Below are 115,343 nucleotides of genomic sequence, written 5' to 3' on the forward strand. Positions count from 1 at the left end.
GCATCTCCTTGTATAGGGAATCGTGGAGGCAAAATTGGGCCTTGACAGCTCCCGACGCCCAGTCCAGCCGAGCGGTTCGGAACTGCCATGTCGACCACGCTATGACGGCTCGAACCCTTCGGCATCGTCAATACTTGCCCAAACAAAAACCGCCGTTGGTTATTTCGACTCCGAAATATACCGGTTGCGTGCCGACCCGTCGGCTCGCACTTACGATTCGACCATGGACACCATTGTTGTCGACCACCCGCTGGCGGCATCCCTACTCACGACCATGCGCGACTACCGCAGCGACAACGCAACATTCCGGTCGGCCCTGCGCAGACTGACGCACATGTTGGTCTACGAGGCCATGCGCGGCGAAGAAGTGGAACAGTTCGACATCACGACACCAGTTGCTCCGACGCTGGGAGCGCGACTGGTCAATCCACCTCTCCTGGTACCCGTCCTACGAGCCGGCCTCGGCATGGTCGAACAGGCAAGTGCTCTCGTCCCGCAGGCGGGCGTCGGTTTCGTGGGAATGGCGCGAGACGAGAAGACACACCAACCGGTTCCGTATCTGGAATCTCTGCCCGCCGACCTGCCGGGTACGCCCGTCTATGTACTCGATCCGATGTTGGCAACCGGTGGATCCATCATCCGCACAATCGATCTGCTGATCGCGCGGGGAGCCACTGATGTGACTGCAATATGTGTCGTCGTAGCTCCGGAAGGAATCGAGGCACTGAAGAATTCCGGGCACCCCGTCCGGCTCGTCACCGCAAGCATCGACGACGGCCTGAACGAAAATGCTTACCTGGTACCAGGACTCGGAGACGCCGGCGATCGCCAATTCGGATCCGGTTAATTCACACCCGCGGTTCGATCAGCATGGAACACCACCCATTTCGAGAGGAGATTTTCGTCAACTGTTGACAATGTTCGATGCGTGATCGAGCGTAGTCTCGCGATATGGGTAGATCTGCCAAATATTCGAGCGAAGAGCTTCAACATTTGCCAGAAGGTGGCGACTACAGACTGACGGTTCGGGATGTCCTCGAGCTGCCGAGCCTGCGCGGAGCCGAGGTAATCGCCGGACACGGCGGTTTACGGCACCTCGTCCAATCGGTGAACGTGATGGAAGTACCGGACATTCTGGCCTGGGTGAAGCCGAACGAACTGTTGGTGACCACCGGGTTCCCGCTGCGCTACGGACGAACCGGAGAACTCCTCGACGACATGGCACTCAGCGATCTCGTCGACGGCCTTGCCCGCCGAGGAGTCGCGGCTCTCGCCGTGAAAACGGGTCGCTATCTGGACGAACTGCCGGAAGCCATGCTGCACATGGCCGAGCAGCGAGGCCTGCCACTACTGGTCCTTCCGGTCACCGCGGGGTTCGACGAGGTGATCTCGGAGGTCTTCACCAAGTTGGTGGCAAAACAGTCTGCTGCACTCGACATTGCCGATCGACTTCACCGCTCGTTGACTTCGATCGTCTTGGAAGGTGGCGATCTGCCGCAGATTGCCGCAGAATTCGCTGCGCTTTTCGACGTCAGCGTTCTGATCTGCTCACCTGATGGGAGGGTATTGACGGAGGCCGGAGATTCCGCCGCATTACATGAGCTTCCGTTGTTCGAAAGCACCGGCCGGTTCCTGACCGAACGAGTCGCGGTCGGTTTACAGAACGCGCCCAGGGGGTTTTCCGGCCAGTTGGCGCTCACCAGAGTGGTGGCGGGAGGTACCGACCACGGCCGAATGGTGGCGTACGCCGGAACTCACGAACTCGGCGCGGTTGTCGTTCAGGCCCTGGAGCGAGCGGCCACCGTTGCGGCTCTGGCTGTCACCAAGCAGCTGGCGGTCGCCGCGGTGGAATCGAAGTTCCGCGGTGACTTTCTCCGTGACGCACTGATCGGCGAAGCCGGATCGCCGGCGGAAGTGAGCGCGCACTTCACCCAGTTGGGGTGGGACGTGACCCGCCCACTTGCCGTTGTGGTTGCAGAACTCGACGTCGACCGACCGGAATCTCAGCACACGAATTCCACTCGCACGGACCAAGATCGACTCAGTGATGGTTGGCAACAGGTGGTACGCACTCACGAGCGGACGGCACCGTCGGTCGGGTTTCGACACGAGGTGGTCACGCTTTTCCCGACCAGCGCCGACCGTGCAGCTCGCGAGATCGACATACTGGTTCGCAAGGTGGCGGGTGATCGCACCAGCGGCCGCCGATCCTTCAGCACGGGGGTGAGCCGGGTGATCAACTCCCTGGATGATCTCCCTGCCGCCTACGACCAAGCCTGCACAGCCGTTGTCGTCGGCCGACGCATCAACGGACCCGGACGGGTAGCGCACTTCGACGAGCTCGGCGTACACCGACTCCTCTCGCTCCAGACCGACAAGAGCGAACTGCGGTCGTTCACCGACGACGTTCTGAAGTCGCTGGCAGCCGACAATGCCGAAGCCGCCGACTTGCGTCTGACCCTCCAGACTCTGCTCGACTGCAATTGCAATGTCGCCGAGGCCTCGCGGGCACTGCACATGCATTACAACACTTTGCGATACAGAATCGGCAAGCTGGAAAGCGTCGTCGGATCGTTTACCGACGACCCCGTCCTTCGCTTGAACGTCTCACTCGCCCTTCAGGTCATGAAGATGCACGAAATGTCATGAAAATACACGCCACGAGCTGACCAAGCCCTCGATTACGGTTCGATCGCCATCGCGATCGAACCATGCGGCGAGCCCCGTAACGGTGTTCGTCACTTCTTACCCACTGCCGATACCCGTCATCGGCAAGGTTACCCATGTGCCGCACATCGGTGCCCGCTTACGGTTCGAAAGACGGGCCGCACACACCTCCTCCAGTGGCCCTGGCCGGTTTCTCGGTCCGGCGGACCGGAGTCGACCGAACTACGGAGACCTCAACCACCAACTGGCTCAGCCAATTACACCAGAATACGGCGGTGCGACATGATCTCGACTTCGAAGCCTCCCAACACAAGTGCCCGTAGTGGTCCATTGCACGACGTGATAGTCGTCGACCTCACCCGCGCACTCGCGGGCCCGCACGCGGCAATGATGCTCGGCGATCTGGGTGCCGACGTGATCAAGGTCGAGTCACCTCACGGCGGCGACGACACGCGTGGGTGGGGCCCACCTTTTATGGAGCCGCAGAACACCCAGCGGGAATCGACGTACTTCTTGTCCACGAACCGTAACAAGAAGTCGATCACGCTCGATCTCAAATCCGACAGTGGACGTGCGACCCTCGAAGATCTGGTCTGCCGAGCCGATGTGCTCATGGAGAACTTCCGTACCGGAGTTCTGGATCGACTCGGATTTTCCACCGAGCGACTGGCCGAACTGAACCCTCGACTGATCATCCTGTCCATCAGCGGATTCGGCCACGACGGACCGGAAGGCGGTCGCGCCGGCTACGACCAGATCGCCCAGGGGGAAGCCGGGCTCATGTCGCTGACCGGATCGAATCCGGACGACGTTCAAAGAGTCGGAGTGCCCATCGCCGATCTTCTGGCCGGCATGTACGGAGCCTTCGGTGTTGTCGCTGCCTTGAAGGAACGTGAACGGACGGGAAGAGGCCGCGTCGTCCGAACGTCGCTTTTGGCCGGCGTCGTCGGTGTGCACGCGTTTCAAGGAACGAAGTGGACCGTTGCCGGCGAGGTAGGCACAGCACAAGGAAACCACCATCCCTCCATCTCACCCTACGGGCTCTTTCGCACCGGCGATGGCGCAGTCCAGATCTCGGTCGGCAGCGAGAGCCTGTGGAGAAGATTCTGCGAAGGATTCGACCTCGACCCTGACACCCCGGGGATGGCAACGAATGCCGAGCGCGTCGAGAATCATCACCAGGTCGTCGAATTGATCGAACGTACGTTCAAGCCGTACTCGCGTGACGAGTTGCTTACCGAACTCGACCGCATCGGAGTACCGGCGGGGCGGGTCAGGACGATCTCCGAAGTGTACGAATGGGAGCAGACCCGCTCACAGGGCTTGCTCGTCGATGTCGCCCACAGCACCCTCGGGAACATCACGCTGCCGGGTCCGCCGCTGCGATTCTTCGATCCGGACGGAACCGAGGTGACCCAGACCTGCCACACCGCACCGCCGGTACTCGGTGAGGACACCGACGAAGTCATGTCCTGGCTAGAGGGATTCACCCGATGAACCGCCCAACCGCTCGCGACATGCTCGACCTGGTGATCGATGCCGGCACCTGGGAGTCGTGGGACACCCCTCCGATACCGGTGGTGACCGACTCCGACTACACCGAGACACTTCTGCGGGCGCAGGAGAAGACCGGGCTGGACGAGTCCGTTCAGACCGGATGCGCCTCTGTCCGAGGCCGACGGGTGGCAATCATCTTCTGCGAGTTCGGTTTTCTGGGCGGATCGATCGGAGTGGCAGCGGGTGAACGCCTCGTGGTCGCCATCCGACGAGCGACACAGGAGCGCTTGCCCCTCCTAGCGCTTCCCACGTCCGGCGGAACACGCATGCAGGAGGGGACGACGGCATTTCTGCAGATGGTCAAGATCACCGCGGCGCTCATCAAGCACAAAGAAGCGCATCTGCCCTACATCGTGTACCTCCGAAACCCCACCACGGGAGGTGTATTCGCGTCCTGGGGATCACTCGGTCACATGACGATAGCGGAGCCGGGAGCCCTCGTCGGATTCCTCGGCCCCCGGGTGTTCGAGGCCTTGTACAATTCGCCTTTCCCGGCCGGTGTCCAGACTGCCGAGAACCTTCACGCGCACGGAATCATCGACGCCGTTCGGCCGCCCGACCAGCTCGCCGAAACCGTCGACCGAGCGTTGCGCATCATCACCTGGATGCGTCGTGGGCACTCACCGCAGAGTGACCCGTGCCCGTACGACTGCCCATCCGATACGCCCGCGTGGGAATCCGTCGTCGCATCTCGACGCGAAGACCGACCGGGAATTCGGGAGGTACTGCTCAACTCCGCATCGGACATGTTCCCACTCAACGGAACCGGTCAAGGCGAGAACGATCCCGGCATCATGCTCGCACTCGTCCGCTTCGGTGACATGCCCTGTGTCCTTCTCGGACAGGACCGGCGCGGGCAGACTCCGCACTCCCCACTCGGCCCTGCAGCTTTGCGGGAAGCTCGCCGAGGAATGCGGCTTGCCGGCGAACTCGACCTGCCGTTGGTGACGGTGATCGACACGGCCGGCGCGGCACTGTCGAAGGACGCCGAAGAAGGTGGACTGGCCGGCGAGATCGCTCGATGCATCGCCGACATGATCTCTCTCGAAGTCCCCACCATCTCTCTTCTGCTCGGGCAGGGCACCGGCGGCGGTGCCCTTGCACTGATTCCGGCCGATCGAGTGCTGGCAGCCCGCCATGGTTGGCTCTCACCCTTACCTCCCGAAGGTGCCAGCGCAATCATGTTCCACGACATCACGCACGCCCCGGACATGGCAGCCAGTCAAGGGATACGGTCCTGCGACCTGCTCGCGGGCGGCATCGTCGATCGGATCATTCCCGAATTTCCTGATGCGGCAGACGAATCCGCCGCATTCTGCACTCGTGTCGGTGCGGTACTGCACTACGAGCTGAACCTGCTCACCGCTACCGATACGACCGAGCGGCTCATCACTCGCACCGAACGTATCGACCGTATCGGCCTCGTCGAAGCCGGCTCCCCCGCCTGATCGTTCGATACACCGGCGAGTCACGAAGTCCGCAAAGGCCGGACATCCTCGAGAGAGGATGTCCGGCCTTTGCAGGTGTACATTCAGACGTGGATCACGTCAGCTGAGGGGCGTGTTTCTCGCGATCGCCGCCGGGAGTCTTCGAATCCGGATCACCAGGTTCCGGTTTCTTCGCATTCAGTTCCGGGTTCTTCGAACCTATGTACTGGCAGAGGTGATACATCCCGATCACGACGATGGTGCCGAGCGCGATGCCGCTGAGTGAGAACGTGTCACTGAACTCCAGAGCCGTGTCACCGATGCCGATGATCAGGCCGGCGGCGATCGGCATCAGGTTGAGCGGATTCCCGAAGTCGACGCCGTTCTCTTTCCAGATCTTGGCACCGAGCAGACCGATCATGCCGTAGAGCACCACGGTGATTCCGCCGAGAACGCCGCCGGGGGTCGCCGAGATGACTGCCCCGAACTTGGGCGAGAAACCGAGCATCATGGCGATGATGCCTGCAACCGCGTAGGCGGCGGTGGAGTAGACGCGGGTCGCCGCCATGACACCGATGTTCTCGGCGTACGTCGTGGTGGGCGAACCGCCGACGCCACTGGAAATAGCGGTGGCGAGACCGTCACCGGCAAGCGCCCGTCCCATGTACGGGTCGAGATCGTCCCCGGTCATCTCGGCAACGGCCTTGACGTGTCCGGCATTTTCCGCGATCAGTGCGATGACACCGGGAAGAACGAGAACGATGAAGGTGAGGCTGAACGAGGGCGCGTGAATACCGACGATCCCGTTGGCCTCGTCCGAGAACGGCGGCAACCCGAACCACGACGCCGAATGCACCGAATCCCAGTTGACACGAAAGTGCTCGGTGATCTCGCCCGCTCCTGCGTCGTACGAGGTGATCGTGCCCGATACCTGGTCGAGGATCCAGGAGAGGGCGTAGCCGAAGATCAACGCCAGGAAGATCGCAATGCGAGCCATGAAGCCACGTAGCGCGATACTCATCACGATCAAGGCAACCATCACGATCAGTGCCACCCATTGATCCTGCGGCCAGTACAGCCCCGCGACTACGGGTGCCAGGTTGAACCCGATCAGCATCACCACTGCGCCGGTCACCACGGGGGGAAGAACCTTGAATACGACCCGGCCGCCCATGAAGTGGATCGCAACACCGATGGCTGCCAGGACGAGTCCGGACACCAGGATTGCGCCGGTCACTTCCGCCGTCGTTCCACCCTGGGCACGAATGGCGGCGATACCACCGACAAAAGCGGCCGACGTACCGAGGTAACTGGGAATGCGACCCTTGACCACCAACAGGAAGAAGAGGGTACAAAAGCCCGACATCATCACAGCAAGTTGGGGATTGAGACCCATGATGATCGGGAACACGAACGTCGCACCGAACATCGACACCACGTGCTGGCCGCCCAGCCCGATGGTTCTTCCCCAATTGAGCCGCTCGCTGGGAGCGACCACTTCACCCGGTCTGATGTTCTTTCCATCTCCGTGCAACGTCCAAATCGGCATGATGGGACCTTTCGTGCAAAGGAAGGTGTCCGAACGCTGATGTGCTCCAGCTCACAAACACCATGTCTGGAGTGAAACGCTAATGCAGTGCCGAGATGTGGACGTGATGACAATCTGCCAGAACCCACCGGCCCGGATTGGCAATATTAGTGATTGATGCCGCGCATCGCGGTTATCTTCAGCGCTAGAGACAGATCCAGCCGGAGTTCGGGTTGTGCCGTAAAAGGTCCCAACATCTTCTCGAGCTTAACGACCCTGTAACGCAGTGTGTTGTAATGGAAGTGGAGCTTGCGCGCCGTCTCGGCGATGTTGATGTTGGTCGCAAGCAAGACTTCCAAGGTTTTCCGCATGTCCTGCGCTTCGGCAGTTTCCTCCGTCAGTTCCCGCAATGTCTCCCGGGCGAACGTCTCGAGTTCGTTTTCGTCCTCGACCAGACTGAGCAGTCTGTACACGCCGAGATCGTCGAACTGAGTCACTGTCCACGGACCGGAAATGCGCCGGCCGACAGTCAGTGCGGTGCGGGCCTGGCCGTAAAGCGCCGGGACGGCGTCGATCGCAGCGGTCGGCCGGGACACCCCGACACTGAACGGCCTTCTCCCGCCGCCACCTTCACCACGAACGACCGTGACGAGGTCGCGCACCAACGCCATCGTGTCGGTGCCGACGCCCATCACGATTACCGTCTCCCCCGTCAGCGCGGTCACTGCCGCACCGGGATCACGGTGGGCGATCGCGCCGGAGAACGCCATAGCCTGGCGATCGACGACGGGCAACCGAGCAAGCGCCGCAGAGGGCGGTTCGTCGACCGGATCCGGCTCGATCGAGACGATCACCAGCGGGCGATCGAAGTCCCAACCGAACGTCTTGGCATGGGAGACAACATGATCATGGTCCCCGGCCCGGCCGAGAAGCAGATCGTGAACGAAGTTCGCACGATGGCGCTCTTCCACCGACGCCACGGCTTGTTCACGGGTGATGACCAACGCGCACACCGACGCTGCACGCTCGACCAGGTACTGGTCGTAACTCGTCATCACCCGCTCACCCGTGAACAACGCGAGTCGTCCGTGGTCGATGTGATTGGCGGAGATTGCCGACACCGCGATGAATCGACCGTCGAACTCGTGCAGACCCAACCCGCCTTCGACGGTGTCGGTCCGCAGCCGACCGGTGGAATCGACGGCCGGGCAGGCCGACAGATGCTTGCGCTCCGCGGCATCCCCGGCACGGCAGATCTCGCGGCCGTCCGAGGTGGTGATCAGAGCGGCACCCTTCATCTCCCGTGCGATGACTTCGGTCAGCTGCGGGAGGCCGCCGCCGCCCATCACGACGTCGACCAGTAGCCGCCGCAATCGCTCGGCCCCGAACATGGCGTCGATCTGGGCCGACTCCGTCTGCTCACGGCCCCTCGCCGCAGGGTGATCGCACACGCCGTGAAAAATCAGAACCGGGAAGTCGGCACTGTGGGCTGCATCGACCAGTTCCGGTGCGAGAGTGTCTTCGTCGGAACCGAATTGGACGGCGAGCGCTGCAACTCCTCGCGTCGACAACCGTCCGACAAACGCTGCGGGCGACTCGGTGACCCTGGCCAGGGTCTCCGGAGTGGTGATCAGCAACTGCCCGCGCCGTAGCCACGGCCCGATGTCAGGAACCGCCATGAATCCCACCCGGGTAATCGTCGGGTCCTCGGAGCCTCCGACAATCACTCGACCATCAGGAAGAAGCGGGGTTCGAAGAAGTTCGGAGAGAACACCGTACGCCTCGGATGCCGGAACAGCCGGGTTCGCCACTTGGCAGGCACCTCGATTCATTCGGATCACAGAAGATGGTTCACGAAAGAAACGATCATACCCCCACCAAACATGAGATGTCTGAATTCAACGCAGACGACTCAGGCCGTTCGATGCAGGGCGTTGGGACTCTCCTGCGGTGGCGGGTGGATCGGCCCCTGCATGTCCCGCAGTTCCAAACCGGAGGCATTGCGCAGCGTCTTGGTCATCTCGGCGAGAATAGACACGGCAGTTTCTTCCGGCGTCCTGGCACCGAGATCCAATCCGATCGGCGAGTGCAAACGCCCCAACTCGGCATCGGTGACGCCACGTTCCTTCAACAGCGTCACCCGACGCTCGTGCGTTGCACGACTTCCCATCGCGCCCACGTACGCCGCATCCGAACGCAACGCGATCTCGAGCAACGGGATGTCGAACTTCTCGTCGTGCGTGAGCACGGCCAGGACGGTTCGGTTGTCGATCGGGGCGGTTTCGAGAAACTTGTGTGGCCACATCACGACTAGATCGTGTGCGTCGGGAAAGCGTGCGCGTGTCGCGAAGACCGGCCGGGCATCCACAACGGTCACACGGTAACCAGCGAAGGCGCCCAACGTACACATCGAGGCCGCAAAATCGATGGCTCCGAACACGTACATCCGCGGTAGTGGCGCGAAGACCTCGACCAGAAGGTCGTGCCGCGAATCGATGAGGGTTCCTGCCGGCGCGACAAAAGCTACGGACTCACCCGTCGCCATCGTGCGTCGCAGGATCGAGATCTCCTCCTCGGTGGCATCCAGATCCCCGCTGCGGCGGCCGTGCTCGACGACGAGGTGCCGTGCCGGTGCGCCCGCACGCACCTCGGTGACGACGACGACGGGCTCATCCATCTCGATCCGTTCACAGACCTGACCGAACTCGACGAAACTCGCTCCGACGGCCTGGACAAACACTTCGATGGTTCCGCCGCACGTCAGACCCACTCCGATGGCGTCGTCGTCGGAGACACTGAAGACCTCGACACGGCTGGTGCCGTCGGCGAGAACCTCCTGGGCGATCTCGTACAGCGCACTCTCGATACACCCGCCCGAGACGCTGCCGACCACCTCACCGGCGCGCGAGACGGCCATCGACGCACCGGGCATACGCGGTGACGATCGCCAGGTGCGCACAACCGTCGCCAGTGCAAAGTCCTCGCCACGGGCATGCCACTGCGCTAGCTGAGTGGAAATGTCGCGCATCGCCTCGCCTCCCGCTTGCATCGTCGTCCGTAGTGGGTCCACGGTATCGGCCCACCACAATCCTGCCTGTCACACAATGCGCCTAAATCCGAGCCCCGCAGTTGTGCAATGTCGCCGTCGCTTCACCGTGCGCTCTCGACCAGTCTTGTCACCGAGCCCAGCCGAAAGCAGGCCTGACCTTCCTCCTCCTCTCCGCCGATCACGGCAGCCGAAACTCAACTGCTCGACGCCGGCGGATCGAGTGGGTGACGTTGCACATCACAGAACCGAGGTTTCTTCGATGGACCAATTACTCAGCGGTATCAAAGTTCTCGACCTCACTCGCGCTCTCGCGGGTCCTCTGTGCACGTCGCTACTCTCCGACTTCGGTGCCGACGTGGTCAAGGTCGAAACCCGTGGCTCCGGCGACAGTTCGCGGCAGTGGCCGCCGTTCGACGGCGATCGAAGCCTCTACTTCGCTTCCGTGAACCGCGGCAAGAGGTCGATCGCCATCGACATGCGCAGTGACCGCGGACGGAAACTGCTTCGCAGCCTGGCCCTCGACGCGGATGTCCTGGTCGAGAATTTCCGTCCGGGAGTGCTGGCCGACATGGGGCTCGATCCCGATTCGCTCGAGCAGGAGAATCCAGGGCTCGTCGTGATGAGTATCAGTGGTTTCGGCCCGGTAGGTCCGGATCAGTTCGCGCCCGGACTCGACCAGGTCGCCCAGGGTATGTCCGGGCTGATGTCGGTGACCGGTGCTGGAGAACAGACCCCGATGCGGGTCGGAATTCCCATCATAGACACCGTCTCGGGCATCTATGCGGCGCTGGGAATCACAGCGGCGCTGGCTTCGCGCGGGCGCGACGGTCGTGGGCACCGCGTTCAGACTTCACTGCTGGAATCCGCGATCTCGATCATGACCTTCCAGGCCCAGGACTATCTGAGCACCGGTCGGGTGTCGACGCCGAACGGCAATACGCACCCGACGATCACGCCGTACGGCGCTTTCGCCACTGCCGACTTCCCGATCAACATCGCCACCGGCTCGGACAAACATTGGATCGCGCTGTGCTCGGTGCTCGGCGATCCCGACCTCGCCTTCCGTGCCGAATATGCCACGGGTAAAGAACGTTTGGCGCACCGAGATCAACTGACCAAAGAACTCGAAGATCTACTGACCACGAAGGACGCGGCACAGTGGATCACCGAGATCCGCGGCGCCGGAATCCCTTGCGGCCCCATCCATTCGATCGATCAGGTGTTCTCCGACCCGCAGGTCGAGGCATTGCAGATGGTCGAGCAGACACACAGCGCCGACGGAACGTCGATTCCCGTTGTCCGCGGACCGTTCTGGGTTGACGGAAGGACCCTTCCCGTCAAAAATGCACCACCCATGACACTCGGCGGCGACGCCGACGGGGTACTCGCCGACTTCGGCCTACGCCCGGAGGAGATCGAAGACCTTCGCGCGAATTCGGTTATCTGATAGACGACTTGCCGTCGCCGAGCCGAGCGCAGCACGGCCACGGCGGTCTCCGGCGCACCGGACGGGCGATCGACCACGCACTCGCCTCTCGCGATCAGCTGTTCGATAGCATCCGAAACGCACGACGCGACGGGGCACCATCGGAAGGGTCGGCGATCTGACCGATGGTGCCCACTCCCCTTCCTGTACACGGCGCGTTTCACATACCGAACCCGACAAGTGGACGTCAGCCGGGAACGCGCGCGTTCGATGTGATTCGCGCCGCCACGGACAGCGCCAGATGCTCGTGGAACGGCCGGGCCACCACCTGCACTCCGATCGGTAAACCGTTGCGGGAGAGTCCTACCGGAACCACGACCGACGGAACCCCGAGCACGCTGATCGCCCGACAACTTGCGAGCGCATCCATCCACGTGAGTTCTCGACCGCCCGCCTCGAAGCTCTCCACCCCGATCGGCGGAGCAAGTACCGACGCGACCGGCAGAATCAGAACGTCCCCGATCTCGTCGAGGAAGTTCGCGATCAACACCGCGCGATCCCCCCACAACGCCTCCACCTCGGTGGAACTCCGATCATGCACTGCTGCCAGCATGGCAGTGATGTCCGGGTCATGCGAAAGCGCTGCACCCGCAGCGAGCGAATGAATGTCCGCGTGAGTCTCGACCGTTCGCAACGCACCGAAAAGCGCGTTTGCCCGTGGCAGAGCATCGCCGTCGTACTCGCTCGCACCCAGACCGATCGCCGCCGTGCGAACCGCCTTCAGGATTTCGTCGTCGACGGGCATGGTCCCTTCGCCGGGTGCCCAGCTGATGTCGAGGTGTTCGACGTGGACCGAGTCCGGCTCGGTCCACGCGAGATGCGGTGCCGACAGGACGCGCAGCGCAAGCGTCGCATCACCGAGGTTGCGGGCCAGTGGGCCGATGGTCTGAATCGTGCCGTGCATCGTCGCAGGATTGGCGAGTACTCGTCCATCCGAAAGCACGCCGGGGTATTGCCCTTCAGGGTCGATACGGCCGAGCGTCGGGCGAACCGAAGTGAGGCCGGTGCAGTGGGCGGGCCAACGCACCGAGCCACCGAAATCCGTACCGAGTCCGAGCACGCTCATTCCGGCAGCAACCGACGCGGACTCGCCGCCACTCGACCCGCCGGGCGACCGGACGACGCCGTCCGGTCGCACCGGACTGGCCGTGGTTCCGAACAGTTCGTTTCGAGTCAGGCCGCACGCGCCGAATTCCGGGGTGTTGGTCTTGCCGATCAGAATTGCGCCGGCAGCCTTGAACGCCGCAACGGCCGAGGCGTCGACTGCCGGGACGTTGTCCGCGAGAGCGCGAGAACCGGCGGTGGTACGCACGCCGGCAGTAGCGATCAGGTCCTTGACCGTGAACGGAACCCCGGCAAGGGGCCCGGGTGTCTCGCCGAGAAGGCGACGCTCGTCGACACTGTCCGCGGCCGCCAGCGCCTCCTCGGCGCACACGGTGACCAGCGCGTTGAGTGTGCCATTGCATTCGTCGACCCGTGCGAGATGGTCTTCGACGACGGTCCGCGCCGCTGCGCGACCCGACTGCACGGCCTCGGCGATGGTTCGAGCATCGCTACCTACCCAGCTCTCACGACTCATCGCACGCCTCTCGTCGACTGACCACTCTGCCGAGCGTAAAGACAGCGGGCGAGCCGAGAAACGACCACAATGCACATACCGACGACCCGGTCGATGTGAGGTTTTGCCACACCATCGACAGCACGGGAGAGTTCGGCCCGGTGCGGTACCTACACCGACCTTTGCCTCATGAACGACCCGAACTGTTCCGGTGACCTGAGGGACTCCGGTTCGATCGTCAGCCGGGAAGCGGGATGACGATTCCCGGGAGGATTTCGATCTGACGCGGCAGAGGCGGCGGTGGTGGTAGTTGAATCGGGGGCAGGCCGGGTACCTGGATAGTGTTCGGGGGTGCCGCCGGCGCCGTCGCACCGTTTCCGTTCCCGTCCCCAGGCGCAGTGACACCGGAGTTCGCAGGAACTCCGGCTTGACCCCCGATGGGATCCGGCCACGGGAAGCTTTCCCACTCGGAGCCCGCGAGGGCTCCGTCCATGGTGCCCTTCCAGATGTCTGCGGGCACACCCGATCCGTAGATCAGACCGCCGTACGAGTTGGTGATGGCCTGCGCGTCGGAAGTTCCGATCCACACCGCGGTGGACAGTGACGGTGTGTAACCCACCATCCAAGCGTCCTTGTTCTGTCCGGAGTCACCGAGTTGCGCGGTACCGGTCTTCGCCGCCGACGGGCGACCCCCGGCCAGGGCGTGACCGTTCGAGTATGCAGCGATGGGAAGCATCGCCTGGCTGACGTTGTCGGCGACCGCCGCCGGGATGCGACGTTCTCCGGGTGAAGCCGGACGGTCCAGCAACACCTGGCCGTCGGCCGTGACGACTTTCTGGATGAAATGGGGCTGCTGGTAGACCCCGGAGTTCGCGAGGGTCGCATATGCCGAAGCCATGTCGAAGACCCGCGACTGATACTGACCGAGCACGATTCCGTTTTCGGGCGGCCCACCTTCCTGGGTGAGGGTGGGGTAGTCCAGACCGGGAATGTGTTCGGCGATCCCAGCCAGATGGGCGGCGTCCGCGATCTTCTGTGGCCCGTTCTCCATGGACAGCATCAACCGGTAGAAGCTGGTGTTCAGGGAGCGCTTCAACGCCTCGGCGATGGTGCACCTGCCGCAGGAGTCACCGCCGACGTTGCTGATGGTGATCCCGTTGATGGTCAACGGTGAGCTGTCGAAACGGGCAGACAGTGGAATGTCTTCCATCAGTGCAGCGACGAGGCCGAACACCTTGAACGACGAACCGGTTTGCAGCGGTGCCTGAGCGTAGTCGAAGCCGGCCCCGTCGGTACCGCCGTAGTACGCGTCGACCCCTCCGGTCTTGGGATCGATCGACACGACGGCGGTGCGAAGGTCGTCCGGTTCACCGTCGAGGTTTCGGGTGACGGCGCTCAGTGCCGCTGCCTGCGCGACCGGATCGATGGTCGTCGTGATCTGCAATCCGGCGGTATTCAAGGTCTGGTCACTGATTCCGGCTTCGGACAGTTCCTTGAGCACTTGGGTTTTGATGAGCCCTTCAGGGCCGGGAGCCTGGTTCAAATCGGTGGGGCGGTTGGCCGGGGCGACGGCGGGGAACTCCATGGCATCGCGGTCGGCCTTGGCAAGGGTGCCCAGATCGACCATTCCGTTGAGTACGTAGTTCCAGCGCGCCTGCAAAGCATCGAGATTGGTCTCGGGATCGAGGTAGGACGGGCTCTGGATGACAGCGGCGAGAACCGCACCCTCTGCGACGTTCAGGTCTCCGACCGGCTTGTCGAAGTAGGCATTGGATGCGGCGGCGATGCCGTACGCCCCTCGCCCGAAGTAAATGGTGTTCAGATACGCGGCGAGGATGTCGTCCTTGGACCATTCGCGCGCCATTTTCGCGGAGATGACCAGCTCGCGCAGCTTGCGGGTGAGGCTCCGGGCGTCACCGACCAGGACGTTCTTGACGTACTGCTGGGTGATTGTCGATCCACCACCGGCGCTTTCCTTGCCCATGATGTTGTCGCGGGCGGCTCGCGCGAAACCGGAGACCGAGAACCCAGGATTGGTGTAGAAGTTGCGGTCCTCGGCGGAGAGCACCGAATCTCGAACGTGCAGCGGAATTGCCGACAGAGCGACCTCGGTCCGATTGCCTTCGGGAGGCACCACCTTGCCGAGGACGGTGGTGCCGTCGGCCATGTAGATGGTGGAAACCTGATTGGTCTCCATGTCGGAGGGGCGCGGAACATCGGTGCGGCTGTAAGCGACCGCGAAGATAGCAGCGGGCACGATCACCAGCAGGAAGACGAGTACGTAGATGGTCCGCCTGACGAACCGCCACCGGGACCGCTTCTTCTTGGCGGGTTTGGGAGACCGATGCGAAGACGGTCGACCGCCATCTCGCGCGCTCGGCGTCTTCGATGCACTCACTTACACACTCCCGATCGGGATCCGGACCTGTCGGGACCACTGTGCCCGGCGATCACTCGTTGAAACGTCCTCGACACGGTGTGTACCCGAATCGTCACATTACCGGGACATCTACCGGGGGCGCTCCGCTCGAACGGCGTTCCGATAGCCGCGGAACGCGAGTCCGAGAGCGACGACACACCCGAGCAGCACCAGCGACGGCATGATTCCGGGATCGCCTTTCACGATCGCGACCACGGCACCGATCAGGGCCATCAGAGCAAATACCGAGATGAAGCCGGCGATCAACTCCATCCGCTGGGCGCGCGAAGCCCGCCTCATCGGTACCTCGAGTGTGAAGCCCTGATCACGACTTCACGCCGCCTGCGGTCAGTCCGGCGATGATGCGGCGCTGGAAGATGAGAACCATGATCACCAGCGGGACCATCACGAGGGTGCCGCCGGCCATGATCGAGGTGTACGGCGTGACGTACGGGTCGGTTCCCGAGAATTTCGCCATCGCGACGGTGACCGGCGCGGTTTTGTCGTTCGAGAGTTGGAGCGAGAGCAGGTACTCGTTGACGGTCGCGATGAATGCGAGGATCGCCGTCGTGAAGAGCGCCGGCGCGGCGAGCGGCAGCATGATCAGGCGGAATGCCTGTCCGCGACTGGCACCGTCGATGCGGGCGGCTTCCTCGAGCTCCCACGGCAGCTCCGAGAAGAACGATGTCAGGGTGTAGACCGTCAGTGGCAGCACGAACGAGATGTTCGGGATGATCAGGGCCTTGTAGCTACCGATCCAACCGATGTCGGTGAAGAGCTGGAACAACGGCGTGACCAGTGCGACGACGGGGAACATCGACGCACCCAGAATGATGCCGGTGACGAAGTACTTGCCCCGGAAATCGAACCGGGAGAGCGCGTACGCCGTGAACACGCCGATGACCAATGCGATCAACGTGGTGGCGCCGGCGATGATCAGGCTGTTGAGCAGGGCTCGGGTGAAGTTGACCTTCGCATCCGGGTCCAGGGCGTCGGTGAAGTTGGACAAGGTGAAATTGTTCGGCCACAGTGACGTCGAGAACGTCTCGGACGGGTCGCGCAGAGCCGTCACGATCATCCAGTAGCACGGCGCCAGACCCCACACGATGATCAGGACGACGCCGATGTAGGTGCCGATCCTGCCGCGCGTCTTCTTGGTCATACCGACTCCCCCTTCCGCTGCTTTTCCTGGGTGCTGACAGCGTTGGCACCGAGGAATCGGACCAGGATGAACGCAACGGCGAAGATGATGAGGAAGGTGATGGTCGAGAGTGCCGACGCGGAATTGCCGCCGACGCGCATCTGATCGACCACCAGGACCGAGATGGTGGAGGTAGCGGGGTTCGAGCCCATCATGATCGCAGGCAGGTCGTACATGCGCAGCGCGTCCATGACGCGGAAGAGAACGGCAACCATGAGGGCGGGCTTGACCAGTGGCAAGGTGATCATCCGGAAGCGTTGCCACGCGGTGGCACCGTCGACCTTCGCGGCCTCGTAGACGTCGGCGGGAATCATCTGCAAGCCGGCGAGGATGAGCAATGCCATGAAGGGCGCCGTCTTCCAGACGTCGGCGACGACGATCGCGAATCGAGCGGGCCACGGATCAGCAGTCCACAGGATGTTGGTGCCGAGGATCTTGTTGGCGATTCCGTCGTTGGCGAAGATGAAGAACCACAGCTTCGCCGTGACCGCGGTGGGAATGGCCCACGGAATCAGGACCGACGCGCGCAGGAGGCCGCGACCGCGGAAGGTCTTGGCCATGATCAATGCCATGGACAGACCGATCACGGTTTCGATGAGAACTGTGACAACGGTGAAGCCGAACGTGTTGGCGATCGACTGCCAGAACTGCGAACCGAGAGTTCCGGGCGGGCACGGGATCGAACCGGCAGCGGTGTTGCAGGACTGCGTGATCCAGTTGGTGTAATTCTCGAACCAGGAGAACTGGCCGCTGACGAACATCCCCGTCTCGGGATCGAGCTTCTTCGCGTCGCCGTGCATCGACATCCAGATCGCGCGCCCGAGCGGGTACACGATGATGATCGTGAGCACGATCAATGACGGAGCAATGAAAGCCCATACCGGGATTCGCCGGCGTTTCGAACGGCCAGGCGCAGGTTCCTTCGATTCGAGTTTCACAACAGGTATGACCTCGGTCGCCTGTTCTCGAACGTCGAACGTCGGGGTCGCCTCGGCTGAGTCCGGTGCACGGTGTCTGCCGCCAACGCCCCCGCGGTCGGGGCCGGTTGGACCGGCCCCGACCGCGGGGTTGTCAGGCACACCCGCGGAAGGATCCTGCGGTTCTGCCATTTACCTAGTGCTCCTGGTAGATCAGTTACCGGCAGTCTGAATGCCGGCCTTGGTGTCCGCCAGCGCCTGCTCGACGGTCTTCTCACCACGAATTGCAGCGTAGGTGTTGTCGGAGATCGACTTGGACACCTGGGTGTAGTACGGCGTGACCGGTCGCGGCTGCGCGGAGGCGAGTGCTTCCTTCAGCGTCGCGAAGTACGGGAACTGGGCCAGGACTGCCGGATCGTCGTAGACAGCGGAAAGAACCGGTGCGCCACCGACCTCGGTGAAGTAGGTCTGCGACTTCTGGTTCTGCATGAAGGCGAGGAAGTCACGGGCCGTTGCCGGGGACTTCGAGTACGCGCTGATGCCGACGTTGTAACCACCGACGGTCGACGCGCCCGGGCCGTCGACACCCGGCAGGACCGCGAAACCGTACTTGCCGGCGACGGAGGTCTGCTCACCGTCGACGGAGAAACCGGACCAGCTGCGCAGGAACAGTGCCTTGCCGTCGCCGAACGCGCTCTGCGATTCGCCCTCGGAGTAGGTCAGTGCGGCCTGCGGGATGGTGTTGTCGGCGAAATTGTCGACGATCGACTGCACGCCGGCCTGCGTCTTGTCGTCGATGGCCGGCGTGGTTCCGTCGGGTCCGACGAACGGGCCACCGAAGGCGTTGGTGATCTCGGTGGTGTTCACGGTCAGGCCTTCGTAGTTCTTGAACTGGCCTACGTAGCAGTCGATGCCGGCTTCGACGGCCTTGGGGCAGTCGGCCTTGAGCTCGGCCCAGGTGGTGGGAGCCTTGTCCACCAGGTCGGTGCGGTAGTAGAGGAAGGCGGCGTTGGTGTTCTTGGGCGCTGCGTACAGCTTGCCGTTGTAGGTACCCGAGGCAACGGTGGACGGTAGCAGTCCCGACTCGTCGATCGCGAGATCACCCTCGAGCGGCTTGAGCCATCCGTTGGCGGCGAACTGGGCGGTGTTGACGACGTCGACGCCGATGAGGTCGTACTCGTCGCTCTTGGCCTGCATGCGCTGAGTGATGTCGTCGACCTGCGCGTTCGCTTCCTTCGCGAGCGGCTTGAACGTGACCTTCTCGTCCGGATGGTCGGCATTCCAGTCGGAGATGATGTTCTCGAGAGCCGTGTTGAGGGCGTCCTGGCCCTCGACGATCGTGATGGGACCGCGACCTTCGCTCGAGGTCGACCCTCCCGATGCGGCAGTCGTGCTCGTGTCGCTGCTTCCGTTGTCGGAATCGGATGAACAGCCCGCCAGTACCAACATCGACACTGCCGATGCTGCAATGGCAGCCCGGCGCATCGCCTTCGAGTTCAGACCCATGGATTTGCTCCCCATATGTTTCAGACAAATAGACCGTCACCAGGAGTCGGATCACGACATGTGCCGTATGTGCCGGCTCCCGGCATCGGTCCCTACTGTGGCACGAGACACCCTTACTTGTGGGTATTACGCCCAACCTGAATCGTTCCCGTGTCGTGCCTAACCGAGACGGCGGCCGTCGCTGGTCGCGAAAATATGTACCTTTTCCGGATCAACCCGCAGGTTGACGCGGTCGCCCTTCTCCGGCGGGTTACGCCAGTCGCCGCGCGAGACGATCTGCTGCAGCCTGCCGCCGATCGTGGTCCGGCCGTACACGTAGGCATCGGATCCGAGTTCTTCGACGACGTCGATCTCCATCGACAACCCCGTCGGGGCGACTTCGAGGTGTTCGGGTCGGATCCCGAGTACGACTTCGGGTTCACCGGTAGCGGCCAAAGTGTCACGCGGGACGGATACGACACTGTCGCCGAACGCGACGCCGCCGTCGACGACGGGGAGGGTGAACAGATTCATCGCAGGTGAGCCCATGAAGCCGGCCACGAAGACGTTCTTGGGCTTGTTGTAGAGCTCGCGCGGTGACGCGCACTGCTGCAGGATCCCCTTCTCGAGGACGGCAACGCGGTCACCCATCGTCATGGCTTCGACCTGGTCGTGGGTCACGTAGACCATGGTCGTGGCCAGGCGGCGCTGCAGCTGGGCGATCTGAGTGCGAGTTTGAACTCGCAATTTCGCGTCGAGGTTGGAGAGCGGCTCGTCCATGAGGAAGACCTGCGGCTGACGGACGATGGCTCGGCCCATGGCCACTCGCTGACGCTGGCCGCCGGAGAGCGCTTTCGGTTTACGGTCCAGGTACGGCTCGAGGTCGAGCATCGTCGCGACCTCTTCGACGCGCGCCCGGATTTCCGCTTTGCCGGTTCCGGCAAGTTTCAGCGCGAATCCCATGTTCTCGGCCACCGACATGTGCGGATACAGGGCATAGTTCTGGAACACCATCGCGATGTCGCGTTCTTTGGGTTCCTGCCCGGTCACGTCGCGGTCACCGATGAGGATGCGCCCGCTGTGGACGTCTTCGAGGCCGGCGAGCATCCGGAGAGTAGTGGACTTTCCACAGCCCGACGGGCCGACGAGGACGAGGAACTCGCCGTCCTCGATGTGCAGGTCCAGATTGTTCACGGCCGGGGTGTTCGATCCGGGGAACAGGCAGGTGGTGCTCTCGAAAGTCACTGAAGCCATGACAGGTTGATCCCTTCTACCGGCAGGAACGTGCCGGACGATCCAAGTTGAGGGCGAGCGGGTGCGCCTAGCAGCATAAACGCCGCTGTCGGCGGCTGAGCGTAGTCTCTCACGGTGAGTTCGGAGAAGATGCTGACCCGCATCGGTGCGCTGCTTCGTCAAGCGGAGTCCACCGACAATCCACACGAGGGCGAGGCCTTCATGGCGGCCGCGCAGCGATTGGCCACCGCCGCCGCCATCGACCTGGCGCTCGCGCGGGCCCACACGGCGTCGTCGGAGAAACGCGCGAGACCCACCCAACGTCTGATCGACATCGGCGAGCCGGGCAAGCGTGGGCTGCGCACGTACGCCCAGTTGTTCATCGCGATCGCCGCTGCCAACGACGTACAGTGCGACATCACACAGACATCGGCGGTGATCTACGCGTACGGCTTCGCCGGCGACATCGACGTGTGCGAGGCGCTGTACTCGAGTCTGCTGCTGCAAATGGTGCGTGATTCCGACGCCTACATCCGCTCGGGCGCCTACCGCAACGAGACGTCCGTGCGTACTGTCGTCGAAACGCGGGGCCGACGCCGGGTGACGTCACAGGTTCGCAAGCCGGTGGCCGGGGTGACGGCACGACTGAACTTCCAGATGGCGTACGCCTCTCGTATCGGCGCCCGATTGGCGGAGACGAAACAGGAAACGGTGCAGGCCGCACTTACCGAACCTGTTTCCTCGGCGTCAGAGACCGCACTGGTATTGCGCGACAAGGAAATCGAACTGAATGACTACTACTCGTCCAATTCCCGGGCTCGGGGGACCTGGCGCGGAGGCGGCCGGGCGAGCGCCGGACACTCGTCACATGCTCGCCGGGCCGGTGATCGGGCGGCGCGTTCGGCGCGGCTGGGAAATCTACCCGAGCTCGGTGGGGCGCGCGGGCAACTCGGACGGGGCGAGCGGAGCGACGGGGGTGGATGAACTGTGAGGGATACGCAGCGCAGCGCCGTCTACGAGGCGGAAACCCTGGTGCGCACCATGTTCGATCGGGCCGACGAGCGCGGATTACGGAGCCTCGAAATCTTGGGGTCCACCGTCACCTTGCCGGTCGAACGCAAATTCGGATCTGTGGAGTCGGTTCAGACATATTGCGATCGCGCCCTCACCTTGAACTGGATTCGTGAAACCTGGCCGCGTGCAAGCATTCCGGTATCCGTGCGGTCGCGAGCAGGCAATGCCGCCGCGCACTATTCGAACGACGTCATCGCCGTCCCGGACGATCGGAATGGCCGCTGGGCACTGCGCGAACTCGTCGTGCTTCACGAACTCGCGCATCACCTCGGCGATCCGGTCGCCGGTGACGAAGCCTCGCACGGGCCCGAGTTCGTCGATCGTTACCTGAGCCTGGTCGGAGAGATCATCGGGCCCGAAGCAGCGTTCGCCTTGCGGGCCGTGTTCCTCTCCGGTGGCGTTCGTACGGGCTGAGCGGTATCAGCTGTCCGTGAACTCGCCGGCGGCCGGGGTGTGACTCTGGAATACTAGGCGTATGGATGCGCGCCACGGATTGACACTGGCCGAGAACGGATCGGAACTCGCCGAGTCGGTCGCCCGCGCACGTAAACCCCCGCTGATCCGCGAAGCGTACGGGCGCGTCCTACGGGAGGTGCGCCGTGATCAGGACCGAACCCTCAGTGACGTCGCCGCCGCTGTCGGAATGTCGAAGCAGTACCTGTCCGAGATCGAACGAGGCAAGAAGGAACCGTCGTCGGAGATTTTGCAATCGATTTGCAGTGCACTCGCAATGCCGTTGGAACACTTACTCTTCCGCTCGGGTAACAAGATCATCGCGTTGGGTTCGGTGCGGTCGGTCCAGGGTTCGGCGAACATCTCCGGCCCGGTCTTGATGGCGGCGTGAGTCAGCTACCAGCGATCACCGTGTCGGCCAATCCGTAGGCAACGGCGTCCCGCGCGGTGAAGATGCGGTCCCGATCCGTGTCTTTCCGAAGGCGCTCCACGCTCTGACCGGTGTGCTTGCTCAGAATGTTCTCGGTCTGCTCGCGCACACGCAGAATCTCGGCCGCCTGCAAAGCCAGATCGGAGATGGTTCCCCTTCCCTCCGAGGACGGCTGATGCAACAGAACCCGCGAATGCGCCAGAACATGACGTCGTCCCGGTGTGCCCGCGGCCAGCAGCACTGCCGCCGCCGACGAGGCCTGACCCATGCAGAACGTTGCCATCGGGGGTTTCATGAACTGCATGGTGTCGTAGATCGCGAGCATCGCGGTGGTGGAACCGCCTGGCGAATTGATGTACAGAGCGATCTCACGTTCGGGGGTGTCGGCCTGCAGATGCAGCAGTTGCGCCATGACGACGTTCGCGACCCCGTCGTCGATCTCCGTACCGAGGAAGACGATCCGTTCGTTCAGCAGTCGGCTGAAGATGTCGAACGACCGCTTCCCCGGCCGGCGTCCGCTCGATGACGTTGGGAATCGTGTACTGGGCCATGAGTTCACAGTCCGATCTTGGGGAAGGTGGCCTGCGGGGCAATTTCGGCGAAACTCGTCACGACCCGGTCGATCATGCCGTAGTCGCGGGCCTGTTCGGCGGTGAACCAGCGGTCCCGGTCGCTGTCGGCTTCGATTTCCTCGACGGTACGGCCGGTTTCCGCGGCGAGGATCTCCTGCGACTGCCGTTTGAGGAGCTCGAGACTCTCGGCCTGGATGGCGATGTCCACGGCGGTGCCACCGATACCGGCGGAGGGCTGGTGCATCATGATGCGGCTGTGCGCCAAGCTGATCCGTTTGCCGTGGGTGCCGGGGCAGAGAAGTACCTGCCCCATACTGGCGGCGAACCCCATCGCCACGGTCACCACGTCGTTGGGAATCAGTTTCATGGTGTCGTAGATCGCCAAGCCCGCAGACACGGAACCGCCCGGTGAGTTGATGCAGACGACGATGTCGCGCTTGGGATCGGTGGTAGCCAAGAGCACCAGTTCGGAGCAGGCTCGCTCGGCCATGGCGTCGTCGACCTCACCGGTCAGGAAAATTGTTCGTTGGCGAAACAACCTGTCCGTCAACAGGTCGCGGTAGACGGTATCGGTGGGCATTGGAGTGGTCATGGCTCATTCCTACCGGTGCAACGGCCGGCTGCACTCGATTGTCTGCTGTGAGCAGACCGGACAACCGACCATTCGTCGGCATCCGGATTACCAGTACTGATACCGTTTCCCGTCGGTGTCGGAAATGAAGACAACGGCGTCGACATCGCTCAAGTCCGCTGGGGTCAGTGGGATGTGTCCCGGCACAATCGGTCTCCCGGCTTCGATGGACGGCGCAAGCACAGCCGATGCCGGAAACAGCGATCGCCTGGAGGTTGCAGCGGCAAGGGCGCCCTGGAAGGTGTTCGGATCGCTGTCCGGAGCGGCATCGGTTGCCACGAACAGGTAGCGCTCCCCGAGGGTAAGCGCTACCAGCGCACCCGCATTCGACCAACCGACTTCGTTGCCGACTTCGAGTTCGGGAGAGGATATTCTCCGGAGATGGGCGTTGTGCGCGAACACCACGCACGGGCCCCGCCGATTCTCCTGCGCGACGATCGCGAGCAGGTTCTCGGCCGTCATCGCCGAGCGAATGCTCAGCAGCACCGCGATGCGATCGGGTCCGGTACCGGCCATCGCCGAGTGATATCGCAGCAGTCCCTGTGCGGTACGGGCGTGTGCCAGAGCAGCGTCGTATCCTGCCGCTCCGGCACTGCGCAGGCGTGGTGCTGCGCGGTGCAGAACACCGGTGAGGTCGTCCGCGACGATCCGCAGAGCGCGCGCGTGATCGGAATTCCCGACCGACGCTACCGGGTCGAACATGGCGGCCGGATTCGACCAGTCTTCGTCGTCGCCGAGCAACTCGTTCAAGTTCGTCACATCGATGCGTGAAGCAGGCAGCGCGGACGCGATGAACCTCTTTCCCGATTCCTGGGAGAAGCGTCTGACGACTCGCAGCCGGCACCTGCTCGCTGGAGCGGCCCAACTTCACGCCTACCTCGAGCTACGCGATCAGGCATAGCCTCCCGGTTCTGTCTCGGTGGCGGCGGCGCGTTCACCCGGCCAGAATGGACGGGACAACATTGTCTTCTCTTCAGGAGTGTCGCATGACTCGTCCGGTACGCATCGGTGTTCAACTCCAGCCACAGCACGCCCCCGATTACGGGCTGATCCGCGACGCGGTGCTGCGGTCGGAGGACGCCGGTGTCGACATCGTCTTCAACTGGGATCACTTCTATCCACTGACCGGCGATCCGGACGGTGAACATTTCGAGTGCTGGACCATGCTGGGCGCGTGGGCCGAGCAGACCGAACGCGTCGAGATCGGCGCTTTGGTGTCCGGCGGTGGCTACCGCAACCCCGACCTGCTGGCCGATATGGCGCGCACTGTCGACCACATCAGCGGTGGCCGTCTGATCCTCGGGATCGGCGCGGGTTGGTTCGAGAAGGACTACGACAACTTCGGTTACGACTTCGGTACTGCCGGCTCACGGCTCAAGCTGCTCGGTGAGTATCTACCCCGCATCACCAACCGCCTCGAGAAGGGCAATCCCGCCCCGACGCGCCACATCCCGGTCCTCATCGGTGGTGGTGGCGAGAAGAAGACCCTGCGTCTGGTGGCCGAGCATGCCGATGTGTGGCACAGCTTCGGTGACCGCGAAACGCACCTGCGCAAGTCCGGCATCCTCGCCGACCACTGCGCCGACGTCAGCCGTGACCCGGCCGAGGTGGAACATTCCGTGTCGTGGCCGGGAGCCGAAGACGCCGCCGGCCTGGTCGCCGACGGCGTCACCCTGTTCACCGTCGGAGTCACCGGACCGGACTACGACCTGACGACGCTACTCGAAGCGATCAGCTGGCGCGACAAGCAGGAGGCATAGCCCCCGTGCGCCTTTTTGGTAGCTCCCCTACCGGAAAGGCGCACCGGCGTAGCCGTGCGCAATCCGACCCGCACCGAGGATCAGATCTTCCGGAGTCCGATTACTGAAACCCAGCCGGATACTGTTCGCGTAGAGACCGCTACGCGCCGGATCGAAATACCTACCCAGCGAGAACTCGACGCCAAGGGTGTTGGCGGCCGCCCGCACGCCCGCCAGATCGATATCCGGATCGGTGAAGGTGGCCCACGCGAAGATGCCGCCTTCCGCCTCCGGAATCGAGATCTTGTCGCCCAGCTCGGCGGTCAGCGCCGATGCCAAGGTGTCGGCGCGATGCCGATAGAGGGACTGGGCTCGTTCGACGATCCCGTCGAAGACGCCGGGTTCGCGCACCAGTTCCACGATTGCCGACTGCGTCACCAACGACGCATGCTGATCGACGTTCGATCGCAGACGCAATTGCGCGTCCCGAAGCCACGGTGCACTGACGGTCCAGCCGGATCGAAGGCCAGGGCCCAGCGTTTTCGAGAACGTGTTGACGTGCGCGACGCGGTCGCTGTCCAAACTCAGATCGTCGATCGGCTCGCCCCGGAACCGGAGCTCCCGGTACGGGTTGTCGGAGACGAGCACAAAACCGAAGTGCTCGGCCAGTTCCACCAGCCGTGTGCGATCGGCAGCAGGCAGCGTCGTCCCGGTCGGGTTCTGGAAGTCGGGGATGACATAGAAGATCTTGGGGACGTTGCCTGCTCGGAGTTCGAGTTCGAATCCGTCGAGGTCGAGCCCGGAGTCGGTGGTTCGCACCGGAAGGAGCCGAGCTCCGTAGTGGTCGAGTACGCGCAGCGCTACCGGAAAGGTGGGACTTTCCACTGCCACCAGATCGCCGGGATCGAGAAGGGCGGCAAAGATCAGGCTCAAGCCGTGCAGGGCGCCGTTGGTGACCACGACGTCCGAGGCGTCAGCGCCCTCTCGTTCGGCGATCCACGTGCGCAGCGGTGCGATCCCATGCGACGCCGAGTACTGCAAAGCCGCTGCTCCGGTGGCACGGTCGGCAAACACTGTCGCGAAAGCGCGGGCGAACTCTTCGATGGGCAGCGCCTCGTCGGCCGGTACCCCGCCGACCAGACGAATCGCGTCGGCCGGCAAATTCTGTGGTGGTGGGCCGAAACCGGACGAGGTGATCGGCCGTGCCAGCAGTTGTGACAGTTCGGCGGTGGGGTCGTGCACGGAAGTCATGTTCGAGAAGCCTTTCTGCGGCGTGGGTCAGGCTGAGCGCGAATGCGATTCGAGCGTGTCGAGCAACTCGGAAGCTCGAGTCGGCGGCAATCCGAGGTTACCGCGCAGGGTGTCCGACTCGTAGTCGGTGCGGAAGAGACCACGCTTCTGCAGAATCGGAACGACGTGTTCGGTGAACGCTTCGACACCTCCGGCCCCCTGTCCCGGCATGACGATGAATCCGTCCGCGCCGTAGCCGCGGAACCACTCGGTGAGGCGATCGGCGATCTGCTCTGGTGAGCCGACGGCGCGGCCGTGACCGGCGGAGCGCTGCTGCACTTTGACCAGTTCCCGGACGGTCAGTCCCTCGTCGACCGCAAGTTCACGGAACACCTCGTACCGACTCTGTCTGCCCTGCACAGAATTGGTCGGCGGCAGCAGAGTCGCCGGGATACGCTCGTCGAGGCCGAGTCCGGAGAGGTCCACTCCGGCCAGTTGGTTCTCGAGAGCCGTCAGTGATGCCGCGGTGTATCCGGCGTCGAAGAGTTCGTCGTCGATACGCAGTGCCTCGGCTTCGGTACCGCCGATAGTGGTGCTCACTCCCGGCAACACCAGAATGTTCCGCGGATCACGGCCGGCCGCAGCGGTCTTCGCCTTGAGTTCTCGATAGAAGCTCTGTGCTCCCGCCAAGGTTTGCTGGGCGGTGTACACGCCTTCGGCGAACTGGGCGGCAAAACTTGTTCCGTCCGATGATGATCCGGCTTGGAAGAGAACCGGGCGGCCTTGCCTGGACCTGGCCAACGGAAGCGGCCCCTGCACGGAATAGAACTCACCGCGATGATCGATGGGACTGGTAGTACCGTCCTCCGCCCACGAATCCCACAGCGCCGTCACCACCGAAACATGTTCGAGGCCTTGACGGTACCGGGCCTCGTGGGCGGGTAGCGGTGCGTCCGAGAAATTCTGCTCACCGGCAGCCGAGGTCACTGCGTTCCACCCGACCCGTCCACCCGAGAGGTGATCGAGGGACTGTAGCTGCCTGGCCAGATTGAAAGGTGCGGTGAACGTGGTCGAGACGGTGGGAACCAATCCGATGTTCTCCGTCACGGTTGCGAGCGCAGAGAACAGGGTGATCGGTTCCGGTTTGGCTCCCAGCTCGGTATCGGAGGTCACACCGTCGGCAGCGAACAGTACGTCGAAGCGGGCCTTCTCGACAGTTCGAGCCAACTGTATGTAATGGTCCAGCACTCGACCCGGATGTCGGACGTCACCGGGGCGAAGTTCTCCGGGCAGCGAATTTCCGGGCGCGTTGGTCAACAGGCCCAGTCGAATGCGGCGATCGTTTCCAGTGGACACGTCAATATCTCCAGGTTTGGGTTCTACTCGATGAAATGTCAGGCGGCAGCGAAAGCCGGAGTGGCGTCGCTGACGTAGACGTCGGGTTCGTCGCGAGGAATGACCTGCACCGATCCGTTGGCTTCGATGACACTGACCTCGATACCGTAGATCTCCTCGATCCGCTCTGCCGTGATCACCTCGGCGGGGACACCACTTGCCACCACGTGTCCACCCTGCAGGAAGGCGATCCGATCGCAATAACGTGCCGCCTGACTGAGATCGTGAATGGCGATGACGGCGGCAACGCCGGAGGTTCGAGTGATCTTCCGCGCCAGCCTCAGTGTTTGTAGTTGATATTTGATGTCGAGCGCACTCGTAGGTTCGTCGAGCAGGAGAATGCTGGGTTCCTGCGCCAGAGAGCGGGCAATGAGCACACGCTGCGCCTGACCACCGGACAACTCGGTCACCGATCGTTCCTGCAGTTCGGCGAGGCCGAGGAGCTCGATCGCGCGGTCCACGTGCTCCCAGTCCTGCGCGGACGGGCGTCCACCGAAATGCGGTGTGCGGCCCAGCACCACGGCCTCACGTACCGACAGCTCGAAGGAGACGTCGATGGTTTGCGGCACGTAGGCGACCAGTCGAGCCAGATCGCGGCGGCTCAGATCTTCGAGGGACGTCGTTCCGTCCCACAGGAACGAGCCACTGGTCGGTTTGTGAATGCGCGCAATGTTCTTGAGGACTGTCGACTTACCCGAGCCGTTGGGGCCGAGTAAACCGAGTAGTTCGCCGCGGTGCGCACTGACATTGACTCCGTGCAGGATCTTTCGGCGTCCGTATCCGAAGTGCAGGTTCTCGATGGTCAGTGTCATGAGTGTGCTCTTTTCTTCGCGAGGATGAGGTAGAGGAAGACCGGTGCACCGATCAGTGCGTCGACGATGCCGACGGGAACCACTGCGGGATTGAGGACGGTGCGCCCCACGGAATCTGCTACAACCAGCAGAAGTCCGCCGACGATGGCCGAGAACGGAAGCAGGAAACGGTGATTGGAACCGATGAGAAGACGTGCGATGTGCGGCGCCACCAAGCCGACGAAACCGATGATGCCGGTGAAACTGATCGTCACCGCCGTGAGGACGACCGCAACGGCGATCAATGACAGCCTCGTCTGCGCGACCGGCACACCGAGACTCTTGGCTGCGTCGTCGCCTGCGAAGGCAATCGCATTGACCGAACCGGCTTTTCGTTGCACAAACGGGTATGCAACGAAGAAGAGGACCGCGACGATGAGTACCTGACTCCAGATCGCGCCGTTGACAGAACCCCACATCCACTGCGTGATGAGTGCGAGTGTCTCCTGGTCGGCGGTGAACTGCAGCGCCGACGTGGCCGCGGTGAAGAACTGCGTGACCGCGATACCCAACAGAATCAGTGTCGACGGGTCGCCTCGCTTGGTTGCGCCGAGAGCCAACACGAAGATGGAACTGATGATCGCCACCGTCAGGGCACCGATGACCACCCACACGGAGCTGGACAGCCCGGCTGCACCCGACCCGATGAACACGATGGCGTACGACGCGCCGAATGCCGCGGCAGGAGCAATGCCCAGAGTGTACGGGCTGACCAACGGATTACGGAGCAGGCCCTGGAAGAGAACACCGGCCACCGCCAGCGCCGCGCCGGCTACCAGGCTGAGAAGCACACGCGGTACCCGTAGTTCCCACACTTGCAGGTACAGGCGGGCCGTTCCGGTATCGGGCGCCGATGCGAAGGTGAGTTTCGCCCACAGCGCACTCACCGCGTCGCCGATGCCCACCGCATTGCCACCGAAAGTCAGAGCCCATAGCGAGACCAGCAGTGTCACAGCAGTTCCCGAGAAGATGATCACCCGACGTCCGCGGTCCGATCTGCTGAAGATCCGGAAAGCGGCGAGGCCCGACGGAGTGGTCGAGTTTCCCGGTTCGGTCTGTTGCGCCAGATCTGTCATCGAGAGCCCCTACGCCGTCTCGTGGTGGTAGAAGTACTGGTTGTCCGGGATATAGGTGGAATGCTGATAGTCCTGCACCCACGCGCGGAAGTATTCCTCCTTGTCCACACCTTCGAATCGGTCAGGGTACAACCAGCTCGCAAGATACAGTGCGCCAATCCATTTCGATGCGGAGCTGAGCAGGTAGTTGTTGGTGACCCACAGATTGCCATCTCGGATCGCATCGAGGCCGGCGAATCCGGGGCGGTCGACTATCGACTTGGCAGTGCTGACGAACTTGTCCTTCGGCCACGGCTGGTAGAAACCCTGCGGCAAGCCCTGGACGCCGTTCTTGATGATGAATGCCGGATTTCGGGACACGATGTCAGCGGGTTCCACCGTGTACTCGTTCCAGCCGAGGCCACCGTTGATCTGAATGTCCGAGTAGATATTCGACCCGCCCGCGTAGCGGATCACCCAATCCCACCCACCGGGCACACCGGCCACGTAATCTGTTGCCGCCTCGAAATAGACGCGCTTCTTGTCTTTGTCGTCAAGGCCGGCGAGTCGCTGCGAGAGCAGCGTCTCGATAGCGCCGGGTATCGCCTCCTCGTATTTGCGTGCCTGATCCTCGGTACCGAGGAGTTTGCCCAACAGTTCGACGTTGACATCGGAGAATCTCGGCTCCCAGGCGGACAAGACGATCACCTTGATTCCGAAGGGCGACAGCTTCGATTCCGCTTCCTGCCACGGACTGTTGCTTCCCGTGATCAACACGTCAGGGTTCAATTCAAGAACTTTGTCGTAATTGAACCCCCCGGTTTGACCAGCAACCAGGGTGTTGTCGTTGATGCCCTTGAAGCTGTCCCAGTAACCCGACCAGCCATCTGTCGTGATCTGGCTCGCAGTTGCCCCCACCACCCGATCTTCACCGCCGACCGCACGAATGAGCTCGAGGATGTACTGGTTGCCACCGAGTCCTGAGATTACGCTCTTCGCAGGTAGATCCAGTTCGATCGTCCGACCGGTCTCGTCGACGATCGCGCCGGTAGCGGCCACGGCGTTGCTCACCGGCGAGGTGCCGGACGAGGTGGAGCAGGCCGCCAGGCTCAGGCCGCCGAGCGCCGTGGCCGACAACGCGGCCCAACGGCCGAGTTCTCGACGACTCACTGTCGCGGATCTGAGGGCGAAACGGTTCGGAACGGGCACGGGTACTCCTGATCGAAGGCAAGTAACCTGTCTGGTCGTGACAGCGCAGGTGAATACGGGGATCGCTGACACGACGGCCCGGCATGGCCCGGCGTGGTGTCAGAGCGAGGTGAGGTTCGTTCTCACGGAAAGCGAACAGTGAGCCGGTGCGAACGGCAAGGACAGCAACACACAGTGCGGCTCCTTTCGTTCGGCCGTGCTCTCATGAGCAGACGTGCTCGGCGGTGACGTAGACTCGCCACTCGCTGGAAGTGAGTATGTCCGGTTCTGCATCGGACTTCCAGAATTATCCTCCGGCTGATCGAAACACCTCGAGAATGCAACTGGGGCAACACTTTACAGATCAAGCTCAGCTTCACCTATCGTTAAGTTCGAGCGGTGGTGCACCAGCCGGCAGAAAGCGAACGACGCCGCCGGCTCGATAGCCGACGGCGTCGTGGCAGGGGCTGCGCCCTGTGGGCCTTCTTAGGAGTGCCCGCTAGTGGAGAGGCGCTCGGGCGGGGACCGCCTGCGCGATCAAACTCGCACCGAGCACCAGCTGCTCAGGCGTCCGGTTACTGAAACCTATCCGAATATTGTTCGCATACAATCCACTTCGCGCCGGATCGAAGTACTGTCCGAGCGAGAACTCGACTCCGAGCTTGTTCGCGGTCGCCCTGAGCTGCGTCAGATCAAGTGCCGAATCGGTGAAGGTGATCCACGAGAAGATCCCGCCCTCGATCGCCGGAACCACCACCTGGTCTCCCAACTCTTCGGTCAGTGCCGCTCCCAGGGCGTCGGCGCGTAGCCGATAGATGCCCTGCGCACGTTCGACGATGCCGGCGAAGACGCCTGGACTGTCGAGCAACTCCACCAACGCGGACTGGGTCACCAGCGAAGAATGCTGGTCGGAATTGCTTCGCAACCGCAGCAGCGCCGTGGTCAGCCACGGCGCTGCGACGATCCAGCCCGTTCGCAGACCCGGCCCCAGCGTCTTGGCGAAGGTGTTGACGCGGACTACCCGATCGCTTTCCAGAGTCAGGTCGGCAACAGCCTCACCGCGGAACCGAAGTTCGCGATAGGGATTGTCCGAGAGCACGACGAAGCCGTACTTCTCGGCCAGTTCCACCAGCCTTGCCCGATCCGAGACCGGGAGTGTGGTTCCGGTCGGATTCTGAAAATCCGGAATGACGTAGAAAATCTTGGGGATGTTGCCGGCCCGAAGTTCTTGCTCGAAGGCATCGAGATCCAATCCGGTCGCGGTGGACCGTACCGGTTGCACGCGCGCTCCGTAGTGATCGAGCACGTGCAGTGCCATCGGAAAGGTGGGACTCTCCACGGCGACGACGTCGCCCGGGTCGAGCAGGGCCGCGAAGACCAGGCTCAACCCGTGCAGGGCCCCGTTGGTCACCGTCACGTTCGAGGCGTCGGCGCCCTCATGGGCCGCGATCCACCCACGCAAGGGCTCGATCCCCTGAGCAGATGAATATTGCAACGCTGCAATACTTCTGGCCCCATCCGAGAGGACGTGAGCATAGGCTCGGGCCAGTTCCGCGCCGGGAAGTGCTTCATCGGCAGGCACTCCACCGAGCAGGCGTATCGCGGACGGTGGTAGATCCACTGCCGCGGGGCCGAATCCGGGTGAGGTGATCTTCCGGGTGATGAGTTGAGACAGTGCGGTGGTGGGATCGTCCACGGAAGTCATGTCCGGGTGACCTTTCTTCGATGTAAATTCAGGCAGGAGCTTCTCGAAACAGTTCGAGAACGGCATCTGTTCGTATGGCGGGAAAATCGGTATTCGGGTGTATCCGCTCTTCTCGTACAGTCGGACGGCGTCCGGCTGACGGTCTCCGGTCTGCAGAATCAGACGTGGACGGCCCGCCTGTGCAGCGGCGTCTTCGACCACGCGAAGCAGAAGGCTCGACACCCCGGATCCGCGATGGTCGGGGCGGACGAACATTCGTTTGAGTTCCAGGTCTTCGCCGTTCCACCGAAGCGCCGCATGCCCCACCGCATCCGAGCCGTTGTATACGACGACAGTCAGATGGATCGACTCGGGATCCACGGCGTTCGCACCGTTACGAACGGCGTCGGAGACACGGTCCGCATAGCGGGGTCCGACCTCGGCGGCCATTGCCGCCCGGAGAGCCTCGGCATCTCGATCGAACCAGGACACCTCACGTACGTGCAGAGTCTTCTCCGATCTCGTCATGCGCGGAGGGCGGCCAGAAACGCGTCGACGTCGTCGAGATGAACCGTATGGCCGGTTCCGGCGACCGTGACCACGTCGAATCCATCGGCACGCAACTGCTCCGCGCGTTCAGCCGGGATCAGTGAGCTGGGATCGGCCAGGAGCACGAGGGACGGCACGATCGCCTTGTCCGGGTCAGGTACGACGAAGTTCGGGAGATCCTCGAGAATTCGCGTATCCCAGTCGGCGAGTGCCGCCAACTTGCGATTCCGACTTTCCGGATTCCAGTGTGGGTATGCCTGTTCCAGGTCGGCGAGCGCCCACTCCTTCTGCGCCGCGAACTGGGGTACCGGGGCCGAGTCGATTCGCCATGCCGGATCGACGTACACCGCTCGGCCGGGAAGCAACGTATCAACGGCGGCGGCAAGAACGAGGCCACCCAACGAGTGCCCGACGACAAGATCCGGGCGCTCGGGGACGCTGTCGATCACAGCCTGAGCCAGTGCATCGACGGTGTACCGCTGGAGTGGTGCGCTCTTTCCGTGGCCGGGCAGATCGACCGCGAGTACCCGGTAGCCCTCGTCGGCCAGCGCCGGCCCGACCTGCCACCAGGAGTCTCGCGAATTGCCGAGGCCATGGATCAGCACGGCGACTCGGTCTCCCGAACCCCACTCCTGGACGTGCACGGAACTCATCACTGCCTCTTCCTGATCAAACGCACCTCAATGGCGACCTGGGTCGGAATCGAGCTTAGAAAGCGGTAGTCGAGTGGAGAAGATTTTCGGTCAACCGGACCCGAACCCCGGCGAGTCGCCGACGGGTGTCCGCACTCCCGATCCGCGCACCGGCGCGGGGGTTCGTGTGATCTCACAGCAAGTCAGTGGGTATCGTCACAGCCATCTGGTACAGATTCGTCTAACTCGACAGAGGACGAGTTCACCTGGACGCATACCCCTGGTATTCCGATACTTGCGAGACCGGGGCCAGATACCTACTATCAAGTAACTTGAATCACAGGGGGTTCCATGTACTCGTCGACAGTGCGCAAATTATTGGCTATCGGCACGACCATGACGTTGACCGCCGCAGCGTTGACGTTGTGGTCGGGCGGCGCGATAGCAGCGCCGACGCCCGCGGATCCCGGGCTGAACCCCCCTGAATGGACGGCAACACAAGACGGGCCGCCGAAGTATCCGGGGGTCAGCGTGGAGAACAGTGTCCCCATCACGATGCCCGACGGCGTCGTACTCCGTGGGGACGTCTACCGCCCGGCAGACGCAGCCGGAGTACCGACCGCCGATCAGAATCCGGTCATCGTCAACATCACGCCCTACAACAAGCTGGTCACGACCCTCGTCGATGCGGCGATAAGCACACCGACGTTGTCGCCCCTGCTGCTCGATTTCATCAACTCGCTCAACCTCACGGGCACACCGCTGTCCGGCCTGGAGCCACTCCAGAACATGATCGGCGGCGGACTCCCGTACCTGTTCGGCGTCGATCGCACGCTGATCCAAAGTGGATACACACAAGTGGTCGTGGACGCCCGCGGCACCGGCACCTCGCAGGGCACGTGGGGTGTGTTCGACGACCTGGAGCAGAGCGACACGCCACACGTCCTCGATTGGGCACGGAGCCAACCGTGGTCCGACGGGAAGCTCGGAATGAGCGGCGTCTCGTATTCCGCAGTCAACCAACTCCAGGTGGCGGCGAAGCAACCCCAGGGTCTCGACGCCCTCTTCGCCGTCGAACCGATGACCGATCTGGCCCGGGACGTCATCGCTCCTGGTGGCGGCTTCGGTGTCGGCTTCCTCTCGCTGTGGTTGGCATTGGTGAACTCGACCAAATTCATTCCCGACGTGCAATCGATGTTACGAGGCGAGTTCGACGCCAAGTGGCTTCAAGACCGGCTCGCCGAGCCGCTGACGTACTTTCCCGAATTGGCCGAAGCTCTCTTCGCCCCGTCCGAATCCGCACTGTCTGCGGGCACCCGCGAACTGACCGATCCCGAATCCGCCCGTCGGAACGCCTATCTCACGGACGCTTCCGCCATCACCACGCCCACCTTCGTGGTCGGCGGCTGGCACGACCTCTTCACCAACGCCGAATGGCGTTCACTCGATCAATTGAGCTCGCTCGGTGCCGACAAGAAGAAACTGATCATGGGCAGCGGTTTCCACATCACGCCGGGTGCGGACATGGGCGGCGAAAATCAGCCGCCACGCCTCGACGTTCTGCAGCGTGCATGGTTCGACAAGTGGCTCAAGGGAATCGACAACGGCATCGACCGATACTCACCCGCCACGGTTCATCAACTCGGCGGCGGCTGGGTTCAATCGGGAACCTTCCCGCGCGAAGGACAGGAATACCGTCGTCTGTACCTCGACGCCACCAGCAGCGGAACCGCGGGACATGCCGTGGCCGACGGGTCTTTGTCGAGCACTCCCCCGTCCTCGTTCGCTCGCTGGACCATTGCTCCCGGGCTGAGCACGCTGTGTTCGAACGACGCGACCCAGGCCAGCACCGGCATGCTCGTGATACTTCCGATGTGCACCGACGACACCCGGCTCGCCGAAAGCAATGCGCTCACCTTCACCTCTGCACCGGTGGCCGTGGCGACCGACATCAGCGGACCGATCAACGTGCACCTCAACACACAGGTCGACGCCACCGACGGATTCTTCGCGGTGATGGTGACCGATGTCGCCCCGGACGGCCGTTCGCAGGTGATCAGCTCGGGTTCACTGACCACGTCGCTGCGTAACACCCTCGACACCGCGCAGTCCGGGTACTCGGCGAACGGTGACCTGACCGATCCGGTCTACACCCTCGACCTCGCCAACCGGGCGTTGGTCACCCCGGGTGAGGTCACCGCTCTCGACATCGGCACTCACGCCACCGACGCCGTGCTGCAACCCGGGCATCGACTGCGAGTGGATGTGTACGCCTTCAATTTCCCGAAGGCGATCTCGTTGGGACCGGTTTCTGCCGATACCGGGCTGCGGCCGGAACACGTGGTGATCGATCCGAACAGCCCCAGCTGGATCAACCTTCCCAGCAACGTCGCCATCGGCTAGCGCATCCCGATCTCCTGCAGCCCAACTCGTTCGATGCAGGCGCCCACCACGTCCTCGAGCGTGTCGTCGTCCCCGACGGCGACGCGCTCGAAGGACATGTCGGGGAACGCGCCGGGCAGCGTCGTCGACACCCGACTGTACAAGCCCCGAAGTTTCCTCAGATTTGCTTCGCTCTCATGGGTTTCGAGACCACCCCGTTCGGCGCAGCGACCGGCCGCGACTGTCGGTGCGGTGTCCAGCCAGAGCACTTGATCCGGTAAGGCTGTGCGGTAGGCCGCGGCAAAGGTGTCCAGTGCCGCCGCAGGCCCCCGGTCGAGTGCGGCGACGATCTCGTCGATCACCGTCCATACATCCGAACCTGTACCTACCCGACGACCGTGACGGTGCCGCCACCTCTCGACGGCGACGGTGGCACCGGGCTCCAGTTCCTCCGCCAGCGCGAACATCTCCGTCAGCGCGGACCGGTCACGCCGTACGCCTTGCGACAGCTGCGCGTAGAGCGGTGCGTACACGAACGTCTCGACGAGAGGATGCCGCTCGCACACGAGCACGTCCGGCTCGTACGTGTCGAGGAAGAACCTTTCGACCGGCCCGTAGAGCGTCATACGCAGATACAGCATCGCAACCTTGAGTACCGGATTGCCGACTCGATCGGCCGCGTCGCTCGCCGCCTTGAGCGCCCTGGACAACTCGTGTAGCGGACCGTTGACGGTGTGGTGGAAATCCGGGCAACTGATAGTCGTCACTTGCCCACCGAAGATCGACCTTTCACGTAATCGCGCTGTGACCGACGACTTTCCGCACCCGTCGATCCCCACCACTGCGACCCGGCGGACCGGCCGAGACGTCGTCACAGCACGCCTGCCCGTATCCCGGCGAGGATCGAACGGCCGAGCTCTTCCGGGGCGCGAGTACCGTCGAGTACCACCCAATCCAGCTCGTCGGCGAGTGACCCGAGAATCGCGTGACTGGTTCTCTGGAACGTGAGAAACGCGCTCTCGTCGCCGTAGCCGCTCTCGTAATCACTACGGGACACTTTGCGCGAGAGCGCGGTTTCGGCCGAGATGTCGAGGAAGAACGTCAGTTGGGGCAGTGGGAATCCTGCCGCCAGTAAACGCATCGACTGCATGTCCCCGCCGTGAGCGACTTCGGTGGCGAAATACTTGTACCAGTACGCGTTGAGCACGATCACCTCCGGTGACGTGGCCCGGGCCAGGTCTAGGGCGAGATGCAGTGCGTGAAAAAGGAAATGGACTCGTGACCGGGGGCTCAAGACCCGCAGATAGGCATACACGTCGGACCGGCTCCCGAACGGTAGTGCCGCAACCACGTCGGTGTCGTCGAGTGCGTCCCAGATACCCACTGCCCGTGCGCGCACACCTTCGCCGCTCAACCTACGAACCACGGCGTCGACCTGCGTACTCTTTCCGGAGGCGTCGGCGCCGCTGACGCAGACGAGTCGGGGTTCAGTCTTCGGGTTCATCGAGTCGCTCCACAATTCCGGAACCACCGTCCAGGCGGACCCTCTCGCCGTCACGAATGATCGACATCAATCCCGGGATACCCACGACAGCCGGGATGCCCAACTCGCGGGAGAGAACCGCCGAGTGCGACAGCGTGCTGCCGCGTTCGATCAACAGACCCTTCACACTCGGGAACAGGGGGCCCCAGCCCGGATCGGTACGCACGGTAGTCAGGATCTTTCCCCGCACGTCGAGGTTGTCGGCGGGATCGAGGACAACCTGCACAGCGCCTTCGACCGTCTGCGGCCAGCAACCTGTCCCCCGCAGAATCCGGCCGTCGTTGCCTGCAGGCGCAGCCGCGCGTTCGGTCGACATGGTCGGTGGGCCGAGCGTCTCGAACTGATTGGGCGGATCCGCCTCTTCGTACCGCGCGAACTCCTCGATCCGAGCACGCGCCACTGCCGCAAGATCCGACGTCGTCGATCGCCCCTCCGCGAACGCTTTGATCTCGTCCATCGTCAAGTGGAAGACCTGACGCGGATCGTCCAACTGCCCGGCAGCGAACAGCAACTCACCGACCCGCAGATAGATGGACCGACCTACTCCCACGATTCGAGTTCGGTTCAGCCGCATCCGCTCTCGGTCACGCATGGCGAGGCGTGCCTTACGAACCGCTTTCTCGAGCTTCCGGCGACGCGAACCGGTGAATCCGTCGAGTACGGTGCGCTCGACGCGCGCCTGGCGTTCTCGTTGCGAGCGCTCGAAAGCCTCAGGGTCGAGAGTGTCGTCGTCGACGTAGTTTCGCAAAATCGACACGATGAAGGACGGGTCCTGTCGGAACGAGATCGTCTCGAGTTTCTGCTCGCCGATACACCTGTCGCCGTACAACTCGACGAAACGGCGCAATGCCACCGTCGCCCGGGGCGATACCGCGCACAGGGCTTCGTACGCCGAACGCGGATCGGATCCGAAAAGTGCGTCGCGGCAGATCTTGTCGCCCCGGATGCTCGCGGCCAGACGCATCAGAATCAGTGTCGGCTGCAAGGATTCGACGGCTTCTTCCGACGCCAACAGCCCGGCGATCATCTCTTCCGCCGCCGGTACCCCACTTTCTTCGAGGATTCTCCTGGCCCGCCCGGTCTGGTTACTCAGGTACAAATCGTTGAGGATCTGCACCGCCCACCGTTCGAACAGGGCAAGTCCGTCGTCGGCAAGAGCGACCAACTCCACCAGATCTTCGGCCGAGCTCTGACGCCGCCTGATGTCGGCGATCGCCGCACCGACCTCACTCTGAAAATTCTCGACCATACTGGTACGGTTGAGCATTCGCCAGCCCAAGCCCACTGCTACCGGCGCCAATCGAGGGATCTGCGCCAGCCGGTCACGAACGCTCGGGTGGATCCCTTCGATGAAGTCGACGGGATTTTCCACCCCGATCATCTTCTCGACGTCCTCTTTGTTTCGATCGAAAAACGGCACCAGCCGTAGTACGCGATACCAGTTGTCGATGTTGTAATACACCCGGCCCGAGACCAGTCCGACCATGTTTCGGAGCACTTTGTCGTTACGTTGCACCGAACGTTCGGGAACTCCGATCATGCGTAACGTCCTCCCGAAAGATGACCTCGTAGACTTTCGCGGCCCACGAGAACGTCAACGCCGTGGTCACTCCGTTGAAACTCTCCTGAACGTTGCTGTTGTCCCAGACCGTTCGCCAACTACCCAGCGGCGCGTGGTCGGGAGCCGTCGGCCGCGCAGTGATCGGACGGGTTTGCAGCATGACGATCTCGCCTCCGCGCAGGGTCCACTCGATGTCCTGCGGCGCACCGAGTTCGGCGGCGATTCGCACACCCTCCCGAACCAGCGCGGTGGCCTGCGCCGGTTCCAGGCAGCGCTGCAATCTGCGGCCGAGTTCTACCGGGCGTTCGACTACTCCGCCGCTCTCGGCACGGACGAACTCGATGTCCTTGTCCGCGATGGTGGACGAAACCTCCACTCCCCCATGCGTCAGAACGAACTCGTCGACTGCACAGGCTCCGCTGACCACCCCCTCGCCCAACCCCCAGCAGGCACTGAGAATCGCCTCGTCTGGTACCCCGGTGACAGGATTGGAGGTGAAGAGCACTCCGGAGACGTCACCGGCCACCATTTCCTGGATGATCACGGCGACGTCGGTTACGAGCGCGCCGTCATCGAGGTCGCGACGATAGTGCAGTGCACGCATACCGAAAGCCGAAGCCCAACAGCGCCGAATCGACTCGAGTACCTGATCGGCACCGGAGCGGAAGAGGTAGGTCTCGTAGATTCCGGCGTACGAGCGCTTCGCCCCGTCTTCTCCGAGCGCCGAACTACGGACGGCGACGTGATCGAGATGTGCGACCACCTCGGCCACCTCCTCGGCCAGAACCGGGTCGACGGCGGTATCGACAATGGCCTGGCGTAACCGCTCGGCCGGACCGACACAGTCGGCAAGATCGGCCGTCGCCTCCAAGACACGGCGCAACTCGGGGATGTCACCGCGCGTCAAGTGTGCGGCGAAAGCGTCGGCACCGATCACCGTCCACCGCGGCACGGTGGCACCGGCTTCGCGCAAACGCGCCAACCCCATTGCCTTTCCCCCGATGTTCCGCGCATCTTTCGCGGCCACTTGATCGTTGGTGAGCAGAAACATGATCAACTCGTCTCGTGTGTGATGAGCCCGGAAGTGAGCGACACTCCGGGATGAACGGCCCGGATCGTCAGCGGGCGCCGATCGCTTCGATGATGTTCATCCTGGCGGCCCGAAAGGCCGGCGGTAGGGCTCCGAGCAGGCAGAGCGCGAGAGCACCTGCAGCAAAGACGAACGCCAGCGGGACCGGTACGAAACGTACGTCCACATTCCAGGCCTGCGACGACGCGTAGTCGGACACCCGCTGCTGCACGGTACCGAATATCAGTCCGAGCGCCCCGCCGACTATCGCGATCCCCGCGGCCTCGGCAAGGATCATCGCCGTGGAGAACCGGCCACTGGCACCCACCGCACGCAGAACCCCGAGTTCGCGTCGCCTCTCGATGACGGAGAGCAGCAACGTGTTGAGCAGCGCGACACCGGCTATGACGATCACGATGATCGAGAGCATGTTGTTGAGAACAGTGGCTTGATCGAGGGATTCACCGAAACCCGCGACGGCAGCAGCCCCGGTGTACGCCGACACGCCCGCCGGTAGTTGCGCACGAACCGATGCCAGGGACCTCTCTACATCGCTACCGGGGTCCAGGTGCACCTCGAGTTCCGACGCCCCGGCCCGCCCGAACCAGTCCTGCATCTGCGGCAGGGACATGGACACCGCCCCGTTGAGGGCGGAGAAGAACGGCACTGTCGCCAGAATCGGTGCAGCTCGGGTGCCGGCCGGCGTCTGCATGAGCAACTGGTCGCCGACACCGAGTTCGAGCGACGCGGCCAGATCACGCGAGACGATCACGCCGTCGCCGGCGTCCACCGTCTCGCGCACCGCGGTGTCCACGACCGCTGTCATGGGGCTGGCCGCGCCGGGCGCCAACCCGAACACCATCGCCCGCTGGTCACCGAGCGCCACGTAGCCTGCCTGTTCCTCGACCACTTTCGACACCCCGGGGAGAGCGCCGATCCGCGCGGGTAGATCCGCGGGCAACATCGGACCCGTGGGGAATTCACCGGCAGCAGATGTGGATATCCAGATATCGACGTCTTCCAACGCGGCAAAGGAATCCTTCGTCGAATCGACCGCATTGGCGTTCCCGGCGGTGACCGTGAAGGTCACTGCTACGGCTACGGCCACGGTCATCAGTGTGGCCCAGACGCGAGTGGGGGATCGCCGAATCGACTCGGCTGCCAAGGTTCCCACACTGCCGAACAGCCCGGTCAACAAGGCAGCAGCACGCACGATCGGAACGGCGAGCGCGAATCCCAAGAGAATTTCTGCACCGAACATGGTGGATATGCCCAGGTTCGCTGCGATCCCGGACTGCTGGGTGGCGATGTAGAACGCCATCGCCCCCAACACCACACCGACGATGCCTGCCCCGATTCGGGTCCGTGGGCGCACGGCGTCGACGGTGGAGACCCCCACGGGAACGAGCGCTTCGACCGGCGACACCCGATATATCGCACGAGCTGCAAGTGCCGCCGCGATCAGGCAGATCACCACGGCAACGGCGACGGCTACCGGGATCACCCAGATCGCCGGCGAGAACTCGATCTCGGCAGTGACCGCCTGCACGAACAGATCCGGCAGCCTGCCGATCGTGATGCGGCCCAGAAACACCCCCAGTGCCGAGCCGAGCGCACCGCCGACAATCGCCAGTACCACCGATTCCAACAGCAGATCACCGACGATTCCCGATCGTTTCCCGCCGACGGCGCGCATCATCGAGATGATCGGGCGGCGCTGGGACAGTGCCATTCCCATGGCGGTGTAGATCAGAAAACCGGACACCAGGAAGGCCATCGACGCGGCCGAGATCGCGACGAAGCGGATGAGCGTCACACCGTTGCTCGATTTTGTCTGTTCGGCCGAGGACGCGGAGACCACGGCGCGACCGTCGACGGCGGCGCTGACACCGGGCGTCAACGATTCTGCGGACACACCGGGTTCACCGACGATCAGAACCGAATCCAGGTATCCGGCCTTCGAGGCCACCTGCTGCGCCAACGCCAGCGGGGCGAGAACATAACGACCACCGTTGAAGCGAGAAGAAGATTCCGAATCGAGCACTGCGGCCACCGTCACGGTCGTGTTCTGCAACGCAAACGTGTCCCCCACCGAGAACCCGGTACCGGATCCGACCAGAACTCCGTCCTGCACGCCGGCCAGAGCGCTTCCTGCACCTGATAATTCGGATTGAAGACTGCTGTTCAATTCCGTGGCGCTGATATCGGTGCCGAGTAGGAGCACCGGACCGGCGGGAGAGGTGACCGACGTCTGGATCAGCGGGACCGCTGTGGCAACACCCGGTACCGCTGCGACGGAGTCGCGCACCGACGCCGGGAAGCCGCCGTCCGACGCACCGGAAACCTCCAGGATCGAATCGCCGCCGATGCCTGCGGCAAGGCGGTCGATCGAGTGGTCGATCGAGGAGATCACGGACAGCACCGCAACGAGTAACGCAGTCGAGACGACGACCACGGCAACGGACGCCGTCGTTCGTCCGCGGTGAACCAGAAGATCACGAACCGTGAACACCCAGAGACGATTCAGAGCCGAGCGCATCAGCTCACCCTGGCCGTGTCACTGCGGATTCCACCGTCTTGCAGGGTGACTACCCGGTCGGTGGCCGCGGCGGCAGCCACGTTGTGGGTGACGGTGACGACCGCCCGCCCGCCGCTGTCCTCGTGCGCGATCCGCGCCAGCAGACTCATCAACTGCGCACCGGCCTTGGAGTCGAGGTTACCGCTCGGCTCGTCGGCGAGGATCAACGGCGCATCCATCATCAAAGCCCGCGCGACGGCGACACGCTGCATCTGGCCGCCCGACATCTGCGACGGACGGTGATCGGCCCGGTTCTGCAAATCCACCAGTTCGAGAAGTTCGAGGGCACGAGGCTTGGCAGCGCGGAAGGTACCCCCGTCCAGGAGCATCGGCAGTGCCACGTTCTCCCAGGCGCTCATCGTCGGGAGAAGATTGAAGAACTGGAACACGAAACCGACTTTGTGCCTGCGAAATTCCGAGAGTTGGTTGTCGCCGAAGCTTTGAATGTCCTGCCCTTGAAAAGTGACCGAGCCTGAGTCGGGAGTGTCGAGTGCTCCGAGAATGTGGAGCAGCGTGCTCTTCCCGGCTCCGGACGGCCCCACGATCGCCGAGAACGTACCTGCCTCGAAAGTGAGATCCACCGAGTCGAGGGCCTGCACGGTCTGCCCTCCTATCGAGTACGCCTTCGATATGCCTCTCAGTTCGAGCATCGGAGCACCTCGTCCACGTCGACCAAAGGAGCTCCGAGGAAGCCGGATTCGAGGCAGAAGTCGAGGAGCGTGCGCAGATACTCCTGGCCCGATTCCGGCGACGGGGTACCGACCAGTTCGTCGGCAGCAGTCGAGTCGAACGTACGTCGACTCGAGAAATAGCCGGTGTACTGCCGGCCGATTCTGCGGTAGTACTCGCGCTCACGGTCCGGCAGGTCGTCCTCGGAGAACGACGAACTCGGGACGAAGCGTGCCACCTCGAACGACGGGTACTCCGACAGCACTTCGGAGATCTCGCGCAACGAGATCGACCGGTCACCGACCGCATGGAACGTCTTGCCTCGAGATCGATCGAATTGCGTTGCAGCAGCAATCGTCACATCGGCAACGCGATCGATCGGCGACAACGAGAGATCGGCGTCGTACCGACCGGGGAGTGTCCGCAATTTGCCTTCCACGATCAATTTGAGCACGGTGTAGAGGTTCTTGAAGTCTCGAATGGCACCGGTGGAGCTCGTACCGGTCACGATCCCGGGCCGAACCACCGACCAGCGCACGCCGGCGGAGTTCTTCACGTACGTCTCGGCGCGGTATTTGCTGCGCTCGTATCCGTTCGAGAACTGGTCGGCGTCACTGAGGTCGTCTTCACCGATGAGTCCGGTTCGACGACCACACACGTAGGCACTACTGACGTAGACGAACGTCGCGTCCCAATCAGCGGCAAGTTCGGTCGTGTGCACAGCGCCGCCGACGTTGAGTTCGTCGTAGTCACGCTCGGGGGCGTCGAAAGCCGTCGTCGCGGCCGAATGGATGATCGTGGACACCGATTCCGACAGAGCTTTCGTCGTCGACGCATCGAATCCCAATCCGCGCTCACGGACGTTTCCACGAACGAAGCTCACCGCCCCGCAGTTCTCGGAGAACTCGTCGGCCTCGATCACACCGCCGGCACTGTCGACGATGTGCGGCTGCCGGTGGGTCACGGCGATCACCGGCCGGTCGAGCTCCCGCAGTCTACGCACGAGCTCGGCGCCGACGAGCCCGCTCGCACCCGTCACCAGAATTGCTTTTCCACTGTTCATTCTCGACCTCCTGCTTCGGTGACGTGGCCGGCGATCAGGTCGATCACGTCGTTCACTCGGAGTACCTCGACCAACTGCTCCTGATTCAGTGGGGTCAGTGCGAACGAGGTCTCGAGTGCCATCACCAACTCCATGAGCCTGATCGAGTCGAAGCCCAGATCTTCGACCAAACGTTGATCGTCGGCGACCGACGAGGGTGTTTCCGGGGCCATTCGCGCAATCAACACGCGGGTCCGGTCGGCTACGGCGCTCGCGGCCGTCCGCTGGTACTCGGTCATCGAACATCCTCCTCCACTGCTTCACGTGATCTCTGATGTGGTTGTGTCCCACCGGAGGCCAGCAGGTCCTGCACCTCGTCGATCGGCAGTTCGGTGTCCAGATAAGCTGCCAGCCGCAGCCAGTCGTACGCGATCACCAACGTGCGACGCCACTGTTCGTACGAATCGAAAGATGCGGGAAAGGCCACATCGCCGGTTCCCCTGGCCAACTCGACGAATTCATCGAGGCAAGCCAATGCCTCGCCGTGGTCGGCGGTCGACCACGATCGACCGGAACCGACGTCCACTGCCGCTCGCGCCGACGCGATGACGTCTTCTCGGCGCGGAACAGTGTCGGGCACCAACCGAATCAAGGTCGACACGGCGCCGGCGTCGGGCGGTAGCGGGCTGCAGCCCAGTGCTGAAAGTTGCATGCGCACAGCGCCGGCGATCATACGGTTCGCCGACGCCTCGGCAACTTGCCATTGCTGCTGGGCCAGTGCACCGACCAGATCCTCCCTGGCGTTCTCGACAACGATGTTGGACCACACCAGCGTGGAGGCGGATTCGACGAAGCGGCGGGCAGGTAGCGGTGAAAGTGTCGCGACTTGCGCAGCCGACCGCACGCCACCGCCGATACCCAGAGTCGGCATGATTCCCGTCGGCGGGATCGTGCACGGGCCGCTCACCTTGCACATCGCCATGGCCGCCCGGATGGGTCGCTCGCGACGCCATCGAAGTCCGACCAGCCCGAGCCGAACGAACTCCGCAAGTTCCGGGCCGATACTGCCCGGCGCGCTCTGCCTCGTCTGTGCGATCGACCGACCGAAGACCACCGACCGCCACGCCTGGGCGCCGCGGTCCGAGAGGACGAAGACGTCGTGATCGTCACGCAGCACGTGTATCCGCCCGTCGATCGGCCACGAGGTGACGTTCCGAACCCGGGTGAACACCACGTTCGCCGGGTCGTTGACCACCGGTTCGAGGCCCAACTCCGCAGCGAAGTCCACCGAGCGGCTCAACATCCCGGATTCGTCCGTACCGGCGCGCCCACCTGCCCGCAGGTCGCGCTCGAGCGCACGGTAGCGATCGGTGACCGATCCATCCGCGATCCGGTCCAGCTGTGGTCCCATCCATTTGGACTCCAGATACGTCTCACCACGCTCTGCTGCCCAACCTTTGGCCGCCTGCAACACACCGTCCCTGGCCCAGTCGAGTGACTCGGGAATGCAATCCATCGCCGCGAATGCGACCGCGCGGCGAAGGCATTCCTCGGCTCGCGCGCGCCACCAATTGGCCATGACGGCACCGAAATCGTCGTACGGAAGATCGAGTCTCAGAGCATCGACGTCGACCGATCCTTGGCGAACGAGTCGAGAACGAAGAAAACGCTGGCACCGATTCAGCACGTCCTGGTCGAGCTCGAGCAGCGACGCGGGCTCCGACCCTTTCCCACTCCGGGCCTGGCGCACGTGCTCGAACTGTTCGAGCACCTGCGCCGTCGAACGTGTGCGAATCTCGACGCGTCGGCCACCGACGAACAAGACGCTGGGCATGTCGGGCGCGTGCTCCGAACCGGGTACCAGGGCCAGGAAGTCGATGTCCGAACCGTCGTTCCCGAAGCCTTCCGCTATCGATCCCTCGAGGACGAACGTAGATTCCGCAGGCACGTCCACCGACTCGAGTGCGCGGTCGAGAAGATCGAGGATCTCGGAATTCGTGACGGGCGCGCTGGTTCCGGGGCGCAGCGTCTCCTCGACCGCAGCCCTCGGGGCCTCGGTAGCGGTGTCGATCTGATCGTGAACGGTGAAGTCGCCACCGAGCGTGGAATCCTCGAACAGGTCCCACATCAGCCGGCGCCGAGGCTTTCCACTCGATGTCCGGCGGATGAGCCCGCGATCGCCGGTGACGATCCGGATCTGCGGTACCGGCCCGAGAACACCCCGCAGCACCCTTGTGGCCTCGTCGACCCACGTCCCGACCGGATTCTCGACGAAGACGATGATTCCGGCAGGCATCCCGGCCGCCTGTGACGCGACAGCTGCGAACTTCTGCTTCGATATCCCGGTCGCCCTGGACAGTGCCGCGTCGACATCTTCCATGAATACCGATTTGCCACGAACCTTGATGCTCGATCCCATCCGGCCGACCACGTAGAGAACCCCATTGCGCATGAAACCGGCGTCACCACTGTGTAATTCACCGTCGACGAAGCGAGATCCGGTAGTCGCCGTGGAACCGTCGGCGCTCTCACCGTGATAGCCGTCGGCCACCGAATCCCCCGAGACGACGATTTCGCCGAGGACGGTGTCGGCTACGGTCGTGCCCACTTCGTCGACAACCCGCACTCGCGAAGCGTCGGTGGACACGCCGAGGCCCAGCATCCATCCTCCGCCGCGCAACGGCGAGCCGTCGTATCGAACTTCTGTCTCGATTCCGACGGGCCTACCGAACCGTAGCGTCGAGCTGTCCACGCGCAATGCGGCAAGCGATTTCCCGAACTCCGACATCGAGACGAGAACGGTGGATTCGGCGAGACCGTACGCCGGACGCAGGCTCTCCGGCCGATAACCGGTCGGACGCAGAAGCTCGGTGAATGCATGGACGTGGTTCATGTCGATCGGTTCCGCACCACTGATCAAGGACCGCAATCCCGACAGATCGATTCCCTCGATTTCTGCCGGATCGACCCGAGCAGCGGTGTATCCCATCCCGAACGACGGCGATATCCCGTACTGAGCACCTTCGAGTGCTTTGATCCAGCGCAGAGGTTGGCGGACAAACTGATCAGGGCGCATCAGCTTCAGATTCCCCTGTTCGGCAACCGTACTGAGCAACCCGCCCACCAGGCCCATGTCGTGATAGAGCGGGAGCCAGGACACCGTCGTGTCCCCGCGACGCCAGTCGACAGCGGCGAGAATCATCGCGATGTTCGCGGCGAGGTTCTTCCAACTGATCCGCACCCCCTTGGGCACTCCCGACGAGCCGGACGTGAACTGGATCAGAGCGGTGTCGGACCCTCGCAGCGGAGACCGGGCCGCAAGTGTGAGCGCCGCACCGGACGAGCGCGGCGGGCAGGACACCCCCTGATCTGCCACGATCGGATCTCCGGACGTTCCCGACGACCTCATCACCCGAGTGACGAGTGCCAAAAGATGCGCGGACGTCACGACCAACCGCGGCTGGGCCTGGACGAGGATCGCGGACAGATGCCGCTCGTATTCCTCACCACCTCCGAATACCGGTGGGGGCACCAATGTCACACCGGCTCCGGCCGCCCACGCCGCGTAGATCGCCGACACGCAGAGGTAGTCCGTGGGCAACACTATGCAGATCCCCGCATTGGACTCCCCCGAGCCCGTCGGCGCCGCGTGCGACAACTCCGAGGCCATTCGCAAAGCCTGGTCGGCAATCTCCCGATAGGACCTGTGCGACCAGCCGTCGGCCTCGTCGGCCAACAGGATGCCGCTGTGCGGCGATGCCGATTCGAGCCAACCGCAGACCGCGCGGTACTCGTCGCAATCGCTGGTCGCGAGTACCGCCGCTTTTCCAACCATCGTGATTCCTCCCCTTTCGATCGGACCTGATTCCGCTGCACTACAACGTTTTCTAACGACTGACACTGTCAGCAGGCACTCGGTTGGACAGGTACGACGTCAACAGGTCGGGCGTACAGTGCTCGAACAGATCCACCATCTCCAGATCGATATCTGCGATTCTGGCGTGTAGCCGCTCGCGAACCTGCAGAAGAGAGGCCGAATTTCCGCCGGCGTCGAAGAACCTGGTGGACCCGTCGAAATCGTCACTGCCGAGCACCTCTACCCAGACCTCCCGCACCACCGTACCGACATGCAATCCCACTTCGGTGTCGATGATCTCCGATTCGATTACTGCAGAACCCATCTCGACATCACGTAGTTGACCGAGCGCCTTGGCGTCCACCTTTCCGCTCGTATTGACGGGAAGATCCTCGACCAGTACGAAGCGGTCGGGTTCGAAATAGCGCGGCAACAGCGCCCGCACGTCGCCGCGTAGTTCCGCTGCGGAGGTCGAACGGTCCAGCAGCACTACGAAACACGTCAATTCGGCTGTCAATCCCGAGCCGAACACCATGGCGTGCGCACTGGCGACCTTACCGGTTCGGTACACCGCGTACTCGATCTCACCCAACTCGAGCCGGTGACCGCGGATCTTCACCTGGCGATCCATTCGACCCAGTATCACCAGAGCGCCGCGATCATCGCGGTAGCCGTGATCGCCGGTCAGGTACCAACGACGGTCACCGACCACCACCACCCGGCTCCGCGTGGCCTCGTCGTCGCCGAGATAGCCTTGCATCACGCCCCATCCGCCGACCACCAACTGCCCCGGTACACCCTGAGGGAGTACTCGAAGGTGCTCGTCGACGACAGCCATTGCGACACCGCGAAACGGCACACCGATCACCGATCGCGCCGGGAAGTCCGCCGGATCCGGTGGAAGAACGAAGGCGGTGTGGTAGATCGTGGTTTCGGTGATCCCGTAGCAGTTGATCATGCGGACGTCGGGACGCGATCGCACGAATGCCGCGACCGTCTCGAACTCGAGTCTCTCGCCACAGAAGAGAACGTGGGTCAACGCCGGTGCGCGGTGCAGTCGAGCCGAGATCGTCGTGAACGCCGACGGCGTCTGTGACAGGATCTCGATCTCGTTCGACACGACGAACTCGGCGAGCGCTACGGCATCACGCTTGACTTCCGGCGCCGGAATGTACAACGTTCCGCCGCCGAGGAGCGACCCGAACAATTCCGCGAACGAGATGTCGAACGAGATCGAATGAAACAGCAGCCATCGTTTCCCGGCACCGATCCCGAGCGCACCACGGGCGGCCTCCGCGAACTCCCCAACCGATCGATGGGAGATCTGGACTCCCTTGGGTATTCCGGTCGTACCCGAAGTGAAGAGGAGATACGCCGTACCGTCCGGGTCGGGAAACTCGATCGATGGTCGAGGATCATCGAATCTACTCGGCGGAACCAGAACTCGCGCTCCTACCACCTTCTCGAGCGACGTATCGGTCGAGATCACGGCCAGACCGCCACATCGCTCGACAATCTGGCAGACGCGGGTCCGCGCCATCGCCGTGTCGATCGGCACGGCGATTCGGCGCGCCTTCCATACCCCGAGGAGGAAGACCACGTAACGGACCGACGGGTCGAGGCCGAGGCCGACGAACTCGTCTGCGGTGCGCGACGCGATCCACGCCGCAGCACGATCGGACATCTCGTCCAACCTGCGGTAGCTGACCTTGGCGTCCGGAGCGACGACAGCCCATGTATCCGGTTGCCGTCGAACACATTGAGCGAATTGTTCGAGCACCGTCGATGACCGGTCCGGCTCTATGTCGTCTGCGATGGCGTCGAGGTCGGTGTCGGTCCACACGATGTCCGGCAGCGGTATCGCTCCACCGCTCTCCAAAACCTGACCGACGATCCCGGTGTAGAGCGCCGCCACGTCACAACGGGGCAGATGTCCGGACTTCTCCACGATCAACGTGACCTCGTCCCCGTCGATCTCGACGTTCATCGTGAGCGGGTACTGCACGTAGCGTCGGTCCACAGGCATCGAACGTCCCCGAACCCCGTCCACCGTCACGGCCAACGGCTGCGGATATACCGTGAACGCGGCAGAAGGCTGCGTCGAGTCCATCGACTCGGCGGGAAACAACGTTCGAGAGAATTCCGAGAAGGCCCACTGCTCGTATTCCGTCAGGGCAGCGACCTGATCGTCCGTGGCACGCGCCAGGTCCGCGAAACTCCGTTCGGTGGTGACGTCGAATCGGACCGGCAGCGCATTCACCCGGACACCGCGGGTCGACGCCGCATCCGGTCCGGATCGGCGATTCGACATCGGAGTGGACACCACGACGGTCCGCTCCCCGGTGAGCGCGTGAACGGTCAGAGCGAAGGCGCTCAGCAGAACCGAGTAGCGACGTATGCCCAGCGCACGCGATACCTCGCCCGCCGCCGAGTACAGCGTCGAGTCGAACGAATGACGCGTGATCGATCCGGGTATCCGGGCCTTTCCGTCGCGTCTGTCCCACTCCTGTACGTGCAGATGGTCCAGACCCTCGAATACCGAACCGTAGTGCCTCACGGCGCTTTCGAGCGGATGGGCGTAGTCGTCGACGATGTCGGCCGCCGATGCGGTGGCCGCACTGACGTAGTCGCTCGAACCGTAGCTACCGTCGAAGTCGCGAATCAGATTGTAGAAACCGAAGCCGTCCGATATCACGTGCGCACCGATCAACATGACATATACCTGCTCGTCGACCACGGCGACTTCCGTGTAGTACAACGGCGCTCTGGACAGATCGAACGCGACGTCGGCAAGCCGTTGCACCTTCGCCTGCACCGACACCACGTTGGCATACCGCACCACCGGGCAAGGTACTCTGATCGGTGTTGACTCGACCACCACATCGCCGGCGGGCGTCAGGTCGAACACTTCGTTCCAACTACGCTGTGCATGCAGTACCGACTCGATGGACAGGGCGAGTCGATTCGGGTCCGTACCGGCGGGTGCCCGCGAGAGAAGCGACCAGTTGGACGACGGATCATGCGGGCGCAATTTCGAGGCGAGTACGAATTGACGTTGGACCGGGCTGGCGGATCTCATCGGTTACCAACACTTTCCACTTGTCGCGCCCGCACATCGACGTCGATCTCGTCGAGAAATCGGGAGAACTCGGCGGCGACGACATCGAGGCTCTTCGGATCCGTGAACAACGAGTAGTGGTCGCCAGGGGCTTCGACCACCTCCACCGTGGAATCGGTGTAGTCCTGCCACTGCGCAGCCTTGACCATGTCCATCCCCAACGCGTCGGCCCATGATTCGTCGAACGGACGTTGCGCCCGAATCAATTTGATGGGAGCGCGGATACGACCGGACGGCGAATAACCGGCAAGTGCCTCGGTATTGGACATCCACAACGACCTGAACGAGCGCAGGACACCGCTACCGGCGGCCTCGACGCCGTCGAGCCCACCGACACCGCCGACACCGTCGCCGCCGGCGGTTGCCGTGGTCCACAGCTTCTCCACACCGTCGGCCATCCGGTCCACATCCTCCCGCTCTCCGACAAATGAATGCGGCGCGAAGGAATCGATCATGATCACGGCGCGTGGTGCGGCTCCGGCGGACTCCTCGAGCTGTCTGGCGATCTCGAACGCCACGGTCCCGCCGAAGGAGTAGCCACCCAGTACCGGCCGGCCGTCGAGCTCGCCGCTCGCGCGCATGGTCTCGATGCATTCGGCAGCGATCTCCTCCACCGTCGCGCTCTTCGACGCACGGAAAGCCGACATCGGCATGCGCGGTAGTACGCGAGAGAGTGCGGCATAACAGAAATTGGTCCCGCCCGCCGGAGGACAAAGGTGAATCCGGGGTCTGCCACTACCGAAAGTGATCGCCGGGCTCGGCGTCGAGTCGCCCGTACCGAACTGGCCGGACAGCGCAGCGGCCATCTCTCCCACGGTACTTGCTCCGTCGAGTCGGTCGAAGTCGACGGCCGATCCCGTCATGTCCGTCAGCTTTCCGACCAGCGACACGAGAGTGATGGATTCACCGCCCGCATCGAAGAAGTCGGTACTCCCCTCGATGTCCGGACCCAATTCGTCCCTCACCAATTGCAGGAAGACGTCACCGACGGAGTGTGCGACTCCAGGTCGGGACGGCTCGGTTGCCGGCGGACGAGGTGCGGCGACGGGGGAGCTGCACGGCACACGATCGAGCGGCACCGGCGGCAGCCAGATCCGCGAACCTTCGATCTCTGATTCCGCCGTGTACAAGTTGGATTCGTCGTTGCCGAGGCTCGCGACCAACTCCTCGACCGACGAGACACGGGTATTCCACACGTGTGCGTGCCGAGTCCGAGTCCGCAGTGTCGTCACGACGTCGTGCAGACCCAGATCGCCGTGATCACCGAGATACGACGCCAGCCGGTGACGATAGCGAGCCAACGTCTGCGTCGAACGTGCCGTCAGGGTCACCGTCACCGGTTCCTCCACATGGACCGGAGTATCTCGATCGCGCCGCGCCGGGCGTCGTAGAATAACGTGAGAATTGGTGCCCCCCATACCGAACGAACTCACCGCAGCGTATTCGAGACCGGGTGGGGTGACGAGCGACTCGGTGATCTGAAAACTCGAGGAATCGAGCTCGAGACTCGGGTTCGGTTCGATGTAGCCCGGCTGCGGAAACACCTCACCCGAGTCGAGGACGAGCATCGCCTTCACCAGACCCACCATGCCTGCGGCGACGTCGAGATGACCGTAGTTGGCCTTGGCAGATCCGAGATAACAACGGCTACTGCGCGAACCACGATCTGCGTACGCCGTCGACAGGGCTCTGAACTCGATGGGATCACCGAGCGCCGTTCCGGTTCCGTGGGCCTCGACGTACCCCACCACGTCGGGAGAGATCCCGGCCCGCGACAATGCCTGCCCGAGAACGTCCACCTGGCCCTGAACCGACGGCGCGCTGTACCCCATCCGATTCGGGCCGTCGTTGTTGATCGCAGAGGCCACCACCACCCCGAGCACATTGTCTCCGTCGGCAACCGCGTCGGCCAGTTTCCGGACCAGTACGACACACCCGCCGCTGCCACGTACCGTCCCGTTCGACCGCGAGTCGAACGGGCGTGATTCGCCGGTCGGCGAGAACACCCCGCCGTCGGTGTACAGGTAGCCCTGAACTTGCGGAAAGGCAAGGGAAGCCGCTCCGACCACCGCCACGTCGACGTCTCCGTACATCAGGCCCGCACAGGCCTGGTGCAGGCTTACCAGCGAACTCGAGCACGCACTCTGAATCGTCAATGCCGGTCCGGTGAACCCGAACTTGTAGGCGACCGTCGAACTGAGGAAGTCCCGATCCTGACCGAAGAGCGCCTGGTAGTCGAGGCGAGCGGCATCGGCACGAGGTAACTGCGATCCGGACGGGTACGTCGACACCGACGAACTCAGGTACGACCCGAAACGCTTGGTGGTCACGTCGATACCTGACGACTCGATCGCGTCGTGGGTCAGCGAGATCAGGAGCCTTTGCTGCGGGTCCGCCGTTCGCGCCTGCGCCGGGGTCATTCGGAAGAACTCTCGATCGAAGTACTCGGCGTCCGGGAGCGGCGATGCGACGGGAACGTAGTCGCTGCGGCCGATCTCCGCGGCGCTCAGGCCGGATCTCGCCGACTGTTCCGGCGTGAGAGTCTCGAAATGGATAGCGCCGGAACGTAAGTCCGCACGAAATTGATCGAGATCGCCGACGCCGGGTAACGCCAGTGCCACACCCACTATCGCGAATTCGTCGTCGAATCCGGTCATCAGATCACCACCAATGCGACGGCGGTGACGATCTGCCCTATCACCCAGATCCCGGCCGACGTCTCGGCTACGTCTTTGGCCCGGACCCGAGACGGTGCCAGAGCGAATCTGGCAGCGGCACCGGCAGGCAGTAACAGGGTGATACCGATCCCGAGGTATGCCCACCAGACTCCGTGGCCGCTCGAGGACAGCAACGCACATTCCAACACCGTGACCAGTGCCGCCAATGCGAGTAGCGTGACGACGGTGCCGACCAGCCCGAGCGAGCGTGTCCACGAGGACGTCGGCTTGGTGTAGTCCACCACGGTCGCTCGGGTGTCTTCCGGGGTGCGGGACTTACGGGCGATCTCGAGCAACAACGCGGCCGCACACCAGACGGCGACGAGCCACCACACCTGTACCGACAGCCCCCTCTCGCCTGCTCCCATCTGCGCGACCCAGACCGATCCCAGTCCCCAGAAAGGAATGACGGTCAGTGCCAGGATCACTCGACGCGATTCCAGCCATTCGCCGATGGCCGGAATCTTGACCTGGACGAGTTGCATCAGATTGTTGGTGACGAAGATGAAGACCCACCACATTGTCACCAGCCCGATGCCCCGGTCGGCAACCAGCGAAACGACAATCGACGCGACGATGCAGATCACACCGATGATCTTCAAGTGTGTGTACGTGACGAGTCCGCGCTGAAGTACCCGCTCGGGATAGTGCTCGTTGTCGTGGGCCTGGTCCTTGTGGTCGTCGATCACCCGCACCAGCAAGGTGTAGGCGACGAACGCCACGAAACCCGCGAAGAGCAATGGTGTGAATTCCGTGTTCTTGCCGGCGATGGCCTGACCGAACAGGAACGCCGACAAGAACATCGGGAATTCGCCGATGACTTGCCATACGGGGAAACGTTCGTTCGAATACGCAGTCAGTCGAACGACGAACGGTGATGTGAGAGTTGCGGACGTTGTGGTCACAATAAGATTCCTATCGACAGGAGAGTTTCTCGGCGATGGTGTGCGGTCCCGATTCCCGAGCGGGGAGACCGGTACCGATCGGGCCGGCTCACGGCACCTGCTGTTCGAGTTCGTCCAGATGTTTCGCCGTCGCCAGTACCCGCTCGACGAACGTGAGACGGTGCTCCGAATGCACCAGCAGGTACAGCGACAGTCGACGAATGACGAAGTCGATCAATGCCAGTCGGTAGCCGCGTCGCCACACGACCGGGTCGACGTCGACGCCGGCGGCGTCCTGAACCGCGAGCCGATGACATTCGACGTGCCGGTCGACGGTCGCACGGGAGACGTCCGGAGTCAGTACGTAGGAGAGCAGCTCTGCCAAGTCACGTTGCGGGAGGTGAACTGTGGCAAGTTCCCAGTCGTAGGCGACCAATTCGTGCGTTTCACTTCGGTGATCAGGCTTGCGTAACGCGATGTTGCGGGAGTTGAAATCGTTGTGGACGAGAGTCCTCGGCATGGATTCGATTTCGGACCACCAGTCACCGATCGAGTCTATCCGCTCCTGGATGGATTGCAGCCACGACGCGGTGATCACGCCGGGGTGCTCCCGCCGGTGATGTTCGAACAACCCACGCCACAGCTCGCGCATCGCCACCAGCCGCGGTGCGGCGGTACTGGGCCCCAGGCACGGCTCGGCGAACAGCTCGTCGGCTTTCCCGTACCAGTGCCCGTGCACCGTCGCGATACCGCGCAGAGCAGTGTCGACGTATTCTGCGCTCCAGTCCTGCGGCCGGTCTGCCGAGTCCTTGAGTATGACGTCGTCCCCGAGCCGCTCGAGGACCAGCAGATACGCCTCGCGTTCGGCGACCTGGTGAATGCCGTAACAAACAGGCATGATTCGCCGCAGCGGTCCCGGATTCCGGTACAGCTCCAGCTCGCGCAGATGGGTTCCGAGGAATCCACCGGCGTCGGTTCCGCCGGCCCACTCCTGCGCCAGTGATCCGCCCGCAATCGAGACCAACCGCTGTGCGGCCAAGATGATTTCGTCGTCGAGCGGCTTCGATTTCACCATAACTTCCAGCGGGTCCGGATCGTCGACCAGGTGAATGTCCACCGCAATGACACCGACCAGTTTCTGCGTGCTGACCCGGTGGGTCAGCTCGCTGATCACACTGGCTTCGGTCGCGCTACCGACTATCTTGACGGCCTCTATCGCCGCCTCGGGGGATCGCCCTGTACCCGAGGCGGCGATCATCGGGGCGAAGAAGTCCGCGGTCAAGTCCATCTCGGTGAACCATCGGACCGGACGATTGCGACCGAGTCTTTCGTGAGCGGTGGCGAATTGGCCACCACTGACTGCCGCCAGCGTCGAGAGATCCAGGGCGAGGGAGAAACCGGCGATCACCTCGGCGAGTCGACCCGCCGTTCCGGTTCCGCCGCACCCGATCATTTCGAGATAGTTCGCCTGCTGCGGAAGATGTGTGCCACCACCGACAGTGCCGACCGCCAGGCACGGAAGCAACATCGAGGCGTAGATTCCGTCACCGTCCGCCTCGATCGCCAGTATCCCGACTCCGGACTCGTGAACGCATGCGATGTCCTGGCCGGTGGCCGCGAACAACGCCGCAACGGCATTGGCGACGTTGATGTTCGAGCTGACCGAACCGCTGAGAGCAGAACCCACTACACCCATGTCGAACGCCCGGATGATGTCGGCCTGGCTCACCTTCAAGACCCGTTCCAGCGTCGCACCGTCGACGAAACACTCAGCGGTAACTCGTGTTCCGCGCCCATTGACCAGAGAGCGCTGGCTGAGCTTCTTGTCGCCGGCGGCATTGCCCTCGACGAAGTACGAACGAAGACCGATCCGAGGATCACCTCGAAGCTGGTCGTCGATCCACTGACAGGCCCGCCAGGTACATGCCGTGGTCATGTTCTGTCCCGACGCGTCTCCGGTCTCGTACACGAACAACAAGTCGACACTCCGGCCGATCTGTACGGGCTCGAGATCGATCAACTTCGCGTGCGAGGACACGTCGGTGATCAGAGCCGCGATGGTGTCCTGGTGAGCAACAGCCCACCGCCCGAATCGTTGTGCAGCCACCACGTCATCGAGATCGAAGCGGGGCGCCCGGACCATTCTCTGACCCAACACTCGTGTCGCGGTTCCGCCGCAGCGCGAAACTGCATGTGCCCCACGGGTTGCGGATGCCACCAGAGCGCCCTCAGTGGTTGCGAACGGTGCCGTGATCCATCCGACCGCGTGCTCACCCTGAAATAGCAGTGGGCCCGCCAGGCCTACCGGAATCTCGACGCTCCCCACCAGGTTCTCGATATTGCCGACCAGCCGTGCCGGATTCAGGTCGAAGCGGCCCAACGACTGCAACGGTTTTCCGGTCTCTTCACGAATCCATTCCATTCGACGCTGCCGCGCCACTTCGTTTTCGTGCCCTCGATCGGGCACCCGGGGTATCCGATCCACTGCATCTCTCATGCGTACCCTTCCGGTCGATGTCCACCTGTTCCGGCGGTTCCGAAGGCCACTTCACGGCCGTCCGGTCGCGACGGGGCGGAGCATTGCTGCACACTGTCATCGGTGGTAGTTCGGCCTCGATGCCGGATTCGCGATCGCCCCGAGCCGCCGACTGGGCGTCGAGGCGACTGGACTGGCGGGGCGAGATTCATATTCTCCGACGATGAACATAACCCGATCACTTTTTTGTGGCAATCGATATATCCCGGCCTTCCACCGGCCGATAACAATCGATCGAACACAGCTACACGGCTTTTACGTAAGTAATAGCGCGACTATCTGGAGTTCTTCGGCCACTCGACTTGTCTGTCAATTCTCAGCTAATATCGAGTTATAGCACACACCGCGCACGACTATAGACAGCGTCATATCGAAATGTCGGCAGCATATAAAGAACTCCCCCTCGAATTGAAGTAACGATCAATCGCTCTACAATCACGAACCTGCGCACGACACGATAAAGTATCGATCCCGCCGACCATCGGGCATTCTCCGAAGTCCGACCGGTTCGACCATTACGGTCGATCGAACGAATACTCGACATTCGATGGACCGATCATGCCGAATTGAACGGAGGCACCGGAGATCCGACGACACTGAGTGTATCGTCCGAGGTCCGATCGCCGCCTGTCACCGACAACCAGATCGGCACCGATCTCGACCATCCATGGCTGCCGTCAGCAGCCTCCCCTGTAGGCACGTTCGGAAAGAACCAGTTTTACCAGGCCCGTCGAACTTCGATCTCACTAGTCGGTCTGAATTTCCGCTCCCAATGTCATCGACTCCCCCGGATCTTCCCTTGGATGGAATTACGAAACCATAACAGATGCAATTCACCCCATCAACGCTTTCTGGTACGAATATTCAAATCCAAGCGAATTGCGAAGTACGTCCCAAAGTTCCGTTTTTTCGACGAGGGAATTCGTTGAGGAAAACAAAAGCGGTGTTTGTCATCCGCCACATTTGCGACCGACGACAAACACCGCTTCAAAACCAACCAGTCCGAATACCGACGACAGGTCGGAATGGACGTCCTTTACCTATTTCTTTACACACGCTCCAGAATGGCGGCGAAATCCGTTCCCGAGGACAGCGTTCCGTACTCGTGGCCTCTGTCTTCGCCCAGTCGCGCCGCCACGAAGGCATCCGCAGACGAATCCGGGCTGTACCGCACCAGCAACGACGCCTGCAGCGCCAGCGCCATCGCTTCCACGACGCTACGGGCGCGGAACTGAGCATCTACAGCACTCATCCCGGCGAGCTCGCCGAGCCGGGATCGCAGACGGTCGAGGTGCGCGTCCAACGTCGCGTTGGCGCCACGAGCGAGATTCACCTCCGCATCGAACGCGGCCACCGAGTCCGGTTCACGGGTCATGGCCCGCAGAACATCGAGCGCGATCACATTGCCCGAACCCTCCCAGACCGCCATCACCGGCTGCTCACGGTACCGACGTGCCAGCGGGAAATCTTCCGTATAGCCGTTTCCACCAAGACATTCGAGGGCCTCGTAGGCGTGGTGCGGACCACGCTTGCAGATCCAGTACTTCGCCACCGCCGTGGCCAAGCGCCGGAAACTCTTCTCCTGCTCGTCGGCATCGTCGTCCTGCGCTCGTGCGAGCCGCAGTGCGGTGATCGTGGCGGCCTCGGATTCGAGAGCCAGATCCGCCAACACAGACGTCATCGCCGGTTGATCGGCCAGGACCGCACCGAATGCGCTGCGGTGCCGGGCATGCCACACCGCCTCGGCCACCGACTGCCGCATCCCGGCAGTGCTACCGAGGATGCAGTCGAGCCTGGTCTGGGACACCATCTCGATGATGGTCCGCACACCACGCCCGGGCTCACCGATCATGGTCCCGACCGTGCCGTCGAGTTCGATCTCGGACGATGCGTTGGATTTGTTGCCCAGCTTGTTCTTCAAGCGCTGAATCCGGAAGACGTTGCGAGTGCCGTCCGGCAGGATGCGGGGGAGTAGGAAGCAGGAAAGACCTTCGCCTGCAGCACCTTCCGCCTGTGCGAGGACCAGGAAGGCATCGGACATCGGTGCCGAGCAGAACCACTTGTGGCCGGTGAGCAAGTAGTCAGCGCCGGGCCCGCCGCGGCCGGCCGGCTTGGCGATCGTGGTGTTGGCTCGCACGTCGGAGCCGCCCTGCTTTTCCGTCATGGACATGCCGAAGATCGCGGATGCCTTGCCGGGCGCATCCAGTTCAGGGGTATAGCTGCGAGAGAGTGCGCGCGGAGTCCACAGCGCCGCAACGTCGGGCTGCAACTCCAAGGAGGGAATGACCGCGTGCGTCATCGAGATCGGGCAGGCGTGTCCGGGCTCCACCTGGCCGAAGAGCATGAACGTGGCGGCACGAGCCACATTGGCTCCGGGCTTCGGATCTGCCCATGCCGAAGTGTGCGCGCCGTGCGCAACCGCCGCGGAGATGATGCGGTGGTACGACGGGTGGTATTCGACCTCGTCGATCCGGTTACCCCAGCGGTCGAACGTCTTCAGTTCGGGGACGACGGTATTGGCGAGCTCGGCGTCGTGCTGGAAGCTCGCACTTCCCACCAACTCACCGACGGCAGTGAGTTCTCCGGTGGCCCAACCGGCATCGTGGCGGGTGACACCCTCGACGAGCACCGGGTCCAGGAGGAATTCGTTGACGTCGGTACGGGGGACCGACTGATTGAGCACCGCATGCGTGCGATGGGGCGCCGGATGGGTGACGGTGACGTCGGAAACTTCGGTCATGACAGGCCTTTCAGCTCGCTGCTCGGATGAGATGCTTCTGGATCTTGCCGGTGGGAGTACGGGGAAGAATGCTCGTGAACACGATCTCGCGGGGAATCTTGTACCGCGCCAACTTGTCCGCGAGGTAGTCCTTGACGTCCTGCGCACTGATCACGTCGGGTTCTCGCCACACGACATGGGCGACGACGGTCTCACCCCACTCCTCGTTGGGCTTTCCGACCACCGCGACGTCGATCACGTCCGGATGCCCGGAAATGACGTCCTCGACTTCCTTGGAGTAGACGTTCTCGCCGCCGGTGATGATCATGTCCTTTGCACGATCGACGACGAACAGATATCCGTCCGTGTCCTTACGGGCGAGATCGCCGGTGCGATACCAGTCACCGTCCACGAAAACCGCTGCGGTGGAATCTGGATCGTCGAGATAGCCCTGCATGACAGTGTCGGCACGCAACCAGATCTCGCCGATCTGCTCAGGCTCGACGTCACGCCCGTCCTCACCGACCAGACGTAGATCGACGCCGGCCAACGCGACTCGGCCGATGGAGCCGGCCTTGGTCAGCTGCTCGTCCGGGTACAGCACGGTACCCACCGGTCCGGTTTCGGTCATGCCGTAGACCTGACGAAATTCTGTGGTGCCGTACGACTGTACGAGCTTGCGGGCGACGTCCGCGCCGATAGGTCCGCCGCCGTACAACCACGCTCGGACGCTACTCAAGTCGTAGTCCGCGAAGTTCGGCACCAGGTTCAGTGCGGTGGTGTAGATGACGGGCGGGCCGAAGCACAGAGTAATGCGTTGCTGCTGAACGGCTTCGAGGAATCTCACCGGATGATACTCACGAAGGAGCACAACGGTTCCGCCCATGTACAGGGTGGACATGAACCAGTTGTTCAGCGGGGACGCATGCCAGATCGGTACAGCCATCAGCAGTCGCTCGTCGCGCGTCGTGGACACGGCGAGACCGGCGGTGACAGCAACTCCGACCACGTTGCGATGGCTGTGTACGCAACCCTTGGGCGCTCCGGTAGTTCCCGACGTGTACAGGATTTCGGCCGGATCGTTCTCGTCGATCGCGATACCGTCGGATCCGTCCACACCGGCAATCGCGTCGTCGAAGAAGTCGAAGCCCTCGACTGCGGTATCCGTGCTGACCAGGGTGGCCGTCGTCTCCAGGCGTCCGACCACCGGCGCAAGTTCACCGTCGAAGACGCATACCGAGACCTTCGCGTGCTCGAGAACATACGCGACCTCCGGCGTCTGCATCTTGTGGTTGACGGGGACCACCACCGCACCCACCCGCCAGGCGCCGAGCATTGCATAGACGAATCCTGGTGTGTTGTAACACATCAGAGCCACTCGGTCGCCACGTCCCACGCCCAGCTCCTGCAGGTACGTAGCAGCCCGGCGGCTACCGCTCTGCACGGCGGCATACGTGTGCTCGTGGCCGTCGAAGATCAGGAACGGCTTGTCCGGCGACTTGCTGACATTACTGTCGAAGATACGAACGATGTCCATCGAAATCCTTTACACGATCATCTTGGGGGAGTAACTCAGTCCAACTGCCGGCTCAGCACGGAGGCCGGAATCTGGAGAGTGGCGAACATGACGGCCACCGCTTCCTCGAGCGAGTAGCCGAAACTTTCTCCGGTGGCGCTCTTCTGGATTACCAGTCCGAAGATCGCAGACCAGAAGGCCTTGGACTCGACGTCGATACCGGCACGCAGAGTCCAGCCGGTGCGCATCAAGGTACGAAGAAGTGCGTCCTCGCCGGAGGAGTGCAGTGTGCGCAGCGTCTCGGAGATCAGATCACGAAGTTCACCGCGGCGGCCCGTCATCATCATCGCCTCGACGAACAGTTCGACGCTGGGAGCTCCGACACCGAGCAGCGAACCGACCAATTTCGCCGTGTAGTCGCCCACCGTGTCGGATTCGGCCGCGTCGATCTCCGCCCGCTTGCCTGCCCGCAGCACCGCCGCACATGCCACCTCGACGAAAAGTTTCTCCTTGGTGCCGTAGTAGTAGGTCACCTGGTTCGGGTGAGCGCCCGCAGCCGCACAGATCTGCGCGATGGAAACGCTCTCCCCCCGCTCGAGAAAGAGCGTGGTAGCGGCGTCGAACAACGCCTGTCGAGTTTGCCTGCCTGATTCCCGGCTCGCACGTGCCGCCGGAACTGCGTCGGTCACCATCAAGAAACTCCTACTTGTTTGTATGACAAACAATAACTGGTGTAAGTTTGTATGGCAAACAATTTCTGATGTTTGCCAGCTTTAAAATCACGCTGATTTGAATGCCTGGGCCCAGAACATCGCCCTCATGGCGGAAGACAGACATCCGACTTACGCCGAGAAATCACCGGCAATGGGCTTACGCTGCTCGCATGTTTTCTTCCGTAGCAGCGAAGATCCGCCTGATTGTGGCACTGTTCCTCACTGCCCTGCTGGCGCTGACCCTGTCATCGTGCTCGAGCGGTTCGGACAACTCGGCCGCTCCCACCGATCTGTGCGCACCACCAGGAGTAGGAGCAGCCACGGCGGCGCCCACCAACCTGGACGCTGCCGCCGGTGCCGCCGCGGAGGACAAATACACCACCGCCACGGTCACTCCGATCGACAAGATCGACGTCTCCAAACTCAATCTCGTCAAACCGGGTGTCATCACCGTCGGCACGCTCGGAGACGCCCCACCGAGCATCTGCGTCAACTCCGACAACCAGTACACGGGATACGACAACGAACTCCTCGAGGCCGTCGCCGCCAAGCTCGGATTGAAGGTCGAGTTCGTCGGCACCGAGTTCGCGAGCCTGCTCGCCCAGGTGGCCGGTCGCCGCTTCGACGTCGGATCGTCGTCCATCACCACCACCGATGATCGGCGAAACACGGTCGGCTTCACCAACGGCTACGACTTCGGTTACTTCTCCCTCGTCGTTCCCAACGGCAGCGCCATCAAGGGCTTCGAGAACCTGAACGCCTCCCAACGCATCGGCGTCGTCCAGGGCACCGTCCAGGACGACTACGTCGTCAACACCCTCGGCCTCGACCCGGTGAAATACCCCGACTACGCCACCGCCTACGCCAACCTCAAGAGCGGCCAGATCGACGCCTGGGTGGCACCGGCGCAGCAGGCCGAGGGTGCCATCGCTCCGGGCGACCCCACCTCGATCGTGCAGAACACGTTCTCCGCGAACAACTTCGTCGGTTGGGCCGTCACGAAAGACAATCAGCCGCTGATCGACGCTCTCAACTCCGGCCTCGATGCCGTGATCGACGACGGCACCTGGGCAAAGCTGTACTCCGACTGGGTGCCCCGGCAGCTGCCCGAAGGGTGGAAGCCCGGCTCCAAAGCGTCCATCGCGCCGACTCTGCCGGACTTCGCGGCCATCGCGGCGGGAAATGCGGCCGGAGCAGCTGACACCGCGTCGTTCCAACCGAAGTCGACACTCGGACAGCTGAAAGACACGTTCTTCGACTGGGAGCTGTACAAGAAAGCGTTCCCCGATCTCCTCAAGACCGGACTACCGAACACCCTGATCCTCGCCCTCGCGTCGGGCATCATCGGCACCCTGCTCGGCATGCTGCTCGCCGTCGCCGGAATCTCGCGGACCCGCTGGCTACGCTGGCCTGCCCGCATCTACACCGATATCTTCCGCGGGCTTCCTGCCGTCGTCATCATCCTCATCATCGGCCTCGGCGTCGGACCCATCGTCAAGGGCATCACCGGCAGCAATCCGTACTGGCTCGGTGTCGTCGCCCTCTCCCTGCTGGCGTCGGCGTACATCGGCGAGATCTTCCGATCCGGCATCCAGAGCGTCGAATCCGGCCAACTCGAAGCCTCACGCGCTCTCGGATTCAGCTACCGAAAGTCCATGTCGCTCGTCGTCATCCCGCAGGGTGTGCGGCGCGTCCTCCCGGCGCTGATGAACCAGTTCATCTCGCTCATCAAGGACTCGTCGCTGATCTACTTCCTCGGCCTGCTCGTCACACAACGCGAACTCTTCGCCGTCGGACGCGATCTCAACGCCCAGACCGGCAGCCTCTCACCGCTGGTGGCGGCGGGCTTGTTCTACCTCGCACTCACCATCCCGCTGACCCACCTCGTCAACTACATCGACAACCGACTTCGCACCGGACGCGCCGACACCTCGGGCACCATCGATCCGGTCGAGCAGTCCATCGTCGTGGAAAGGGGCTAGGACAGTGACCAGCACTGAACTGAAGTCCGTATCACTGACCGGCACCGACCTGCACCTCTCGTTCGGCGCCAACAAGGTCCTTCGCGGCGTCGACCTGCACGTCGACGCCGGTAACACCGTCACCGTCATCGGTCCGTCCGGATCGGGCAAGTCCACGCTGCTGCGGGTACTCAATCGCCTCCACGAACCCGAGCAGGGAGACGTTCTGCTCGACGGGCGTTCTGTCCTTCATGACAACCCCGACGTACTGCGCCAACGCATCGGGATGGTCTTCCAGCATTTCAACCTGTTCCCGCACAAAACCGTCGCGGAGAACATTGCCCTGGGTCCGCACAAGCTCAAAGGCCTGTCCAAGGAGCAGGCTCGGGCGCTCGCGCTCGAACAATTGGATCTGGTGGGACTGAAGGAGAAGGCGGATTCGAGGCCTGGCAACCTGTCCGGCGGTCAGCAGCAGCGGGTGGCGATCGCCCGCGCACTCGCCATGAAACCCGAGGTCATGTTCTTCGACGAGGCCACCTCGGCCCTCGACCCCGAACTCGTCAAAGGGGTACTCGCCCTGATGACGGACCTCGCGAAGTCCGGCATGACGATGGTCGTCGTCACCCACGAGATGGGGTTCGCTCGATCGGTCTCCGACAAGGTGTTGTTCATGGACCGCGGTGCAGTCGTCGAAACCGGCACTCCCGAACAACTTTTCGACGATCCCGAAACCGAACGGCTGCAGGCGTTCCTGTCGCAGGTGTTGTAGGGGCTCCCGGTGCGCCTTTTCGGTTGAACTCGCCCTACCCAAAAGGCGCACGAGGGCCGAAGGCCCCCTAGATCCACCCCTGACGGCGGGCGGTCGCCGCAGCTTCGTGGCGGTTGACCGCACCGAGTTTGGTGACGGCCGAGGACAGATAGTTCCTGGTGGTGCCCGCGGACAGGTGGGCCCGCGCAGCGATCTGATCGATGGACGCACCGTCCGCGGCGTACTCGAGCACGTCCGCCTCCCGCGGAGTGAGCGGCGAATCACCCGCACCGATGGCTTCCGCAGCCAGGGACGGATCGACGTACCGCCCGCCCGCGTGGACGCTGCGCACCACCTCGGCGAGCGTCGTGGCCGAAGTCGTCTTGGGCAGGAATCCGCGAACCCCGGCGGTGAGAGCCTTCTTCAGATATCCGGGGCGGCCGTGGCTGGTGACGATGATGCAGGCACACCCCGGTACCGATTCGACGATCCGGTGCGCCGCCTCGATACCGTCGATGCCGGCCATCTGCAGATCGAGAACGGCGACATCCGGAACGAGTTCTGCGGCAACGCGTACCGCTTCCTCACCGGATTCCGTCTCCGCGACCACGACCATGTCGTCCTCGAGCGAGAGCATCATCGCCAGCGCCGTACGGATCAGGTTCTCGTCGTCGGCCAGCAGGACTTTGATGGGCTCGGTCACCGAGACTCCCTCGTTCGTGACGAAAAGCGGGCAGAGAGTGTGAATGTACCGTCGTCCAGTTCAGCAGAGAGTGTGCCGCCGACAGCTACGACCCGTTCTCCCAGCCCTTCTAGACCGGTTCCCCCCGGCGATCGGGAGCGTCCACCGCCGTCGTTGACGACGGTGATCGCACGGTCCTCGACGGTGATGGTGCAGGTGCGCGCCGACGAGTGCCGCAGAATGTTGGTGACGCCTTCACGGACCACCCACGCCGCTGCCTCCGCCAGTTCGACGGGCAGTCGATCGGCCGCCCCGACTATTTCCGTGGAGATACCGGCGGCCTCGAGCAGGGAACGGGCACCGGCCAGTTCCGACGCCAGAGCGATCGACCGGTATCCGCGTACCAGTTCGCGGGCTTCGGCCAGAGATTCCTGAGCGAGCGCCCGCACCTCGTCCATCTGCTCCGCTGCGCGCTCGTCGCCGCGACGCGACAGGGTGGCGGCGAGATCGCTTTTCACGGCGATGGCCGAGAGTGCACGGCCGACCACGTCGTGCAGATCGCGGGAGAACCGCAGGCGTTCCTCGGCTACCGACAGCGCGGCCGCTGCGCCGCGCGCCTCGTCGAGTTCGGTGACCATCCGCAGAAGCCACGCGGACAGGTAGACCGTCCCACACATGAAGAGGAAGGCAGTGCACAGATAGATCCCGACGGCGGGCCGGCCGACAGCCACGAACAGTGCACTGACGACCAGGGTTGCAACGAGCATCCGGCGCATCGGAACCAAGGCCGCAACCGGAACAGCGACGACGACTGCCAGCCAGAAGATCGAACTGTCCTCACCACCGCCGGCCAGAACGATCGCGACAGCACTACTGGCCGACACCGTCGTCACTGCGAGCGGGACGACCACGGGCTTGTCGACGTTGCCGCCGAGTTCCGGTGTGCGTGCCACGGTGAGCACTGCCGCTACGGCGGCGATCGCGAGAAAGACCGCCACCAGGTAGTTGCGCGATGCCACCTCGGTGAACACACCGAACGCTCCGAAGAGCAGACCGAGCACGAAGAACGACTGACGGGTGTACTGGCGAACCTTGTCGAGATTCGACGCGGCTCGCCACGACCGGGTAGGTGCCAGGCGACCGAAACTGTGCGCGATCATGTCCACTACCTTCTCAAAAAACTACGAGCGCGGTTCCCAGCGAAAGTGAACGTTGGCGATCAACACGCACCCGACGATCCAGGCGAGAATCACCAGCAGGGGCTGCCCGGCGGCGGTGAAGGTGTCCACGAAGCCTGCCGGTGCATCGGTCGCACCCGCAACCACCTCGCTCGTGGTGCGCCCCAACCAGCCGAGGTTCACCAGATCGATCACCGCTGCGAGCGGGGTGAACTCCACGACGCGGGCGATCGCGTCCGGCAGGATGTCTCGAATGTTCGACATCCCGACGATCGCCAGGCCGAGAACCGGCATGCAGGTGATCTGCGCGGCCTCGGCGTTGCGGGTGATCGCGGAGGTGATCAGGGCGAGCAGCGTGAACATCGCGGCGCCACCGATCAGGGCGATCAGAACAAGAATCGCATTGACCGGCGCCGTGCCACCGAAAACCATCACCGCGATGCCGACGACCACAGTCAGCAGTCCGGTCAGAATCCACGACGGTACGGCCGGTCCGGCCAGGATTTCGGCGTCGGAGCATTCGCCGGTCCGCAGACGCTTGAGTACCAGTTCGTCACGGCGTGTCGAATACACGGACAGCAGGTTGTAGAAGACGACGAAGACGAGCAGGAACATCGCGAACACTTCCAGGGCCGTGCCGACGGCCTTGTCGGAGAGTTCGCCGCCGCCTCGCGAGATGGCCAGCATCCCGATGGGAAAGAGCAGCGGGAAGACGACGGCGTTGAAGAGCAGGAGGCGATTTCGGCCCAGCAGGGTGAACTCTGACCGCGCGAGGGTGGCTACGTGATTCATGCCGGAACTCCTCGACGGGTGGCGTGGGAATCGAATTGATCTGCGATGGAGAGGAATACGGTTTCCAACGACGCAGCACGCGCATCCAGCCCGGTCAGGGTGACTTGGGCGTGCTGAGCCCACACGAGCAGTTCGGTGAGGGTTTCCTGGACGGTCCGGGTGGAGATCACCACCGAATCACCCGCCACCCGTACATGCGCTCCGGGTAGTTGCGGCAGCGCCGCCGCCGGGCGGTGCAGTTTGATCTCGGCGGGATGATCGGAGACCACTTCCTCGACGGTTCCGCCCCGGACCACCGCGCCGCGGTGCATGATCGCCAGCCGGTCACAGAGCGATTCGGCTTCGTCGAGGTAGTGCGTCGTCAACATGATGGTGACGCCCGACGCCTTGAGGTCTGCAATCAACTTCCAGGTGTTGCGGCGACTTTCGGGATCGAGTCCGGTAGTGGGTTCGTCGAGGAACAGCACGAGCGGCCGGCCGATGATCGCACATGCCAGGTCGAGTCGGCGCGCTTCACCGCCGGAGAGGAACTTGACGCGGGTGTCGGCGCGCTCACGCATGTCGACACGCTCGAGCACGTCGTCGACGGGCAGTGGACGCGTGCAGGTTCCGGCCCACATGGTCAGGGATTCGCGAGCGGTCAGATCCTGTGGCAGACCGCCCTTCTGGAGCATGATTCCCAGCGAGGGTCGGAGCTTCCTACGATCACGCACCGGATCGAGATCCAGGACGCGGACGGTACCGGCGGTCGGACGCGACAGTCCCTGAATGATTTCGAGGGTGGACGTCTTTCCGGCGCCATTCGTTCCGAGGAGACCGAACAGTTCGCCCTCCGCGACGTCGAGGTGCAGATCACGGACCGCGTCGAAAGCGTTCTTGCCGGCGCCGTATCGACGGGTCATCGACTCGACGGTGATGACCGTATCGCCCTTCATCGCGGCGCCTCCGGCCGGTTCCAGCGGCGCAGCCCGATCACGAAGCGAACGACGCACAGCAGCGTCAGTGCGCCCGCCAGGATCCAGCTCACCAGGGTGGAACCGATTATCGCGAACACCACCAGCAGCACGGCGACGTTGACGACGATCACGACCAGCTCGCGGCCCATCGTCGGTGCGGGCCCGATCTCCATCAGGTCCGTCATGAAGCTTCCCTCGTGTGGCTCTCTCATGCTTTCGAGTTTTGCCGCTACGAGGCTCCGGTAATAGTGCGCGGTGTCATCGGGTGCGATGACAGTGTCACGGGTGGTCGCTGACAAATGTCATGCCGGTCGAGCAGGTGGTCAGCTGCCGCCGAATCCGACACTGTTGGCGTAGACGTCGAAGTTGCCCTGCGCGCCGCTGTAGACGTTGATGTCGGTGTTTGCGCTGATGCCCGGAATCCGGCCGGAATCCGTGGTCTGCCAGAACGTCCAATTCGCCCATCCACCGGGTAGCGGACCTGGCGCGCTCTGGCCGTTGTAGTCGGCAATCCACAGGGGGTAGTGGTTGAACTCGGTGGTGTTCGCCATGGCAGAGCGCCAGAAGTTCGGGTAGGTGTAGATGATCGGTTGCCGTCCGGTGAGCGCCTGGACGGTATCGAGATAGCGGTGAGCCCAGTCGATGACCTGGGCAGGAGGCAGCCCCTTGGCATCCTCGAGGTCGAGGACGGGCGGCAGATCACCCGGCCCGTTGATGCCGAGGACGACCAGCGAGTACAGCGCTGCCTGAGCTTCGGGAGACTGCCGGACGTCGGCGTAGTGATACGCCCCGCGCGACACCCCGGCCGCTCTCATGAGCAGGCAGTCCTGCACGAAGTACGGATTGACGTACCCCAGACCTTCCGTGGCCTTGACCATCGCGAATTGGTGCCCGGACGCCCGTACCTGCGCCCAGTCGATTCCGGTGCCGTCGACATGCTGCCACGACGAGACGTCCGGACCACTCGGTGGCGCAGCCGTGGCGATGCTCGGCGCGGCTACCGCGAAGGCGGCTGCGAAAACGAGCGGGGTGAGCCTTCTGACAATCCGTCGGTCGACCATGCAGAGAGGGTACGGCCCGAAGCCGAATTATGCACGCATACAACAGAAAACCCAGACATCTCGGTCAACCCAACCAGTCGAGAACCGCGGCTGCCGTCCACGACTGCTGCATACTTCCCAGCGGCTCACCGGTGAACGGCTCGTAGTATTCTGCGAAACTGCCGTCACTCGCCTGGCGAAGTCCCTCCGATCGCAACAGATGTGATCGCTCCGCCCAGCCCCGCCTGGCAAACGCCCACGAGAACAACCAGGTGATCACCGGCCAGACCGGGCCACGCCAGTACTCGCGCGACCGAAAATCCCCCGATACCGGCGAAGTAGACGGTGGCACAGCAAATTTCATGTCCGGGTGGGTACAGAATTTCGGGCCTTCGAACGTCCGGAGCAACGCTCGCTCGGCATCACGTTCGAGACCGCCACACAACAGGGGCGCAAACATCGCGATGGTCTCCGTCTGCACCCAACGCCCACTGCGAAGATCGAAATCCTTTGCTGCACCGGAACGCTCATCCGTGGTTGCGATGACGCCCTGCCGGAAGCGATCTGCCCAGCCCCGAAGTTCCCGAACATCGGATCGGGGCCTGGAGTGTTCCTCTCCGATGGTCGCCAACACATCACAAGCCAGAGCGAACACGGCGCTGACGAACACGTCCTCCACTGCGAAGCTCATCGCTGTGGCCAGTCGCGCATCGTCGTACTGCACCGCTTTCATCTCTTCGAGCAACCACAGGTAACGGTCGTACTCGTGATCGGTGGGCCGCTGCGAGGTATCCGTCACGATCGCCACGTCCGCGCGCTGATAATCCGGTACAGCGCCCGCGACGACATTCGAGTACGCCCGATCCCACCGCGGTGAATTGTCCATTCCCGACTCCCAGCCGTGGTACAGCGCGATGCGCCCGTGACCGCTCAGATCCCTGGCTTCGGCAAGCCAACGATGCCAGCGGACGAGATCACCCCACCGACGGTTCAGGAATTCCTCGGCGACCGCTCGGGTGGTACGCCCGTGCCGCCGGGAATGATCGAGGATCCGCTGAACCGCGATGGCATGAACGGGCGGTTGGGTGATGCCGGACGTGGCGGTACCGGCCGGGGCGTGCGCCGCCAGAGCATTGACGTCCCAGCGTTTCGGACCGGGGAAGTAGCCGTCCACGCCACTGGCGAACACGATGTGGGGGATCATGCCGTTCTTCCACTGGGCGGAAAGCAGAGTATCCAGTTCGACCACCGCGCGTTCGACGCTGAGCGGAGCGAGACCGACCGCCACGAACGCCGCGTCCCAGCTCCACATGTGGGGGTACAACTTGGGGGCAGCGCTGGTCATGGTCCCCAGATCGTTGCCCCGCAGCAAGTAGGCAGCTCGGGCGGCGAGCTGTGTCGAGGTGAATCCGCGGTCGGCCATAGTCAACTATTCTGCGGCGCGCCCGCCTCCCGCGCTCGCCCAGGGAGAGATCGGACAAAATTCTCAACCAAGTCTTGTGCCGATTCCTTCACGCTATGGTGGCAGGGACCGTCAGCTGATCTCGGGGTGGAGGCCGTGTGCGCGAGAAGATCAAGGCGCTCCTGTTCGACGTCCAAGGCACCGCGACCGATTTCCACAGCACGCTCTGCCGCGAGGCCCGTCGCATCAGCGATGCCGACGTCGACTGGTCCAGGTTCGTGAACCGGTGGCGCACGGAGTACTTTGCCAAAACATCTGAAGCACAATCGCATACCGGAAAATGGGTGACTGTACATTCGATCTACCGCACAGCGCTCATCAACCTCCTGGAACGAGAGGCGATCGCCCTCTCCGATGCCGAACAGGAAGAGCTCACCACTGCGTGGAAGTTCCTCGACCCCTGGCCAGACACCGTGGCCGGGTTGATCGCTCTTCGGCAGCAGTACACCATTGCCGCACTGTCGAATGCCGACGTCGACGCGGCTGTCAGCATCGCTCGGCACGGAAATCTGCCCTGGCACGCGGTGTTCACCGCCGAAATGGCCGGAGTCTTCAAACCTGATCCCACGATCTACGCGATGGCGGCCCGATATCTCGGCTACGAGCCCGGTGAGATCATGATGGTCGCGAGCCACAAATACGACATTCGGGCAGCGAAAGCTCTCGGGTTCCGAACCGCTTTCGTCGCTCGCCCCCTCGAATTCGGAACCCACGGCAACCCGGACGTCGCCTTCTCCGACGAGTTCGATCTCAATGCCCACGATTTCCTGGACCTGGCCGCACAGTTGGCGCACTGAGCACGCCCACCCGGCCTACACCGCGTTCTTCAGCAGCGGGGTGGTGTCATGATAGAACACCCGCATGTGGACAGCCTTGCCCTCGCGCATCGTCCAGTGTTCGGAGATCCACAATTCTTCCCCCTCAATGGATTTCGCTGTGAGCAGGGCCGCCACATGCTCGCCGTCGGCAGCGAGGCTGATCAGCTTCATACTGGTGAAGTCCACGGCTCCGGCCAGCAGCGGAAGCACGTTGTTCATGAATGCATCGGCACCACGATGGGTGCCGCCCCAGGGAAGAACAGGCGGTACGTCCTCTTCGAAATCCTCGGCCATCACGGCCGCGAACGCAGTCGCGTCCCCGGCGAAGGCGGCTTCGTATACTCGACGGACGATCGCGGCGTTGTCGTGCTGCACTTCGGTGGAACTCATTTTCGGCGTCTTTCGCTCGGTTCGGTGCCCTGAGAATTCAGGTGATTCGTGGCGTCTTCGCCGACGAACATTTCCCATCGTATGACCGAGAAAAAGTACGGACAATGTCTCAAAGCGTCCGATTGATGTCCGATCGTCCCGCATCCGGGCTGTATGTTCGACAGGTGGACGTAATCGGAGACATTGTCACATCGATGAGAACCGGTACCCCGATCGCCAGGAGAACCGAACTGTCCGGGCAGTGGGGCCTGCGATTCACCGGCGACCCCGGCGCCGGATTTCTCGTAGTACTCGAAGGCTCCCCCTGGTTGTTACCACCACTGAGCCCCAGTCCGGTCCAACTTCACGCCGGAGACGTCGTCTTCACCCCGAACGGAGTCGGCTGCGTCCTGGCCGACCGACCGGACACCCCGCTCGTGGACGTGAGCGTGAGCGCCACGAAAGATCAGTGGCCGACCTTCGCATCGACTGGCGAGGGCCGGCGGACGGTCTTCCTCTGTGGCGTCTACGCCCTCGATCGCACCCGGCCGCACCCCGTCATCGCCCAATTACCCGACGTCGTGCACTTCCCGGCTGATTCGGTACCGATCGAGGATCCTTTACCGGCCGTGGTGAACCTTCTGCACATCGAAGTAGCCCAGGGCGAGCCGGGATCCAGCGCCGCCGTACCTGCACTACTCGACCTGTTGATCCTGTACGTGCTGCGCACCTGGTATCGACAGCAGGCGCAGCGCGGGGTACCCGGGTGGCCACAAGCATTGCAGGACCCCGCAATCCGAGCTGCTCTCGAGAGCATTCAGCGTTCTCCGGCTGAGCCGTGGACGGTGCAGACCTTGGCGGACAAGGCCGGAATGTCCCGGACCGCCTTCGCTCGCCGATTCACCGATTCGGTCGGCGAACCGCCCATGACCTACCTGACCCGCCGGCGGATGACACTCGCCGGGAAACTGCTTCGGGAGACCGACATGCCGTTGTCCTCGGTGGCATCGCGGGTCGGATACAGCTCGCCGTTCGCCTTCGGCAAGGCCTTCAGTCGGACCTTTCACAGCTCGCCCGGAAGCTACCGTCGACGATCAGGCAAGCAACCCGATGCACTGTCGAAAGATGTTGTCGATCAGCGGGACATAGTCTCGATCGCCCAGTCGGGCGTGGACAGGTAACCATTGAGAAGCGCACGCCGACAGCCGTCGAGTTCGACGAAAACGTCGGTACCTCCCGAGCCGTCGGCACGAAGAAGAGTCGTCTGCGCGATCGCCGTCGCCGCCAGATCACACGGCGGAGCGTACGACGCCTGCGATATCGCGACCATCAGCTCTCGACTGTCCTTCTGCGTCAATCGAATACCACTGACCGAACCCGATTCGGATGATCGGCATATCACCAACCCGCCGACGTCGGTGATCGGTGTCGCCAGTTCGTTGTCGAGCGGATTGTACATCTCACCCCGTTCGAGTCTGCCCCGGACATCGTCGACCTGCGCGGCGTCGGTCCGCTCGAACTGATCGAAGAACTGCCGATCACAGGCCGTATTCGCGTCGGCGACAACGGTGGACTCCGATGTCCGATCGACTTCGCGTAAATTCCGTAGCGGCTGCACCGGGCCGTCCTGATACCCGCACGGGCGGGCGGGCCACGCCAGTTCGACGGCCCGCCCGGTGGTATCGACGAGCCAGAGTGCAGCCGGCACGATCTCGTGAATCGCACACGAAGCAAACACTCCGTCCCGAAAGCGTCTCGACTGGACCCTGAACGCATCCCGGACAGCGCCGACGTCTCCGTCGAGGGTGACGGTGTCGATGGTCGGCTTCTGTGCCGCGTCGCGGCCGAGCTCGCATCGAACCACTGTCACCGGATCGAAAGAGTCAGGCGGATAACCGGACTGATCGTCCTCGACAACTCGGACGTCGGCATTCCTACCGATCTCGACAAGCTGAGATCGTGTGTTCGGTCCGAAACAGTCGGCGTGATCGACAACGGTGGCATCGGGGGGCCGAAACGACTCCGTGTCACCACGGAACCAATCGTCGGAACAGGCTCCGAGGCCGACCACCAGACCGAGTGGTACCAACGCGAGAAGCAGCCGCGTCGGCCCCCTCAATTTTCCGCCCAGTCCAGCAACGTCTCGACGTCCCAGGTGTTGACCACCCGGTCGGCAGGCACCCCGCACTTCTCCGCCCGCTCACAACCGTATCCCTGCCATGCCAACTGGCCCGGCGCGTGAGCGTCGGTGTCGATCGAGAACACACAACCCGACGCCAGAGCCAGCTCGATCAGGCGAGACGGCGGATCACGTCGTTCGGGCCTCGAGTTGATCTCGACGGCGGTACCGGCCTCGCGGCAGGCGTCGAACACCTGCTGCGCGTCGAACGTCGATTCCGGACGAGTACCCCGTGCCCCTTCGACGAGACGCCCGGTGCAGTGTCCGAGGACATCGACGCGTGGATTACGGACGGCAGCAAGCATTCTGCGCGTCATGGCTCCGGATTCGGCGCGCAGTTTGGAGTGCACACTCGCAACGACGACGTCGAGTTCGTCGAGCAGATCCGGGTCCTGATCGAGTGAGCCGTCATCGAGGATGTCCACTTCGATGCCGGTGAGAATCCGAAACGGCGCCAACTCCGCGTTGAGTCCGGCGATCACGTCGAGCTGAGCCCGCAGACGATCGGCGGACAGACCGTTGGCGACGCTCAGGCGGGGGGAGTGGTCGGTCAAAGCGCAATAGTCGTGGCCGAGCGCGACGGCTCGGCGCATCATCTCCTCGATGGGACTGCCGCCGTCCGACCAGTCGGAGTGCGTGTGCAGATCACCGCGCAACGCCTGCCGTAGCGGACCCTCGGCGATAGGCTCCGCGGCGTCGCGAAGCCCGGTCAGATACTCGGGCACACCGTCGTACGCCTGGGCGATCACCGTGGCCGTCTTGGGTCCGATACCGGTGAGCGCTGTCCACGTTCCGGCGCTGCGGCGATGTTGCCGCTCGTCGTCGGAGAGCCCGGCGAACACGTCGGCCGCTCGGCGATACGCCTTCACCCGATGGGTTTCGGCGCGCGAACGCTCGAGCCAGTACGCGATCTCGCGGAGTGCCTCTGTGGGATCCATGCGTCCACTGTCCCGTTCCGAACTGCCCGCGACAACCCTCGAGGCTCATACCCTGGTGGGTATGGATGACGCACGTACCCGATTTGCCGCCGCCCGAGTGGCCCGATTGGCCACCGTCGGTGCCGACGGGATGCCCCACCTGGTACCGCTGGTATTCGCCGTCAGTGGCGCTGTCCTGTATTCGTGTGTCGATCACAAACCCAAAACCACCACCGCGCTGCGACGACTGCGCAACATCGAGGAGACCGGCCGCGTGAGCCTGCTGGTCGATCACTACGACGACGACTGGTCGCAGTTGTGGTGGGTGCGTGTCGACGGCGACGCCGAGGTGCTGGCCCCGGGCACCCCGGAAGCCGAGCTCGCGGTGGACGCCTTGGCGACGAAGTATCACCAGTACGTCGACGTTCGACCGAGCGGACCGGTGACAGTGGTACGCGATCTCAGGTGGTCGGCGTGGTCCTCTGTCGCCTAAGGTTCGACGAAACGAGTTCGAAGAGGCGAGATTTTCAGTCGACATGGTGGGGGATCGATGCGACGACGTGAACTACTTCAGCAGGCAGCTACCGGAATCACCTTGGTGGCGGGCACTCGGATGATCGGCACCGGTTCCGTATCCGGCTCGTCGGACGAGGACGCCGTACCGTTGGATCAACTGGTACAGATCGTCTCGCTCTCCCATGTCAACGATCCGGCCACCACACCGGTGTTCCCGGGTGACCCCGCCTTCACCCTCGAGACGGCCGCGACGATCGCCGCCGACGGGTACTACCTGCAGTACGTGAAGGAAGGCGAACACACGGGGACGCATTGGGGCGCGCCGGCACATTTCCAGGAAGGTGGGCTCACTGCCGACCAGCTCGAGCCTGCCGATCTGTTTCTTCCGGCCGTCAAGATCGACATTCGCGCCGAGGCGGCTGCCGATGCCGACTACGCCGTCACCGTCGCCGACCTCGAAGAATGGGAGTCGAAGAATCGAAGGATTCCCGATGGAGCAGCAGTGATCGCGTGGACGGGATGGGAGTCACGCTGGGGTAGCGACAGTTACGCCAATGTCGACTCCGACGGCGTCACGCACCAACCGGGATTCTCGGTGGAGGCGGTCAACTGGTTGATCGAGACCGGTCGCCTGGGCACCAGAGGCGCGCTGGGCACCGATACCTTCGGGCCGGATCTCGGAAACGACGAGACCTATCCCGCTTCCACCGCCCTGTACGACAAGCATCGAATCAGCCTCGAAAATCTGAACAACCTGGCGGCCTTGCCCACCACCGGTGCTCACGTCCTGGTCGGCGGCGTGATCAACAAAGCCGGATCGGGCTCACCAGCGACTGTGTATGCGCTCGTGCGGCGCTGAGCACGCTTACCACCCCGAAGCTCTGATCGTCACCGACGACTTTCGTCGTACACGACCACAGAGCCCTTTCCACTTCTCTTCGCCTGGTACATCGCCGCGTCCGCGTGCCGGAGTAGGGCGTGCGCACTGATCGGTTCGTCCACCATCGCGAAATGCGCGACTCCGACGCTGGCCCCCACCTTGACCAGGTTGTCCTGGACCGTGTGCTCACGACCGAGCTCCTCGACCACCGATTCCGCGACCTCGACGGCGTCGGCGAGTCTCGCCTGCACGAGCACCGTGAATTCGTCGCCACCGAATCGGGCGACGACAGCCCAGCGAGGAACCACAGCACGAAGGCGGCCCGCGAGAACGACGAGGAGACCGTCACCGACCATGTGGCCGAACTGGTCGTTGACCTGTTTGAAGTTGTCCAGGTCCACGAGCAGGAGCGCCCAGTCGGACCGCGAGCGTCGGTGATCGTCGATGGCGTCGGCCACGTGCTCGTCGAATGCCGCCCGATTTGCCAACGCCGTCAGCGGATCATGACGAGCCTGATAACGAAGCTCGTCCTGCGCGGCGGAAATCCGTTCGAGGAGGGCCTCGTTCTCCAGCAACGTGAGAATCTGGCGGACGACCGCCAGCACCAACACCATGATGCCGAGAAGAAACACGACCGGGTCCAGACCGCTTCCGATCAACACCTGCACGGTGACGATCGCTGCGGTCACGGCGATCAGGACGTAGGGCAACAGCAGTTGGGTTCGGCTACTCGGCCACAGCATCTTCGTGGGTCCGACCGTCCGCTCCCCGGACGACGCCAACGCCGCCAGGGCGATCAACGGTGGGCCCGCGATGAATCCGGCGTCCGCTACCGTCGGCATGGTCTCGGCACCGACCGCGACCAGATAGGTGTAGATACTGTCGGAGAGCGCGAGCATCACGAGACCACCGCCGAGGAACATCAGCGGTTGCCGAGCCTGCGTCAGCGTCCTCGGCCCGATGATCATCAACAGAACCATGGCGATGAGGACGAAGTCCGTGACCGGGTACATGAGTGCGACGAGGAATCCCACCGTGTCACTGTCCCCGGTGTGCGCGACCGCACCGAGTGCCGTCGACCAGGTCAGGATGAACAGGGCCCCGACGGCCACCAGTCCGTCGAGGGTGAGCACGATGGAGAGGTGAACCCGGCCGATCGCTTCGCGGCGTGGGAGCTCACGGACCAACGACAGAAGCGCCGGGACGGCGAACACCGGAAACATGAAGAATCCGATATCGGCGATCGACGGCGACGGAAGCGGCTCGTCGAGGACCGACCGGTTGAGCGCCCAGAAGATCATGCCGATACTCCAGCCGGCCATCCCGGCGGCCATGAGGAACCGCCACCGCCGTTCGACCCCCACCCGTTGTCGCCCCGTCCACCAGCACACTGCGGTAGCGGTGAATCCGCCGACGAGTTGCGCGATATCGTCGACCAGCACGGACAGCCTCGGATTGAGCAGACCGGATCCTGCAATGACAATTACCGCGACGACACCTACCAGAGCTAACCACGATCGGTGCGCCCGGAATTGCGTCATCGATGGATACCTGTCGGCGTACGTATGCCACTACGGTAGGGGACAACCGCGGCAGACGTGGCTCAGCAAACCTGCCGCTCCACGAATCTACCCGAACCGGATTGCCGACAGTTAGCCCAATGGCAGAAGGCTCACTCTCAGGTGAAGGCTTCTCCCACGTTGGTGGCCTGGTGCACCAGGCTCTGCCACCCGGCCGGGAACTTCTGCCAGACGGAGGTGAATCGGCTGTCCTGCGCATTGACCTTGCCGTTGGCCAGGGTGCCGTTGGAACGATAGTGCCCGGTACAGATCACGATGTCGGCGGTGATCGGGTGGGCGTCGAAGGAGACGAGTTCCGTCTCGTGTTTCGCACCGACGAGATTGGCGATGATCTCGAGGTACTCGGCGCGGTCGTGCACGTGGCCGGTGTAGTCGGTGTACACCCAGTTCTCGTTGATCGTGCTCCGGAGGAACTCCACATTCTGCGCCGGAATGGCGGCCAGCCACTCGGTGAACAGTTCTCGCAGTTCGGCTTCCACCTGCGGTTGATCGACCATGGTCACTCCTTCTTCGGTGGTGGGCGAGTTCGATCCGGCATCACTCGACGCGGTACTGCTGCACGCGGCAGCGGTTACAGCGGCGAGGGCGGTCAGGCTCAGCGAGAGCATGGCGCGGCGGCTGACGGTAGGGTTCACCGGTACTCCGTCTTCGTGAGTTGTCAATGAATTCTCGTGCGCTGCAGCGTGAATTGACACTAACGATCGAACGGGGCGCGAGCTATGGGCAAAGTGCCTAGACGAGTGCCTTCGATGCACGCTTCTTCCACCGACTGCGCACCTGCTTACCGATGACACCGTGCTGCGGCGCGAACAGGTACACCAACGCGAACACCATGCCCAACGTCAACACCACCATCGGCCCGGACGCGGTGTCGTAGTAATAGCTCACGTAGATCCCGACCACGGCGCCGGCCGACGAGACGGCGGGCGCGATGACCAGCATTCGCGAGAACTTGTCGGTGAGAAGGTAGGCCGTGGCACCGGGGATGATCAACATCGCGACCACCAGCACGACGCCCACCGCCTGCAACGCCACCACCGACGTGAGCGCGAGCACACCCAACAACAAAGCGCTCAGCCGCTTGGGGGAGAGCCCTATCGCATTGGCGTGAATCGGATCGAAGGCGAACAGTGTCAGATCACGACGGCGCACCAACAGAACGGCGAGCGCCACCGCGGCCAACAACGCCACCTGGACCAGATCGGACGAACTGACCCCGAGGAGATTGCCGAAGATGATGTGATTGAGGTCGGTCTGACTGGGAGTCACCGAGATCAGCACGAGCCCGAACGCGAACAACGTCGTGAACACGATGCCGATAGCTGCGTCCTCCTTGACTCGACTCGTGCTGCGTACCAGCCCGATCAGTGCGACAGCGATCAAACCGAAGATCAAGGCACCCACCGCGAACGGTGCTCCGACGACGTACGCCAGCACCACCCCGGGCAGCACCGCGTGCGAGACGGCATCACCCATCAGCGACCAGCCGATGAGTACCAACCAACAACTCAGCACGGCGCAGACGACTGCCGACACGACCGCGACGACCAACGCCCGCACCATGAACGCGTAGTCGAGCGGATCGAGCAGAACATCGAGAAGGTTCATCACGTCAGGTCCTGTCGAGTACGTCGAGCCCGAAGGCCAACGCCAGATTTTCGGGGCGCAACACGGTCAGCGGATCGGAATGCAACAGCACCCTCCGCATCAACAAGATCGCCTCGTCGCAGAGTTTCGGAACGGCATGCAGATCGTGAGTAGAGACCAGTACCGACCGACCGTCGTCGGCCAGTTCACGAAGCAGCTGCGAAATCGTTGCCTCCGAACGCTTGTCGACGCCCGCGAACGGCTCGTCCAGGAGCAGGACGGACGCATCCTGCGCAATACCGCGCGCGACGAAGGCCCGCTTCTTCTGTCCACCCGAAAGCTGCCCGATCTGTCGATCCGCGAACTCCGTCAACTCCACCCGCTCGAGGGCCGCGTCGACCGCTGCCCGATCCTGCGCCCGCGCCCGACGAGTGAATCCCATGTGGCCGTAGCGGCCTGTCATGACCACGTCGCGCACACTGATCGGGAAGCTCCAGTCGACGTCCTCACTCTGGGGCACGTAGCCCACAGTGCCGCTCTTGCGCGCCGAAGCCGAGTCGGTTCCGGCGATGCGCACCGAACCCCGATCCGGTTTGACCATCCCCATCACCACCTTGAACAGCGTCGACTTGCCAGAGCCGTTCATCCCGATCAGCCCGCACACGCTCCCCGAGCGCAGCACCAGATCAACACCGTCGAGGGCTTGGACATCGCCGTAGCTGACACTGACACCGTCGACCCGAATCGCCTCGATCACGACCGAGCACCGAGAAGTCCACCGAGGACGACATCGGTATCGTGGCGAATCATGTCCAGGTACGTCGGGACCGGGCCGTCCGCTTCGGAGAGTGAATCGACGTAGAGGACGCCGCCGAACTTCGTGCCGGTCGCATCGACCACCTGCTGCATCGGCGCATCGGAGACCGTGGACTCGCAGAAGACCGCCGGAACGGAATTGGTGCGCACGAAGTCGATCGTGGCGATGATCTGCTGCGGTGTCGCCTGCTGCTCGGCGTTGACCGGCCAGATGTAGGCTTCCGCGAGTCCGGCGTCGCGGGCAAGGTAGGAGAAGGCTCCTTCACAGGTGACCAGCGCTCGCTGACCGACCGGCAGAACGGACAGGCCGGCAACCAACTCGTCCTGAACCGTCTGCAACTTCGCCTTGTACTGCGAACCGTTCTGCTCGTAGGCAGCCGCATTGTCCGGATCCAGGTCGGTGAAGGCGGCCACCATGTTGTCCACGTACTTCTGGGTGTTGAGCGGCGACATCCACGCGTGCGGATTCGGCGTCCCGGCGTAGGCGTCGCCGGCAATCGAGATCTCCTCGACACCCTCACTGACCACGACGTGCGGGACGTCGAGTCCGTCGACGAACTTGGCGAACCACGCTTCGAGATTCATACCGTTGTCCAGGACGAGGTCGGCCTGCGCGGCACGGCGGATGTCGCCGGGAGTGGGCTCGTAGCCGTGAATCTCGGCACCCACCTTGGTGATCGACTCCACCCGCAGGTGGTCTCCGGCGACGTTCCGGGCGATGTCCGCCAGCACCGTGAAGGTGGTAAGCACCACCGGTCGTTCGTCTTCGGCGCCGGCGGTGACCGGAGAACAACTCGACAGCAGTGTGGCGGCGAGAATGGCGATCCCCAGTCGACCGGTGATGTTCGCGGCGCGTTTCGTCATGATCGAACCCTAATATCAGGGTAAACAAATACACAAGTTCGGCCTAGCTAACTTTCCGACTCGATAGAATCGGCACATGCGCCCCTCCGCCCTGATCACCGGCTCCAGCCGCGGCCTCGGCGCCGCCATCGCCCGCACCCTCGCTCCCAGCCACAACCTGCTTCTGGGTGGGCGCTCCGCGGAGTCTCTCGAGCCGATTGGTACCGAGCTCGCCGGATCGACACCCTGGCCGGTGGAACTGACCGACTACGACGCGGTCGCAGCCGCTGCCTCCACCGTGACAAGCCTGGACGTCCTGGTCCACAACGCCGGCGTCGCGGACCTCGGGACCGTCGAGGAATCCGACGTCGAACAGTGGCGACGCACCCTCGAGGTGAACGTGATCGCAGTAGCGGAACTGACACGACTGCTGCTGCCCGCACTCCGCACCGCCCACGGTCACGTCATCCTGATCAATTCCGGCGCCGGACTGCGCGCCAACGCAGGATGGGGCTCGTATGCGGCCAGCAAGTTCGCACTCCGTGCCTTTGCCGACGCCCTCCGTCTCGAGGAGCCCTCCCTGAGGGTGACATCCATCCATCCGGGCCGCATCGACACCGATATGCAACGCGCCATCGTCGCTCAGGAGGGCGCAACATACGATTCATCCCGATATCTCACGGCCACCAGCGTTGCCCGGGCAGTACTGACTGCAGTGCAAACCCCTCCCGACGCACATCCCACCGAGGTCGTTCTACGCCCCAGCGGCAGGTAAACCCCCAGTTCATCGGTCACAGAACGGTGACGATCACACTCTCGACAGAGCTTTCGCGCAGCCGGCCCCGATACTGACATCAGTTGCCGGACAAGGATGTTGAGAGATGGTGCGTGATGAATATTCATACCGATACCTGGGGAATACCCAGCCGTACCTTCTTACAGTGGTATCTACTGGCAGCACTTCTCGCGGTGGCGCTTTCGCTGTACAGCCGCGCTGCCGCACGGCGGTCGTGCCAGAAGGCCGGCACCGACCGTCGGGCACTGACACCACCCGAAGTCGGCGCACTCACCAGTGATTACCAAGCCGTTCTCGCCTCGCTGGCCATTCTGCGTAGCGGCGGGCTGATCGACACCAATGGCGCAGCCAATCGCGCAATGCACCGAAAAGACCGTGAGCGACTCGACTGGTTCACCCGCACGGTGTTCGAGCGCCTCGGCAACCGGAAAGTGCCGCTGCGCCGGGTGCGGCTCCTCGGCCGGTTGAACATCGCACTGGCGCAACTGCGGACCACGCTGATCGGCGAGGGGTACCTCCAACGATCACAACGCGGCATTCACGCCTCGTTGCGGACCTTGCCGATCCTTGCCGTCATCGCACTCGGAATCGTGCGAATCATCGCCGGCACCACGGGCGGGAAGCCCGTCGGCTACCTGGTCGTCACCGTACTCGTATTGGCACTCGCCCTTCCGTTCCTACGCCGGAACGGTCGCCGAACCTCGCTCGGCGACTCCGAACTGCGCCGGCTCATGCACGAGAACTCCTACCTCTCCCCGAAACTACGTCCGTCGTACACCAGCTACGGGCCGGCGTTCGCGGGCCTGTCCGCAGCACTCTTCGGTGTGGGCACCCTCGCCCTCATCGACCCGGCACTGGCAGGCGCCGTGTCGGCCGGCGCCGCGTACAGTCCCGGAGCCGGATCGTCGAGTCACTACAGCTGCGGAGGCGGCAGCAGCTCAGGCGGCGACAGCGGTGGCGGCGGGAGTAGTTGCGGAGGCGGCGGGGGATGCGGCGGATGACGCTGCACGGATTGGGAATCGGCTGGCGCCCCGAAATTTCCGGAATCATCGCCCAATTGAACAAACCGACCTTCTGCGAGGTGATCGCGGAATCCATCGGAGACAGCGTTCCACCCCAGTTGGCGGCACTCGGAGTTCCGGTGATCACGCACGGGATCTCACTCTCCCTCGGCGGGGCTGAGCCGGTGCAGCAGTCGCGGATCGACCACATGGCGCGCACTGCAACACTACTCGGCTCACCGCTGGCCAGTGAACACATCGCATTCGTTCGGGCAGGGGGACTCGAAGCCGGACATCTGTTGCCCGTTCCCCGAACGTACGAGTCGATAGATGCGCTGGTACGCAACATCACCCGAACTCGGGACGGGCTACCGGTGCCGTTCGCGGTGGAGAACATCGCGGCCCTGTTCGACTGGCCCGACGACGAGTTGACCGAAGGAGAGTTCCTCGCCGAGATCATCGAACGCACCGGGGTTCTGCTGGTGCTCGACATCGCCAACGTCTACGCCAATGCCCTGAACCGCCGTCTCGATCCCTGGACCGAGCTGAACCGGCTACCACTCGACCGTATCGCCTACTGCCACATAGCCGGTGGCAGTATCCACGACGGCATGTACCACGACACCCACACCGATCCGATACCGGAACCCGTCCTCGAACTACTCACACGGTTCACCGCCGGCGGACGCCGTCCGGCCATCATGCTCGAGCGGGACGGCAACTATCCACCTGCACTGGAACTGCTCGACGAACTCGACGCCATCGCCGACGCCGCCGGACTCGATCGCATCACCGCAGACACGGTGTGGTCACGTCCGTGAGCACACTCGGAGAACGTCAGGAGGCATTGGTGCGGGCACTGGTAGCCGGGTCGGAGATTCCGGAAGGTTTCGACACCGACGCTGTTTCGGCGGCGGCGGCAGCTCTGTTGCGTAAGCGGGCCGCAGAAGTGGCGCACCACCTTCCGGGAGTGCGCCACCATCTGGGGGATCGTTATCTGCAGTTGTTCACCGAATGGGCTCACGGACGTCCCAAGACGTCCTCTCGTACCGACGCAACGGCGTTCACCGCTCACCTCGAGTCGATCGGCGAACTCGTACGTCCTCCACGGTGGCACCAGCGCCGGCTACGACGCCAATGACACGACCGCTTCACTGGTGTACATGAGGAAGGTCAGCGATTCCTGGAAGTACAGCTCGACCGAATTCGCGTCGTGCGAGAGATATCCGATGGACAGATCCTGGCCGAGATGCAATTCGTAGTCGCCGCCGCGCGTCGAGAGCAGCAGCGCACCGTCGATAGCGGGCGCCCAGATGATGTCGCCGTCCAGAACACGCCGTAGGTGCTCGCGGATCGGGTAGCCGTGATCGGAGGTCTCGTTGATCGCGGTGAACGCGTCGGCACTGAGCAACAGGGAGTACGGCCCGTTGACGCCTGCCAGGCGCAGCGACGTGATGGCCTGGCTGATCGCCTCCGGGTAGTCCTTGGCATCGGTGGGCAGCTTCAACTCCGGGTTCGATCCACTGGCACGCACCCCGGTGATACTTCCCGCCGGATAACCCTCGAAGACGGCGCGGTCCTCTGCGAACGCGATCTTCTTGGCCGCGTCCTTGACGGGCTGCCAGTCCGAATCCTTCGCACCACGCTCGACGTCGTCGATGGCCTGGCGGCTCACCGTGAACGGCACTCGCAATTCGATGATCGGCTGCGACTGCCGTGCATGCGCGATCACACCGTCCGCCAACGGCGCGATCGGAACCTGATGCCCCAGAGTGACTGCCGAAAGATCTACGCCCGAAGGACCTTCGACGTCCACGACGCGACGCGCAGCCACATGGCGTTTGAAGGTACGGCTCGCTTCTTCTTCGATCTCGGCCCAAGCTGACGCCGAGATGGGAGCAAGGTCGCGATGCAGGTTCGTCATTACTGAGCACTCCTTGTGAGGCTGCCGATTCCGAGGGAACCGTCAGAGATGGGCGCGATGAAGCTCGCTTCGGGTACCAGCCGATCCGGAAGGTCCGGTGGACTGTCGAGAAAATCCGCAGTGGGAACGAAGAAGTTGATTCCCGTTACCGCAGTGGAGAAATCGAGAATCCGATCGTGATTGCCGACCGGATTTCCGATGAACATGTTGGTGAGCATCTGCTCCGTCACCGCCGGTGACGCCGAATAACCGATGAAGTACGTTCCCATCTCCCCGGAAGCAACGTGCCCGAACGGCATGTTGTCGCGCAGGATCTGCACCTGCTCGCCGGATTCGTCCTCGATGACTGTCAACGCGGTGTGAGCATTGACCGGTTTGGTCTCGTCGTCCATCTCGAGGTCTTCGAGCTTGGACCGGCCGATGGCCTTCTCCTGCTCTTCCACGGGCAGCGAGTTCCACCCCGACATGTCGTGCAGGTACTTCTGGACGATGACGTAGCTGCTGCCTGCGAACTCCGGGTCCTCGTCACCAACGGTGACCGCCATGTACGCCGCGCGCCCGGACGGGTTTTCGGTACCGTCGACAAAGCCCAACAAATCGCGCTGCTCGAAGTACTTGAACCCGTGCACCTCGTCGATCACCGTTGCCGCCCCCGCCAACCGCGTCGTCACGACGGACGCGAACTCGAAGCACAGGTCCATCTGCCGGGCCCGGATGTGGAACAGCAGGTCACCGGGGGTGCGCGGAGCGTGGTGTTTCTCGCCTGTCAGCTCCACGAAAGGATGCAGCTCGGCCGGCCTCGGCCCGGCGAACAGGCGGTCCCAGGCATCGGAGCCGATTCCGACCACCGTGGCGAGCCCACCTGCGGGAACCCGGAATCCGATCGATCGCTCCAACCCCGAGACATCTGCGAGAACATCGTGAACTGCCTGCTCACCACCCTCGTCGATGGTCAACACCAGAAATATCGCCGCCTCCGTCAACGGAGTCAGCAACGGCTGCGGTGTCGCGGGCGAACCCGCGTCGGCCTCGTCGATCCCACTCGTTTCCGCCATACAGACCAGTATGGCGGATTGGGACAACGTCGGCACGAGGTAGTCCGCAAGTCGCTCCGGTGAGTGCTCTCGGATGTACGTGGATCGGGACCGATCGGAAGACTCGCGGATCTGTCCGGTCACGTCGCGCCCGGACAGGGTACCTGCTGTGAACGCACCGGCAGCCGACCCGCCTTGCGCACGCGGTCGACGCCGGTCAGTACGCGGACGCACGTTCGCGAGCTCGGCGACAAACACGTTGGTGCCGAACATGTTTCGGAATCACATGCCATGCGGCACAACGTCGGGCCGTAGCCGGAGCGCCCGGCAGAATCGACACCCGTCCGTTCGGTGCACTCAACCGGTGATCATGTCCTCCTGATTCCAGAAAGCACGCATCGCGGTGATCGTTCCGTCGTCGAACGTCACCACCTCGACGGGAGCGATCGCCAGAGTCAGTTCACCCGGATTGGCAATCGGCGAGAAATGAAACGCGGCTTCGTTTCCGGCGATCCCGAGCGTGTGAAGAAACAACCGTCTGGTCGAAGTTCTCGATCACAGCGTAGAACTCACCGATCGCTTCCCACGTGGTGCGCACCTCCGTACCCGCCGGGTCCTCGACACTCACTGCCTCCGCATAGAGCTCGACGACCTGTGCAGCCGACCCTGTTTTCACGTACGCCTCGCCGGCGCAGCGGATGACCCCTGCAGACGGTGCCATGAGTGAGCCCTCGTACTTTCAGACGAGTTCCAACAAGGAGGTCGACCCGAGTACGTAGCGGCGATGTCCGTCTTCAGCAATTCGATTGACGAACCAGAGGGAACCGGGTAACAATCTGACTACACATGTTGTCATTTCTGGTCGGGGGGACGGCGAAGCCGTGCATCTTTCGGCTGAACCAGGGGGTACCACCGGTGATCCAACACGTTTTTTCACTGCGGTCGAGGCGATTACAGCTCATCTTGTGTCTCCTGGCTGCAACGCTGCTTGCTGCCACCACCGTCGCCGAGGTTCGCGCAGCACCGAGCTACCTCGCGTACCTGGATCTGGCTGACACCAATCCGGACGGCGCCGACGGCGGTGGTCTCAACCCCGCGCTTCCGCTCGATCGGAACCAACTGCACAGCGCACTGGAATCCGCTCGCACCGCGGGCATCGAGCCACGCCGCTATGCGACCCTGCTGCGGCAGTACTGGCTGGCGGTAGGGGCGGACAACGCCCACATCGATCTGGCGGGCTGGGATCCGCAGCTCGGACTAGCGGCAAACAGAGCCACTGTCGACAAGGTCTACGTCAACTATCTGCGGATGACCAACGCTCGCCCCGAGCTGTACTGGTCCGGTATGGCGGGCCTCGCAGGAGTGTCCTTCGCGGCCGGTTTCTACGATCTCGGATCGCTGTCCGACACCCTCGGTGTGGATGCGGTTCGCCAGACAGCTGCGGCCGCCGCCCGAGGGACTGCAGGGATATCGGCCACCGATCTACCCGACGATCTCGGCCGCCTGATCCGGGACACACCACAGCTGTCGAAGAGCGACGCCGACTGGTATCTGCAAAATCTGCTCACCATGCAGAAACACATTTTCATCGACCTCGTCCCGATGCACGAGGCGTACATGGCATCGGGACCAACCGGGACAGCGGAATTCGAGCGAGCCGGACTTTTCGACGAAAATCTCACTGCAGCATGGAAATCCATTGCCGATGGGACACCCGAAGGCCTCGTCGACGGTCTGGTGCGTCTCGCCTCGCGCGAACAGAACCAGATCATCGCAGACCAGTGGGACCAGGTCGCTCGCGGACGCGACGGCATGGGCCGCGTCCTGACCTACTTCACCACCCTCGCCGGTAAGCCGGCCGTGCCGGGAACTCCGGCACCGGGAAACTACGCACCGATCACCGTCACCACTGACATCCTCGGCACGAAGACAACTCTGACCGGTCCGCTACCGGACTTCAACTGGGCGGACCGGGAACCCCGGTGGAAGTTCATCACGGACGAGCTGGCACCCAAATACGCAGCCGCCGTGCAGCAACACCCGCAAGATACCGCCGTACTGCTGGCCACCCCGTTCACCGACATGTCGGCGCGTGGTCGACTCACCGCGCGGCTCCCCGATCTGCTGACCGATCTGAGTACCGGCTGGAAGGTGGGGACCTGACCCCGATCCGTCGATTCATGTCACTCGATCAACGGACTGTGCCCCTGATTTCTTCGACTTAGATGTCAACAACGTTCATGCGCACTCGCCGGGTAGTCGGCTTTCTCGCTGTCACAGCCGGCGTCACGGTAGCCGCGTGTTCATCCCCGGTAACGGCGAACATTCGAATCCGCTCAGAAGGCAGGCACCCTGCGTCTGTGGGACAGATGACGTCCACCAGAGCGCACGGCACCATCGCGCCACGACAGTTGCCTCACCGTCGGATCTGCCGACGACATACCGCGTGATGTGATCGTTCGAGGAAGCTCTGTCAGTTGCGCGGACGCGACGGCGATAACGAACGAAACGCACCCGGTGCTCTACAGCAGACCCCGTGACACAGGTGGCTCCGGGAATTGGTATTGCACGATCTCGCCGGCGGGCGAATTTCTGGTCGTCTGCAGCGCCGACGCAACAGAAGGATCCGAGGCCCTCTACCGCCCAGCGGGCGATCCGTACGGCTGAAACCCCCTGTGCGCCTTTCCGGTAGCGCGAGCTACCACAAAGGCGCACAGGAGCCGAAGGTCGCTACAGGACGACGTTGACCATCTTGCCCGGAACGACGATCACCTTGCGCGGAGCGTTACCGCCGAGCAGGTCGACGATCTTCTCGTCTGCCAGCGCGATCTCCTCGATCACCTTGCGGTCCGCGTCGGCGGCGACGGTGATGCGGCTACGCACCTTGCCGTTGACCTGGATCGGGTACTCGACGGTGTCCTCGACGAGCCACTTCTCTTCGGCTGTCGGGAACGGCCCGTGCGCAAGGGATTGCGGGTAGCCCAGACGTGACCACAGCTCCTCGGCGAGGTGCGGGGCCAGGGGAGCGAGCATCAGCACCAACGGCTCGACTGCAGCACGCGGCGCGCCGTTCGGGAAGGCCTTGGTGAGGTGGTTGTTGTACTCGATCAGCTTGGCGGCAGCCGTGTTGTCACGCAGCGCCGCATAGTCTTCCGACACTCCGGCGATGGCCTTGTTGAGAGCCCGCAAGGTCTCTTCACCCGGCTGCTCGTCGGTGACGCGGACGTTGCCGGTCTCCTCGTCGACGACGACGCGCCACACGCGCTGCAGGAAGCGGGCCGCACCGACGACGTCCTTGGTCGCCCACGGGCGTGAGGTGTCCAGCGGACCCATCGACATCTCGTAGACCCGCAGGGTATCGGCGCCGTACGCGGAGCAGATCTCGTCCGGCGAGACGGAGTTCTTCAGACTCTTACCCATCTTGCCGTACTCGCGGTTGACCTCGGCGCCCTGGTAGAAGTACTTGCCGTCTTCTTCGGTCACCTCCTCGGCGGGCACGTAGACCCCGCGGGCGTCGGTGTACGCGTACGCCTGGATGTAGCCCTGGTTGTACAGGCGGCGGTACGGCTCGCTGGAGCTGACGTAGCCCAGATCGAAGAGCACCTTGTGCCAGAAACGCGAGTACAGCAGGTGCAGCACCGCGTGCTCGACGCCACCGACGTACAGGTCGACGCCGCCGGGATCGTTGGGGCCGTGCAGTTCCGGGCGCGGGCCCGTCCAGTACGCCTCGTTCTGCGGATCGCAGAAGGTGTCCTCGTTGGTGGGGTCGATGTAGCGCAGCTGGTACCACGAACTGCCCGCCCACTGCGGCATGACATTGGTGTCGCGGTGGTAGGTCTGCAGTCCGTCACCGAGATCGAGTTCGACGTCGACCCAGTCGGTCGCCTTGTTCAGCGGGGGAGAGGGCTCCGAGTTGGCGTCGTCTGGATCGAACGACACCGGTGCGTAGTCCTCGACTTCCGGAAGCACAACCGGCAGAACCGAATCGGGCAGCGCATGCGCATTGCCGTCGGCGTCGTAGACGATCGGGAACGGCTCGCCCCAGTACCGCTGACGCGCGAAGAGCCAGTCGCGCAGCTTGTACTGGATGGTGCCCTTACCGTGGCCGCCCTCCTCGAGTTTGCTGATGATGGTGGCCTTCGCCTCCGCGACGTCCAAGCCGTCGAGATAGTCGGAGTTCACCAGGGCGCCGCCACCGGTGTGCGCCGCCTCACTCACGTCGCCGCCGGAGATGACCTCGAGGATCTCGAGCCCGAACGCGGTCGCGAACTCCCAGTCACGGGCGTCGTGGCCGGGAACAGCCATGATGGCGCCGGTTCCGTAGCCGGTGAGCACGTAGTCGGCGACGAAGATCGGCACCTGCTTGCCGTTGACCGGATTGGTCGCGTACGAACCGAGGAAGACGCCGGTCTTCTCCTTGTTCTCCTGACGCTCCAAATCGGTCTTGGCGGCAATCGACTTACGGTATGCGGCAACAGCTTCCGCCGGGGTGGCCGCGCCACCGGTCCAGCGGACGTCGACGCCCGCCGGCCACTGTGGCGCCACCAGCTGATCCACCAGTTCGTGCTCGGGGGCCAACGTCACGTACGTGGCACCGAACAGGGTGTCCGGGCGTGTGGTGAACACGTCGATACCCAGAGCGCCGGCCGCGAACGTGACCTCGGCACCGTACGAGCGCCCGATCCAGTTGCGCTGCATGGCCTTGACCTTGTCCGGCCAGTCCAGGTACTCGAGATCATCGACCAGACGATCGGAGTACGCGGTGATCCGCATCATCCACTGCTTCAGATGCTTACGGAAGACCGGGAAGTTACCGCGATCACTGCGACCGTCGGCCGTCACCTCTTCGTTGGCCAGCACCGTACCCAGACCGGGGCACCAGTTGACCATCGAATCCGACTGGTAGACCAAGCGATACGAATCGAGAACCTTCGCCTTCTGCACTGCGGTCAGCGACGCCCACTCGCGTCCGTCTTCCAGAACCCGTTCACCGGAATCGAACTCGGCTTCCAGCTCGGTGATGCGACGAGCCTTGCCTGCCGCCTTGTCGTACCAGGCGCCGTGGATCTGCAGAAAGATCCACTGCGTCCAGTGATAGAAATCGACGTCTGTCGTCGCGAGGCTGCGGCGCTCGTCGTGCCCCAGGCCCAGACGGCGCAGCTGACGCTGCATGTTGGCGATGTTCGACTCGGTGGTGCTGCGCGGATGGGTGCCCGTCTGCACGGCGTACTGCTCGGCAGGCAACCCGAACGCGTCGTAGCCGAGAGTGTGCAGGACGTTTCGGCCCTGCATCCGGTGGAAGCGCGCGAACACGTCCGTGGCGATGTACCCGAGCGGGTGGCCGACGTGCAGACCTGAGCCCGAGGGGTACGGGAACATGTCCTGCACGAAGAGCTTGTCGGCCGGAACGCCGTCGGGGGAGGAGAGCGGGCCGACCGGATTGGGCGCGTCGAACGTGCCCTCCTCGCTCCAGCGGTCCTGCCAGCGCTGCTCGATCTGGCCGGCAAGCTCCGCCGTGTAGCGGTGCTGCGGGGTGGCGTCGACTGGTGAATCGGGGGACTGCGAAGACTCGGTCACTGTGGTCGCTATCTACTTGGCTGACGGAAATACCGCTAACCAGGGTAGAGCCTCCACGACCCGCGCATACCCTCAACACCGCCCGCGCCTATCCTGTACGGGTGATCGTTGTCGCTGTAGTGCTGTTCGTGCTCGCTCTCGCCGTCGGCGGAGTTGCTGTCGCCGGCCTGATCGGCAAGCTGCCCCGTAACCGCTGGGCGGGCGTGCGCACCGAGGATTCCCTGCGGAGCGAAGAGACCTTCGCCCTCGCGAACAAGGTGGCTGCGCCCACCATGCTCGCCGCGTCCGGCGTGCTGGTGATCGGCGGCGTCGCCGCTCTGGCGCTCGGTGGACTGCTCGGTGTCGCGGTGGCGATCATCGCAGTCGTCGCCGCTGTGCTGACGGCAGGCGTCGGTGGCTCCATCGGCGCTCGCGCCGCCCGCTGCCCTCCCACAGGAGAGTGGTTGCGGTAACGACTGCAACTGCGGTCAACCCGAAGCCCCCGCCGAAGCAGTAGTCACCGAAACCGTCGAAGCCAAGGCCAACGCTGCCGCCTGCGGAACCGCCTCGTGCGGTGCCTGCGCACTCAAGGACGCTTGCCAGCCGGCTCATTGATTCACGTGAAACATCGTGTGATCGATCCGGCCGGGGCCGTTCTTCGGTCTGATCGTTCCCGTGCTGTGCGCACTGAGCGGTGTGGTTCTCACCCGGCTGTGGCCGTCCGCATCTGCCGGAAAAGATCGCCACGCACTTAGACCACCACGTCCCCCGACGGTTCTCGAGCCTCACCGCGAATACGTCGACCTTCCTGCTGTTGACGCTGCTCTTCGGCGGCGTGCTCGGCCGGCTCGGCACCCGGCTGTTGCGCGACGGTCGCATCCGTACCCCGGCCTCGTCGACAAGATCGGCATGCAGGTGTTCGGCGTGGGATGGCCGCCCTGAACCACAACCTCGACGAGGTGGTCGAGGCGACCGTCACCGAGATCGAACCGTCCGATGATCTCGGTGGCCGCACACTCCAGTCGAAAGGCCGGGGAAACGTCGGACTAGTCTTCCGATCCGGCCCCGCCGTCGTAATTGCCTTTGCCGCGGCGATCGCCGGACCGTCACCAGTCGACCCGCCCAGAAGATGGCCGGTGCCCCGAACCGGCTCGCCGATATCCGAACGCTTCCGTCACCCGAGATCTGATGCCTTACCGAACGAGAACAGGCGTCGACCCCGGACACCGAACCGACGCCATACCCACCCACGCACTGCCAGAACCACAGACGAAGCTCTCCGTATCGCCCACGTGCTTTGAGGCCCCGAAGCAAGAGCGAGCTCCTGATCGCATTCGACAAAGTCGACGGCACGACTGAGCCAGTTTGCACCCTGGACGACCGCGGCTGGCATCCCGACCGACGAAGGGGTCAATCCTCGTATATACCGACGAAGCCGGTGCGGCCATGTGAAACTGATGCGACGGATTTCGGCAGGAGGAGATCACAGGTATGAACCGGCCGGCAGATTCACCTCCACCAGCAGATCGGCGGATCAATTTCGCGTTCACGCCCGACGTCGCGTCCGACCCGGCGGCCTCCTCCGGCGCCATTCCCTCTCCACCGGCGAGGACGTTCCGCCGCTACCCACCAGAGCGGAGGCGACCCGGCCGGCAGATCCCCGTCACCATCGCACGATCGGCCACACTCTTCGCCAGTGATGACATGGCCATCTGGATCAACGGTTTCACGGTCTACGACACAGGGTTGGCGTTTCGCATCGAAGGGCGAATACGTAACTCCACGCGGCCACCGCAGGATTCGGCGCCTCAGTTCGGCCCGCTCAACGTCGGGCGAATGACCCGCCCGCACAGCAACGAAAGCATCCAGCTGACGCTGACATTCCAGGACGGAACGACCGTTACGAGTGTCGGCTCCAACCAACTCGTGCCGGACGACCCGACCGCGCCCTGGCTCGACGGCGGCGGCGCGAGCTCCAGCCGCCTCGCCTCACACGCCGACTACTTCCTGACCCCACTCCCACCTGCCGGCCCGCTGCTGATCGAGATCGCCTACCCCCTCTTCGGCATCGCGGCCACACGCACCACTGTCGACTTGTCCGAGCTGTCCTCAGCCCCCGACAACGTCATACGGCTCTGGCACAACGACACACAGAAGCGGTGAACCACACCATGCCCAGAGACCTTCCCCTGAACGAAATACCCAGCCTGCTGACGGTCATGGCACCACTGGCCGTCAACGACGCAGCTGCAGTGTGGATCGACAACATCCTGATCTATTCAACAGGAATCGCATTCACCATCAACGCCGGATTCCGCCAGGAACTCGAGCCAGGAACCATCAACCTGGGGACCTACGTTCACCCCCACCCAGCCCCCAGCCTACAGCTGGCAGCGTTGTATTCCGACGGCCGAAAAGCAACCAACACAACCGATTTCCGTGCCGAACCAGCTGACCTCGACGAACCGTTCCTCCTGTCCCCCAACAGTGCATCCGACCCCCACTCGGCATCCGCGACGTACTACCTCACCCCGTTTCCCTCACCCGGACCCCTACACCTGGTACTGACGTGCCCGATCCTGGACATAAAAGAAACGACGCTCACCTTCGACGAAGCCGACCTTCGACAGGCGCACCGCAGCATCACGCCACTCTGGCAAGAAAGCAGCTGAAACCCGGAATTCGCAGCCACACCGAACTCCTGCCCGCTCACGCGGATGTGGAACTAGCCAGACGGCCTTCTAGGCCGCCACCACTTCAACCGCGGGTGGACGACAAGGGCTCTGATCTCGCAGCATGGCCCACAGCACGTTCAATCGTCGTCTCGCCAACGCCAGAACTGCCTGTACGACGTTTACCCTCGGCTCGTTGCGGTCGTAGAAAACCTGCGACTGGGCACTGTGCCGGATACTGAGCTGCGCCGACAGATAGAACGCACGCAACAGCCTGCGGTCATATCTGCACGGCCGGCGCAGATTTTCACTGACTCGGCCCGAATCTCGCGGCACCGGCGCCAGACCGGAGATGCCCGCCAATCTGTCGGTGGTACCGAACGCGGACACATCACCACCGGTGGCGGCGAGGAATTCGGCTCCCGCAATTCAACATTCAGACTCAGGATCTGGCGCGCCAACTCACCGACGGACGCCCCGGCGACATCTTGCCCGCAACCCGCGCCAATTGCATGTTTGCAGCCTCAATCGCAACATCCGCCAGTCGAGAGGCGTTGTACGCCTTCCTCTTCTGTAACCACCCTTCCGACTTCGTCCGGTCGGGCCTCCGAAGTCCGTCGGGGGTTTGATACCCGGTCGACAAGATCAACCCGCCCGCAGAGTTGCGCACCTCCAATGCTCGTTCGAACGCCGGGAAATATCCGGTGATCAACGCTCGGAGCCGGTTGATTGCTCGGGTCCGATCTCGCATCAGATCCGTGCGAGGCGAGATCAGGATCGTCAACTCCACGCTGATCTCATCGTCCACTCGCATCGGATGCTGATCGCGTCGCTCTCGGTCCGCGAGCAACGCGATCAGCAGTCCGGCGCCGCCGCTGTTGAGATCCACCGCCCACGTCACCACACCAGTCTCAGACAGAGCGAGAACAGCGTCGACGGGCGTGACCAGATCCGCTTCGTCGTGTCCGCACACAGCGATATCGTTCGCGTCTGTCAATGAGCGGTCGAGTCGTCGAGAACAAAGGAAGACAAAGACAAGTCCACCATCAAGAATCGGGCTGAATTCTCGAATGAGCTAATTTTTTTGTCAGCACAATGGAAACCGGCAAGCGTTCAGGTCGAGTTCGACTAATTGCGTTCGAGCTCGATCGGATGGCTGGCGAGCATCGACAGCGGTAACGGTTGACGCCGGAGAACACCGGCCCAGACGTCGACGTGCGGTGGCGACATCACGTCCGACGGTAGCGAACTGATCACCATCCAGTCGTCACGTTCGAGTTCCGAATCCAGCTGTCCGATGGTCCACCCCGAGTAGCCGGCAAAGATCCGAATACCCTCGACCAACGGCGCGATCACCGCCGGATCCGAATCGAGGTCGACCATGACGACCTTTCCGTCCACCCGACGCAATCCGGACACACCATCGATGTCGACGCCGTTACGCGCTGTACCCAGACACAACGCCGAGTCTCGTTTGACCGGCCCGCCGATGTAGAGAGCCGACGTATGTGTGGTCAACGGTGCCCACTGCGGAAGTACGTTGCGCACGACGGTGCCGCTCGGCCGATTCACGACCACACCGAGACTGCCCGCATCGTTGTGCTCGATCATGTAGACGACGGTGCGGCGAAATGCCGGATCGGTGAGATCGGTCGACGAAACCAACAAACTGCCTGGACGAACCTCCGGTTCTACCCAGGCCATCCGATCTTCGGGTTCCTCTGCGTGCGGCACAGAAGACATCATGTCACCGCGCGCCGCGCAGAACGGAACAAGACACAGGTTCACTCATTTCAATCCCGTCACATCGGCCAGCAGTGCGAGATGACACTCGAACACCTCGCTCGGGTCGGTGAAGGTATCTGTTCCGTATTGCCCGAAAACATCGAAGTTCACCGAGCCGAACAGAGCACTCCACGCGAGGGTTCCGCGCACCAGAACCGCCGACGGAATGTCGACACCCATCTCCGCGCGAATCCGCGCGAGGTCACTCTCGAGGACAGCACTGGGTGTCGAATCGTCGAGGACGGTGAGTGTGCCGCTGCGGTGGGCGGCGGCGAGTATCGAGATCATGCACACCACCACCCGGACACCTGGCCCGGTGGTCTGATCGCCCGGTGCGTCGTAGCCCGGAACCGGACTGCCGAAGAGCAGACCGTAGCGGGCAGGCTCTCGCACTGCCCACCCTCGTACCGCGCGCCCCAGAGTGAGGAACCGTTCACGATGATCGGCCTCCGGGACGGTGTCCACCGCCGCTTCGACCTCGGCACCGAGTTCGTCGTAGGCATCGACCACCAACAGCGTCAGTAACTCGTCACGACTGGCGACATACCGGTACACGGCCGAGGACACGACACCGAGATCGCGGGCAACGGCCCGGAGCGAGAGGGCTGCCGCCCCTACCGCCGCGAGATGTGCGCGCCCGATCCGAGTGATGTCCTGCAGGGTTTGCGCGCGTGCACGTGCGCGGGGTGTTCCGGTCATGGGGACAGCCTGCCGCAGCAACGAGAGCGGCGTCAATTAAAGAGAGCACTGCTCTTGACAAGAGCGCGCAACCCGATCCATCCTGGAAATAGAGAGCACCGCTCTCGTCAACCTTCCCGGCAAGGAGCACTCCATGTCAGATCTCGAAATCGTCACCGGCGCCGGCCCCGTCGGTGCCACCGTCGCACTGCAATTGGCCGAACAGGGCACCGCCGTCCGACTGCTGACTCGATCCGGCAGCGGCCCGCAGCATCCCCTCGTCGAACGCCTGCATGTCGACGTCTCCGACCCGGCTGCACTTCGTGCCGCGAGCGAGGGCGCCACCGCCGTCTACCACTGCATCCACGCCGCCTACAACGCGGCGGCCTGGGAGCGCGAACTCCCCGCTGCCGAAAGAGTCGTCCTCGACGTGGCCGCCGACCTCGGCGCCGTCGTCGTCTTCCCGGAAAGCCTCTATGCCTACAACTCCGAGACCACGATGACCGAGAACGATCCGCGCACCGCCAGCGGCGGAAAACGCGGCATCCGCGCGGCACTGCTGCGCGCCCGCGCCGCCTCGAACACCCCCACGGTCAGCGTCGTGGCCTCCGACTTCTTCGGTCCGCGAGTGATCAGCGCCCACGCCGGAGCGCGTATGGTACCGAAAGTGATGGCGGGCAAGAAAATTCGTGTCGTGGGATCGGCCGACACACCGCACTCCTTCACCTACGTCCCCGACCTCGCCCGCGCCATGGTCACCGCCGCCCACCACCGGCGACTGTGGAACACCGTGCTGCACGCCCCTACCGGGCCCGCCCTGACCCAACGGCGCATCGCCGAAGCCTTCGCCCACGCGGGCGGCGCCCGCACTGCCCGAGTCGGCGTACTACCCGCCTGGATCCTCGACGCCCTCGGCACCGTCGACAGTGATACCCGGGAACTCGCCGAGATGTCCTACCAATTCACCAAGCCGTTCGTGATGGACTCGGGCGCCAGTGAAATCGCCCTCGGCCTCGAACCGACCCCACTCGATCAGGCGGCCGCCGAGACCGTCGCCTGGTGGCGCGCCGAACAGGCTCGCACCGACGCGGCCTGAATCGGACACGGCATCCACGAAGGACTGGAATCGACCCATTACAGTTCCGCTATGACCTCCACGTCGGCCCGCCGTGAAACCTGGCGCAGAACGCTTCACACGCTGCGCCACTCACCTGGCCTGGGTCGACTGGCCGTCATCCGCTTCTCCAGTCAGTTCGGCGACGGAATGTTCCAAGCCGCACTCGGCGGTGCCATCCTCTTCAATCCCGAACGTGAAACCGACCCCGTCGCCATCGCCGCCGGATTCGCGGTACTGCTGCTGCCGTACTCGATCATCGGGCCGTTTGCAGGCGCACTGCTCGACCGTTGGGATCGACGACTCGTCCTGATGTGGGCAGGCGCGTTGCGCGGGCTGCTGATACTCACCACAGCAGTCACCCTGGTCATCGGCGGTAGTGAATTCCTGCCCCTGCTGTGCGCACTGGCCGCCATCGGCGTCAGCCGCTTCGTCGGCGCCGGAGTATCGGCGTCACTTCCCAAAGTGGTTCGCCAATCCTGGCTCGTCCCCACCAATTCCGTTCTCACCACCGCGGGTTCGGTGGTGGCGGCACTCGGAGCGGCCACCGCGGTAGCTGTCATCGGATTCATCGGAGCCGGCGATCGAGCGTCGGGAGTGGCGGTGGCGTTCGCCTGCCTCGGATCGGTGATCGCCGCCGTCGCCGCAGCCAGATTCACCGCCCACTCGCTGGGGCCGGTGGCAACCGAGATCGATCGCCGCGGCGCGATCCGGTCCGTCGCGTCCGGACTACGCGGCGGCGCCACCGCCGTCTGGCGCGCCCCCGGTGTCACCACCACGATGATCGGGATCGGCGCACATCGCATCTGCTTCGGCCTCAACACCTTGATCATGGTGCTGGTGCTACGCGGCAACGACAATCACTCCGGACTGCCCGCGGGCATGGCCGGTTTCGGCGTCGCCGTCGGCGCAACGGCGATCGGTATGCTCATCGCCGCCCTCATCACCCCCGTGGTGATTCCGCGACTCGGCCGCTCCCGAACCGTCACCTACGCATTGATCTGCTCGGTACTCGCTCAACTGCTCTTCGTGACCCCGTTGACCCAGGGCTCGCTGCTGATCGCCGCATTCTGCCTCGGAATCACCGGCCAGTGCATCAAACTCAGCGGCGACGCCGCCATGCAGATCGACGTCGACGACGACCACCGTGGTCAGGTATTCGCACTGCAGGACACCGTGTTCAACGTGGCATTCATCGGTGCGATCGCCGCCGCGTCGACGGTCGTCCCGGCGGACGGCAAAAGTGTCGGACTCGCCCTGACCGGCGCCGCGATCTACGCCCTCGGACTCTCAGCTGCCGGACTCAACCGACGAGTCCGCGCCGGCTGACTGCTGCCTCGCCCACCACGCGAGCAGTTCGGTCTCCGCCTCGTCCCGCCCGAGCGGGCCACGATCGAGGCGCAGCTCCTTGAGGAACTTCCAGGCCTTACCGACCTGCGGGCCGGCCGGGATCCCCAGCAGCTCCATGATGGCGTTACCGTCCAGATCCGGCCGCACCCGCGCCAGATCTTCCTGCTCCGCCAAATGAGCGATCCGCGCCTCGATGTCGTCGTACGTTGCCTGCAACTGGGCGGCGCGACGCTTGTTGCGCGTCGTGCAGTCCGCGCGCACGAGCTTGTGCAAACGGGGGAGTAGCTCGGCCGCATCGGTCACGTAGCGCCGCACTGCCGAATCGGTCCACTGCCCCTTGCCGTAACCGTGAAACCGCAAGTGCAAGAACACGAGCTGTGAGACGTCGTCGACCATCTGCTTGGAGAACTTCAGTGCCCGCATCCGCTTACGGACGAGTTTGGCCCCGACCACCTCGTGATGATGGAAGCTCACGCCGCCACCCGGCTCGTTTCGCTTGGTGTCCGGCTTACCGATGTCGTGAAGCAGTGCAGCCCAACGTAATACCAAATCCGGATCGCCTTCTTCGAGATCGATCGCCTGCTGGAGCACCGTGAGCGAATGCTGGTAGACGTCCTTGTGCTGGTGGTGCTCGTCGATCTCGAGCTTCATCTGCGGCACTTCGGGCAGGACGTATTCGGCGAGCCCCGACTCGACCATGACGTTGATTCCGTCCACCGGATACATCCCGAGCATCAGCTTGTTCAGTTCGGCATGCACCCGCTCGGCGGTGATCCGCTCGATCTGGGCGGACATCTCCTGCACCGCGATCAGAACACGATTGTTCAACGTGAAACCGAGCTGTGACACGAAGCGCGCCGCACGCAACATCCGCAACGGATCGTCGTTGAACGAGTTCTCCGGCGCCGACGGCGTGTCCAGTACACCCGCCAGCAGGGCATCCATCCCGTCGAGCGGATCGACGAACGTCAACGAACCGTCCGCGTCGATCTTCACGGCCATCGCGTTGACCGTGAAATCGCGCCGCACCAGATCGTCGGCCAGGGTCGAGCCGTACTCGACGATCGGATTGCGCGAGACGCGATCGTAGGCGTCGGCCCGGAACGTCGTGATCTCGATCTCCTGGCCGTGCTTGACGGCACTGATCGTCCCGAACTCGATGCCCGTGTCCCATTGCTTGTCCACCCACCCCGCCAGCAGGGCTTGCACCGTCTCCGGACGAGCATCCGTCGTGAAGTCCAGATCACCGCTGAAACGACCGAGTATCGCGTCCCGAACACTTCCACCCACCAGGTACAACTCGTGGCCGGCCGCCGCGAAGCGCTCACCGAGCGGGTTCAAGACATCGGACAACGTGCCCAGCGTGTCGAAGGCTGCGGCAAGTAAACGTAGGCGGCGATCAGCGTCGGAGCTAGGGACAGTCACGTGGAAGGAGCTTACTTAAGTGCGCAAATACACGAATGCGCATACGAACGCCGTCACTGCGTCCGCGCGGTTACCGGTCAACGTGGAAACGGCAACTAGTATCGATGAGGTGTCTGGTGCCGAACGAACGAACAGGAGTCGCCGCAACTCGCGGCGTCGGCCTGCCGTCGGCAATCCCGAGAAACCGCCGATGCGCACAGTGCGCGAAACCTCGGCGGGCGGACTCGTCGTCGACGGCTGGGGCGGCCCACCCGAACGACTCTGCGCGGCACTGATCGGCCGCACCGACCGGCGTGGGCGACTGCTGTGGTCACTCCCCAAAGGACACATCGAACAGGGCGAGACCGCCGAGCAGACCGCGATGCGTGAAGTCGAGGAAGAAACCGGCATCCAGGGAACCGTCCTCGCACCGCTGGGCAGCATCGATTACTGGTTCGTGACCGAGGGCCGACGGGTTCACAAGACGGTGCACCACTATCTCCTGCGGTTCCGCGGCGGAGAGCTCTCCGACGAGGACATCGAGGTCACCGAAGTCGCCTGGGTACCCCTGACCGAACTCCACTCCCGCCTGGCATACGCGGACGAGCGCAAACTAGCCGAACTCGCGTCGGAGATGATCGCTCGGATGCCCCCGCGTGCGGGACAACCGAAGGCCCCGGACGCCGGATGAGAACGGCTTTTCGGCGAGCCGCGGTGGCCGCTCTGGTGATGGCCGCTGTCGGTGCAGGACCAGCAGCAGTAACTGTCGGTGCAGGACCAGCAGCAGCTGCCCCTGCCGGTTCGACCCCCGCGCACTCGCAGTCGCCGCTCACCCCGAACGAAACCAAGTTTCTCCAACTGACCGTCGACTCGACGTCACCGACCACCGTCACCACTTCGAGCACCCCCACCGTCGTCGTCACCGGAACGGTCGCGAACGTCGGCGACCGCCCGGTGGACGATGTCAGCGTGCGACTGCAACGGGCACCCGCGATCAACAGGAGCTCCGACATTCGCGGGGCACTCGACTACGACCAGACCGTGTTCGACACCGTCGGAAACTTCGACACCGTCGCCACCCGTCTCGACACCGGCCAGAGCGTGCCGTTCCGGCTCACGCTGCCACTACGCAGCTCGACCGGGCTCTCGCTCGACATCACCGAGCCCGGGGTGTACCCGATGCTCGTCAACGTCAACGGCACCCCGGAATACGGCGGCGCAGCCAGACTCGACGACTCTCGGTTCCTGCTACCGGTCCTCGGTGTCCCGGCATCGGGTACCGAAGCGCCGATACCGCCGGACACCGGGGCCCCGATCGGCGTGAGCATGTTGTGGCCGCTCGCGGACACCCCGCGACTCGTCGGCGGAATCCCCGGATCGGTCAGTGATCCGATCCGACTCGTCGACGACGAGCTGGCCACCGAACTCGGCGCGGGTGGACGCTTGCGCGGGCTGGTCGACGCCGTCGTCGACGCCACCAAACCCGAAGTCGACGCCGACCGTCGGATCAGTGACTCGTTGTGCCTGGCCGTGGACCCGGACCTGCTCATCACCGTCGAGAACATGACTCGCGGGTACCAGGTGGTGAACGATCCGTCCGATCCCGCCGGACCGAGCCACGACGGAGCGGGACGAGAAGCTGCGGTCCAATGGCTCGACGAGGTCAAGAGCCTCGCCGGGTCCATGTGCACGATGTCGGTGCCGTTCGCCCAAGCCGATCTGGCTGCGGTCACGTCCGTCGCGAACCCGGATCTGTTCCAGGCCGCGATCGCCCACCCCGCCGACATCGTCGACGGCATCCTCGGCGTCGATTCGGTGCGTGACCTCGTGTGGCCCGAATCCGGTGTACTCGATCCGGCGACGGTAACCGCGCTGGCCCCCACACCGACGACGGCGCTGCTCGCGGACGCGGCCGTGCGAACCACATCACCCCAACTGACCGCACGGATCTCGGATTCGCTGCACACTCTCGCATTCGACAGCCCGACTGCCGCCGCACTCGCCGCGACGGGGACACATCCTCAGACGCCGTCGTACCTCACTACGGCACCGGAGTCCACGGCTACGGCACCGGAGTCCACGGCTACGGCACCGGAGTCGCCTGCAGCCAGACGTCAGGACGCCATCGGCGCCATGGCCTTCGCCGCGTTGACGTCGACCGAACTTCCGCGAGGCCGGATCTTCGCGCCACCGCAGGTGTGGAGCGCCGACCGGGCCGACGCGGGCGCGGTACTGACGATGCTGGCCACGCTCATCCGATCCGGACTGGCGAATCCGCAGGCTCTTCCGGCTCTGCTCGCCACCTCGGCCGGCACCACGAACACCGCCACGCTCGACGACGCGGACCAGGGCACCACCGACGGTCCGCAACCCTCCGTGATCGCGACAGCCACCCGACAGTTGCCCCGAATCGACGCACTCGAATCGTCACTGGTCGACGATCCGCAGGCTCCGCTCTCGCCCGGCCGGTTCACCGCACCGCTGCGTGAGGACCTACTGCGCGCAATGAGCACTGCGGGCCGCCGAGATACCGACCGCCGCGTGGTCGAACAGGCCGAACGGGCGGCGACGGTTCGCGCCGACAACGTCACCGGCGCGGTTGACGGCCTGTACCGAGCTGTCACCGTCGTCTCCCCGGGTGGGGTGTACACGCTCGCGTCCGGTCAGAGTCCGTTGTTGTTGGTCGCCCGCAACGAGTTACCGCTCGCGATCAACGTGAACTTGCAGGTAGATGCACCTCCGGAGATGCAGATCAGCGACATCGGCCCCAAGCAGTTACCACCGCGAGGTAGCCGACAGTTGACTGTGCCCGCCGAGATGAACGACTCTCGGAAATTGACCGTCGATTTCTCGCTCACCACTGCAAACGGGCACCAGTTGGGCGAGCCGACCATGGTGACCGTACGGTCGAACGCGTACGGTCGCCCGCTCGCCGCCGTGACGGCGACAGCTGGCGGATTGCTGCTCTTCCTGGCCGGGCGGAGACTGTGGCATCGATTCAGGGGTCAACCGGACCCAGCAGATGAAGGGTACGAACGCTCATGACCGGGAACTCGACCGAGGGCCCCCGCACCTCCGCGATCACGCGTAAGAGCGCCGTCACCCGTTCACACTCCCGAATGGCGCCGTGGGAGCGCAGCTACCCGATTCAGCCGGTCAGCCCGGACGCGCGCTTCGACGACGCCCCCACCACCAGCATTCCGGTGATCCGTGACCATCCGCGTTACCGCGACGAAGAGACAACCGTCCTGACGGTCTCGGACATCGCGAATTTCGATCCCGAGGCGCCCGCGGACGAAGCCACCGCCAAGGACGGCAACTCACGTCTGATGGCGGCCACCGGTTCGATCGCCATCGCGACACTGACAAGTCGTATCACCGGATTCGCCAAGCAGTTGATGATCATCTTGGTGCTGGGTGCCGGGGTCGCGAGTTCCTTCACCGTCGCCAGCCAGATCCCGAACATGATCGCCGAACTGGTGCTCGGCGCGGTGCTGACCGCGATCGTCGTACCGGTGCTGGTGCGTGCCGAACGCGAGGACGCCGATCACGGCGCCGCCTTCGTGCGGCGCCTCTTCACCGCATCCCTGGTTCTTCTCGGTGCGGCGGCGCTGCTCGCGACGATAGCGGCTCCTTTCCTCACCAAATACGTCTTCCTCTCCAGTGACGGCAAGGTCAACGTCGCCCTCACCACGGCCCTGTCGTATCTGCTCTTGCCTGCCATCCTGTTCTACGGACTCTCCGCACTGTTCACGGCGTTCCTGAACACACGGCAGATCTTCAAGCCGGGTGCGTGGGCGCCGGTGGTCAACAACATCGTCGTGCTGGTCGTGCTGGCGGTCTTCTATCTGACCCCCGGTGAGATCTCACTGGATCCGGTTCGGATGGGCGATGCGAAACTGCTGACACTCGGACTCGGTATCACTGCCGGTGTGATCGCCCAGGCCGGCGTGCTGGTGCCGGCGTTGCGTCGGGAGAAGATCTCTCTCAAACCGCTGTGGGGTCTGGACGACCGGTTGCGTCAGTTCGGCGGGATGGCCGTGGCGATCGTTCTGTACGTACTGATCAGCCAGATCGGCATGATCGTCGCCACCAAGATCTCCTCGCACGCCGACGCGGGCGGTCCGGCGATCTACAGCCAGGCCTGGTTGCTGCTGCAATTGCCGTACGGCGTGCTCGGGGTGACCGTGTTGACCGCGATCATGCCCCGGTTGAGCCGAAACGCCGCAGCGGACGACACGCCCGCCGTCGTCGACGATCTGTCGGTTGCCACCCGGTTGACCATGATCACGCTGGTCCCCATCATCACGTTCCTGACGTTCATGGGTCCGCAGGTCGGTGAAGCCCTCTACGGTTACGGCAATTTCGGTCAGCACAACGCCGAACGGCTGGGTACTGCTGTCAGTTGGTCCGCGTTCACCCTGATTCCCTACGCGATGGTGTTGATCCACCTGCGCGTCTTCTACGCCCGCGAGCAGGCGTGGACCCCTACCTGGATCGTTCTCGGTATCACCGTGGTGAAGGTAGCGCTGTCCTCCCTCACTCCGCTGATCGCCTCGAACGACGAACAGGTGGTCGTCCTGCTCGGCGCCGCCAACGGACTCGGATACATCACCGGTGCCTGCATCGGGGGATACCTGCTGCACCGGAGCCTGGGTGATCTGCAGATGGCGAATGTCGGCAAGACGGTGTGGTCCGTGGTTCTGGCGTCGTTGGCCGGTTCACTGACCATGTTGGCCGTGGACCGGGTGCTCGGTTTCGACAAGCTCACCGAGCGCTTCGGAGGCCCGGGTTCCATGGTCCGGGTCGCGGTGGGCGGTGTGCTGATGCTCGCGATCACCTTCACGATCCTGTATTTCAAGAAGGTTCCGGAAGTACTGACGGTGACCGTCGCGATTTCGCGTCGAATCCGCCGCTCTCCCGCAAGTCCCGAACCGGAATCAGACACAACGGCGGGTTCTCCGGTGTCCGCGCGCGTAGCTGCGGCGCAACCAGCGACGAACAGGAATGAAGGACGAGGTCCGCTACCGTACCCTGGTCCTGAACGTAGAGGGCCTCGACCCTCGGACCGAGGACGGGCAATCGACGAAGAAGGAGTCCGGGTGAGCGACGACAACGGTTCCGGCAAAAAGAATGCCGGGGCATCTGCCGTGCACACAAGCGAACAGCAGTCGGACGTACCGGCGACGCCGCGCACCTCGGAAGCCGCGAAGACGAGGCCCAGCGGCCCGGTACCCAACAGTTCGGCACCCAACGGCCCGATACCCAACGGCCCGGTACCCAACACTGCCGCGCCGCGGGCCGACTCGACGGCCAAGCCGCCGGCGGGACCACAGGTTCGAAAGGCGACGCCGCCGGTTCCTCCGACCACGTCGACGCCGTCCACCGCTCCGAAGACCCCTGTTTCGAAAGCCCCCGTTTCGAAAGCCCCCGTTTCGAAAGCCCCGACCCCCAAGGATTCGACACCCGTTCGACCGGTCGAGACGCCGGCCGCGCCGGCTTCTCGTCGTCCGTCCGCACGGCCGGTGCCTCGCGGACCGAAACTCATTCCGGGCGCATCCGTCGCAGGTGGTCGCTACCGCCTGCTCGCCCCGCACGGCGGAACCCGTGGACTGCAATTCTGGGAAGCTCTCGACGTCAAACTCGATCGCGAAGTCGCGTTGACGTTCGTCGACGCCGATCAACGTGGGGACGACGACACCCAGGCCGGACCGCAGGCCGTCCTGTCCCGCACGCTGCGGTTGGGCCGCATCAACTCACCCGGCCTCGCCCGGGTACTCGACGTGGTCCGCGGAAGCTCCGGCGGCATCGTCGTCGCGGAATGGACGCCTGGGCGTTCACTGCGCGAGATGGCAGAGACCACGCCTTCCCCGATCGGTGCCGCTCGGGCCATCCGCGCGCTCGCAGCCGCTGCCGAATCGGCACACCGGACCGGGGGAGCGCTGTCCATCGATCATCCGGACCGGGTACGCATCAGCATCAACGGTGACGCGGTCCTCGCATTTCCGGCGACACCGGCCGACGCCGATTCCACCAGCGACGTCCGCGGGCTCGGCGCGATGCTGTACACCCTCATCACCGCACGCTGGCCGCTGGCCGCGCCCGACGCCGAACCGGTGGGCGGATTGCGTCCGGCCGGACGCGATGCCGAAGGAAAGTTGATCGAACCTCGGGTCGTCCGTCCCGAAGTTCCCTTCGACATCTCTGCGGTCGCAGTACGCGCATTACAGTCCGAGAGTGGTATCCGAACCGCTGCGACCGTTCAACACATCCTCGATCAGGCATCGGTCGTCAACGACAAGACGGAGATGATTCCTGCCCTTCGCCTGGGACAGCGTGATGCGGCCGCCGGCGGTCACGCACTCTCCGATCCGGTGGCGATCGAGGAGGAGAAGAAGAAGTCGACACGGATGCTGGCCGCTCTGACGGCACTCGGCGTGTTCACGATCATCGTGCTGATCCTGCTGGGCGTGTGGGTGGCAAGCTTCCTCTCCGGTAGCAGTTCCGATACACCGCTCGACAAACAAAATATTGGACTGACCTCCGAAGCCGCTGTTCCACAGGGCAATTCACCGGCCCCTGCCCCCACGACCACCGGTCCGGTCAAGCCGGTCGGCGCTTCGGTCTTCTCGCCGCAGGGCACCGCGGACCAACCGGCGACGGCCAAGAACGCCATCGACGGCAACCCGGCCACATCCTGGTCGACAGACGCCTACTTCCAGCCCTTCCCGGCACTGAAAAACGGAGTCGGCCTGATGATCACGTTGGCCGACCCGGCCAATCTGAAGAGCGTCGCCATCACGTCGGATTCCCCGGGAACGGTTGTCGAAATACGTTCTGCTCCTTCTGCGGACACCACCCTCGATCAGACGAAGGAGATCGGCTCCGCCACGCTGACCAGCGGTGTCACCGACATTCCCGTCACCGGAGACAGCACTGGGCCGTACGTCCTGATCTGGATCACCAAGCTCAGCACCGATTCCGGACAAAACCAATCCTCCATAGCTGAAGTCACTTTCACCGCCAACAGTTGATCCGTCTCGATCGTGTGCACTGGGCTAATATCCGCCAGTGCACACTTTCAGGGGGGGCACCGGGGGCGGGGCTACGGATGACGAATTGTTGACTGCGCATGTGGCGGGAGACCCACATGCTTTCCGTGAACTGTTGACCCGGCATCAGGATCATCTGTGGCGGGTCGCCCGTCGCACCAGTTATTCGGACGAGGATGCGGCCGACGCGCTGCAGGAGGGGCTGCTGTCGGCTCACCGCAAGGCCGCGAAGTTCCGCGGTGATGCCGCCGTTCGCAGCTGGCTGCACACCATCGTGGTCAATGCCGCACTGGACCGCATCCGCCGAAACAAATCTCGCCCCACCTATTCGCTGTCCGCCGAGAATGTGGAGGAACCGCGCGATCGCCGCGACTACGCGAACGTCGTGGAGATGCGCCTCGCCGTCGGCAAGGCGCTGTCCGCACTGCCCGCTGAACAGCGTGCTGCCGTCATAGCGGTGGACGTCGAGGGGTATCCGGTGTCCGAGGCCGCGCAGCGGCTCGGCGTCCCGGTCGGCACGGTCAAGAGTCGATGCGCCCGAGCCCGCCGTCGGCTGGCGGCCGAGCTGGGCGACTTCCGCGACGCCGGGAACCGAACGTGACGCGTGTGCGTCTTACCGTTGTGAGTGCACCATTGCGGACGGCGGAGGAGGGTTCATGACCGATCGCTCCGCTTCCATGCCCGTCGGTGGAGTTCCGCAGGCACCGTTCTCCGAAGAACTACTGGCAGATCTACACGCCGACGCCCTCGACCCGGCGATCAGCGCCGAGCTGTGGCCCCTCGTCCGCGCCGACCCGCAGGCCGAGGCGTACATCACCGAACTCGAGGCAGTCACTCGTCTGCTCGGCACGCTCGATACCGGCGAGCAGCCGAACGACGCGATTCCCCCCGCCGTCGCGGCGCGCGTCCATGCGGCGCTACGAGGGCACGTGGCAGATACCGCTCCAACAGCACCCGTCGTACCCTTGCGGCGCACACGCGCGGCCTGGGCACTTGCCGCTGCAGCCGTGATCGCGGTCGCCTTTGTCGTGGTCTTCGTCGTCGCCCGCTCCGATGAACCGTCCGAAAACATTGTGGCTCACACTGTTACGAATGCATCGCCAACTCCCGACAGCGACTCCGGTACCGCATCTCTACTCGCCCTGGTGGGGGCCACCGATCTCGGACCGCTCGAGGATCCGGTGACATTGGCCGGTTGCCTGCGCGCGAACGGGGTCGACGAAAGCAGAAAAGTTCTAGGGTCCGGTCAGGTGCGAATCGACGGAGTGCCCGCCACCGTACTATTGCTCTCCGGCCGGGTGCCTCGACAGATAACCGCATTGACGGTCGGAACAGCTTGCAGCGCAGACAGTCCCGATACAGTTTCGGTCACCGACATCGGCGGCTGACTGCGCGGCGACTTCCGCTAGGGAATCTTCAAGCCGATTGCGGACGCCCACAGCCGGGACAGATGCTCGACCACCACGTCCTCGTCGAGTGGCTCGTCGGAGGAGAACATCACGTGGGCGACCTGCTCGACCATGGCACCGAGACAGATCGCGGTCAACGTCGGATCGAGATCGACGGTGACCAGACCGGCGTCCCTCAGTTGCACAAGACTTTCGGTGCCGCGTCGGACATACAGCTCCCTGATCTCGAGAACCATCCGACGCAGACTCTCGCTCGTGTCCGCACCCTGTTCGACCAGTCGTAACACCTTCGACGCCTTGCTCCATGCCCGCAGGTAACGGCGATTCGATTCCACGATTCGGGTATAGGGAGCACTGGAAATCTCGGGCCCGAGAAGGCTCGCAGCGAACATCTCCGCAGCGACGGCCCGGACGACTTCCTGGAGCAGAGCTTCCTTCGACTCGAGATGGGTGTAGAACGTCCCGTGTGACACTCCCGCCGCCTGTGCAACGGACTCGACACTGAATCCCGCCCAGCCCCGCTGCTCCAGTACCTCCCGCCCAGCTTGTACAAGTGCCTCGCGGGTCCGCTTTCCGCGGGATGTGATCGCCGGCCCTGGTGCCGGTTTGACCCTCGCTCGTCCCACGTTGGTACCTTTCTGCGTCGATGCGGTCTCGGGGTATCCCAACCACGCACTACCGATCTGATCTACCGCTGTCAGATTTGACTATATAGTCATGAAAAGTCTACGCGCGACCCAACGGTCACTTTCGCGCCCATTGCACTGCCGCTCAGTCAAGCTACACACAGACCGTACCTGACCCCGCTCTCCTTGCCTCACGACTCTTCGTCTTCGATGCCGAAAAGCTAACCAGCACATCATATCAACAACCTCGAGCCGACCGAAAACGGCTCCGGACAGTTCTGAAAGTAACTGCAGTACGGCAGTTTTCACTCTCCTCCAAGATCAGCGGCCATCGCGACACAAAAGTACACCGAGATCGGGCGATTCGAGCGGACAACTGACATCCCGGGTCTCGAGTAAGTCCCGTGACGGAATCCTTTCCGATACCGATGTCCGAAAGCTTTTGCACATAGCTCTTTTGACAGAAATTGTGACAACGCCGTGGTGGTCGAAAAGCTCGAGCCTGATCGTCGCAGGCACGGAACGACACGAGGTAGCCGACACAGTCACCGATCCGATCTAGTTGCCAGACAGGAGAATTGAAGGAGTTCCCGATCTCTCGGGCAGGCTGCTCTGACGTCTTGGACATATCCCGACGCACACACCGCCAGGCGTGGACGTTCGCGCCTCCCTCGTTCACTCACTGCCACATCGCTTTTCGTCGACCTCGGAGATCGAAACAAGAACTCCGACATTTTTGAACATCAACTTTCTCCGAACTTCGATCCGGGCCGTTCCCCACGCACAATCACGAATCGACCAGCGCCGAGGATCGAGGGTTCCGGCACGGACGCTCGGCGGTTTCGACCCATGAACTCAAATGGAAACCCCCACGAAGAACATGACTGGATAGTCATGTCAGATGCTTCATCTCCTCCGACGCAGACGAGTCGACAAATCCATCCGAATCGCATTTCTGCACAGTCGCATTTCTGCGAAACCAACCATCGCGCACCCAGGAAGACGAAGCTCGTCGAAAAATGTGCGACGGTCGATCACCTCTACTCGACAGAACTGTGTGCCCACGGGGCCAGGCTGCGGGATCGCCGAGGTCCCGTTCGGCTGTGCGGCGTGCATCGACCGGGAACCGCGTTCAGCTCGGGCCGGGAACAACACCCCTTATCCTGGTGTTGATCGGTACGGCTCTCCGGAAAGGGAGGGTCGGCTCTCTCTACTCGGAAGGCTCGCATGACCACTCCGTCCACGGTCCATGACGTCATCATTGTCGGTTCCGGACCGGCCGGCTACACCGCTGGTGTGTACACCGCGCGTGCTGAGCTCCAGCCCCTGCTCTTCGAGGGAACCCAGTTCGGTGGTGCGTTGATGACCACCACCGAGGTCGAGAACTTCCCCGGATTCCGCGAAGGAATCATGGGCCCGGACCTCATGGAACAGATGCGTGAGCAGGCCCTACGCTTCGAGACCGATATCCGCACCGAGGACGTCGACGAGATCGACCTGAGCGGGCCGATCAAGACCGTCGTCGCCAACGGCGAAACATACGCCGCACACGCAATCATCCTGGCCATGGGCGCCGCTGCACGCTACCTGGGCATTCCCGGTGAAGAACGCCTTCTCGGCCGCGGCGTCAGCGCCTGCGCCACCTGCGACGGCTTCTTCTTCCGCGATCAGGACATCGTCGTCGTCGGTGGCGGTGACTCCGCGATGGAAGAGGCCACGTTCCTCACCCGTTTCGCTCGCTCGGTGACCCTCGTGCACCGCCGTGAAGAGTTCCGCGCTTCGCGCATCATGCTCGAACGCGCCAAGGCGAACGAGAAGATCCGCTTCCTGACCAACGCCGAACCCGTCGAGGTACTCGGCGAGAACAGTGTCAGCGGCCTCGTGGTCCGCGACACCGTCACCGGCGAGCAGTCCACCCTCGAGATCACCGGCATGTTCGTCGCAATCGGGCACGACCCGCGCAGCGACCTCGTCAAAGGCCAGGTAGACCTGGACGAGGACGGCTACGTCCGCGTTGCCGCCGGTTCCACCGCCACGTCCGTCGACGGCGTCTTCGCAGCCGGCGACCTCGTGGATCACACGTACCGTCAGGCCATCACCGCTGCCGGCACCGGATGCTCCGCCGCCATCGACGCCGAACGTTGGTTGGCCGATCGCGGCGACATCACCGCCAACACCCTGGACGCAGCCGGTCTGGCCGTCGACGTCGTCGGCGCACCCTGATTCACCCAGCTGTCGAACACAACCTCGAGGAGTACACGTGTCGAATACCGTCACCATCACCGATGATTCCTTCAAGCAGGACGTCCTGGGCAGCGACAAGCCCGTTCTGGTCGACTTCTGGGCGACCTGGTGTGGACCGTGCAAGATGGTCGCTCCGGTGCTGGAGGAGATCGCCGGCGAGAACAGCGACAAACTGACCGTCGCCAAGCTCGACATCGACGCCAACCCCGGCGCTGCCCGCGACTTCCAGGTCATGTCCATCCCGACGCTGATCCTGTTCAAGGACGGCAAGCCGATCAAGACGATCGTCGGCGCCAAGGGCAAAGCTGCCCTGCTCAAGGATCTTGCGGACGTGCTCTGAGCCGTAACCGGCTCGACAGATTCTCGCAATCTCCAGATTTTCTGAGATAATCGATCGATGTGCCTGATCAGGTCTGTGACCAGGCACATCGATCGAGTTCTTGTTCCGATCCGAGAGGCTTTCACGCATGCAACGACTCCGACACGGTGATCACGGCCCGGCCGTCGCCGAGATTCGGGGCACACTGGCCAAGCTCGGCTACCTCGATCACGTGGTGTCGACGGGTCGACGTGAGAGCGCGAACGGTGCCCATTGGATTGCACCCGACGCAGTCTTCGATTACCAGCTGGACAGTGCTGTTCGCGCCTTTCAGCAGCAGCGTGGGCTCCTCGTCGACGGAATCGTGGGTCCGGCCACCTACCGATCCATTCGTGAAGCGTCGTACCGCCTGGGTGCGCGCACTCTGATCTATCAGCTCTCGGCTCCGTTGTACGGGGACGACGTGGCGGCCCTGCAGACTCGGCTTCAGGATCTGGGCTTCTACGCCGGCCGCGTCGACGGCTTCTTCGGGCAGCGCACCCACGCATCCCTCTCCTCGTTCCAGCGTGAGATCGGCATAGCCGCCGACGGTATCTGCGGTCCGCAGACACTTCGCTCACTCGAACTCCTGGGCACTCGCGTCACCGGGGGATCGCCACACGCCATCAGCGAAGAAGAGTTGGTGCGGCGCAAGGGTCCACAACTGGGCGGCAAGCGGATCGTGATCGATCCCGGCCTCGGTGGAGCATCGACCGGCACCGTCGTCGGGGGGATTTCCGAATCCGACATTCTCTGGGATCTGGCCATGCGCCTCGAGGGCCGGATGGCCGCTACCGGGATGGAGACATTCCTCTCCCGACCACAGCATTCGAATCCTTCCGAGGCCGAACGCGCACTCACGTCCAACGCATTCGACGCGGATCTGATGATCTCGTTGCGGTGTGACAGCAATCCGAGCCCATCGGCCAACGGCGTCGCCAGCTTCCATTTCGGCAATTCGCACGGCTCGGTCTCGATGATCGGCCAGGCACTCACCGGCTTTGTCCAGCGCGAAATCGTGGCTCGAACCCCGTTGCGCGACTGCAGAACTCACGGACGCACCTGGGAACTCCTGCGCCTGACCAAGATGCCGACCGTGCAGATCGACCTGGGCTATCTCTCCAATGCGTCCGATGCGGCGGTGCTGACCAATCCTCGGATGCGTGACACCATCGCAGAAGCGATCCTGATCTCCGTCAAACGTCTCTACCTCTTGGGACAAGACGATCAGCCGACCGGCACGTACACGTTTGCCGAACTTCTTGCAGAAGAGCTTTCGGTCTCCGACCGCATTTCCTGACCGAGATGAGCGAGCTCACACGCGTGTGAGCTCGCTCATCTCCACCATCTCGATCGAGGCGGCCTTGAGCAGTCGATCCAGGGCCTCTTCGACGTCCACTTTCCACTCGTGGTCCCGGTTGAGCTCGAGGCGCAGTCTCGGGTAGCGATGATGGGGTGCGACAACTTCGAAGCCGTGGTCCTCGAGAAACTCGGCGTCGATCATGCACGTCCGCGGTGAACATTCCAGCGCAGCCGTCGCCGTCGGACTGTCATTCGCGGGTTCGAGACTGTCGTGGCGAATGCCGAACGCCTCGAGCGCCCGCACCCCGCGTCGAACCAGATCGGTCACCACAGCGGCAATGAGGTCCGAGGCAAGTCCGTCGTCCGCCGCCACCGGCTCCACCCGCAGACTGGTCAACAGCACTGCGTCGGAACTGACCGGACTGGTGGGAAACAGTTGGGACCGAGGGATGCTGCGTGGGGGAGCGTAGAGGGCGCTGCCGAGAGGCACACCATCGCGGACTGCGACCTGACCACACGAACCCCATTCGAGCATGACCATGGACAGCCAAGCTTCCTTCTCGAACTCCTGATCACAGAAACCTCGGGCATTGTGAAGTGCTGTCGGATCCATCTCCCAGAAGACACATTGCCGAGCATGGGGCGAGAGGTGATCGAATCCACCAAGGGTCAGCGACGTGATGACGTGAGCCGACACTGACTAACTCACTCCCCGTAGATTCTCGAAACGGCGTGTGTGGGCCGCTTGCCTCATTGTTCGCCTCTCAGGATAGGTCAGCTGGGCTCGCTTGGCATAGCGAT

The 115,343-nt window shown here is 63.4% G+C and carries 95 protein-coding genes and 2 pseudogenes; 35 read left to right on the plus strand and 62 right to left on the minus strand.

The window, feature by feature from the left end; all coding sequences use genetic code 11:
* Positions 1-223: 223 nt before the first annotated feature.
* The 4 genes from upp to ABH922_RS23020 all read left to right on the plus strand — a co-directional run bounded on the left by upp (position 224) and on the right by ABH922_RS23020 (position 5,672).
* Positions 224-847, plus strand: coding sequence for a uracil phosphoribosyltransferase (gene upp / locus ABH922_RS23005; protein ID WP_424809129.1), 624 nt, complete (start codon positions 224-226; stop codon positions 845-847).
* A gap of 104 nt (positions 848-951) precedes the next feature.
* Positions 952-2,649, plus strand: coding sequence for a PucR family transcriptional regulator (locus ABH922_RS23010; protein WP_424809130.1), 1,698 nt, complete (start codon positions 952-954; stop codon positions 2,647-2,649).
* 300 nt (positions 2,650-2,949) lie between these two features.
* Entirely contained in the window at positions 2,950-4,164 is a 1,215-nt protein-coding gene (locus tag ABH922_RS23015) for a CaiB/BaiF CoA transferase family protein (protein WP_424809131.1), read from the plus strand.
* Positions 4,161-5,672: a carboxyl transferase domain-containing protein gene (locus ABH922_RS23020; RefSeq protein ID WP_424809132.1), complete on the plus strand. Its 1,512-nt coding sequence runs from the start codon at positions 4,161-4,163 to the stop codon at positions 5,670-5,672. The genes ABH922_RS23015 and ABH922_RS23020 overlap by 4 nt, the downstream gene beginning before the upstream one ends.
* A gap of 94 nt (positions 5,673-5,766) precedes the next feature.
* On the opposite strand, the gene ABH922_RS23025 is transcribed toward ABH922_RS23020, so the two are convergent.
* The 3 genes from ABH922_RS23025 to ABH922_RS23035 all read right to left on the minus strand — a co-directional run bounded on the left by ABH922_RS23025 (position 5,767) and on the right by ABH922_RS23035 (position 10,207).
* The gene (locus ABH922_RS23025; RefSeq protein WP_424809133.1) at positions 5,767-7,200 is read right to left on the minus strand and encodes a uracil-xanthine permease family protein; all 1,434 of its coding nucleotides are present in this window, start codon (positions 7,198-7,200) and stop codon (positions 5,767-5,769) included.
* A gap of 146 nt (positions 7,201-7,346) precedes the next feature.
* The gene (locus tag ABH922_RS23030) at positions 7,347-8,990 is read right to left on the minus strand and encodes a PucR family transcriptional regulator (RefSeq protein WP_424809134.1); all 1,644 of its coding nucleotides are present in this window, start codon (positions 8,988-8,990) and stop codon (positions 7,347-7,349) included.
* Between the two features lie 101 nt (positions 8,991-9,091).
* A complete protein-coding gene (locus tag ABH922_RS23035; protein WP_424809135.1) occupies positions 9,092-10,207 on the minus strand; it encodes an XdhC family protein in 1,116 nt (371 codons plus the stop codon).
* Between the two features lie 280 nt (positions 10,208-10,487).
* On the opposite strand from ABH922_RS23035, the gene ABH922_RS23040 reads away from it, so the two are divergent.
* Positions 10,488-11,675, plus strand: a complete 1,188-nt coding sequence (locus ABH922_RS23040; protein WP_424809136.1) for a CaiB/BaiF CoA transferase family protein — start codon at positions 10,488-10,490, stop codon at positions 11,673-11,675.
* Between the two features lie 226 nt (positions 11,676-11,901).
* On the opposite strand, the gene ABH922_RS23045 is transcribed toward ABH922_RS23040, so the two are convergent.
* The 7 genes from ABH922_RS23045 to ABH922_RS23075 all read right to left on the minus strand — a co-directional run bounded on the left by ABH922_RS23045 (position 11,902) and on the right by ABH922_RS23075 (position 20,548).
* Positions 11,902-13,293, minus strand: a complete 1,392-nt coding sequence (locus tag ABH922_RS23045; protein WP_424809137.1) for an amidase — start codon at positions 13,291-13,293, stop codon at positions 11,902-11,904.
* 217 nt (positions 13,294-13,510) lie between these two features.
* Positions 13,511-15,670, minus strand: coding sequence for a transglycosylase domain-containing protein (locus tag ABH922_RS23050; protein WP_424809138.1), 2,160 nt, complete (start codon positions 15,668-15,670; stop codon positions 13,511-13,513).
* Between the two features lie 111 nt (positions 15,671-15,781).
* Entirely contained in the window at positions 15,782-15,991 is a 210-nt protein-coding gene (locus tag ABH922_RS23055; protein WP_424809139.1) for a hypothetical protein, read from the minus strand.
* A gap of 25 nt (positions 15,992-16,016) precedes the next feature.
* On the minus strand, positions 16,017-16,853 hold the full coding sequence (locus ABH922_RS23060) for a carbohydrate ABC transporter permease (RefSeq protein ID WP_424809140.1): 837 nt from the start codon (positions 16,851-16,853) through the stop codon (positions 16,017-16,019).
* Entirely contained in the window at positions 16,850-18,001 is a 1,152-nt protein-coding gene (locus tag ABH922_RS23065) for a carbohydrate ABC transporter permease (protein WP_424809141.1), read from the minus strand. The genes ABH922_RS23060 and ABH922_RS23065 overlap by 4 nt, the downstream gene beginning before the upstream one ends.
* A gap of 21 nt (positions 18,002-18,022) precedes the next feature.
* Positions 18,023-19,315, minus strand: coding sequence for an ABC transporter substrate-binding protein (locus tag ABH922_RS23070; protein ID WP_424809142.1), 1,293 nt, complete (start codon positions 19,313-19,315; stop codon positions 18,023-18,025).
* Positions 19,316-19,474: 159 nt separating this feature from the next.
* Positions 19,475-20,548: an ABC transporter ATP-binding protein gene (locus ABH922_RS23075; protein WP_424809143.1), complete on the minus strand. Its 1,074-nt coding sequence runs from the start codon at positions 20,546-20,548 to the stop codon at positions 19,475-19,477.
* 114 nt (positions 20,549-20,662) lie between these two features.
* Between ABH922_RS23075 and ABH922_RS23080 the strand changes: the two genes are divergently transcribed.
* The 3 genes from ABH922_RS23080 to ABH922_RS23090 all read left to right on the plus strand — a co-directional run bounded on the left by ABH922_RS23080 (position 20,663) and on the right by ABH922_RS23090 (position 22,445).
* Positions 20,663-21,511, plus strand: coding sequence for a DUF2786 domain-containing protein (locus tag ABH922_RS23080; protein ID WP_424809144.1), 849 nt, complete (start codon positions 20,663-20,665; stop codon positions 21,509-21,511).
* A gap of 3 nt (positions 21,512-21,514) precedes the next feature.
* Positions 21,515-22,015, plus strand: a complete 501-nt coding sequence (locus ABH922_RS23085; protein ID WP_424809145.1) for a TIGR04338 family metallohydrolase — start codon at positions 21,515-21,517, stop codon at positions 22,013-22,015.
* Between the two features lie 61 nt (positions 22,016-22,076).
* Positions 22,077-22,445 (plus strand): helix-turn-helix domain-containing protein, encoded by a 369-nt coding sequence (locus tag ABH922_RS23090; protein WP_424809146.1) that lies wholly within the window; start codon positions 22,077-22,079, stop codon positions 22,443-22,445.
* A gap of 1 nt (position 22,446) precedes the next feature.
* On the opposite strand, the pseudogene ABH922_RS23095 reads toward ABH922_RS23090, so the two are convergent.
* The 3 genes and pseudogenes from ABH922_RS23095 to ABH922_RS23105 all read right to left on the minus strand — a co-directional run bounded on the left by ABH922_RS23095 (position 22,447) and on the right by ABH922_RS23105 (position 24,437).
* Positions 22,447-23,035: pseudogene (locus ABH922_RS23095) on the minus strand (ClpP family protease).
* A gap of 4 nt (positions 23,036-23,039) precedes the next feature.
* Positions 23,040-23,648: a ClpP family protease gene (locus ABH922_RS23100; protein ID WP_424809147.1), complete on the minus strand. Its 609-nt coding sequence runs from the start codon at positions 23,646-23,648 to the stop codon at positions 23,040-23,042.
* 87 nt (positions 23,649-23,735) lie between these two features.
* Complete coding sequence (locus ABH922_RS23105; RefSeq protein WP_424809148.1) at positions 23,736-24,437, minus strand: erythromycin esterase family protein; 702 nt, start codon at positions 24,435-24,437, stop codon at positions 23,736-23,738.
* Between the two features lie 13 nt (positions 24,438-24,450).
* On the opposite strand from ABH922_RS23105, the gene ABH922_RS23110 reads away from it, so the two are divergent.
* Both ABH922_RS23110 and ABH922_RS23115 read left to right on the plus strand, forming a co-directional pair.
* A complete protein-coding gene (locus ABH922_RS23110; RefSeq protein ID WP_424809149.1) occupies positions 24,451-24,588 on the plus strand; it encodes a hypothetical protein in 138 nt (45 codons plus the stop codon).
* An 85-nt stretch (positions 24,589-24,673) separates the two neighbouring features.
* Positions 24,674-25,447, plus strand: coding sequence for an LLM class F420-dependent oxidoreductase (locus ABH922_RS23115; RefSeq protein ID WP_424809150.1), 774 nt, complete (start codon positions 24,674-24,676; stop codon positions 25,445-25,447).
* 27 nt (positions 25,448-25,474) lie between these two features.
* Here the strand turns inward: ABH922_RS23115 and ABH922_RS23120 are convergent, their stop codons facing one another.
* The 7 genes from ABH922_RS23120 to ABH922_RS23150 all read right to left on the minus strand — a co-directional run bounded on the left by ABH922_RS23120 (position 25,475) and on the right by ABH922_RS23150 (position 34,031).
* Complete coding sequence (locus ABH922_RS23120; RefSeq protein WP_424809151.1) at positions 25,475-26,677, minus strand: PLP-dependent aminotransferase family protein; 1,203 nt, start codon at positions 26,675-26,677, stop codon at positions 25,475-25,477.
* Positions 26,678-26,704: 27 nt separating this feature from the next.
* On the minus strand, positions 26,705-28,012 hold the full coding sequence (locus ABH922_RS23125; protein ID WP_424809152.1) for an NtaA/DmoA family FMN-dependent monooxygenase: 1,308 nt from the start codon (positions 28,010-28,012) through the stop codon (positions 26,705-26,707).
* Positions 28,013-28,050: 38 nt separating this feature from the next.
* A complete protein-coding gene (locus ABH922_RS23130; RefSeq protein ID WP_424809153.1) occupies positions 28,051-28,863 on the minus strand; it encodes an ABC transporter ATP-binding protein in 813 nt (270 codons plus the stop codon).
* Positions 28,860-29,978: a FecCD family ABC transporter permease gene (locus ABH922_RS23135; RefSeq protein WP_424809154.1), complete on the minus strand. Its 1,119-nt coding sequence runs from the start codon at positions 29,976-29,978 to the stop codon at positions 28,860-28,862. Before ABH922_RS23135 ends, ABH922_RS23130 begins: the two co-directional genes overlap by 4 nt.
* A gap of 9 nt (positions 29,979-29,987) precedes the next feature.
* Positions 29,988-31,166: an ABC transporter substrate-binding protein gene (locus ABH922_RS23140; RefSeq protein ID WP_424809155.1), complete on the minus strand. Its 1,179-nt coding sequence runs from the start codon at positions 31,164-31,166 to the stop codon at positions 29,988-29,990.
* Positions 31,167-31,644: 478 nt separating this feature from the next.
* Positions 31,645-33,357, minus strand: coding sequence for an aminotransferase class I/II-fold pyridoxal phosphate-dependent enzyme (locus ABH922_RS23145; RefSeq protein ID WP_424809156.1), 1,713 nt, complete (start codon positions 33,355-33,357; stop codon positions 31,645-31,647).
* Entirely contained in the window at positions 33,354-34,031 is a 678-nt protein-coding gene (locus ABH922_RS23150; RefSeq protein WP_424809157.1) for an alpha/beta fold hydrolase, read from the minus strand. Before ABH922_RS23150 ends, ABH922_RS23145 begins: the two co-directional genes overlap by 4 nt.
* Positions 34,032-34,361: 330 nt before the next feature.
* Here ABH922_RS23150 and ABH922_RS23155 point away from each other — a divergent pair, with 330 nt between their 5' ends.
* The gene (locus tag ABH922_RS23155) at positions 34,362-36,413 is read left to right on the plus strand and encodes a CocE/NonD family hydrolase (protein WP_424809158.1); all 2,052 of its coding nucleotides are present in this window, start codon (positions 34,362-34,364) and stop codon (positions 36,411-36,413) included.
* Here ABH922_RS23155 and ABH922_RS23160 read toward each other — a convergent pair.
* From ABH922_RS23160 to ABH922_RS23235, 16 genes are all read right to left on the minus strand, one after another.
* A complete protein-coding gene (locus tag ABH922_RS23160) occupies positions 36,410-37,159 on the minus strand; it encodes a hypothetical protein (RefSeq protein WP_424809159.1) in 750 nt (249 codons plus the stop codon). The genes ABH922_RS23155 and ABH922_RS23160 overlap by 4 nt on opposite strands.
* A gap of 104 nt (positions 37,160-37,263) precedes the next feature.
* Complete coding sequence (locus tag ABH922_RS23165) at positions 37,264-37,896, minus strand: dTMP kinase (RefSeq protein WP_424809160.1); 633 nt, start codon at positions 37,894-37,896, stop codon at positions 37,264-37,266.
* Positions 37,880-39,475 carry a PEP-utilizing enzyme gene (locus tag ABH922_RS23170; protein ID WP_424809161.1) on the minus strand — a complete coding sequence of 532 codons (1,596 nt, stop codon included), beginning with the start codon at positions 39,473-39,475 and terminating at the stop codon, positions 37,880-37,882. Before ABH922_RS23170 ends, ABH922_RS23165 begins: the two co-directional genes overlap by 17 nt.
* The gene (locus ABH922_RS23175) at positions 39,441-40,547 is read right to left on the minus strand and encodes a PEP/pyruvate-binding domain-containing protein (RefSeq protein WP_424809162.1); all 1,107 of its coding nucleotides are present in this window, start codon (positions 40,545-40,547) and stop codon (positions 39,441-39,443) included. The genes ABH922_RS23170 and ABH922_RS23175 overlap by 35 nt, the downstream gene beginning before the upstream one ends.
* Positions 40,548-40,614: 67 nt before the next feature.
* A complete protein-coding gene (locus ABH922_RS23180; protein ID WP_424809163.1) occupies positions 40,615-43,104 on the minus strand; it encodes an FtsX-like permease family protein in 2,490 nt (829 codons plus the stop codon).
* Complete coding sequence (locus ABH922_RS23185) at positions 43,104-43,793, minus strand: ABC transporter ATP-binding protein (protein ID WP_424809164.1); 690 nt, start codon at positions 43,791-43,793, stop codon at positions 43,104-43,106. Before ABH922_RS23185 ends, ABH922_RS23180 begins: the two co-directional genes overlap by 1 nt.
* On the minus strand, positions 43,781-44,875 hold the full coding sequence (locus ABH922_RS23190; protein ID WP_424809165.1) for an SDR family oxidoreductase: 1,095 nt from the start codon (positions 44,873-44,875) through the stop codon (positions 43,781-43,783). Before ABH922_RS23190 ends, ABH922_RS23185 begins: the two co-directional genes overlap by 13 nt.
* Positions 44,872-45,153, minus strand: a complete 282-nt coding sequence (locus tag ABH922_RS23195) for an acyl carrier protein (protein WP_424809166.1) — start codon at positions 45,151-45,153, stop codon at positions 44,872-44,874. The genes ABH922_RS23190 and ABH922_RS23195 overlap by 4 nt, the downstream gene beginning before the upstream one ends.
* The gene (locus ABH922_RS23200) at positions 45,150-48,689 is read right to left on the minus strand and encodes an AMP-binding protein (protein ID WP_424809167.1); all 3,540 of its coding nucleotides are present in this window, start codon (positions 48,687-48,689) and stop codon (positions 45,150-45,152) included. Before ABH922_RS23200 ends, ABH922_RS23195 begins: the two co-directional genes overlap by 4 nt.
* Before the next feature lie 52 nt (positions 48,690-48,741).
* Positions 48,742-51,789: an AMP-binding protein gene (locus ABH922_RS23205; protein ID WP_424809168.1), complete on the minus strand. Its 3,048-nt coding sequence runs from the start codon at positions 51,787-51,789 to the stop codon at positions 48,742-48,744.
* Positions 51,786-54,485, minus strand: coding sequence for a beta-ketoacyl synthase N-terminal-like domain-containing protein (locus tag ABH922_RS23210; protein ID WP_424809169.1), 2,700 nt, complete (start codon positions 54,483-54,485; stop codon positions 51,786-51,788). Before ABH922_RS23210 ends, ABH922_RS23205 begins: the two co-directional genes overlap by 4 nt.
* The gene (locus tag ABH922_RS23215; protein WP_424809170.1) at positions 54,485-55,450 is read right to left on the minus strand and encodes a hypothetical protein; all 966 of its coding nucleotides are present in this window, start codon (positions 55,448-55,450) and stop codon (positions 54,485-54,487) included. Before ABH922_RS23215 ends, ABH922_RS23210 begins: the two co-directional genes overlap by 1 nt.
* Positions 55,451-55,538: 88 nt before the next feature.
* Positions 55,539-57,926 (minus strand): hypothetical protein, encoded by a 2,388-nt coding sequence (locus ABH922_RS23220; protein WP_424809171.1) that lies wholly within the window; start codon positions 57,924-57,926, stop codon positions 55,539-55,541.
* A 1,087-nt stretch (positions 57,927-59,013) separates the two neighbouring features.
* Positions 59,014-60,705, minus strand: coding sequence for an acyl-CoA dehydrogenase family protein (locus ABH922_RS23225; protein ID WP_424809172.1), 1,692 nt, complete (start codon positions 60,703-60,705; stop codon positions 59,014-59,016).
* 10 nt (positions 60,706-60,715) lie between these two features.
* Complete coding sequence (locus ABH922_RS23230) at positions 60,716-62,221, minus strand: class I adenylate-forming enzyme family protein (protein ID WP_424809173.1); 1,506 nt, start codon at positions 62,219-62,221, stop codon at positions 60,716-60,718.
* A 35-nt stretch (positions 62,222-62,256) separates the two neighbouring features.
* Positions 62,257-62,892 (minus strand): TetR/AcrR family transcriptional regulator C-terminal domain-containing protein, encoded by a 636-nt coding sequence (locus ABH922_RS23235; protein ID WP_424809174.1) that lies wholly within the window; start codon positions 62,890-62,892, stop codon positions 62,257-62,259.
* Positions 62,893-63,083: 191 nt separating this feature from the next.
* On the opposite strand from ABH922_RS23235, the gene ABH922_RS23240 reads away from it, so the two are divergent.
* Together ABH922_RS23240 and ABH922_RS23245 are read left to right on the plus strand one after the other, a co-directional pair.
* Positions 63,084-64,895, plus strand: coding sequence for an ABC transporter substrate-binding protein/permease (locus tag ABH922_RS23240; RefSeq protein ID WP_424809175.1), 1,812 nt, complete (start codon positions 63,084-63,086; stop codon positions 64,893-64,895).
* 4 nt (positions 64,896-64,899) lie between these two features.
* Complete coding sequence (locus ABH922_RS23245; RefSeq protein ID WP_424809176.1) at positions 64,900-65,643, plus strand: amino acid ABC transporter ATP-binding protein; 744 nt, start codon at positions 64,900-64,902, stop codon at positions 65,641-65,643.
* A gap of 67 nt (positions 65,644-65,710) precedes the next feature.
* On the opposite strand, the gene ABH922_RS23250 is transcribed toward ABH922_RS23245, so the two are convergent.
* The 7 genes from ABH922_RS23250 to ggh all read right to left on the minus strand — a co-directional run bounded on the left by ABH922_RS23250 (position 65,711) and on the right by ggh (position 71,693).
* On the minus strand, positions 65,711-66,325 hold the full coding sequence (locus ABH922_RS23250) for a response regulator transcription factor (protein WP_424809177.1): 615 nt from the start codon (positions 66,323-66,325) through the stop codon (positions 65,711-65,713).
* Complete coding sequence (locus ABH922_RS23255) at positions 66,322-67,464, minus strand: sensor histidine kinase (RefSeq protein WP_424809178.1); 1,143 nt, start codon at positions 67,462-67,464, stop codon at positions 66,322-66,324. The genes ABH922_RS23250 and ABH922_RS23255 overlap by 4 nt, the downstream gene beginning before the upstream one ends.
* Positions 67,465-67,485: 21 nt before the next feature.
* Positions 67,486-68,274: an ABC transporter permease gene (locus ABH922_RS23260; RefSeq protein ID WP_424809179.1), complete on the minus strand. Its 789-nt coding sequence runs from the start codon at positions 68,272-68,274 to the stop codon at positions 67,486-67,488.
* The gene (locus tag ABH922_RS23265) at positions 68,271-69,209 is read right to left on the minus strand and encodes an ABC transporter ATP-binding protein (RefSeq protein ID WP_424809180.1); all 939 of its coding nucleotides are present in this window, start codon (positions 69,207-69,209) and stop codon (positions 68,271-68,273) included. Before ABH922_RS23265 ends, ABH922_RS23260 begins: the two co-directional genes overlap by 4 nt.
* Positions 69,206-69,415 carry a hypothetical protein gene (locus ABH922_RS23270; protein WP_424809181.1) on the minus strand — a complete coding sequence of 70 codons (210 nt, stop codon included), beginning with the start codon at positions 69,413-69,415 and terminating at the stop codon, positions 69,206-69,208. The genes ABH922_RS23265 and ABH922_RS23270 overlap by 4 nt, the downstream gene beginning before the upstream one ends.
* 138 nt (positions 69,416-69,553) lie before the next feature.
* On the minus strand, positions 69,554-70,291 hold the full coding sequence (locus ABH922_RS23275; protein WP_424809182.1) for a glycoside hydrolase family 25 protein: 738 nt from the start codon (positions 70,289-70,291) through the stop codon (positions 69,554-69,556).
* 64 nt (positions 70,292-70,355) lie between these two features.
* On the minus strand, positions 70,356-71,693 hold the full coding sequence (ggh, locus tag ABH922_RS23280; RefSeq protein ID WP_424809183.1) for a glucosylglycerate hydrolase: 1,338 nt from the start codon (positions 71,691-71,693) through the stop codon (positions 70,356-70,358).
* 137 nt (positions 71,694-71,830) lie between these two features.
* On the opposite strand from ggh, the gene ABH922_RS23285 reads away from it, so the two are divergent.
* Positions 71,831-72,529 carry a haloacid dehalogenase type II gene (locus ABH922_RS23285; RefSeq protein WP_424809184.1) on the plus strand — a complete coding sequence of 233 codons (699 nt, stop codon included), beginning with the start codon at positions 71,831-71,833 and terminating at the stop codon, positions 72,527-72,529.
* Between the two features lie 15 nt (positions 72,530-72,544).
* Here the strand turns inward: ABH922_RS23285 and ABH922_RS23290 are convergent, their stop codons facing one another.
* Entirely contained in the window at positions 72,545-72,940 is a 396-nt protein-coding gene (locus tag ABH922_RS23290; RefSeq protein ID WP_424809185.1) for a nuclear transport factor 2 family protein, read from the minus strand.
* Positions 72,941-73,065: 125 nt separating this feature from the next.
* On the opposite strand from ABH922_RS23290, the gene ABH922_RS23295 reads away from it, so the two are divergent.
* Positions 73,066-74,100 carry a cupin domain-containing protein gene (locus ABH922_RS23295; RefSeq protein WP_424809186.1) on the plus strand — a complete coding sequence of 345 codons (1,035 nt, stop codon included), beginning with the start codon at positions 73,066-73,068 and terminating at the stop codon, positions 74,098-74,100.
* Here the strand turns inward: ABH922_RS23295 and ABH922_RS23300 are convergent.
* Both ABH922_RS23300 and ABH922_RS23305 read right to left on the minus strand, forming a co-directional pair.
* A complete protein-coding gene (locus ABH922_RS23300) occupies positions 74,055-75,038 on the minus strand; it encodes a hypothetical protein (RefSeq protein WP_424809187.1) in 984 nt (327 codons plus the stop codon). The genes ABH922_RS23295 and ABH922_RS23300 overlap by 46 nt on opposite strands.
* Positions 75,035-76,036 carry a PHP domain-containing protein gene (locus tag ABH922_RS23305; RefSeq protein WP_424809188.1) on the minus strand — a complete coding sequence of 334 codons (1,002 nt, stop codon included), beginning with the start codon at positions 76,034-76,036 and terminating at the stop codon, positions 75,035-75,037. Before ABH922_RS23305 ends, ABH922_RS23300 begins: the two co-directional genes overlap by 4 nt.
* 61 nt (positions 76,037-76,097) lie before the next feature.
* On the opposite strand from ABH922_RS23305, the gene ABH922_RS23310 reads away from it, so the two are divergent.
* Both ABH922_RS23310 and ABH922_RS23315 read left to right on the plus strand, forming a co-directional pair.
* On the plus strand, positions 76,098-76,508 hold the full coding sequence (locus ABH922_RS23310) for a TIGR03668 family PPOX class F420-dependent oxidoreductase (protein ID WP_424809189.1): 411 nt from the start codon (positions 76,098-76,100) through the stop codon (positions 76,506-76,508).
* A 57-nt stretch (positions 76,509-76,565) separates the two neighbouring features.
* On the plus strand, positions 76,566-77,390 hold the full coding sequence (locus ABH922_RS23315; protein ID WP_424809190.1) for a cyclase family protein: 825 nt from the start codon (positions 76,566-76,568) through the stop codon (positions 77,388-77,390).
* 29 nt (positions 77,391-77,419) lie between these two features.
* On the opposite strand, the gene ABH922_RS23320 is transcribed toward ABH922_RS23315, so the two are convergent.
* The 5 genes from ABH922_RS23320 to ABH922_RS23340 form a co-directional block, all read right to left on the minus strand.
* Entirely contained in the window at positions 77,420-78,952 is a 1,533-nt protein-coding gene (locus ABH922_RS23320; RefSeq protein ID WP_424809191.1) for a diguanylate cyclase, read from the minus strand.
* A 137-nt stretch (positions 78,953-79,089) separates the two neighbouring features.
* Positions 79,090-79,626, minus strand: a complete 537-nt coding sequence (locus ABH922_RS23325; RefSeq protein WP_424809192.1) for a nuclear transport factor 2 family protein — start codon at positions 79,624-79,626, stop codon at positions 79,090-79,092.
* Positions 79,627-79,723: 97 nt separating this feature from the next.
* Positions 79,724-80,599: a metal ABC transporter permease gene (locus ABH922_RS23330; RefSeq protein WP_424809193.1), complete on the minus strand. Its 876-nt coding sequence runs from the start codon at positions 80,597-80,599 to the stop codon at positions 79,724-79,726.
* A gap of 4 nt (positions 80,600-80,603) precedes the next feature.
* Entirely contained in the window at positions 80,604-81,335 is a 732-nt protein-coding gene (locus tag ABH922_RS23335) for a metal ABC transporter ATP-binding protein (protein ID WP_424809194.1), read from the minus strand.
* Positions 81,332-82,258 (minus strand): metal ABC transporter substrate-binding protein, encoded by a 927-nt coding sequence (locus ABH922_RS23340; protein WP_424809195.1) that lies wholly within the window; start codon positions 82,256-82,258, stop codon positions 81,332-81,334. The genes ABH922_RS23335 and ABH922_RS23340 overlap by 4 nt, the downstream gene beginning before the upstream one ends.
* A 76-nt stretch (positions 82,259-82,334) precedes the next feature.
* Here ABH922_RS23340 and ABH922_RS23345 point away from each other — a divergent pair, with 76 nt between their 5' ends.
* The 4 genes from ABH922_RS23345 to ABH922_RS23360 all read left to right on the plus strand — a co-directional run bounded on the left by ABH922_RS23345 (position 82,335) and on the right by ABH922_RS23360 (position 85,175).
* Entirely contained in the window at positions 82,335-83,012 is a 678-nt protein-coding gene (locus tag ABH922_RS23345; protein WP_424809196.1) for an SDR family oxidoreductase, read from the plus strand.
* Positions 83,013-83,128: 116 nt separating this feature from the next.
* On the plus strand, positions 83,129-84,034 hold the full coding sequence (locus tag ABH922_RS23350; RefSeq protein ID WP_424809197.1) for a TIGR04222 domain-containing membrane protein: 906 nt from the start codon (positions 83,129-83,131) through the stop codon (positions 84,032-84,034).
* Complete coding sequence (locus ABH922_RS23355; RefSeq protein WP_424809198.1) at positions 84,031-84,855, plus strand: DUF692 domain-containing protein; 825 nt, start codon at positions 84,031-84,033, stop codon at positions 84,853-84,855. The genes ABH922_RS23350 and ABH922_RS23355 overlap by 4 nt, the downstream gene beginning before the upstream one ends.
* The gene (locus tag ABH922_RS23360) at positions 84,852-85,175 is read left to right on the plus strand and encodes a hypothetical protein (protein WP_424809199.1); all 324 of its coding nucleotides are present in this window, start codon (positions 84,852-84,854) and stop codon (positions 85,173-85,175) included. The genes ABH922_RS23355 and ABH922_RS23360 overlap by 4 nt, the downstream gene beginning before the upstream one ends.
* Here ABH922_RS23360 and ABH922_RS23365 read toward each other — a convergent pair.
* The 3 genes from ABH922_RS23365 to ABH922_RS23375 all read right to left on the minus strand — a co-directional run bounded on the left by ABH922_RS23365 (position 85,161) and on the right by ABH922_RS23375 (position 87,526).
* Complete coding sequence (locus ABH922_RS23365; RefSeq protein WP_424809200.1) at positions 85,161-85,958, minus strand: family 1 encapsulin nanocompartment shell protein; 798 nt, start codon at positions 85,956-85,958, stop codon at positions 85,161-85,163. The genes ABH922_RS23360 and ABH922_RS23365 overlap by 15 nt on opposite strands.
* The gene (locus ABH922_RS23370) at positions 85,958-87,013 is read right to left on the minus strand and encodes a Dyp-type peroxidase (RefSeq protein WP_424809201.1); all 1,056 of its coding nucleotides are present in this window, start codon (positions 87,011-87,013) and stop codon (positions 85,958-85,960) included. The genes ABH922_RS23365 and ABH922_RS23370 overlap by 1 nt, the downstream gene beginning before the upstream one ends.
* A 336-nt stretch (positions 87,014-87,349) precedes the next feature.
* On the minus strand, positions 87,350-87,526 hold the full coding sequence (locus ABH922_RS23375; RefSeq protein WP_424809202.1) for a hypothetical protein: 177 nt from the start codon (positions 87,524-87,526) through the stop codon (positions 87,350-87,352).
* A 381-nt stretch (positions 87,527-87,907) separates the two neighbouring features.
* On the opposite strand from ABH922_RS23375, the gene ABH922_RS23380 reads away from it, so the two are divergent.
* On the plus strand, positions 87,908-89,155 hold the full coding sequence (locus ABH922_RS23380) for a hypothetical protein (protein WP_424809203.1): 1,248 nt from the start codon (positions 87,908-87,910) through the stop codon (positions 89,153-89,155).
* Between the two features lie 567 nt (positions 89,156-89,722).
* Here the strand turns inward: ABH922_RS23380 and leuS are convergent.
* The gene (leuS, locus tag ABH922_RS23385) at positions 89,723-92,569 is read right to left on the minus strand and encodes a leucine--tRNA ligase (protein ID WP_424809204.1); all 2,847 of its coding nucleotides are present in this window, start codon (positions 92,567-92,569) and stop codon (positions 89,723-89,725) included.
* A gap of 101 nt (positions 92,570-92,670) precedes the next feature.
* Between leuS and ABH922_RS23390 the strand changes: the two are divergent.
* The 3 genes and pseudogenes from ABH922_RS23390 (at position 92,671) to ABH922_RS23400 (ending at position 95,220) form a co-directional block, all read left to right on the plus strand.
* Positions 92,671-93,163: pseudogene (locus tag ABH922_RS23390) on the plus strand (SdpI family protein).
* Between the two features lie 876 nt (positions 93,164-94,039).
* Positions 94,040-94,711, plus strand: a complete 672-nt coding sequence (locus tag ABH922_RS23395) for a hypothetical protein (protein ID WP_424809205.1) — start codon at positions 94,040-94,042, stop codon at positions 94,709-94,711.
* A complete protein-coding gene (locus ABH922_RS23400) occupies positions 94,708-95,220 on the plus strand; it encodes a hypothetical protein (RefSeq protein WP_424809206.1) in 513 nt (170 codons plus the stop codon). Before ABH922_RS23395 ends, ABH922_RS23400 begins: the two co-directional genes overlap by 4 nt.
* Positions 95,221-95,289: 69 nt before the next feature.
* Here the strand turns inward: ABH922_RS23400 and ABH922_RS23405 are convergent, their stop codons facing one another.
* From ABH922_RS23405 to ABH922_RS23420, 4 genes are all read right to left on the minus strand, one after another.
* The gene (locus ABH922_RS23405; protein WP_424809207.1) at positions 95,290-95,610 is read right to left on the minus strand and encodes a transposase; all 321 of its coding nucleotides are present in this window, start codon (positions 95,608-95,610) and stop codon (positions 95,290-95,292) included.
* A 52-nt stretch (positions 95,611-95,662) separates the two neighbouring features.
* A complete protein-coding gene (locus ABH922_RS23410; protein WP_424809208.1) occupies positions 95,663-96,193 on the minus strand; it encodes an IS110 family transposase in 531 nt (176 codons plus the stop codon).
* 155 nt (positions 96,194-96,348) lie between these two features.
* Entirely contained in the window at positions 96,349-96,954 is a 606-nt protein-coding gene (locus ABH922_RS23415) for a YqgE/AlgH family protein (RefSeq protein WP_424809209.1), read from the minus strand.
* Between the two features lie 54 nt (positions 96,955-97,008).
* Complete coding sequence (locus ABH922_RS23420; protein ID WP_424809210.1) at positions 97,009-97,704, minus strand: TetR/AcrR family transcriptional regulator; 696 nt, start codon at positions 97,702-97,704, stop codon at positions 97,009-97,011.
* A gap of 133 nt (positions 97,705-97,837) precedes the next feature.
* On the opposite strand from ABH922_RS23420, the gene ABH922_RS23425 reads away from it, so the two are divergent.
* On the plus strand, positions 97,838-98,779 hold the full coding sequence (locus ABH922_RS23425; RefSeq protein WP_424809211.1) for an NAD-dependent epimerase/dehydratase family protein: 942 nt from the start codon (positions 97,838-97,840) through the stop codon (positions 98,777-98,779).
* Positions 98,780-98,830: 51 nt separating this feature from the next.
* Positions 98,831-100,126, plus strand: a complete 1,296-nt coding sequence (locus ABH922_RS23430) for an MFS transporter (RefSeq protein ID WP_424809212.1) — start codon at positions 98,831-98,833, stop codon at positions 100,124-100,126.
* Here ABH922_RS23430 and ABH922_RS23435 read toward each other — a convergent pair.
* Positions 100,088-101,572: a CCA tRNA nucleotidyltransferase gene (locus ABH922_RS23435; protein ID WP_424809213.1), complete on the minus strand. Its 1,485-nt coding sequence runs from the start codon at positions 101,570-101,572 to the stop codon at positions 100,088-100,090. The genes ABH922_RS23430 and ABH922_RS23435 overlap by 39 nt on opposite strands.
* Before the next feature lie 109 nt (positions 101,573-101,681).
* On the opposite strand from ABH922_RS23435, the gene ABH922_RS23440 reads away from it, so the two are divergent.
* Genes ABH922_RS23440 through ABH922_RS23460 form a run of 5 tightly spaced genes read left to right on the plus strand, consistent with a single transcriptional unit; the run spans position 101,682 to position 109,991 of the window.
* Positions 101,682-102,242, plus strand: a complete 561-nt coding sequence (locus tag ABH922_RS23440) for an NUDIX hydrolase (protein WP_424809214.1) — start codon at positions 101,682-101,684, stop codon at positions 102,240-102,242.
* A complete protein-coding gene (locus tag ABH922_RS23445) occupies positions 102,239-104,596 on the plus strand; it encodes a glycoprotein (protein ID WP_424809215.1) in 2,358 nt (785 codons plus the stop codon). The genes ABH922_RS23440 and ABH922_RS23445 overlap by 4 nt, the downstream gene beginning before the upstream one ends.
* Complete coding sequence (gene murJ, locus ABH922_RS23450) at positions 104,593-108,585, plus strand: murein biosynthesis integral membrane protein MurJ (protein WP_424809216.1); 3,993 nt, start codon at positions 104,593-104,595, stop codon at positions 108,583-108,585. The genes ABH922_RS23445 and murJ overlap by 4 nt, the downstream gene beginning before the upstream one ends.
* A gap of 37 nt (positions 108,586-108,622) precedes the next feature.
* On the plus strand, positions 108,623-109,204 hold the full coding sequence (sigM, locus tag ABH922_RS23455; protein WP_424809217.1) for an RNA polymerase sigma factor SigM: 582 nt from the start codon (positions 108,623-108,625) through the stop codon (positions 109,202-109,204).
* A gap of 55 nt (positions 109,205-109,259) precedes the next feature.
* Positions 109,260-109,991, plus strand: coding sequence for a hypothetical protein (locus tag ABH922_RS23460; RefSeq protein WP_424809218.1), 732 nt, complete (start codon positions 109,260-109,262; stop codon positions 109,989-109,991).
* A gap of 17 nt (positions 109,992-110,008) precedes the next feature.
* Here the strand turns inward: ABH922_RS23460 and ABH922_RS23465 are convergent, their stop codons facing one another.
* Positions 110,009-110,638: a TetR/AcrR family transcriptional regulator gene (locus tag ABH922_RS23465; protein ID WP_424809219.1), complete on the minus strand. Its 630-nt coding sequence runs from the start codon at positions 110,636-110,638 to the stop codon at positions 110,009-110,011.
* Positions 110,639-111,865: 1,227 nt separating this feature from the next.
* Here ABH922_RS23465 and trxB point away from each other — a divergent pair.
* The 3 genes from trxB (at position 111,866) to ABH922_RS23480 (ending at position 114,540) form a co-directional block, all read left to right on the plus strand.
* A complete protein-coding gene (trxB, locus tag ABH922_RS23470) occupies positions 111,866-112,861 on the plus strand; it encodes a thioredoxin-disulfide reductase (protein WP_424809220.1) in 996 nt (331 codons plus the stop codon).
* Between the two features lie 37 nt (positions 112,862-112,898).
* Positions 112,899-113,222 (plus strand): thioredoxin, encoded by a 324-nt coding sequence (trxA, locus tag ABH922_RS23475; RefSeq protein WP_424809221.1) that lies wholly within the window; start codon positions 112,899-112,901, stop codon positions 113,220-113,222.
* Positions 113,223-113,349: 127 nt separating this feature from the next.
* A complete protein-coding gene (locus ABH922_RS23480; protein ID WP_424809222.1) occupies positions 113,350-114,540 on the plus strand; it encodes an N-acetylmuramoyl-L-alanine amidase in 1,191 nt (396 codons plus the stop codon).
* A 15-nt stretch (positions 114,541-114,555) separates the two neighbouring features.
* Here the strand turns inward: ABH922_RS23480 and ABH922_RS23485 are convergent, their stop codons facing one another.
* Positions 114,556-115,239, minus strand: a complete 684-nt coding sequence (locus ABH922_RS23485) for a GNAT family N-acetyltransferase (RefSeq protein WP_424809223.1) — start codon at positions 115,237-115,239, stop codon at positions 114,556-114,558.
* Positions 115,240-115,343 lie beyond the last annotated feature (104 nt).

Source organism: Rhodococcus sp. 27YEA15 (genome assembly GCF_049739425.1).
GTDB lineage: Bacteria > Actinomycetota > Actinomycetes > Mycobacteriales > Mycobacteriaceae > Rhodococcus_F.

What these genes read in the sequence shown, in the direction of transcription:
- upp (WP_424809129.1), top strand. Translation starts at nt 224, where the DNA reads ATGGACACCATTGTTGTCGACCACCCGCTGGCGGCATCCCTACTCACG.
- ABH922_RS23010 (WP_424809130.1), top strand. Translation starts at nt 952, where the DNA reads ATGGGTAGATCTGCCAAATATTCGAGCGAAGAGCTTCAACATTTGCCA.
- ABH922_RS23015 (WP_424809131.1), top strand. Translation starts at nt 2,950, where the DNA reads ATGATCTCGACTTCGAAGCCTCCCAACACAAGTGCCCGTAGTGGTCCA.
- ABH922_RS23020 (WP_424809132.1), top strand. Translation starts at nt 4,161, where the DNA reads ATGAACCGCCCAACCGCTCGCGACATGCTCGACCTGGTGATCGATGCC.
- ABH922_RS23025 (WP_424809133.1), bottom strand. Translation starts at nt 7,200, where the DNA reads ATGCCGATTTGGACGTTGCACGGAGATGGAAAGAACATCAGACCGGGT.
- ABH922_RS23035 (WP_424809135.1), bottom strand. Translation starts at nt 10,207, where the DNA reads ATGCGCGACATTTCCACTCAGCTAGCGCAGTGGCATGCCCGTGGCGAG.
- ABH922_RS23040 (WP_424809136.1), top strand. Translation starts at nt 10,488, where the DNA reads ATGGACCAATTACTCAGCGGTATCAAAGTTCTCGACCTCACTCGCGCT.
- ABH922_RS23045 (WP_424809137.1), bottom strand. Translation starts at nt 13,293, where the DNA reads ATGAGTCGTGAGAGCTGGGTAGGTAGCGATGCTCGAACCATCGCCGAG.
- ABH922_RS23055 (WP_424809139.1), bottom strand. Translation starts at nt 15,991, where the DNA reads ATGAGGCGGGCTTCGCGCGCCCAGCGGATGGAGTTGATCGCCGGCTTC.
- ABH922_RS23060 (WP_424809140.1), bottom strand. Translation starts at nt 16,853, where the DNA reads ATGACCAAGAAGACGCGCGGCAGGATCGGCACCTACATCGGCGTCGTC.
- ABH922_RS23065 (WP_424809141.1), bottom strand. Translation starts at nt 18,001, where the DNA reads ATGGCAGAACCGCAGGATCCTTCCGCGGGTGTGCCTGACAACCCCGCG.
- ABH922_RS23070 (WP_424809142.1), bottom strand. Translation starts at nt 19,315, where the DNA reads ATGGGTCTGAACTCGAAGGCGATGCGCCGGGCTGCCATTGCAGCATCG.
- ABH922_RS23075 (WP_424809143.1), bottom strand. Translation starts at nt 20,548, where the DNA reads ATGGCTTCAGTGACTTTCGAGAGCACCACCTGCCTGTTCCCCGGATCG.
- ABH922_RS23090 (WP_424809146.1), top strand. Translation starts at nt 22,077, where the DNA reads ATGGATGCGCGCCACGGATTGACACTGGCCGAGAACGGATCGGAACTC.
- ABH922_RS23100 (WP_424809147.1), bottom strand. Translation starts at nt 23,648, where the DNA reads ATGACCACTCCAATGCCCACCGATACCGTCTACCGCGACCTGTTGACG.
- ABH922_RS23110 (WP_424809149.1), top strand. Translation starts at nt 24,451, where the DNA reads ATGCGTGAAGCAGGCAGCGCGGACGCGATGAACCTCTTTCCCGATTCC.
- ABH922_RS23115 (WP_424809150.1), top strand. Translation starts at nt 24,674, where the DNA reads ATGACTCGTCCGGTACGCATCGGTGTTCAACTCCAGCCACAGCACGCC.
- ABH922_RS23120 (WP_424809151.1), bottom strand. Translation starts at nt 26,677, where the DNA reads ATGACTTCCGTGCACGACCCCACCGCCGAACTGTCACAACTGCTGGCA.
- ABH922_RS23130 (WP_424809153.1), bottom strand. Translation starts at nt 28,863, where the DNA reads ATGACACTGACCATCGAGAACCTGCACTTCGGATACGGACGCCGAAAG.
- ABH922_RS23135 (WP_424809154.1), bottom strand. Translation starts at nt 29,978, where the DNA reads ATGACAGATCTGGCGCAACAGACCGAACCGGGAAACTCGACCACTCCG.
- ABH922_RS23145 (WP_424809156.1), bottom strand. Translation starts at nt 33,357, where the DNA reads ATGACGAGATCGGAGAAGACTCTGCACGTACGTGAGGTGTCCTGGTTC.
- ABH922_RS23150 (WP_424809157.1), bottom strand. Translation starts at nt 34,031, where the DNA reads ATGAGTTCCGTGCACGTCCAGGAGTGGGGTTCGGGAGACCGAGTCGCC.
- ABH922_RS23155 (WP_424809158.1), top strand. Translation starts at nt 34,362, where the DNA reads ATGTACTCGTCGACAGTGCGCAAATTATTGGCTATCGGCACGACCATG.
- ABH922_RS23165 (WP_424809160.1), bottom strand. Translation starts at nt 37,896, where the DNA reads ATGAACCCGAAGACTGAACCCCGACTCGTCTGCGTCAGCGGCGCCGAC.
- ABH922_RS23170 (WP_424809161.1), bottom strand. Translation starts at nt 39,475, where the DNA reads ATGATCGGAGTTCCCGAACGTTCGGTGCAACGTAACGACAAAGTGCTC.
- ABH922_RS23175 (WP_424809162.1), bottom strand. Translation starts at nt 40,547, where the DNA reads ATGTTTCTGCTCACCAACGATCAAGTGGCCGCGAAAGATGCGCGGAAC.
- ABH922_RS23180 (WP_424809163.1), bottom strand. Translation starts at nt 43,104, where the DNA reads ATGCGCTCGGCTCTGAATCGTCTCTGGGTGTTCACGGTTCGTGATCTT.
- ABH922_RS23185 (WP_424809164.1), bottom strand. Translation starts at nt 43,793, where the DNA reads ATGCTCGAACTGAGAGGCATATCGAAGGCGTACTCGATAGGAGGGCAG.
- ABH922_RS23190 (WP_424809165.1), bottom strand. Translation starts at nt 44,875, where the DNA reads ATGAACAGTGGAAAAGCAATTCTGGTGACGGGTGCGAGCGGGCTCGTC.
- ABH922_RS23195 (WP_424809166.1), bottom strand. Translation starts at nt 45,153, where the DNA reads ATGACCGAGTACCAGCGGACGGCCGCGAGCGCCGTAGCCGACCGGACC.
- ABH922_RS23200 (WP_424809167.1), bottom strand. Translation starts at nt 48,689, where the DNA reads ATGGTTGGAAAAGCGGCGGTACTCGCGACCAGCGATTGCGACGAGTAC.
- ABH922_RS23205 (WP_424809168.1), bottom strand. Translation starts at nt 51,789, where the DNA reads ATGAGATCCGCCAGCCCGGTCCAACGTCAATTCGTACTCGCCTCGAAA.
- ABH922_RS23210 (WP_424809169.1), bottom strand. Translation starts at nt 54,485, where the DNA reads ATGACCGGATTCGACGACGAATTCGCGATAGTGGGTGTGGCACTGGCG.
- ABH922_RS23220 (WP_424809171.1), bottom strand. Translation starts at nt 57,926, where the DNA reads ATGAGAGATGCAGTGGATCGGATACCCCGGGTGCCCGATCGAGGGCAC.
- ABH922_RS23225 (WP_424809172.1), bottom strand. Translation starts at nt 60,705, where the DNA reads ATGACCGAAGTTTCCGACGTCACCGTCACCCATCCGGCGCCCCATCGC.
- ABH922_RS23230 (WP_424809173.1), bottom strand. Translation starts at nt 62,221, where the DNA reads ATGGACATCGTTCGTATCTTCGACAGTAATGTCAGCAAGTCGCCGGAC.
- ABH922_RS23235 (WP_424809174.1), bottom strand. Translation starts at nt 62,892, where the DNA reads ATGGTGACCGACGCAGTTCCGGCGGCACGTGCGAGCCGGGAATCAGGC.
- ABH922_RS23240 (WP_424809175.1), top strand. Translation starts at nt 63,084, where the DNA reads ATGTTTTCTTCCGTAGCAGCGAAGATCCGCCTGATTGTGGCACTGTTC.
- ABH922_RS23255 (WP_424809178.1), bottom strand. Translation starts at nt 67,464, where the DNA reads ATGATCGCGCACAGTTTCGGTCGCCTGGCACCTACCCGGTCGTGGCGA.
- ABH922_RS23260 (WP_424809179.1), bottom strand. Translation starts at nt 68,274, where the DNA reads ATGAATCACGTAGCCACCCTCGCGCGGTCAGAGTTCACCCTGCTGGGC.
- ABH922_RS23265 (WP_424809180.1), bottom strand. Translation starts at nt 69,209, where the DNA reads ATGAAGGGCGATACGGTCATCACCGTCGAGTCGATGACCCGTCGATAC.
- ABH922_RS23270 (WP_424809181.1), bottom strand. Translation starts at nt 69,415, where the DNA reads ATGACGGACCTGATGGAGATCGGGCCCGCACCGACGATGGGCCGCGAG.
- ABH922_RS23275 (WP_424809182.1), bottom strand. Translation starts at nt 70,291, where the DNA reads ATGGTCGACCGACGGATTGTCAGAAGGCTCACCCCGCTCGTTTTCGCA.
- ggh (WP_424809183.1), bottom strand. Translation starts at nt 71,693, where the DNA reads ATGGCCGACCGCGGATTCACCTCGACACAGCTCGCCGCCCGAGCTGCC.
- ABH922_RS23290 (WP_424809185.1), bottom strand. Translation starts at nt 72,940, where the DNA reads ATGAGTTCCACCGAAGTGCAGCACGACAACGCCGCGATCGTCCGTCGA.
- ABH922_RS23295 (WP_424809186.1), top strand. Translation starts at nt 73,066, where the DNA reads ATGTCCGATCGTCCCGCATCCGGGCTGTATGTTCGACAGGTGGACGTA.
- ABH922_RS23305 (WP_424809188.1), bottom strand. Translation starts at nt 76,036, where the DNA reads ATGGATCCCACAGAGGCACTCCGCGAGATCGCGTACTGGCTCGAGCGT.
- ABH922_RS23310 (WP_424809189.1), top strand. Translation starts at nt 76,098, where the DNA reads ATGGATGACGCACGTACCCGATTTGCCGCCGCCCGAGTGGCCCGATTG.
- ABH922_RS23315 (WP_424809190.1), top strand. Translation starts at nt 76,566, where the DNA reads ATGCGACGACGTGAACTACTTCAGCAGGCAGCTACCGGAATCACCTTG.
- ABH922_RS23320 (WP_424809191.1), bottom strand. Translation starts at nt 78,952, where the DNA reads ATGACGCAATTCCGGGCGCACCGATCGTGGTTAGCTCTGGTAGGTGTC.
- ABH922_RS23330 (WP_424809193.1), bottom strand. Translation starts at nt 80,599, where the DNA reads ATGAACCTTCTCGATGTTCTGCTCGATCCGCTCGACTACGCGTTCATG.
- ABH922_RS23340 (WP_424809195.1), bottom strand. Translation starts at nt 82,258, where the DNA reads ATGACGAAACGCGCCGCGAACATCACCGGTCGACTGGGGATCGCCATT.
- ABH922_RS23345 (WP_424809196.1), top strand. Translation starts at nt 82,335, where the DNA reads ATGCGCCCCTCCGCCCTGATCACCGGCTCCAGCCGCGGCCTCGGCGCC.
- ABH922_RS23350 (WP_424809197.1), top strand. Translation starts at nt 83,129, where the DNA reads ATGAATATTCATACCGATACCTGGGGAATACCCAGCCGTACCTTCTTA.
- ABH922_RS23355 (WP_424809198.1), top strand. Translation starts at nt 84,031, where the DNA reads ATGACGCTGCACGGATTGGGAATCGGCTGGCGCCCCGAAATTTCCGGA.
- ABH922_RS23365 (WP_424809200.1), bottom strand. Translation starts at nt 85,958, where the DNA reads ATGACGAACCTGCATCGCGACCTTGCTCCCATCTCGGCGTCAGCTTGG.
- ABH922_RS23370 (WP_424809201.1), bottom strand. Translation starts at nt 87,013, where the DNA reads ATGGCGGAAACGAGTGGGATCGACGAGGCCGACGCGGGTTCGCCCGCG.
- ABH922_RS23395 (WP_424809205.1), top strand. Translation starts at nt 94,040, where the DNA reads ATGAACCGGCCGGCAGATTCACCTCCACCAGCAGATCGGCGGATCAAT.
- ABH922_RS23420 (WP_424809210.1), bottom strand. Translation starts at nt 97,704, where the DNA reads ATGACCGGAACACCCCGCGCACGTGCACGCGCGCAAACCCTGCAGGAC.
- ABH922_RS23425 (WP_424809211.1), top strand. Translation starts at nt 97,838, where the DNA reads ATGTCAGATCTCGAAATCGTCACCGGCGCCGGCCCCGTCGGTGCCACC.
- ABH922_RS23430 (WP_424809212.1), top strand. Translation starts at nt 98,831, where the DNA reads ATGACCTCCACGTCGGCCCGCCGTGAAACCTGGCGCAGAACGCTTCAC.
- ABH922_RS23445 (WP_424809215.1), top strand. Translation starts at nt 102,239, where the DNA reads ATGAGAACGGCTTTTCGGCGAGCCGCGGTGGCCGCTCTGGTGATGGCC.
- murJ (WP_424809216.1), top strand. Translation starts at nt 104,593, where the DNA reads ATGACCGGGAACTCGACCGAGGGCCCCCGCACCTCCGCGATCACGCGT.
- ABH922_RS23460 (WP_424809218.1), top strand. Translation starts at nt 109,260, where the DNA reads ATGACCGATCGCTCCGCTTCCATGCCCGTCGGTGGAGTTCCGCAGGCA.
- trxB (WP_424809220.1), top strand. Translation starts at nt 111,866, where the DNA reads ATGACCACTCCGTCCACGGTCCATGACGTCATCATTGTCGGTTCCGGA.
- ABH922_RS23480 (WP_424809222.1), top strand. Translation starts at nt 113,350, where the DNA reads ATGCAACGACTCCGACACGGTGATCACGGCCCGGCCGTCGCCGAGATT.